This is a genomic window from Streptosporangium sp. NPDC049376 (assembly GCF_044466505.1).
Taxonomy (GTDB): domain Bacteria; phylum Actinomycetota; class Actinomycetes; order Streptosporangiales; family Streptosporangiaceae; genus Streptosporangium.
The window spans coordinates 1-110,094 of record NZ_JBITMT010000021.1; the positions used below are offsets into that span (position 1 = coordinate 1).

Consider the following 110,094-nt stretch of genomic DNA (forward strand, 5'->3'; position numbering starts at 1 on the left):
CAGGCCAGGGCGTTGGCGCGGGCGTTGAGCTCCGCGGCGGTCAGGCGGGTGGTGCCGCAGACCACGGCTTCGGCGCCGGGGTCCGCCGCGACCCGCGCCTCGAACAACCGGGCGAGACTCTCACGGCGGGAAAGCGGGTTCATCGGGCCTCCTGGTTCATGACACGGCGACCAGGGAGCCGCCCGGCCGCCGACGGGACGGAACACGCCGGGCACGACCGGGAGCGGGGGCTCTTCTCATAAGGCCGGGAGACCTTCCCGCGACGCCGAGAGGCCGCGGGGCCGCATGTCGGTCCAGTTCGCCTCGACGAATTCAAGACAGTCCCGGCGGCTGCTTTCCCCGAGCGCCACCTCCCATCCCCTGGGAATTTCCTGGGAAAAAGGCCACAGGGAGTGCTGGCCCTCACCGTTGACCAGGACGAGGTAGCGCCCGTCTTCGTCCTCGAATGGATTGCTCATGGAAACTCCGTACTCTGGTGTGGTCCTTGGCGCCGACGCCGGGAGAACGCCGGAAGGACATCGGTGGAACGCCGGGAGGGCATGAACCACACCGCCCCCGGTAAGCTCGCGTTTGAATTCGGATTCGCCCGCGAGAGGAAAGTCAGAGAAGTCCGTCCCGTGTCCGCCCGGACGGTCACCCCTGGTAACCGGGCGTACGGCCGCCCGATACGAGCGGCGTGGGGCCGGAAGGAGAAGACCGGGGAGTCGCTCAGGAGGGCGGCGAGGCCGTACGGCACCTGCGACGCGCGGAATTTCTGAGGACAGGGCCGGGAAGAGCGCGGAACCGCGCCGAGGGCCGGGGGGAGGAAATGCCGTTTCCATCCTCGAATGGATTGCTCATGGAAACTCCGCGCTGTCGGATGCGGGTTTGTGAATCGTCTGGTCGGCCGGGCGCAGGATCGTCGCGTGACGCCGGGTGCCGACTGGCAACCCCGCTTTGCCATTGATGCTCCAAAAGCGGAGTATGCCCTCAGGTCCCATACAATTGTCAACCCTTGACAAAGGTTCCGGGCGGAGAAACAATCCACTGCCGGATGACGTCCGGCGGGAGGCCGGCGCTTCCCGAGGAGAAACGGAAGAACGATGGCCGAGCGTGCGCCGCTGCCCTATGCCCATCTGCGCCGGGTTCCGGCGTTCGAGGTCGTCAGCGACGACCTCGTGGACGGCGGGGTCCTGCCCGACGCGCACGTCTACGAGTCCGGCAACCTCTCCCCGCACCTGCGCTGGTCCGGCGCCCCCGAGGGGACGGTGAGCTACGCGGTCACCTGCTTCGACCCCGACGCGCCCACCTGCAGCGGCTGGTGGCACTGGCTGCTGGTCGACATCCCGGCGGAGGTGACCGAGCTGCCGCGCGGAGCGGGCAGCGGCGACATGAAGGGTCTGCCGGGCGGCGCGATCCACGGACGAAACGACTACGGCACCTTCGACTTCGGCGGGGCCGCCCCGCCTCCCGGGCCACCGCACCGCTACGTCTTCGCCGTCCACGCCCTCGGCGTGCGGAGCGCCGAGGTCACCCCCGGCCAGACGGCCGCGATCTTCTCCGGCACGATCAACCACCACGCCCTGGCCCGCGCGGTGCTCACCGTCGAGTACGGGATCTGAGACCCTCCCCGCGGAGGGCGGTCACCGGCCTGACGGCTCCGTTCGCCACGGCAGGACCGCGCAGTCGCCGTCGGTCCCGGCCATGATGCGCCTCAGATGGGGGGCCGACGGGCTGATCGCGAACCGGCGCCGGGCGGCGAGCAGCAGCGGCAGGTCGGCCGCGCTGTCGGAGTAGGCGTAGCCGAAGGGCACCGGTACCCCCGCCGCCCGCAGCATGAGCACCTTTCCCTCACCGAGGCAGCGCTCGCCGACCACGAGCCCGCCGAGCCGCCGCCTCTCCCGGGTGGCGACGATCTCCACGCCGTCCAGCCCGAGCTCGGCGCAGACCGCCCTGACGACGCGCGCCCCCGAGCCGCTGGCGATCACGACCCGGTCGCCCCGGGAGAGGTGTTCACGCAGCCGGTCCAGTCCCGCGCGCATCGGGTTGGCCGAACCCGCTCCCGCGTGCCCCGCCGCGAAGACGCCGGCCAGCCGGTCGAGTTCCGCGTCGTCGCTGCCGACGGTGGCGAACCAGCAGAGCCCCGACAGGGCGGCCCTGCGCGTCCTGACGTTGGGCAGCGCCCGCAACGTGGCGATCACCGGGAGGGCGGGAAGCAGGAGCGCGAGCCGCCACGGCCGCCGCCGCATCAGCCAGCGCAGGAACCACTCGCCGCACTCGCCCCTGACCAGGGTGCCGTCCAGGTCGAAGACGGCGATCACCGGCGCCTGCCCCGGGATGTCCCCGGATGCGGGGGAGAGGCTGTGGTCCACGGTCGGTTCCTTCGCGGGTCGCGGGGGAGGTCCGGAACGCTCCACACCGCCGGGGAGATCGCCGGGCCGGTGGAAGGTCCGTGACATGGACGGCCCGGGACACGCGTGGATGCGCGCGGGCACGCCGTCGGCCGGTCCGCCCTCGGTTCACCCTCGGTTCGCCCTCAAGGGGCCCGGCGCGCGATCAGTGTGCCATGCCGGAAGCCCGTTGACCATGGGGAAAACGCTTTGTTCCCTCCCTTGGACCGTTCTCATTAGTGACGCGAATAAATTATTAAAGTCCTGTCCGAAACCGGCGGTCCGGGTGGCGGTACGGGATGCCGTGAGGGGTGGGGACGCAGTTCCGGACCGACCGGAACGCCTCGGTCGTATCGTGTCCGGAATTGAGAGAGCGTTATCTGGAGAGTTCTCCGCTTGCGTCCGTAACCCAAAAACATGAGTTCCCCTCGCGTACGGCACATCCGAGTTGGTCTGCGGTCATTTAGGTGCGTAGCGAAGTCGCAACTTTGGGTGACTTTAATCTGAAAATTCACCATTTATTTGCTTTGATCACCTCCTATACACTCGCTCGCGGCGCTGGTCGGGAGACCAGTGACCGACGGCCGCGCGATCGCGCTCTGCCTGGCATTTGCCACCGCCAAACCTTCGTACGACGGGGGACATCCTCGAAATGCCACACAAGACCCTTGACTACGCTCGAGAACTACTCGGGGTCGGCTATGCGCGCATAACACTGGGCGCGAAGGAGGCCGCTCTCCTGGCCACCGCCCTGGACGAGTGCCGGCGCTTCTTCTCCCTGCCCGACGCGACCAAGGCGCGCTACTCAAGCGCCGACTGCAACTTCGGCTACCGCCCGCTCGGCATGGAGTACTCGATCACCGCGGACCGGCCGGACCTGAACGACTGCTTCACGCTGTGGTCGGACCGGCTCGACCTCGTGCCGAACTCCGCGGAGCTGACCTCCCTGACGGACGCGCTCCTGGCCTGGCGGAACCACCTGTCCGCGCTCGTCTCCGACGTCGTCGGCCACGTCGCGGGAATCATCGGGGACGCGCAGGCGCCCTCCTTCGAGGCGGCCTCCTACCTGCAGGTCAACAACTACACCCACGCGGACGGGGAGCGCGACCTGCTCCAGGACCGGCACGAGGACGGCCACCTGGTCACCGTCATCCACACCACCGCCCCCGGCCTTGAGATCTGGCCGGACGGGGAGTGCCTGCCGGTCGAGATGGCCCCCGACGAGGTCGTCCTGATGCCGGGCTCGGTCTTCGCCGAGCTCACCGGGGGAAAGGTCGGCGCGCTGGACCACCAGGTGCGCAACCTCGGCCTCGACCGGCGCATGTCCCTGATGTACTTCGTCAACCCCGAGCTGACCGAGCCCCTCTACCCCTGGGTGCGCACCGAGGGCGAGGCCCCCGCCGACCTGCGTGACAAGATCCGCAGTCACCCGGCGACCTTTGGACTCCCCCATGTCCCCGTCCTCTGACCTCCGTACCGTCCTCATCGTCGGCTCCGGCGACGGCACGGGACTGAACTTCTCCCGCTCGCTCGCCCTGGCCGGGGGATACCGGACCGTCGGCGTCGACACCACCCTTGAGGACTTCCACGCCAGCGAGGCGGACGCCCGCTACCTCGTCTCCTGGAACGACCCCGCCGACCTGGTGAAACAGGTCAACGACATCGCCGGGCGGGAGTCGGCCGACCTGATCTACGCCGCCGACACCAGCCCCGAACTGCTCGCCGTCGCCGAGTCCCGAGACGACCTCGTCGCGCCCACCCTCCTTCCCGACCGGGACGACCACCACAGGATGGAGGACAAGTGGGCCACCTGGCAGGCCCTCAGGCAGGCGGAGCTGCCCGTTCCCGACACCGTCCTGGTCGACTCACCGGCCGACCTGGAGGAGATCATGGCGCGCCACCCCAAGGTGTGGCTGCGCCGCCGCAGCGGCAGCGGGGGAGCGGGCTCCATCGCGACCGGGTCGATGCCGCTGGCCACGGCCTGGCTCGACGAGCACTCCGGCTGGGGCCACTTCACCGCGGCCGAGCACCTGTCCAAGCGGACCGCCACGCTCAGCGGGCTCTGGAACGACGGTGAGCTGGTCTGCTCCCAGCTCAGGGAACGGGTCTCCTGGAAGTACGCGACGCTGTCGGTCTCCGGCGTCACCGGCATCACCGGGGCGCAGCGCACCTTCTGGGACGAGGAACTGCACGAGCTGGCGCTGCGGTGCGTGCGGGCGGTCTGCGCGCGGCCGCACGGCATCATCGGCGTCGACTTCACCTACGGCCACGACGGCACGGCGCTGCCCACCGAGGTACAGCCCGCCAGGTTCTACTCGTCGATCTACTTCCTGGCCACGCTCGGCGTCAACATGCCCGACCTGTACTGCAGGCTCGCCCTCGACGGCGGCCACGGCCTGCCCGGCCCCGCGGCGAACCCCATCAGGGAGAGCCACTACTGGGTGAAGTCGGTCGACAAGCTCCCCCGGTTGCTCTCGCCCGAGGAGTTCGCCCGTGGGTGAGTGGACGCATCACGACCTGCGGCGGCTCTGCGCGGCCGGGCGGCCCATCACCAAGGGGCCGCTGAACAACACCTACGCCGCGACCCTCGGCGGAAGAGCGGTGTTCGTCAGGCACCGGGTCCTGGACGACCCCTGCTACGGCCAGACCTTCGCCGGGGAGCGCCTCGTCGGTCCCCTGCTGCCCGGCCGGATCAGGGTGCCCGAGATCCTGCAGGTCGTCCCGGACGAACAGGGTGACGACCGGTTCGCCGTCTTCGAGTTCGTCGACGGTCACACCCCCGACTGGGACGACCCCGAGGTGCTGACCGCGCTGGCCGACCGGCTCCTCGACGTGCACGCGATCCCCGCCGACGGTCTCGGCGACGTCGGCGGGCCGCTCAGCCGTACGGCGGTGCCCGCCTACCTGCTCGGCCTGCTGCGGCGCGAGTGCGAGCTGCTGCCCGACCACGCGGGCGAGCTCACCGGCGCGGCCGACCTGCTCACCGGCGCGATGGCCTGCTTCGAGGACGAACGGCCCTGCCTGTGCCACGGCGACGTGCACCGGGGCAACTGGCTGGTCGACCGGTCGGGGGAGCTGTGGACGCTCGACTGGGAGGCGGCGCGGTTCCGGGTCGCGGCGGCGGACTTCAACCAGATGCGCGCCGACTGGCTGACGGCCGCGCAGGAGGAGACCGTCCTGTCGCGCTACCTGGAACGATCCGGAAGGGACCGGGCCGTCTTCACCCGGCAGATCGCGATCCTGCGCCTGCTGTGGCACCTGCGGACCTACAACTTCCAGGTCCTGGTCAGAGGCCGTTCCCCGCGGCGGCACCTGGAGAACCTGGAGGCCGCGCGCGCCCTCCTCGGAGAGATCCTGGGAGAGGGCCCGTGACGATCCCCGCGCACCTGACACCCGCCGTGCCCGTCTCCGGCGACGCCGGCCTGGCCACCCCCTGCCTGATCCTCGACGAGGACCTCGTCACCGCCGCCTTCACCGGCTTCCGCGCGGCCTTCCCCTCGGTCGGCGTCCACTACGCGGTCAAGTGCAACCCCGACCCGGCGCTGCTGCGGCACCTGCGGGGGCTCGGCTGCGGCTTCGAGATCGCCTCCCACCCCGAACTCGAACTGCTCACGAGCGTGGGCGTCGACCCGGCCGAGGTGCTCTACAGCAATCCCGTACGGCCCCGCGAGCACATCTCCCGCTGCCACGACGCCGGAGTGTGGCGTTTCTGTGTCGATTCGCCGCACGAAATGGCGAAACTGTCACAGGCGGCGCCGGGAGCGCACGTCTACGCCAGGCTCGGCACCGGCCAGGCGGCCAGCGTCGTGCCGAGCGAGGGGAAATTCGGCGTCTCGAAGGACGATGTCTGCGACCTTCTCCTCGGCGCCGGAAAAATGGGGTTGAAACCCCATGGAATCGCCTTTCACGTCGGTTCCCAGATGACGGATCCGCACGCTTGGGACGCTCCGCTGCGCGACGCGGCCGAAATCATGGAACGGCTCGCCGAAAAAGGCGTGAGAATCGCCATGCTCGACATCGGCGGCGGATTTCCGGCGCGCTATGACAAGCCGGTCCCCGGCATCGGGGAATTCGGACGGCACATAACCGGTCTCCTCAGTGCGCTGCCGTACCCCGTCGAGGTCGTCGCCGAGCCGGGACGCGCGCTGGTCGCCGAGGCCGGGGTCATGGTCTGCCGGGTCCTGCAGGTCGTCCGCAGGGGCGGGACCTGGTGGGCCCACACCGACCTGGGCGTCTTCAACGGGATGATGGAGGTCTTGGAGACCGCGGGCGCGCTGGTCTACCCGATCTCCGGAGAGCGGGAGAGCGGCCCGCCGCGCAGGTACAACGTCACCGGGCCCACCTGCGACAGCCAGGACACCTTCGCGACCGGCGTCGAGCTGCCCGAGGACCTGGCCGAGGGCGACCTGCTGTTCGTCGGCTCGGCGGGCGCGTACACCACCGCCTACTCCTCGCAGTTCAACGGCTTCTCCACACCCCACACCGTGCTGCGCCGCCCGTCGGGCCCCCGCGTGACCACCGACCGTCCCGAGTTCGGAGAGTGAGACAAGTGAGTGCTCTGACCGGCGCCGAGGAACTGCTCGGCGACGTCGAGGACGCCGCGGCCAAGGCCCGGTGCGAGGTCGCCGCGGCCTGGAACGTCGCGGGCCTCGAACTGGACGTGCGCTGCGGTGACCAGACCCTGTTCGAGGCCCTGCACGCCTACCTCGGCTCGCACACGGGCCCGCCCGCGGGGGGACGTCCCGACGTCGAGATGACGTTCGTCGCGGACGACGCCCTGGTGCGGCGCCTTGAGGAGGCCGCCGCCCGGCTGGCCGCCCCGGCGCCCGCGATGATCTCCTACTGCAGCACGGAGAAGGGCAGGCTCCCCGTCGAGCACTGGCGGGCGGGGGAGGCCGTGCTGCTGCGCACGGTGAAGACCCCCACCTGGCTGCTGGCCGACGCGGGCTACACCCGCCTGACGTTCGTCGTCGGCGGCGCCTACCCGGCCGCGCCGACCGTCCACAAGGACCTGGCGCTGCTGATCCTGCACGTCATCCAGCGCACCCTGGAGGTTCGCGGGCAGCTGCAGGTCCACGCCTCGGCCGTCGTCGTCGACGGCAGGGCCGTCCTGTTCTCCGGGCCGAAGCGCTCGGGCAAGACGACCTGCTTCCTCGACGCGATCGTCAGGACCGGCGCCAGGCCGCTGTCGGTCGACAAGGTCCACCTGGCCGAGGACCCGGCCACCGGGCGGCTGCGGGTCTTCGGCATCCCCACCCGCCTGCGGGTCCTGGCGGGCACGCTGCAGAAGTATCCGGGAAGCTGGGACACCTTCATCCCCGAGGACTACCGGGGGGTCGACGAGGAGCGCCTGTGGCGCGGCGAGAGCGACTCCAAGGTGACCGTCCCGCTGACCAGCCTGCGTTCGATCACCGGCGCCGACTTCGAGCTGAGCGCGCCGCTCGGCATGATCGTGCTGCCGGACGTCGCCAGGGGACGCGACCCCCTGCTGCGCGAGGTCACGGACCCCGGGGAGATCGCCTCCCTCATGCGGCCCAACGTCTACACCCCGGACAACCCGGAGGAGGACTGGTGGTCCGGGATCGGCGAGCACCTGGCCGCCGACCTCAGGGCGCGGGCCGAGGCGTTCCTGACGGGCGTCGGTTCCAGGGTGCCGATCCTGCGTCTTGAGGGAGCAGAGCGGATCGACCACCTGCTCCAGGACGCCTGGCGCAGGCTCGCCGCCGTACCCGTCACCGTTCCGGGCCCATGACCAGGGCACTGGTGCTCGGCGGCACCCGGTTCGTCGGGCGGGCGGTGGTCGAGGCGCTGCTGCCCTCCTGCGAGGTGACCGTGCTCAACCGGGGGACACGGCCGCTGTGGGACTCCAGGATCGTCCAGGTCGTCGCCGACCGGCGGGACGCGGCCTCGACGCGCGCCGTCCTGCGCGGGAGCTACGACGTGGTCGTGGACGTCTCGGGCACCGAGCCGGTCCACGTGCGCAACGTCCTGGACACGCCCGCCGTGGCCGGGGCCGTCCGGTACGTCTACGTCAGCTCGGCCGCGGTCTACCGGCGTGGGCACGCGGGCCCGCCCTTCCACGAGGACGACCCGGCGGACGGCGACCCCGCCTGGGGCGGCTACGGCGAGGACAAGGCGCGGTGCGAGCGGCTGCTGTCCGGCCTGCCCGGCCTGACGGTCCTGCGGCCGCCCTACGTGTACGGCCCGCGCAACACCGAGCCGAGGGAGAGCTTCCTGTGGGCCAGGATGCTCACCGGGCAGCCGATCTTCGTGCCGGGCGACGGCCGTACCGGGATCCAGTTCTGCCACGTCCGCGACCTGGCGGAGACCGTGGCCGCGGCGTGCGCCGGGACGCCTCCCCCCGGCGTCTACAACGTCGGCGGGCCGGGGAGTTGCTCCTTCACCGACTATCTCGGCCTGCTCGCGGAGATCGCCGGGACCGGGCACAGGGCGGTGCACGTCCACGACGAGGAGGTCCCGGCACGGGCCTACTTCCCCTTCCGCGACCTGGAGCTGACGCTCGACACCACCCGTCTCGACCGGACGGGAGCGGGGGCGGCCACCCCGCTCGCCGACGGCCTGCGCGAGACGCTGGCGTGGCTGCGCGCGCACGGCTCCCTGGCCGACGAGCCCACCGAACAGGAGAAGAAATGGCGAGCGACGACGCTCTAGCGGACGTCGTGGCGGCCGTACTGGACGCCTACGGCCTGCCTGAGGCGTCCCTGGAGCCGCTCGCCGGGCAGGTGCTCACGGCGGCGCGGGAGCGCGGGCTCGGCTCGGCGGACCTGGCCGGGGCGGACGTACGCGGCTGGGAGGACCTCAGGCGCGTCCTCGACGGCCCCGACGAGCGGGCCCGCGCGTCCGCCGAGTCGGTGTGCGCCTGCGTCAACGACGTGCTGTTCTCATCCCCGCGCTGGCGGAGGGAGGTTGGCTATGAGCACCCGATGGACGAGCTCGGCTGACGCGGTCGTCGTCGGTTTCGGGCTCACCGGCGCCCCCGTCCTCGAACGGCTGCTCGGCGCCTCCGGCGCCGGCGACGTCGCCGTCCTCGACCGGGGCGCCTTCTGGGAGCCGGAGGGCCACGCCTTCCCCGGCGAGCGAAGCCTGATCCTCGACCGCCCGCTCACCGTCGACCCCCGGGAGGACCACGTGCTCCTGCGGACCCCCGGCGCGGGCCCGGCGCGGCTGCGCAAGTGGTGGGCCTCCCGGCTCGCCGGCGGCGGCTCCTGGCTCTGGTACGGCCAGCTGTCCCGCTTCCGCCCCAGTGACCTGCGGATGCGTTCGGCGTACGGCGGCGCCCTCGGCCCCGAGGTGCGCGACTGGCCCATCGACTTCGCCGAACTCGACCGGGCCTACGCCCACATCCAGGGGAGGCTGCGGCCCTTCGGCTGCGCCTACGGCCACACCGAGGCCGCCTACCGGGACTTCGACGGCGGGCCGTACCTGGAGAGGCCGGGGCCGAGTCACCTCGAACGGCTGATGGTCGACCGGCTCGGCCGTGACGGCCTGAACGCCTACGTCGGGCAGAGCTGCCTGGGCGGGCGCGCCTGGGACACCTGCCCGGTCTCGCCCGTCACCGGGCGCGCCGCCGAACGCGGCCGACCGATGCTGGCCCGCCCCAACTGGTACGTCGACCTGTACGGCACGCTGCGCGAGGACCCCAGGGTGCGCCTGCTCGGCGGCTGCTACGTCTCCCGCGTCCTGGTCGACGGGGGAGTCGTCCAGGGCGTGGAGTACCTCCAGCGCGACGACGCCGGAGACCTGCGGACCCGGCGGATCAGGTGCGGCACCGTGGTGCTCGCCCCGGGCGCCCTGGAGACCAACCGCATCCTGCTCAGCTCGGACCTGCCCGACCGCAACGGCCTGCTCGGCAGGCGCTTCACCTTCACCCTGGAACGCACCGCCTACCTGGTGACCGCGGAACCGCGCGAGCGGGACCTGGCCGACCGACTGGCGGGACTCTACGGAAACGTCGTGATCAAGGACTTCTACGACCTCGGGGAGACGGGCCCGCTGCGCAAGGGCGGCAAGTTCGCCCTCTACGACGCCTACGTCGCCGAGTCACCGGCCAGGCACGTCCGCAACCTGCGGATGCGCGGCCCGGAACTGGCCCGCTTCCTGCGGGCGGAACGCGGGCACTACGTGGTCAAGGTGAGCTTCAAGGGCGAGTCACTGCCCTCGGCGGGCAAGTTCGTCTCACTCAGCGCCCGCAGGAACGCCTTCGGCGCCAGGGTGCCGACGGTGACCTACACCCCCCACCCGGCCGACCTGCTCCTGCAGGAACGCGTCACCGCCATCCTCCCCAGGATCGGGCGTGCCCTCGGCGCCGTCGAGACCCGGGTGCACCCCGTCCCCTCCGGCGAGGACCTGGTCTCCGCGCACCACCACGGCGGCGCGGTCTTCGGCGACGACGCCGCGCAGGCCGTACTGGACCGCGACTGCGAGTGCTTCGAGGCCAGGGGGCTGTTCGTGGCCGACTCCAGCTTCATGCCGACCTCGGGCGCGACCAACTCGTCCCTGACCGCCATGGCGAACGCCCACAGGGTGGCCGGCGTCGTCGCGGCGCGGCTGTCATGAGCGGCCTCACCCGCGAGGGCGGGACCCCCGCGGACCAGGCCACCGGGGACCACCTGCTGGCCGTCACGGACCTGTCCTTCGCCTACGGCGACTCCCCGCCGGTCCTCACCGGCGTCACGCTGCGGCTGCGCGGGGGCCAGGTGCTGGGCGTCCTCGGCCGCAACGGCGCGGGCAAGAGCACCCTCATCAACGCGATCCTCGACATCGTGCCCGGCAGGCGCGCCGGAGAGGTCGTCCTCGGCCAGGAGGGGACGGGCGGGGACACCCGGCGGCACGTCGGCGTCGCCGGCCAGCGCATCTCCCTCTACAAGAAGCTCACCGTCGCCGAGAACCTCACCCACGCCGCCAGGCTCGTCCTGCCGCGCGGGCGGGTCGCCGCCGCGACGGAACGGGCGATCGAGGACTTCGGCCTGGCGAAGGTCGCGCGGACCCCGGTGCACCGCCTTTCGGGAGGGTGGGAGCGGCTGTCCCACATCGCGGCGAGCTTCGTCCACGCCCCAAGGCTCCGTTTCCTCGACGAGCCGACCAGCGCGCTCGACTTCGAGACCAGGACCAGGCTGGTCGCCCTGATGGCCCGGTGGCGCCAGGACGGCGACGCGATGATCGTCACCTCGCACTACCCCGAGGACATCGAGGAGACCTGCACCCACGTCGCGGTCGTCTCCGGCGGCACCGTCGTCGGCGTCGGCCCGCTGCGGGACCTGCTCGGCGGCTACCACAGCGAGCTGCTCATGCGGGTCGGCGGCGAGGACGGCCCGCTGACGCTGCGCGCCCCGGCCCCCGGGACGGTCGGGCAGGCCGCCGAGACCCTCGCCCGCTGGGCGCGGGAGGGCCACGCCGCCTCCGCCGTCGAGTCCGTACGGCTGACCAGCAGGAACCTGCGGGAGATCATCTCCCTGGACCCCGAACTACGCGGGAGCGTCGGTGAGAACGACTGAGGGCTCTACCAAGGACAGGGCCGGGTTCTGGTCGGTCGCCGCGGGCTACGCCACGACCGAACTGCTCGTGCTGTGGCGGATGCGCACCCCGCTGGTCTTCATGTTCGCGGTGCCCGCCACCCTGGCCCTGACCCTCGGCTCCGCCGTGGCGGGGGAGGGCAGCCACGGGCGCGCCATGCTCGGCATCGCGGTCATGTTCAGCTTCACCACCACCCACTACACGGGCCTGGCGCTGTTTCGCGAGTTCGGCAGCAACACCTGGGTGCGGCAGGCGCTCCACCGGCCCCCCAGGGGCGCCTTCCTGCTCGGCAAGATCCTGCCCATCGCGGGGATCGGCCTGACGCAGCTGAGCCTGTTCACCGCCATCGCCGTCGTCTTCTACGGCACGCCCGTCCACGGCTCGGTGTGGCAGCTGCTCGCGATCGCGGTCACGCTGCTCAGCGTCAGCTGCGCCATGGGGGTGGTGCTCTATCTCGTCACCGCCGACACCTCGACCTTCGAGAGCCTGTTCTACATCTTCCTGATCACCGCGGGCAGTGTCGGCGGCGCGATCGTGCCCGACGGGAACCTGCCCGCCCTGTCCAGGGCCGTCGGTGTGCTGACCCCGCACCACTGGGCCCTGCGCGCTTTGGACGAGGCGACCTCGGGGCGGGGGGAGTGGGGTCCGGTCCTGCAGTCGATCGGCGTCCTGGGCTGCTGCGCCGTGGTCCTGGGGGCCGTCGCCGCGACGGCCTTCGACTACCGGCGCCAGAAATACGACCTGTACTAGAAGGAGACCCCTTGACATCGCCTGACGACATGGCGCGATATCTCGGCGCGCGCCTGGCCGCGCACGGCAGGACGACCGGCGACCTCGTCGCGGAGGTGGACACCAGCTTCGGCGAGCCCCTGCTGATGTCGGCGGCCGGCTCGGTGGTGCACGGGTTCGGCACCCCGATGAGCGACGTCGACGTCCACGTCGTCGTCGAGAGCACGAAGGTGACGGGCCTGCCCATCACCTCCTTCAGCCTCGGCGTCGCCGTCGACGTCAACTACATCAGGGCCGACTCGATCCGGCGCGCGGCCGACGCCCTGAGCGCCCCCGGCGAAACGGCGAAGGCGGACCGCTCCGCCTGGCGGGACTACCGCAGGAAGCTCGCCCAGCTCAACCGGCTGATCCTCGGCCTGCCGCTGCGGGGAGACCAGGACTGGCTCGACTGGCAGCGCGAGCGGCGCAAGCCCGTCGCCGACGCGACGGTCCGCTGGTGGCGGACGGAGGCGGTGCGCTACCGGCTGGCCTGCGAACTGCTGCGCGAGACCAGGCCGCTGGCCGCGGCCGAACGGCTCGGCAGGGCCGGGGTCGCCGCGCTCGACGCGCTGGCCACCGCCAGGGGCGAGCTGTGCTTCGGGCAGAAGTGGGTCGGAGCCAAACTCGACCGGCTCGGCGACACCGAACTGGCCGCGCTGTACGGGCGCTTCCTCGACCTGCCCGCCGGAACCGGGGACGCCCACGACTACCTGCGCCGCACCGGGGAGCTCTTCGACGGGCTGGCGGCCAGGCTCGACCTGCCGGACGACCCGGCGGTGTGCCTGACCCCCGCCGCGGGGCTGAAGACCTGGCACACCCACGGCGGGCGCGCCCTCGTCCACCGGTGGGCGCTGCGCGGGGCCGAGGGGCCGGAGCGGGAGCTCGCCCCCCTCGGCGAACCCGGCTGGAGCTGGACCGGCGCGAGCACGGAGATGACGCGGACGCACCGCGAGCTGGCACGGGAGGACCTGCTGTGGCTTTCGATCGACTGGAGCACGACGTGAACGACGAGAGCCGCGAGACGGGCCTGACCCCGGTGCGGGACCCGCGCAGATGGGCCGCCCACGAGTGCTTCGGCGTCTTCGAGCTGCTCTTCGAGGTCCACGCCAGCTACGAGGACCTGCTCGGCACCCTCGACGAGGGGCTCCTGCAGGTGGCGAGGTTCGTCGCCAGGGACACCGTCGTGCGCGCGCTGGCCGTACGGTCCCTGCTGCGGGAGGGGCTGCCGCCCGACGAGCACGACGTGCTGGCCGACCCGTACGCGGGACTCGACGAGGAGGAGATCGAGCGCGGCCTGTCGGCGGCCCGCGCCGTGGCGCTGGCCGCCGACGTCCCCGCCGCCCGCGAGGCCGCGGCCAGGGTGGGCGACTACGTCGCCGAACTGGAGCGCGACCTCGGCTTCACCACGCCCCCCGCCTCGATCCGCGGGCCCTCCGGACTGTTCCCCGCGCTCAGGCTCACCAGGACGCTGCTGCCCCTCAACGAGGCCTCAGGACTGCCCACCGCGTTCCCCGCGGCCTGGTCCTGACGCCCCCGAACCCGCCCGCCGAAGAGAGAAGAGACGACAGTGCCCACCGTGACGACGACGCACACGAGCGCCGAGCCCGCCCAGCGGATCTGGGAGGTGCTGCTCGACTGCGAGGACTACCCCACCTACATGGACGAGGTGGTCGACGTGACGATCCTCGACCAGTCGGAGACGGGCAGGACCAGCCGATGGGCGGTGCTGCTGAAGGGCTCCGAACTGGAGTGGGTCGAACGGGACAACGTGGACCACGAGCGCCGCAGGATCGAGTTCGAGCAGATCGAGGGGGACCTGGCCTACTTCGACGGCTACTGGCAGGTCACCGACGACGGCGCCGGACGGACGACGATCGAGCTGCACGTCGAGTTCGACATCGGCATCCCGCTCATGGCGGACATGCTCAACCCGGTCGCGGCCCGCGCCCTTGAGGAGAACTCCAGGGCCATCCTGACCCGGCTGAGCACCCGCAACAGCGACGTCAGTCCCGTCGCCTGACCGCGCCTGACCGCACGGCACAACGCGGGTCCGTGTTCTCACCGGGCACGCAGAAGGTAAGGAAAGGGAAACGTTGGATCGCCACGTGCTGGAACCGTCCGCCCCGCCGGGGGCCGCGGCTCCCGACATCGCACGGGTCACCTTCCGCAGGATTCAGCGGCACATGTCCCCGGGGATCGCACTGAGCGGCAAGTTCGCCGGCCAGGGCGCGGTCGAGGAGAGCGCCTCGGGCTGCGAGGTGCTCCTGTCGGACGGCCGCTCGGTCCTGGACTTCGGCTCCTACGCGGTGACCCTCCTGGGCCACCGCAACCCGGCCGTCGTGGACGCCGTACGGCGCCAGCTCGACGTCATGCCGACCTCCACCAGGAGCCTGGCCAGCCCGGTCTCCGCCCTGGCGGCCGAACAGGTCAGCGAGTATCTCGGCGGCGGCCTGAACCGGGTCTACTTCGGCATCAACGGCGCCGACGCCGTCGAGGCCGCGGTGAAGCTCGCCCGCCTGGCGACCGGCAGGCGCGTCGTCGTCGCGGTCGAGGGCGGCTACCACGGCAAGTCGCTCGGCGCGCTCGGCCTGACCCACCACGACCGTTTCCGCGACGGCCTGACCGGGCTGCTCGACGGTGTGCTGCACGTCGCCCCCGACGACCCGGAGGCGGTGGCGCGGGTGACGGCCGAGACCGACGTCGCGGCGATCGTCTTCGAACCCGTGCAGGGGGAGAACGGCGTGCGCCCGCTGGAGACCGAGGTGCTGCGGCGCTGGAGCGCCGACGCCAGGCGGGCGGGCGCCTTCACGGTCTCCGACGAGATCCAGTGCGGCCTGCGGCGCTGCGGCGACCCCTCGGTCGCGCTCGCGGCCGGGATCGAGGTGGACGCGGTGCTGCTGGGCAAGCCGCTCGGCGGCGGCGTCGTGCCGGTCTCCGCCCTGGTCTGCTCCGACGCCCTCTACGAGCCGCTGCTGAAGGACCCGTTCCGGCACACCGCGACCTTCGGCGGACACCCCCTGGCGACGGCCGCGGTCCCGGCCGCGCTGGCCGAGATCGAGGCCGCGGCGGACAACGGCGCCGAGCTGGCCCGGCTGATGGAACAGGGCCTGCGGACGCTGCGCGAGGACAATCCCGGGCTGGTCGCCGACGTCCGCGGCAGAGGACTGCTGTGGGGCGTCGACTTCGCCGGGACCGAACTGGCGGGCGAGGTCCAGATGGGACTGGCCAGACGCGGCCTGCTGGTCTCCCCGTGCCTGAGCAGGCCGCGGACCCTTCGGCTGCTCCCGCCGCTGGTGGCGGGCCCGGCCGAGGTCGGACGGGCGATGGCCGTACTCGACGACGCGCTGAAGGAGGCCGGGGCGGCATGGGGAGGACGCGGGTGAGCACGACGGCGAGCACCGGCCTCCCGTCCGGTGAGCTGTGGCCGGACGTCGGCGCCCTCATGCCCGCAGACGCCCTGGAGAGCATCGCGGCGGGCGCGGCGGCGGCCGACGAGAGCGGCCGCCCCGACCCGGCGAGCCTCGACCTGCTGCGGAGGATCGGCTGGCCCGCCCTCGCGATCCCCACGGACTTCCAGGGCAAGGGCGCGAGCCTGCTGGAGTCGTGCGCCGCGCAGCGCCTGCTCGGCAGGGCCGACCCGGCGCTCGCGGTCGCGGTGAACATGCACATCTTCACCATCGGCCTGACGGTCGAGCACTGGCGGCGCAACACCGACGTGTCGTGGCTGCTCATCGAGGCCATCGCGACCCAGAACCGGCTGGTCGCCTCCGCCTTCGCCGAACCCAACCTGGGCGGCTCGGCGACCAGGTCCACACTGACCGCCGAGCGGGTGCCCGGCGGCTGGGAGGTGACCGGCAGGAAGTACCCGTGCTCGCTGGCCGCGGAGGCGGACCTGGTCTGCCTCCAGGTGGCCGCCCCGGGCCAGGACGGCGCCGCCCCGCAGGTCCTGGTCGCGATGCTGCCGACCAACGCCCCCGGGCTGAGCGTGGTGGAGAACTGGGACGCGATGGGCATGCGCGGCTCCGCCTCCAACACCCTGGTGCTCGACCGCTGTGTGATCCCCGACGAACTGGTCTTCTACCAGGCCCCCGCGGGCGCCGAGGACGACGACGTCCTGGCGGCGGGCGTCATCTGGTTCTCGCTGACCGCGACCGCGGTCTACCTCGGGCTGGCCGAGTCGGCCCTGGGTGCCGGGCGCGACCTGCTCGGCACCCAGCGGATCGCGCACCTGGGCAGCACCAGGGCGCGGCTGCCGAGCTACCAGGCGGCGCTCGGCGACCCGTACGCGGCGCTGCTGACCCTGGAGGCGGGCTGCGCGGCCGTCGCCGCCGGGATGGACGCCGGCGCCGACCCGCAGCGGCTCCTGCCCGCCGCGCTCGCGGTCAAGCAGCAGGCGGTGCGTACGGTGCCCGACCTCGTCTCGGCGATCGCCGAGGCGTGCGGCGGGGCGTCCTACGCCAGAGGGGGCGTGCTGGCGCGGCTGTGGCGGGACGCCCAGGCCGTCCGTTTCCACCCGCCGACCCCCGTCGCGACCCGGCAGTTCCTCGGCAGGCGCGCGCTGGGCGTGCCCGCCTCGCTCGACCTGGACGAGTGCGCGCCGTCCCTGGCCCCCAAGCACCACACCTGATGAGAGAACGACGATGAACCGAGCCGAAATATCCGAGTTGATGATCGAGAAGGTGTCCGAGGTCCTGGGGGTCGACCAGGCCGAGATCGGCGAGCAGACGGACCTGGGCGCGGAGTACGCCGTGGACAGCCTCGAACTCATGGAGATCGGGGCACGGCTCGAACGGGCGCTCGGCGTCCGGATGCAGATCGAGGACCTCCTCGACATGCGCAACATCGGTCACGCCGTCGACCTGGTGGCCGCGCGGATCTCGGCGCACCCGGCATGAGCGGCCGCAGACGGGTCGCGGTGACCGGCCTCGGGGTGAAGTCCCCTGCGGGCAACACCGTCGAGGCGCTTCTGGGGCGGCTGATCGAGGCCCGGCCGACCGCGGCGACGGTCGAGGAGCTGGTCAGGAACGAGGTCGCGGTGACGTTCGCGTGCACCGTCCCGGAGTTCGACCTCGACCACTACCTCACCCTCCGCCAGCGGCGCCAGATGGACCGCGGCACGACGCTCGCCCTGGCCGCCGCGGCGGACGCCGCCGAGGGGGCCGGGCTTGAGGACCTCGCGCCCGAGCGGGTCGGGGTCGCGGTCGGCACCGGGGTCGCGGGCCTGGGCGCGACCGAGGAGGTGCTGCGGCGCTGCGAACACGACCCGGCCAGGATTCCGGCGTTCACCGTGCCGCAGATCATGTCGAACTCCGCGGCCGCCAGGATCGGCATGCGGCTGGGGGCCAGGGGCACCACGCTGACCTACGCCACCGCCTGCGCCAGCGGGGCGACGGCCATCGGCGAGGCCATGCTCAAGATCCGTTCCGGTGAGTGCGACGTCATGGTCGCCGGGGGTGTCGACGCTCCGGTCACCCCGATGGTGATGGCCTCCTTCGCGCGGATCGGCGCGCTGTCCGGCCGCAACGACGACCCGGCGGCTGCCTGCCGTCCCTTCGACGCCGACCGCGACGGCTTCGTGATGGGGGAGGGCGCGGCGTTCCTGGTTCTTGAGGACTGGGAGCACGCCAGACGGCGGGGCGCCGCCGTACTGGGGGAGGTGCTCGGCTACGGGAGCACCTCCGACGCCCACCACATCGTCGCGCCCCGGGAGGACGGCGAGGCCGCGGCCGCCTGCATGGCCATGGCCGTACGGGACGCGGGGCTGTCCTTCTCCGACGTGGGCCACGTCAACGCGCACGGCACCTCCACCTACCTCAACGACCGGGCCGAGGCCCGCGCGCTGGCCACCTGCTTCGGCGACCGCTGCCCGCCGGTGACCGCCCCCAAGGGCGTCGTCGGTCATCTGATCGGCGCGGCCGGGGCACTGGAGGCGGTGATCTCGCTCGGTGTGGCCCAGGCGGGGCTGGTGCCGCCGGTGGCCAACTTCGGCAAGAGCGAGTGCGCCGACGGGATCGACCTCGTCGCGGGGGCGCCGAGGCGGATCGGCTCGCCGGTCGCGCTGTCCAACTCCTTCGCCTTCGGCGGGCACAACGTGTCCCTGGTGCTGCGGGCCGCCGTATGAGCGACCGTGTGGGCGGCGCGCGGCGGGTGCTGCTGACGGGATCGACCGGGGTGGTCGGCACCGAGCTGTGCCGTGCCCTCGGGAGCGCGCCCGTCGAGCTGGTCCGGGTGGCCAGACGCCCCCAGGGGGAGGGCGAGATCGGCTGGGAGATCGGCGTCCGGCCGCCCCCCGAGGAACTGCGGGGCCCCTGGGACGTCGTCGTGCACGCCGCGGCCTCCACCCGGTGGACGATGAACGCGCAGGAGGCGCTCGACTCCAACGTCCGGCCGCTCGACGCGGTGCTCGGCCTGCTCACGCCGGAGACCCACCTGGTGCACGTCTCGACGGCCTACGTCGGCGGCTCCGACGACCCCTACGCCAAGGACGAGGGGTTCGGGCGCTACCGCAACGGCTACGAGTGGTCCAAGGCCAGGTGCGAGGAGCTGGTGCGGGAACGCCACCGGGGCCCGGTCACGATCGTACGGCCGCCGCTGATCCTCGGCCGGGACGACGACGGGTCGATAGCCCGCTTCTCCGGCCCGTACACGCTGCTGCAGACCCTGGTCTCCGGGCTCGCCGCGGCTGTGATCGGCGAACCGGGGGGATACGCGGAGGTGGCGCCGGTCGACCTGGTGGCCGACGTGATCGCGGAGGCCGTCACCGGGCCGCCGCCGGAGGGCCTCAGGGTCGAGACGATCGCGGGCGGCGGCGCCTGCATGACCCTGCAGACGCTCCTGGACGTCACCTGCGGCACGCTCAACGGCTGGCGCGCGGAACGGGGCATCCCGCCGGTGGCCGTGCCGCCGTTCATCTCGCCCAGGCGCTGGCACCGCTTCTTCCTGCCCTTCGCCGAGCAGCACCTGTCGCCCATCCAGCTCCAGGCGGTGCGGCTGCTGGGCATGTTCGAGAGCTACACCAGCATGGCCGACCCGTTCGAGCCGACGCGTCAGGTGACCGACCCGGCGGCGACCCTGGCCAGGTCCGTCCTGTGGTGGGCCGACGCCAAGCCGCGCCTGGCCTCGCGGATCTCGGAACCGTGGGGCCTGATCGCCTGAGACCCCTCCCAGGCCCGGTCCCGGCGAGGACCGGGCCGGGGAACGGGTCAGCGCCCGGTGATCACGCCGCAGCCGATCCGCCCGCCCGCGTCACCGGTCTTGAGCGTCGCCTCGTCCGGCCCCGTCTTGCCGTTGGCGTCGGCGTAACGGGAGGGGATGTTGGCGAGGTTGTCGGGCAGGCCGTGGACGATGACCGCGCTGCCGTCCTTGTCGAGGAGCTGGCCGACCCGGAAGCGGTCGGTCACCACCGACGCGTTCCCGGTGCCGTCCGCGCCGACCAGCAGGGCGGGCAGGTCGCCCGTGTGGTCGCCGTGGCCGCCGGTGCCGAGGTTGAAGTGGCCGCCCGCGCTGAAGAAGGGGCTGCCGGTCGCCGGATCGGTCGACTTGGGGTCGCAGATCCCGGCGGTGTGGATGTGGAAACCGTGGTAGCCGGGGGTCAGGCCCTTGACGGCCACGGTCACCCTGGACTTGCCGTAGCGTTCGTGGTCGATCCTGAGGGTGCCGACGGCCGCCCCCTCGGCGTTCTTGATCACGGTGTACGCCTGGTATCCGGAGTGGCCTGACGCCGATTCGGCCGCCGCCGCGGCGCCGACGGAGACGACGCCGGCGCCGAGGGCCACGATCAGGGCCAGATGGGTCTTGCGTAACATGGCAGACCTCCCTTGGGTCCGTGCTGGGTTGTCCGTGAGCGGTCTTTCAGGGAAATCCTTCTGCACGCTACGGTGCCGACGCCGTATCTGGCCGGATTCGGCCGGTAACGGGCACCCAGAGCACGGTGAGGGCCGGGAGGCTCAGACGTACAGCCGCAGGAGGTCCTCCTCGGTCTCCCTGCGCACGATCACCCGGGCGGACCCGTCGCGGACCGCGACCACGGGCGGGCGCGTCACGTGGTTGTAGTTGCTGGCCATCGAGCGCTGGTAGGCGCCGGAGGCGGGGACGGCGAGCAGGTCGTCCGGCCGGACGTCGGCGGGCAGCGGCAGGTCGCGGACCAGGACGTCCCCGCTCTCGCAGTGCTTGCCGACCACGGTGACCTCCCGGGCGGGGGCCGAGGAGGAGCGGGAGGCCAGGACCGCGGTGTAGGCGGCGCCGTACATGGCGGGGCGGGGGTTGTCGCTCATCCCGCCGTCCACGCTGACGTAGGTGCGGGCGCCGGGGATCTCCTTGACCGTGCCGACCTCGTACAGCGCGACGGCGCTCGGCCCGGCGATGGAGCGGCCGGGCTCGACGGCCAGCCGCACGTGGGCCGGTACGGCCTCGCGCACCGCGGCGATCACCTCGGCGGGACGCGGGGGGAGCGGGTCGCCGGGCCGGTGGACGATGCCCAGGCCGCCCCCGAGGTCGAGCTTGGGGATCGTCACGCCGTTCTCGTCCTCCATGGTCCGCAGGAAGGCGGCCATCCGGCGCGAGGCCAGGGTGAACCCCGCCAGGTCGGTGATCTGCGAGCCGATGTGGGAGTGCAGCCCGGTCAGTTCGAGCGACGGCTCGGCCAGGACCCGGCGGACGGCCTCGGCCGCGAGCCCGGCGCGCAGTGAGAAGCCGAACTTGGAGTCGTCGCCGCCGGTGGCGATGAACTCGTGGGTGTGCGCCTCGACCCCGGGGGTGACGCGGATCATGACGCTCTGCCGTACCCCCGCCTCGGCGGCGACGGCGGCCAGGCGCCCGATCTCGGCGAAGGAGTCGACGACCACGCAGCCGACCCGCCAGGAGACGGCGCGGAGCAGCTCGGCCGGGGACTTGTTGTTGCCGTGGAAGACCACCCGCGCCGGGTCCATGCCGCCGGCCACGGCCACCGCGAGCTCGCCTCCGGTGCACACGTCGAGGCAGAGCCCGGCCGTGTCGAGCCAGCGCACCACCTCGGGGCAGAGGAAGGCCTTGCCGCCGTAGTGCACCTCCCCGTCGGGCAGCGCCCGGCGCCACTCGGCGCAGCGGGCCAGGAAGTCCTCCTCGTCGAGGACGTAGGCGGGGGTGCCGAACTCGGCGGCGAGCTCCCGCACGCCCACCCCGCCGATGTGGAGTTCCTCACCGGCCCACGTCGTGGTGCGCGGCCAGCCGTTCTCGATCACCAAGGTCATGGGGTCGAAGGTAGGGCTTTAAGGCATTTGTCCGGTCTGAGCATCGAAGTTTTCGATGCTCAGACTCGCAAGCATTCACCTGCATTGGGACCGTTACCTGCCGTCGGCAGCATAAGCTCAACTATTCGCAAAACAGGAGCTTAAATGACAAAAAGGACTTATTCCGTCATTGCTGCCGCCCTGATCGTCACGGCGCTCGCGGGCGGTTGCGGGCGCTCGGCGTCGGAGACGGACGCGAACACGGGCGCGGCCGCCGCGGCGGGCAAGACCGCCAAGGACCTGGTGCCCGAGGCCGTGCGCAAGACCGGTGAGCTGCGCATGGCGACCTCGGAGGGCTACCCCCCGATGGAGATGTACAAGGAGGGCACCCAGGAGCTCATCGGCGTCGACCCCGACCTCGCCGCCGCGATCGCCGCCAAGCTGGACCTGAAGATCAAGGTGACCAACGCCGCCTTCGACGGCCTGATCCCCGGCCTGCAGGCCAAGCGCTGGGACATCGTCATGTCCTCCATGAGCGACACCGAGGAGCGCCGCGCGGCCGTCGACTTCGTCGACTACTTCAACGCGGGCGGGGCCGTCATGGTCAAGAAGGGCAACCCCGAGGGCGTCAAGAACCTTGAGGACCTGTGCGGCCGCGTCGTCGTGCTCGCCAAGGGCAGCTCGAACCTCGCGATCGGGCAGCGGCAGAACGACAAGTGCGCCAAGAAGATGCAGATCATGCAGAGCGAGGACGCGCCGACCGGCCTGCTGAGCATCGACTCGGGCCGCGCGGTCGCCACCATCGTCGACTCGCCCGTCGCCGCCATGTACGCCAAGGAGACCGGCAAGTACGACGTGCTGCCCGAGCAGTACGACGCCGGACCCTGGGGCATCGCGATCGACCGCAACAACGCGGGCCTGCGCGACGCCGTCGCCAAGGCCATGCAGGAGCTGCTGGCCGACGGCGGCTACAAGGAGGTCCTCGAAAGGTACGGCGTGACCTCAAACGCCGTGTCCGAGACGATGGTCAACACCAAGCCGTGGAAGTGACAGGCGCCCCCGAGGTGGCCACCGGCGCGCGGACGGCGCCCGAACCGCACCTGCCCATCGACGCGATCCGCCCGCCCAGGCCCGGCAGGTGGATCGCGGCGGTGGTCGCCGTCTTCGCCATGGTCTGGCTGCTCTACACGATCATCGTCAACGAGAACCTGCACTGGGACGTCATCGTCGAGTACCTGACCGACGGCAGGATCCTCGGCGGTCTGTGGGTCACCATCCAGCTCACCGTGCTGTCCATGGTGATCGGCCTGGCGCTGGGCGTTCTCGCCGCCGTGATGCAGCTGTCCGGCAGCCCCGTCCTGCGGGCCGCCTCCGGGCTGTACACCTGGTTCTTCCGCGGCACCCCGCTGCTGGTCCAGTTGATCTTCTGGTTCAACATCGGGCTGGTCTTCCCCTCCTTCGGCATCGGTGTGCCCTTCGACGGCCCCAAGCTGATCGAGTGGCAGGCCAACGAGCTGATCACGCCCTTCACCGCGGCGCTGCTCGGCCTGGCCATCAACGAGGGCGCCTACATGGCCGAGATCGTCAGGGCGGGCATCCGCTCGGTCGATCCGGGACAGCGTGAGGCCGCCGAGGCGCTCGGCATGTCGCACCGGCAGGTGCTGCGCCGGGTCGTGCTCCCGCAGGCGATGCGTGTGATCATCCCGCCGACCGGCAACCAGTTCATCTCGATGCTCAAGACCACCTCGATGGTCTCGGTCATCGCCGGAGCCGAGCTGCTGACCGTCTCCCAGCGCATCTACCTGGGCAACTTCGAGGTCATCGCGATGCTCATCGTGGCCTCCATCTGGTACATCGTGCTCACCACCATCGCGAGCGTCGGCCAGCACTTCATCGAGAAGCGGTTCGAGCGCGGCCACCACGCGCTGCAGACCAGGGTCCGCCGCAACCTGCGGCCCTTCGGCAAGGGGAGTGTGTGATGGCCGCGGCAGTCACCGGGAGCGCGTCCACGCGGCCCATGGTGCGGATCCGTTCGGTGCGCAAGTGCTTCGGCCCCGTCGAGGTGCTCAAGGGCATCAGCCTCGACGTGCCCGTCGGCGGCGTGGTCTGCGTCGTCGGCCCCTCCGGCTCGGGCAAGTCCACGCTGCTGCGCTGTGTCAACCGCCTGGAGACCATCGACTCGGGCCGCATCTGGGTCGACGGCGACCTGATCGGCTACACCGAGCGGGACGAACGCCTGCACCACCTGCGTCCCGCCCAGCTGTGCGCCCAGCGGCAGGACATCGGCATGGTCTTCCAGCGCTTCCACCTGTTCCCGCACCGCACGGCGCTGGAGAACGTCATGGAGGGCCCGGTCGTCGTCAAGGGCGTCCCCAGAGAGGCCGCCAGAAGACGGGCGATGGAACTGCTCGAACGGGTCGGCCTCGCCGAGCGGGCCACGCACTACCCGGCCCAGCTGTCCGGCGGCCAGCAGCAGCGCGTGGCGATCGCCCGCAGCCTGGCCATGGACCCCAAGCTCATGCTCTTCGACGAGCCGACGAGCGCCCTGGACCCCGAACTGGTCCAGGAGGTCCTGGCGGTCATGCGGGACCTGGCGGCCAGCGGCATGACGATGATGGTGGTGACCCACGAGATGGGCTTCGCCCGCGAGGTCGGCGACAACCTGGTCTTCATCGACGGCGGTGTCATCGTCGAGCAGGGCGACCCCCGGCAGGTGCTCGCCAACCCGGCCAACGACCGCTTCCGCGCCTTCCTCGGGCAGGTGTTGTGAACCACTTCGACCTGCTGCTGCGCGGCGGCCTCGTGATCGACGGGACGGACTCCCCGGACGCCGCGCGCCCGGCCGACGTCGGCGTCGCCGGCGGACGCCTCACCCTGCTTCCCCCGGGAGCCCCGGCCACCGCCGACGAGGTCGCCGACGTGACCGGCCTGGCCGTCGCCCCCGGCTTCATCGACGTGCACACCCACTCCGACGGCGTCACCCTGATCGACGGCGAGCTCGGCCGCGAGATGGTCATGGCCTCGGTGCTGCAGGGTGTGACCACCGAGATCTCCGGCAACTGCGGTTCGAGCCTGTTCCCCGCGCTGCCGGGACGGCTGGCCGCCATGGGCGCGGAGAACCGGGTCTACTTCGGCGGTGACGTCGGCATGTACGAGGGGTTCGCGGAGTTCGGCGCCGCGCACGCCGCCGTGCCGAGGGCCAACCACCTGGCCTCCCTGGTCGGGCACGGCACGCTGCGCAGCGGGGTGATGGGCCCCGTCGACCGGGCGGCGACCCCCGAGGAGCTTGAGGCCATGTGCCTGCTGCTCGACCGGGCGCTGACCGCCGGGGCGGCAGGGCTCTCCACCGGGCTGATCTACACCCCCGGCACCTACGCGGGCACGGACGAGGTCGTCGCGCTCGCGGCCGTCGCGGCCCGGCACGGCAAGCCGTACGTCACCCATCTGCGTGACGAGATGTCCCGGGTGGAGGAGGCGCTTGAGGAGGCCGTCGAGATCGCCGCCAGGAGCGGCGCCCCGCTGCACGTCTCCCACCACAAGACGGCGGGAAAGTACGCATGGGGCCGTACGGAGCGCACTCTCCCCAGAATCTCCACTCTTCGTGCAGACGGGATGGATGTGACATGTGACGTCTATCCCTATACTGCGGGGAGTACGGCGCTGGGCGCGATGCTTCCGCCATGGGCTTCCGAGGGCGGGATCTCCGCGCTGACGGCACGCCTGGCCGACCCCGGCCAGCGCGACCTGATGCGCCTTGCCATCGCCGAAGGTGTCCCCGGATGGGAGAACACCGTCGGCAACGGAGGTTGGGATCGCATCTCGATCGCCTGTGCGCCGCGCCACTCCGAAACGGAGGGGCTCACGATCGCCGAGCTGGCCGTCACCCGCGGCCAGGACCCCCTCGACGTGGCCGCCGCCCTGCTCGTCGCCGAGCAGGGCGAGGTCACGATCATCAGCCACTCCATGGTCGAGGAGGACGTACGGCGGGTGCTCGCGGCGCCGTACTCGATGATCGGCTCAGACGGCGTGCCCAAGCCGGGCGGACGTCCCCACCCCCGCTGGGCCGGGACCTTCCCCCGGGTGCTCGGCCACTACGCCAGGGACCTGGGGCTGCTCAGCCTGGAGACGGCCGTGCACAAGATGACCGGCATGGCCGCGGCCAGGTTCGGCCTGCGGGGGCGCGGTGTGATCGCCGACGGCGCCCACGCCGACCTGGTCGTCTTCGACCCCGCCACGATCGCCGACCACGCGACCTTCACCGACCCGCTCCTGCCGCCGGCCGGGGTGCACCGGGTGGTCGTCGCCGGGCGGACCGTGGTCCGCGACGGCGCGGAGACCGGCGCCAGGCCGGGAAGGGTGCTGGCCGCATGAGCGCCGAGGTGGTGGACCAGGAGGGACCGGGCACCCTCGCGGTCTCGGTGCCCGGGCTGCTCGCCCTCCGGGAGGACACCGAGATGGTCCTCGCCAGCGCGGGCAAACTGCTGCTGCTGGCCGTGACCGCCCGGCGGATCGTCTCGGGGGAGCTCGACCCCGCCGAACCGGTGGAACTGCGCCAGGAGGACCGCTGCGGCGGCTCGGGGCTGCTCGGCCTGTTGTCGGCCCCCTCCTGGACGGTCGCCGACCTGGCCGTGCTCGTGGCCTCGGTGAGCGACAACACCGCGACCAACGCGCTGCTGCGCCGCGTCGGCCTGGAGGAGGTGGCGCGCGGCGCCGCCGAACTGGGCTTCGTCCGGACCCGTGTCCTCGACCGCATCCGCGAGCCCCGGCTGCCCTCGCACCCGCCCACCTTCGCCGTCGGCACGGCGGGTGAGCTGGCCGCGTTCGCGGCAGGGCTCGACGGGCGCACGGAGTGGACCCGGCTCATGCTGCGCTGGATGGCGCACAACGGCGACCGGAGCCTGGTCCCGGCCCTGCTGCCGCACGAGGCCGAGGACCGTGAGGTTCCCCAGGCGCCTCCCCGGGGGATGGTGTGGGTGGCCAACAAGACCGGAACCGACACCGGGGTGCGGACCGACGTCGGGGTGATGATCGGCCCCGGCGGCAGGATCGGCTACGCCGTGCTGGCCAACGGCCCCGCCGGGAGCGAGCACGCCCTGGTCCGGCGCGTCCGCGAGGCGGGCCTGCGCGTCGGAGCCCTGGCCGGGCTCACCGGACAGGACTCCTGAGGCCCCGTACGGCGGGCGGCTCCTCCGTCCGCCGTACGGGCAGGGAACCCCGGCTATTTGTCGCTCTTCGCCAGAAAAGCCCAGTAAACAGTGGAAATCCATCGCTGGAACGCGCTAACACTGTTCGAAGGCAGGAGCGGGACGACATGACACGGGCCCGCCGACGGGAGGAACGCCAGTGGAGCTCCACGAGTACGCACGTCACGACGCCGTCGGGCTGCGGGACCTGATCGCGGCGGGCGAGGTGACGGCGGCCGAGGTCGAACAGGCCGCCAGAAGGGCGCTGGAGGCGGCCGACGCCGAACTCAACGCCCTGGCCCTGCCGCCGTTCTCCCCGGCGCTCGACCACGCGGCGGACGGGCCGCTCGCGGGCGTGCCCTTCCTGATCAAGGACAGCGGGCCGATGGCGCGGGGTGTGCCGTCCTTCCTGGGCAGCAGGGGCCTGGAGACGGTCCCCGGCCACGACAGCGAGCTGATGACCCGGCTGCGGGCCGCGGGCCTGGTCACCCTGGGCCTGACCACCGTGCCGGAGATGGTGGTCAGCTTCTCCACCGAGTCGCTCAAGCACGGGCCGACCCGCAACCCCTGGGACCTGGAACGCGGCGTCGGCGGATCGAGCGGCGGCGCCGCCGCCCTGGTCGCCGCGGGCGCCGTGCCCCTCGCGCACGGCACGGACGGCGCGGGCTCCATCCGCGTCCCCGCCTCCTGCTGCGGCCTGGTCGGGCTCAAGCCCAGCCGGGGCCGTGTCTCCAGCGGCCCCGACGCCGCCGAGGTGACGTTCGGGATGTCCTGCGACTTCGGGCTGACCCGCACCGTCAGGGACGCCGCCGCCCTGCTCGACGCCGTCCACGGCCCCGCCGCGGGCGACAAGTACACCGCGCCGCCCCCGGCCAGGCGCTACACCGAGGAGATCGGCGCGGACCCCGGCAGGCTGCGGATCGCCGTCACCACCACGGCCTGGTCGGGCGCCTCGGTCGACCCCGAGGTGGCCGCCGCGGCGGTCGCGACCGGCAGGACCCTGGAGGGAATGGGCCACCTCGTCACCGAGGCGAGCCCCGAGGTCGACTGGGACCTCGTGATCGGCGGCGTCGTGCCGGTCGCCGTCGCCTGCGTCGCCTCGGCCGCGGCCCCGGGAACGACCCCTGGGACGCCCCCTGACCCCGAACGGTTCGAGGCGGTCACCAGGCACGCCCTCGACGTCGCCGGAGACCTCGGCGCCCTCGACCTGATGGGCGCCCTCGCCGCGCAGAACCGGATCAGCCGCTCCGTCGGCGCCTTCTTCACCGGGCACGACCTCCTCATCACCCCCACCCTGGGGCAGCTGCCCGCGCCGCACGGAACCCTGCGCTACGACGACCCCGGCCACACCATGACCAGCTGGCACGAGAGCCTCTTCGAGTACGGCCCCTTCACGGTGGTGTTCAACATCGCCGGGCTGCCGGCCGTCAGCCTGCCGCTCGGCTGGAGCCGGGACGGGCTGCCGATCGGCGTGCAGCTGGTCGCGCCGTACGGCCGTGAGGACCTGCTGCTGCGGCTGGCCTCCCACCTGGAGGAGGCCCTGCCCTGGCGGGGCCGGGTCCCCGGCGTCTTCACGGGCGCCTGAGCCGCGCTCAGCGCAGGGCGTTGCGGATCTGGGCCGAGGCGTCGCGCAGATAGTCGATGAAGGACCGCAGCGCCGGGTTGGGGTTCGTCGGCCGGACCGCCGCCCCGATCCTGCGGTAGAGCCTCGGGCCGTCCAGGCGGCACATCTGGATGCCCGAGGCGCCCTGCGCGCCGAGACTGGGCACGAGGGCGACCCCCAGCCCGGCCCTGACCAGCCCCAGCGTCACCTCGTAATGGTCGCTGCGGCAGCGGATCGTCGGGTTGAACCCCTCAAGGGCGCTGGCCCGCTCAAGGACCGAGACCGGGGTGTCGGTGCCGTAGGTGGTGATCCACGGCTCATCGGCCAGGTCCGCCAGCCGTACCCGCGGGCGCTGGCCGGCCGGGTGGCCGAGCGGTACGACGAGCAGCTGCGGCTCGTCGAACAGGTGGGTGACCTCGACCCCCTCCGGGGCCTTCCACGGGTCGAGGGCGTGCTCGAAGACCACCAGCACGTCCAGGGCGCCGCGCTCCAGGTCGGGCAGCAGCTCGTGCGGCTGGCCGAGCACCAGGTCCAGCTCGACGGCGGGATGACGGGCGGTGAAGGTCGACAGCGCCAGCGGCAGCAGCCGGTATCCGGCGGAGGCGAAGAACCCGATCCGCAGCTGGCCCGCGTCGGCCCTGGCCTGGGCCAGCAGGTCCTTCTCCGCCGCCTCGATGATGTCCAGGACCTCCTGGGCCCTGGTCGCCAGCCGCCGTCCTGCCCCGGTCAGCCGCAGGCTCTGCGCGCCCCGCTCGACCAGGCCGACACCCGCCTCCTCCTCCAGCTTCGACAGCTGGTGGGACACGGCGGACGGCGAGAGCCGCAGGACACGCGCTGCCCCGGCTATGCTCCCGGTCCTGAAGACCTCAAGGAGCACCCGCAGGCGTTGACTGCTCAGCACGTTTTCAGTATCGGCGCAGGCAGGGGGTGCCGAGCACGGGGCGCAAGGACCGGAAGGTGAGACGAGAAGGTGAGAAAAAAGGGCGGAGACGCCGACCCCCGGCTCCTCGACCGAGGAACCGGGGGGACGCGAAGGGCGCGGGCCGGGTCAGGCGCTCTTGCGGCGCTGTGCGCGCAGGATGGCCAGCCGCTCGTTGAGGACCTCCTCCAGATCCTCGATGGTGCGGCGCTCAAGTAGCATGTCCCAGTGGGTCCGCGGGGGCTTTACCTTCTTGGTCTCCGGCAGTTCTCCGTCCACCCGTAGCGCCGTCGCACCGCACATCCGGCACTCCCAGGTCGCCGGGATCTCCGCCTCGGCGGCGAGGGGAACGTCGAATCGATGGCCCTTCGGGCAGGTGTAGGACACCTCCTGGCGCGGGGCCAGATCGGTGTTGCGGTCGTTCTCGTAGCTGGTCGCCCCGAGTCGGGTACCGCGTAGCGCACGCTCGCCCATGTCTCAATGCCTCCTGAGGGCCCCGTCGTGAGGGGTTCGTCTCCCACGGCGTACAACGCTTGATACCGTGTGTGGATTCCCACACCCGGGGTGATCCAATCGCGCCTTCTTGACCCGGTCTGCGGAGAGAGCCGTTCTCGGGCCGCTCAGATGCGCTCGGGAACCCTGTTGCCCGCGGCTCTGATCGCCTTCGGCAGGTTGATCGCTCCCAGCGCCACCAGGCCGACCAGGAAGAACACCAGCAACGACAGCACGCCGAGCCGGTAGCTGTCGGTCAGCTGCAGGGCCACGCCCAGCGCGAAGGAACCGAGAAACGTCGAACCCTTGTCGCTGATCTCGTAGAGGCTGTAGTACTCGGCCTCCTTGCCCGCCGGGATCACATGGGAGAACAACGAACGCGACAGGGCCTGGGTGCCGCCCATCACGATCGCGATCGCGAAGGCCAGCGCGAAGAACGGCAGCGCCGAGCCCCTCGGCAGGAAGTAGGCCACGCCGACCACGGCCATCCAGGCGACCAGCGCGCTCATCACGACCCGCTTGGCCCCGTAGGAGGAGGCCAGCCTGCCCAGCAGCAGGGCGCCGCCGAAGGCGACGAACTGCACCATCAGGATCGCCGCGATCCGCGAGGTCTGGCTCAGCCCCAGCTCCTTGTCGGCGTAGGTGGCCGAGAAGGAGATGACGGTCTGCACGCCGTCGTTGTAGATCAGGTAGGCCACCAGGAAGGCCAGCGTCAGCGGGTACCTGCGCAGCTCCGCGAGCGTACGGCCCAGCTGCCTGAAACTGCCCGTGACGACCGTGCCGTGCGCCCCGGCCGCCGAGCCCGGGTTGCGCAGCCTCAGCATCGGGATGATCGTGAACCCCGCCCACCACAGGCCCGCCGAGGCCAGGCAGATGCGCACGGCGTCGGTCTCGGAGACGCCGAGGGTCTCGTGCCCCAGGAAGAGCGCCAGGTTGAGGGCCAGCAGCAGGCCGCCGCCGAGGTAGCCGAAGCCCCAGCCGCGCGCCGAGACCCGGTCGCGTTCGTCGGCGGTCGAGATCTCCGGCAGGAACGAGTTGTAGACGACGAACGCCGTCGAGAACCCCAGGCTGGCCACGATGAACAGCACCCCGCCCAGCAGGTATCTCCCGTCGGAGACGAACCACATGCCGACCGTGGCCCCGGCGCCGACGTAGGCGAACAACCCCATGAGCTCCTTCTTGCGCCCGGTGTGGTCGGCCAGGGCCCCGGCCACGGGCATCAGGATGATCTGCAGGACGGCCGCCGCCCCGACCACGAAGGAGTAGTAGGCGCTGGGCCGTACGTCGAACCAGAGCACCGGCACGTACGGCCTGCCCCCGGCGGCGTTCTCGGCGATCGTCGTCAGATAGGGGCCGAGGAAGACGGTCAGCACGGTGGAGTTGAAGGCGGAGTTCGCCCAGTCGTAGAAGTACCAGCCGCGCTGCTGCCTGCGGCGGGCGAGGGGGGATTCCTCGACGGCCTGTCCTGCGGTCATGGGCGTCCTTTGCTCACGGGGGGACGGGGGGTCGTGCGCTCACGGAGAGAGGGGTCAGGCGGCGCCGGGGTGCCACTGCCCTCGGGCCTGGAGCACCTCGCGCAGACCGGAGATGTTGTCGGTCATCACACCGTCCACCCCAAGGTCGAGCAGGCGCTCCATCTCCCGGGGGTCGTTGACGGTCCACACGTGGATCTGCATGCCGAGGGCGTGCGCGGTGCGCACCAGCGCGGGCGTGGTGACGCGCAGCCCGCGAAAGCCCAGCGGGACCTGCGCGCACGGCACGCCCGCGCGGGCCAGCCGGGCCAGCAGGCGGCCGTAGCCCGAGGTGGTGGCCGCGGCGCGCAGGGCCGCGACCCCGCGCGGCCCCAGGGAGGAGCAGACCGGCCTGCCGACGGCGGCGCGGGCGCGGGCGAGCCGCTCGTCGGAGAAGGACGTCAGGCAGACCCTGTCGTAGGCGCCGGTCCGCCTGATCGCCTCGGCCAGCGGGGCGATGGCCGAGGCCTCCTTGACGTCGATGTTGAAGCGCGCCTCGGGCCAGGAGCCCAGCAGGTCGTCCATGAGCGGGATCTCGTCGACGCCGTCGATCCGCGCCTGACGCACCAGCCGGTACGGCAACTCGGCGATGCGGCCCCGCCGGTCGGTCACCCGGTCCAGGGTGTGGTCGTGGAAGGCCAGCAGCACCCCGTCCGAGGTGGCGTGCGCGTCGGTCTCCAGGTAGGTGTATCCGAGCTCGACGGCGCGGGCGAACGCGGCGTGGGTGTTCTCCCGGCCCTCGGCCGCCCCGCCCCGGTGGGCGAAGGCGAGCGGGCCGGGATGGTCGAGGAAGGCGTAACGGGGCTGCACGTGCAGGAGTATGCCCGTTACGGGCACGGCCCGTCATCGCCGGAAGCTGAACGTTCGGGAACCACCCGCCTCCGGCGGGCCGCTCACTGCCCTCCGGTCACCCCGCCCCCGGCCGGGAGCCCGGCCCACTCCCTGCGGCGCGCCTCGGCGACCGCGATGGCGGTCGCGACCGCCACGTTGAGCGAGCCGACCCGGCCGACCTGCGGGATGTAGCAGACGGCGTCGGCGGCCTCAAGCAGCGCGGGGGAGCAGCCGTGGTCCTCCCCGCCGACCACCAGGCACACGTCACCGTCCAGCTTGGCCTCGTGCAGCGGTACGGCGTCGCCGGTCAGCTCGATCGCGACCACCGTGAACCCCTCGGCCCTGGCCGCCCGCACCGCCTCCGCCGAGGGGACCGGCTCCTCCCAGGCGACCAGGCGGTCGGTGCCGAGGGCGGTCTTCTGCGCCTTCGGGTTGGTCGGGGGGGTGGCGTTGCCCGCCAGCCAGATCCGGTCCACACCGAACGCGGCGGCCGTACGGAAGATGGAGCCGATGTTGAACGGGCCGGTCACCGACTCGACGATCAGGGCCAGGCGTCCCCCGGTGTTCCTGCGCCAGGTGCGGTTGAGCCGCTTGACGTCGGTCGGCCGCAGCTGCCTGCGCGGGTTGGCGGTCATCGGTCGCTCACCGTTCCTCGTCCGTTGTCGTTCTTCGTCTCGCCCATCGGCCCGCTCACCGCTCCTGGTCCGCGGGGCGGGCGCCGACCCGGAGGATCCGGTAGGAGGAGCGGGAGGCGGCGCGCTCGGCGGGCCAGCCCTGATCGTTCAGCCAGCGCTGCAGGGAGTCGGAGCCCAGGTGCTTCTGGACGACCAGATGGGCCTGGCCGTCCGGGGTCAGCCGGGACAGCCAGCGGGCCAGCATCTCGTGCAGCGCGGCCTTGCCGATGCGGATCGCCGGGTTGGACCAGATGGCGGAGAAGCGCACCTCGGAGGGGACCTCGTCGACGTGCACCGACCTTACTTTGTCAAGGGCGGCGGTCCGGGCGTTCCTCGCGCAGAGCTCAACAGATCTGCGGTTGACGTCCACGGCCCACACGGTCGCCTCAGGGGCGCGTGAGGCCATCGTCAGCGCGATCGGCCCGTAACCGCAGCCCAGGTCGAGCAGGTCGCCCGTCGCGGGCGGGGCGGGCACACTCTCCAGCAGGATGCGGGTCCCCTGGTCGACCCGCTCGGGGGAGAAGACCCCGCTGTCGGTCTCAAGTCTCAGGTGCAGGTCGGGGAGCACGAGCGTGACCGAGCCCGGGCGGCTGGCGGTCTGGGGACGCTCCTCGAAGTAGTGGGCCACGTCGTAGAACGTTACCAACGGTGGAGACCCGGTCAGGGCAGCCGTGATCCCAGCAGCCCCGCCGTCACGGCCACCAGCAGCCCGGTCACGATCGCCGCGACCACGAACCACTGGCTGACCTCCTGGTTGACCGTGCGGTAGCCCAGCGAGGTGCCGATCTGCTCGTACACCTCCCGCAGCTGGCTGCCCGACTCCGCCTCGTAGGCCCGTCCCGAGGTGCCCTCGGACAGGGACTGCAGGGTGGTCTTGTTGACCGGCACGTTCACATCGCGGCCGTCGATCGAGACGGTGCCCTCCTGGGTGCCGTAGGCGATGGTCGAGACCGGCACGCGCGCGTTCATCGCGGCGTCGATGGCGTCGCCGACCGAGCGGCCCGAGGTGTTGTCGCCGTCGGACAGCAGCACGATCGCCGCGGGCGGCGGGTCGGTGACGGCCTGCTGGTCGAAGGAGCGCAGGGAGTCGATCGAGCTGAAGACCGCCTCGCCGATGGCGGTGCCGGCCCTGGTGGTGAGATTGCCGATGGAGGTGACGACGGCCTGGTGGTCGGTGGTGGGGGAGACCACGACCGAGGCCGAACGGGCGAAGGCGACGACGCCGACGTTGAAGCGCTCGGGCAGGTCCCTGACGAACCGCTGGGCCGCCTCCTTGGCGGCGCTCAGCCTGCTCGGCGGGACGTCGGCGGCCTCCATCGACAGCGAGACGTCCATCGCGATGATGATCGTGGCGCGGTCGCGCGGAACCCGTACGGAGTCCGCGGGCCGGGCGGCGCCGACGACCAGCAGGCCCATCATCAGCAGGAACAGCAGCGGAGCCAGGTGCCTGCGCCAGTCGGGCCCGGAGGGGGCGACCAGCGTCAGCAGCGGCAGGTTGGTGAAGCGCACCGCGTAGCGCCGCCGGGCGAACTGGGCGACCACATAGCCCGCGACGAGCAGCGCGAGCACCGCGAACAGCCACAGCCACGCCGGTGAGAGGAAGGTCATCTGGCCGCTCCGGGGACGATGGACCGGTGCGCCAGGTGGGCCGTGCGCCGCTGCCGCAGGACGAAGCGGGCGATGTCCGCCACCCAGTCGCGGTCGGTGCGCAGCACCAGGTGCGAGACCCCGCAGCGCCGCAGCGCCACCGCGGTGGCCTCCCGCTGGGCGGCGGCGGCCCGCGCGTAGGCCGCGCGGACCCTGCCGGTCAGGCGGATCCTGCGGGCGTGGCCCGTCTCCGGATCGGTCAGGGTGACCAGGCCGACCGGCGGCAGTTCGAGTTCACGCGGGTCGATCACCTCGACGGCCAGCACCTGGTGCCGGGCGGCCAGGCGGCGGATCGGCCGTTCCCAGGGCGGCTCGGCGCCGGGATCGAGGACCGGGGCGGCGTCGAGGAAGTCGGAGACCACCACCCGCAGGCCGCGCCGCCGCCGCGCCGAGGCCAGCACCTCGATCGCCTCGGCCAGGTCGGGGGCGTCCGCGACGGGACGGCCCCTGGGCGCCTGGGCCAGGGAGTTCAGCAGGCCGTACAGGGCGGGCCTGCCGCCTCTGGCGGGCATCCGGTGGACGTACTCGTCGTGCAGGACGTAGGCGCCGAACCGGTTGCCGATCCGGCTCGTCAGGAAGCCGATCGCACCGACCGTGGCGACCACCAGGTCCCTCTTCTCCATCGTGTCCGTGCCGAAGTCCATGCTGGGCGACAGGTCGGCCAGCGCCCAGGTCTCCAGCTCCCGGTCGGCGATCAGGTCGCGCACGTGCGGGACGGTCGTGCGGGCGGTCACCGCCCAGTCCATCCTGCGGATGTCGTCCTCACCGGGGACGTAGACCCTGCTGTCGCCGAACTCGCCGCCGGGGCCGGGCAGCAACCCCTGGTAGGAGCCGTGCAGCAGGCCGTCCAGGCGTCTGACGATGGTCAGTTCGAGCCGCCGCAGCGCCCGCTCCGAGGCGCCGGTGACGCCCGTCACCGTGAGTCCTGGTTCCACACGACCAGGGGCGGGGGCACGGCCGCCAGCACCCGCCCGACCACGTCCTCGGGGTTCACCCCGTCGGCGAGGGCGTCGAAGGTGAGCATCAGGCGGTGGGACATCACGTCGGCGGCCACGTCGCGGACGTCGTCGGGCAGCAGGTAGTCACGGCCCCGCAGCAGGGCCAGGCCACGGCCTGCGGCGACCAGGCCGAGAGTGGCGCGGGGGCTGACCCCGATCTCGATGTCGTCGGCCAGCTCCGCCAGGCCGTACTCGGCGGGGGAGCGGGTGGCCATCACCAGCCGGACCACGTAGTCGGCGACCAGGTGGTGCACCGACACCTGTTCCGCGGCGGCCTGCAGCGCGATCAGCCGGGCCGGGTCGAGCACGGTCCTCGGCTCAGGCGGGGTCACGCTCATCCGGTGCAGGATCTCCAGCTCCTCGTGGGCGCTGGGGTGGGCGACCCGGATCCTGAACAGGAAACGGTCGCGCTGGACCTCGGGCAGCGGGTAGACGCCCTCGGACTCGATCGGGTTCTGGGTGGCCAGCACGATGAACGGCCTCGGCAGCCGGTGGGTGCGTCCCGCGAGCGTCACCTGGCGCTCGGCCATGACCTCAAGCAGCGCCGACTGCACCTTGGCCGGGGCGCGGTTGATCTCGTCGGCCAGCAGGAAGTTGACGAACACGGGCCCGAGCTCGATGTCGAACTCCTCGCGGGAGGGATGGTAGACCCGGGTTCCCACGATGTCGCTGGGCACCAGGTCGGGGGTGAACTGGATGCGGGCGAAGTCACCGCCGACGACGGTGGCCAGCGTCGAGGCCGCCAGCGTCTTGGCCACCCCGGGCACGCCCTCCAGCAGGCAGTGGCCACGGGCGAGCAGGGCGACGAGCAGGCGTTCGACCATGTGCTCCTGGCCCACGATGACCCGCCGGACCTCGGCCAGGGCCTCGCGCAGCAGTCCGGCGTCGGTCTCGCTCGGCAGTTCTTCCGCGACGGTCATGTTGACATTCCACCAAATGAAGTGCCGGGTCGCACGGCTGGTCGGGTGCCCATTTCCCGTTCCTACCCACAACGCGGTGCCCGTGTGGACGAAGGGACGTCCGCGCCGTGTGCTTTCATGGCAGGCGTGGCCAGTCCGCTTCAGCACGGTGACCCGCCCCACCTGGGGCCCTTCGTGCTGCGGGCGCGGCTGGGGGTCGGTCCCGCCGGGCTGGTCTACCTCGGGCAGGGCTCCGACGGCAGGCAGGTCTCGGTCGCGGTGCTCACCAGGGGCGCCGCGCACGACCCCGCGGCCCGCGACCGCTTCGTCACCGGCATCCGCGAGGCGGCGGCGAGCCGTTCGGGGATGCGGGGCTGGATGGTCAGGGCGGCCCGCGGCCGTACGGCGGTCGCGGACACGATGCCCCAGGTTCTGGCGATGGACGGCGGAGACGCGCCGTGGGTGGCGACGCCGTACGAACCGGGCAGGGCGGGGGCGGAGCGCTTCCTCGAACCGGTGCTGGTGCGCGGCACACTGATCGGCGAGCGGCACGGCCCCGACTTCGCGCCGCACTGGGTGAGCGATCGCTCGCCCGCGCTGCCCGCGCCGCCGGTCGGAGCGCCGCCGCCCGTCGAGACGCGTCGTTCCGTGCTTTTCGCAACGGCCACGCTCGCCGTGCTGCTGGTGCTGCTGGCCGTGATGCTGCTGGTGCTGCTGCGCAGGCAGGAGGAGGGGGCGCCGCCGCCGAGGCCGCGCCCGCAGACGACGTTCGTGCCGACTCCGCCGCCGGTTCCCGCGACGACCGAGCCGGGGCAGCCGACCCCCTCGCCGTCCCCTTCGGAGAGCGGTGGTGGCAGGCCGGGGCCGGGGGAGGGCGACGAGGACGACGGTTCCCCCATCTGAGGAGTCCCGCCGGGTGGCTCACGGAGCCCGCGGTGTCACCTGGGGGAGACGAAGCCCGACTCGTAGGCGGCGATTACGGCCTGGGGGCGTTCCCGGGCGTCGAGTTTGGACAGCACGTCGCTCACGTGCGTGCTGATCACGTCCGTGCCGACGGCCAGTTCCACGGCGATCTCACCGTTCGACAGGCCGTGTGCCATCAGGCGCAGTACGTCCGCCTCGCGTTCGGTGAGCCTGCCGATGCCGGGGACGGTCCTGCCGTCGCCGTGCAGGGCGGCGAGGGTGCGTACGGCGGAGGGGAAGAGCAGGCGGTCTCCGGCGGCCACGGTCCTGATCGCCTGGACGAGTTCGTCGGGGCGGGTCCGTCTGAGCAGGAAGCCGCTCACCCCGGCTCGCAGCGCCTCGTAGACGAGGTCGTCGTTGCCGAAGGTGGTGATCACGATGATCTTGGGGGGTTCGGGCAGGGAGAGCAGGTGCCGGATGGCCTGGACGCCGTCCACCGCGGGCATCCGCACGTCCATGAGCACCACGTCGGGGCGCAGTTCGCGTGCGGCGGTCAGGGCCCCGGCGCCGTCGGCCGCCTCGCCGACCACGGTGAGCCCGGGTTCGGAGTCGATGATGATCCGCAGCCCCGTGCGGGTCAGGTCCTCGTCGTCGGCGATCACCACGCGCAGGGTCATGGCCATGACCATACAGACCGCGCCCGCAGGGGCCCGCCCCGCATCGGTGGAGGTCTTTCCCGGGCCGCTGCTGTAGGGAAAGGGCAGGGCTCATCGGTGATTTACGAGCTTGCCGGGAATTGCGAGGAAAGCTGGGCTATCGCCTTTTGGTGTGGCATGCCCGTCAAGTCTCAAGTTTGAGAAGTGACATGAAAAGGCGTGCCGCGCCCGGTTTGTCGTGCTTGGGGCATGAAAAACCCCTGACGAGAAAAGCGCTGGCCAGTCACTCTTCGCGTCAGGGGTTGGTGCTACGTGAGAATCCTCGTGCCTCTATGACGGTGCCCGCTGTGCACATGAGCGGCCGTCACAGGCGCCTAGTTGTTGTTGCTGCTAGGGCTGAGGATGGGGATGTTGACGTCGCACAGGTTCAGGCCGAGGCCGAGGCCCAGGAGCAGGCCGAGACCCTGGTTGTTGGTGGAGCAGGTGGTCTCGCTGCTGGTGACGTCGACGTCCTGGTCGTGGCCGACGTGGAACGGCGGCACGTGGTAGGGCGACGGGAAGGGGTCGGTAGCAGCGGAGGCCGCGGTGGCCTGCGTCATGGCGGCGACAGCCAGGGCGCTTGCGACGGCCGCGCCGACGATAACGCGACGGATCATGGTATTCCTCCATGGAGACTAATGGGAAATTCTGGGCGAATCAGCGTGAGTGCCTTTCGGCTCCCTGCGGATCGCCAGGGACAATGATTGTGCATCGAGGGTCTGGATTTCAACGTTGTCGAGCAACTGGAAAGTAAAGTACTGAGGGTTTATCTCAAAAAATAGAATATGATCGTTTTGGCCCTTTGGGGACGACAGCGATATGTCATCGATGGCGCTTTTTTCTGTCTCCGGTGTATCTGGTACTGACATGTCGTAAAAGCGCGACAAACGAGCTCTTTGCGGGAATTGGTGCACGGATATTTCCCGACACTTCCGACGAGATCGACCACGTCGATCGCGTCAGGCGGCGTCCCGTACGCCGTGCGAGGCCGGAGATCGTGGCCCGCTCCGGCTGGGAGACGGGTGGAACGTGACCTGTGCCATATCCATGTCGTGGCCGTGTCGTGGTCGTACGGCCGGGCCGACGGGTGCCCTGAGGGCGTTCGGCGGACGGCCCGGGAGGGCCGCCGGCCTCCCGCGGCCGTCATCGGCGGGCGGGAAGGAGTGCGGAGGTTTGGAGATCGTGCCCCTGACGGGCGGCTTCTCAGGGAAATCCGAGGTCAAGACGCCCCGATTTTTCCCCCGAAAAGGTATGAATGTACTTCCTGCGGGCACGCGATCCAGAAGCCGAGCCGCCAACCGTCGAGCTTCCTCACCGTCATTGGATCGCCTATGTCTCTTCAGGGCAACGTCATCCCCATCATCCACTGGTCGCGCCGTTCTCTCTGTCTCACCGAGGACCCCGAACTCTTCTTCCCCGTCTCCACGGAGGGGCCGGGGCGGGAGCAGTACGAGCAGGCCAAGGCCGTGTGCCGCCGCTGCCCGGTGCAGCACCGCTGCCTGGAGTACGCCCTGAACACCCACCAGATGTACGGGGTGTGGGGTGGGACGAGTCCCGACGAGCGCAGGGCGGCGATGACGGCGCCCAGACGCGGGGCCAGGTGACGGATCACGGGAACGGGGCCGTACCCCTCAGCGGGGGCGGCGCGCGGCGGGGTGGGTGAGGACCCCGGCGCGGAAGGAGGGCGCGGCGTCCCCGGCCTGTCGTGACTCCTCGATCAGGGCGGCCAGCCGGGCGGCGGTGCGCTGCGAGGTGTCACCGCAGCAGACGTTGGTGAGCACGTGGGTCGTCTCCGCGCTCCGGGAGAGCGCGAGGATCCGGGAGGCCCACCGCCTGAGCTCGGTCTCGGTGTACCGGTAGGAGAAACGCTCCTCGACGTTCCCGCCCACCCACCGCGACGAGTGGCCGTGCAGGCGGACCACGGCGAGGTCGGAGGTCACGGCCGTCACCGGAGGGATCGAGGAGGGGTGTCCCTGGGGCATGTCGACGCACACGTAGGGGATGTCGTGCTCGGCGAGGAAGCCCAGGGTCGCGGCGCGGCCGGCCCCCTCCATCCAGGTCCGGTTGCGGAACTCGACACAGATCCGCATCGGCGCGCATCGGCGGGCGCATTCGAGGACGCGCCGCCTGCCGTGCTCCCCGGCGGGCAGCCACGGCGGGAACTGGAACAGCAGGGCGCCCAGCTTGCCCGCCTCGTGCAGCGGGGTGAGCGCGCCGAGGAAGCGCCGCCAGACCTCCTCGGCGATCCGCGGGCCGACGCCGTCCAGATAGAGGCGCTCCGGTACCTCGCCGAGCGTGTCCCGCAGGTCCTTGTAGAGCGCCTCGGGGCGGGTCGGATGACCGGTGAGCAGGGAGAACGCCTTGACGTTGAAGACGAAGCCCGCCGGGGTGCGGTCCCGCCAGGCCTGCACGGTCCGCAGTGACGGCGGGTGGTAGTAGGTGGAGTCGACCTCCACGATCGGGAACCGCGAGGCGTACCAGGCCAGTCGCGCGGCCGGGGTCGAGGCCTCCTCGGGATACCAGCCCGACTCCAGCAGCGACCTGTCCGTCCAGGAGGCCGTACCGACCAGAATCCGGCCCGGGCGGGCCGTCCGGTGGATGGCGTGTGTCATGCCCCGCCCCTGCCCCCGCGCCGGCTCCTCTCACCCGTGAGCCGACCGTGAACCACCCGCCCGCCGTTCGAACGCCGTCCGGGAGGCCCTCTGTGCGACCGGTTTACCGAAGTTTCCAGCTTTAGTGAAATGTCGTCGTTTCCGAGGGCCGGTCACTAGGGTTGCCCGGGTGGGGGCGGATACGGGGACACGGGTGTGGAGCGAACTGCGGGTTTCCTCGGCGCCGAGGGTCTCGGTGTCGATCTCGCCGAATCTGACGGCTCTGGCCGTGATCGCCGACGCGCTGGCGGGCAGACGGAGGGGGCTGCCCGAGCGGTGGCGGCGGGTGATCCAGGAGTCGGTCGGCCCGCAGGCACGTGAGGCGGTCAGGCCGCTCGGCGCGCCGGGATACTCGGTCGTCCCCGACAGCGTGGTGCCCCAGACCCCGATCGAGGGCTTCTCCGTCGCCTCGCAGGCCGAGCTGCTGCGCGCGGTACCCGAGGAGCAGCTGACCGCCGACCTCGAACAGGCCTTCGGCGAGCAGGGGGTGCCCGAGCACTGGCGCTGGGCCGCCGACCGGCCGAAACGCTGGCTGGCGGGGTACGCGGCGGCGCTCGGGGACGTGTGGGACGCGACGGGGCCGGTGTGGGCGCGAGCCGCGTCCCTGCTGGACCGGGAGGTCGAGCGGGTCGGCACCGCCGTCGTCAGGGGCGGCCTCGACGTGCTGCTGAGCTCCCTGAGCGAGCGGATCCAGTACGGCGAGGACGGGCTGCTGATCGCGGACCTGGAGCCGAGCCGGTACGACCTCGGCGACCGCAGGATGATCCTGGTGCCGATGCTGGCCGGGCGTGACGCCGTGATCGTGAAGCTGGACCACCCCGAGGTGGTGTGGATCGCCTATCCGGTCCCCGGAGCCGAGACGCTGTGGCACGGGCCCAACCCCCGGGCGGCCGACGAGCTGACGGCGCTGATCGGGCCGGTGCGCGCGGCGCTGCTGCACACCCTGGACCAGCCCGCCACGATGAGCGCCCTGGCCGCCGGGGCGGGGATGGTGCCCAGCGCGATCACCTACCACTGCGAGCGGCTGGTCGCGGCGGGCCTGGTCAGCCGCGAACGGCGGGGCCGTGAGGTGTGGATCGTCCGTACCCGCAGGGGCGAGGAACTGCTGGACCTGTTCCGGCACTGAGGCCCGCCGGGGCCGAGGCCCGCGCGATCCGTCGCGAGGGCGTGTGCGAACCTTGGCCCATGGCTACTGCGCGCTGGAACGGCGAGATCATCGCGGAAAGCGACGAGACGGTGATCGTGGAGGGCAACCACTACTTCCCGATCGAGTCCGTCTCCTCCGAGTACCTCAGGCCGTCGGAGACCACCACCGTCTGCGGCTGGAAGGGCACGGCGAACTACTACACGCTGCACGTCGAGGGGGCGGAGAACCCCGACGCCGCCTGGTACTACGCGGACCCGAAGGAGGAGGCCGCCCAGATCAGGGGACGGGTGGCCTTCTGGAAGGGCGTCGAGGTCACCGGCTGAGCCGGCTGCGGGACGGAGCGGAAAAGGAAAGGGGACGGCCGCGGTGCCGTCCCCTTTCCCGTGGCCGGGCGCCGGCGCACCGGTTCAGTGCACCAGTTCGGCCTCGACCTCGTGGCCGTACAGCCAGGCGTTCTGCCGCAGCGGGTCGCCCTTGGCGAAGCCCTCGTCGCGCCTGCGCTGTTCGGGACCGTCGGGCAGGTGGTTGACCACCTCGCGCCCCCGGCTGCCGAGCTGCACCTGGGAGGCTCTCGGCTTGCGGATCTCCTCGTAGCGCAGCAGCGCCCGCGGCGCGGTCTCCGGCGTCGCCTCCCGCAGGCATCCGGCCAGGACCGTGGCGTCCTCGACCGCCTGGCAGGCCCCCTGACCGAGGAAGGGCAGCATCGCGTGGGCGGCGTCCCCGAGCAGGGTCACCCGCCCGTCGGTCCAGCGGTCGAGGGGGCCGCGGTCGTACATGGCCCAGCGCTTGGTCTCCGACGCGGCGGCGATCAGTTCCCCGAGCCGGGGGTCCCACGTCTCGAACTCCCGGGCCAGGTCCTCAAGCCGGCCGTCCGTCGTCCACGACTCGACGCGCCACTCGCCGGCGGGCACGACCGCGACGACGTTGACCAGCCGTCCCCGGCTGACCGGGTAGTGCACGAAGTGCCTGCCCGGTCCGAGCCAGATCGTCTGGGACGGCCTGGTCATCAGGGAGGGGGCGGCGTCGGCGGGGACCAGGCACCGGTAGGCGCACAGCCCGGAGAAACGCGGCGGCGCCTCGGTCACGACCGTGGGCCGTACGGTGGAGTGGATCCCGTCGGCGCCGACGACCACGTCCGCGACGGCCGTGCTCTCCCGGCCCGCCGAGTCGGTGAGGGTCAGCTCGACCTCCCGCTCGTCCTGCCGCAGGCCGGTCAGCCGCCGGTCGAGCCGTACGATCTCCTCGGGCAGCGCCTCGGCCAGCATGGCCAGCAGGTCGGCCCGGTGCGCGACGTAGCAGTCGACGCCGTACAGCTTGCGGCACTCCGCCCCCATCTTCTGGGCGAACAACACACTGCCGTCCTGCCAGCGCCGCATCTCCCAGGCGGTCTCAAGGCGTACGGCGAACTCGGCCAGCCGTTCGCCGAGCCCGGCCCTGACCAGGGGGCGCACCATGTTGGGGGCGACGATGATGCCCGCGCCGACCTCACGCAGCTCACCGCTCTGCTCGTAGACGGTCACCTCGACCCCCGCCCTGCTCAGCAGCAGGGCGGTGGTCAGCCCGCCGAGTCCCCCTCCGACGACGGCGACTCTCATCGGGCACCTCCGCTGTTCACAGGCCCCGCCAGACGGCCGAGCCCTCCGTCAACTCTGATTCTGGACGGTCCCCCGCCGGGCAGCGGCGGCAGCCCGTCGTCGTCGGAGCGCCAGTCCTGTACGGGCACCAGCCCCGGGGCGAGCAGGTCGAACGGGCCGAAGAGCGCGCGGACCCGCTCGTGCGGGCGGAAGGTCACCTGCATGGGGGTGTTCGCCGTTCCCGAGGACAGCTGTGCCCGCGCGGCGGGCGTGCTCTCGGCCATGACGTGTGAGAGCGCGAGATGGCTGCCCGGCGCCACCCGCCGGGCGAACTCCTCGACGAGGCCCTCCGGGTCCTCCTCGTCGGTGACGAAGTGCAGCACCGCGACCATGACCAGGCCGACCGGCTCGGAGAAGTCGATCAGCCGGGTGACCTCGGGGTCCTCGACGATGTAACCGGGCCTGCGGACGTCGGCCTGGACGCTCGTCACGTTCTTGCCGCCGGCCAGCAGCACCTCGGCGTGCAGCCGTACGACGGGGTCGTAGTCGACGTAGACCACGGTGGCGGACGGGTCGGTCGCGTGGGCGATCTCGTGCACGCTGGGGGAGGTCGGGATGCCGGTCCCCAGGTCGATGAACTGCCGGACGCCCTGTTCGGCCATGACCTGGACCGCTCTGACCAGGAAGTCGCGGTTGGCCCTGGCCGTCGTCCTGGCGTCGGGGGCGACCGTGAGCAGCCGTTCGGCGAAGGTCCGGTCGACCGCGAGGTTGTCCTTGCCCCCCAGCAGGTAGTCGTAGACCCGCGCCGAGCTGGGCACGGTCGGATCGACCCCCGGGGGAACACGTTCCAACTTGGTCACCGCGACTCCTCCGTCGGCGAAGGCCAGCGCGTTGATCATACTGGTGGAATTACCACTCAGGATGGCTTATCAGGACCAAGTATCCGTTCTCGCTATCCCCTTCCGTACGGCCCCGCCAACGGGCGCGGGCCGTACGGAAAGAGGGTGTTCAGCGTGTCTGGACCTGGACGGAGACGATCTGGTGTGCGGTGATCCAGGTCGAGGAGGTCGTGCCCGCCGGGGCCCATTCGCTGTAGATCGGGATGTATCCGACCTCGGCGAGGAAGTGCTTCTGCAGGACGAAGACACGGTGCTCGCCCGTGCCACCCGAGCAGTAGCTGCTGGCGGTCTGGCCGTTGATCTGGTAGCTGCAACCCGTTGGGGCCGCCGAGGCGCTCGTCGCGGTACCGGTCACCATCGTGGCGGTCAGCAGCGCGGTGGCGCAGACGGCCGAGACCCGGCTTCTGGCGTTCATGCGTGACTCCTGGGGGGTGGGCGTCGGGTGTGCCGCCCGCCTTTCCGGTCCGCGCCGGGGTCGCGGCCTTCCTGGGCGGGCAAGAAGGCGGCCCCCGGGGCGGGGCGCGCCGAAGTCGCCGTCGAAGGCGATTAGATGAGGATGATGTCGCAGGTCAGCGCGCTTATGGTTAGGAAAGTTTCTTTAAAGAAAAGATAAACCGGGTCTTGGGGGGCGTCAATATCCCGTTTGGGGAGTGCGCGGGCCGCCGTTTTCCTGTCCGGATCGGGGGTCGTGCGGGTCCCCCGGTGACGGTGCCCGGGAGGCGGCGGGTCTTGTGGCGGGTGCCGGTCACATCTGTCCCCTCGCCGCCACGTCTGGGCTGTCCGTCCCCGGATGGCCATCACTTCGGGTGATCCCCCCGGCCTCTTCTCGTGTCCGCGGGAGTCGTGAGGTCGCCGACAAGAAGGATGGAACGGTCTAGAGTGTGCTCTCCAGGCGTAACCCCTTGTACGCGGCCAGAAGCAGGGAAGGGCGAACGGCTCGGCATGGTATTACGGACCCGCCGATTCCAGCAATTCGCCCGTGGCCGAAAACGGGCGGCGCGAGATGAAAATCATCCGCGAACGCCTTGACCTGCTCGTTTACTGGAAAAAGGTGCATAGCGTGAAGTTATAGAAAACTGTGGGGTTCAACCCACTCCCGCACGGTGTCAGCTTTGGTCCAGTCCAGGCTGCCTGGTTCGTTCGGCCCGCCCGCGGCGGCATCGCACATCGCCGGTCCCTCACCGGCCTCGTCGGCGCCGTGCGCGGCCGGGAGGAGCGGCCAGGCACGACCCCCCGAAGGCCAAGGAGGCCATTGTGGACGCCGAGAACACCCCCGTCGAGGAATTCGACGAAGAGAATGACACCAGGGGCATCAGCCGTAAGACCCTGCTGAAGGCCGCCATCATAGGTGCCCCGATCCCGCTGCTGATGGGTGGGGTGCCCGCCCTGGCTCGGGACGCCAAGCAAGAGGGCAAGCTGCTCGACCCGACGCCGTTCTGCGGCACCGGCGACCCCGCCACGATCGCCCAGACCGAGGGCCCGTACTTCAAGCCGGGTTCCCCGCTGCGCGACACGCTGACCGGCGCCGGAACGCTGCTGACCGTGAGCGGTTACGTGTTCAACCGCTCCTGCCAGCCGGTCGCCAACGCGCTGATGGACTTCTGGCAGGCGGACAACGCCGGTAACTACGACAACTCCGGCTACACCTTCCGCGGTCACCAGTTCACCAACGCGCAGGGCTTCTACAAGCTGACCACGATCGTGCCGGGCCTGTACCCGGGCCGCACCCGTCACATCCACGTGAAGGTGCAGGCTCCCGGCCGGGGCATCCTGACCACGCAGCTGTACTTCCCGGGCGAGCCGCGCAACAGCACGGACACCATCTACGACTCGCGTCTGCTGATGAACGTCAAGACGGTCGGCTCGGGCAGGGAGGGGACCTACGACTTCGTGCTCAACTTCACGGGCACGCCGCAGACCCCCACGCCCACCCCGACCAACAGCAGCACCCCGACCCCGACCGGCAACCCGGGTGGCACCTGGGCCGCGGGCACGAGCTACGCCGCCGGAGACGTCGTCTCCTACGGTGGCTCGAACTACCGCTGCATCCAGGGCCACACCGCCTACCCCGGGTGGGAGCCGCCGAACGTCCCCGCCCTGTGGCAGCGCGTCTGACGCGCCGGCCCGTCATGACCGGTGTCCGCGTGCGCGCGGCCACCGGTGCCGGATACTCCGGCCGGCGCACCGTGGGGCCGGTGCAGCGCGGACCGGTGGGCGGGACGGCCAGCCGTCCCGCCATGGCGGCGGTCTCCTTCCGCCGCGCCAACCCCGTAGTCACCGTGCCAGGGCGGGCGCTCATCCGGTGACACAGCGGGACGCGCGGGCGGCGGGGGACCGGCGCCGCGTCCGCGGATCGGGTGCCACGCCTGGGCGTGGCACCCGATCCCGTCGTGGTCTTCCCCGGTGCGCCCGGACCCTCCCGGGTCCGCACCCCCTTTTTTCCGGGGAACGCCGGGAGGCGGCCCGTCCGTCCAGGACGCGCCTCCCGGCGGCCAGGAAGCGGTCAGCGGTTCTGCTCGGTGACGAGGAAGGCCACGGAGCCCCCCTCGCCGATGTCCGCGTCCAGCGCCTTGTCGTCGAGCATGTCGGCGGCCGCGCGGTCCAGGAAGATCCGGGCCCCGTCCGTCTCGACCACCTTGTCGTCCGTCTCCGGGCCGTTCACGACCGACAGTGTCAGTGAGCCCGTGCCGTCCGCCTGCGAGGCGATCCGGACGCCGGTGTCCTCCGATTCCGCCACCTGAGAACTGAGGTCCCTGATCACCTGGGCAGCGGTGTCCGTCAATGTGAGCATTGTGACTCCTTGTCGGGATCTCGGGTTGATTACTCGCCCTTGCCCGCTGTGAAAGTGCCCAACCTCCTCGCCGGTCGTTATTTCCTCCGCCGTGCCGTACGAGGTCCCGGACGGGAAACCGGTGCCGAGGAGTTCGGTGGCGCTTGGCGACGCCTGGTGGCGCCCTTCACGCGCTCACCCGAACGGACGCCTCGCCGGGTGGTCGGCGAGGGTGGCATCGCTATATTTGCTATATTTAGTACATGCTAAATATGACCGATGCGCTGTCGTTCGACGGGTGTGACCTGCGTTACGGCGACAGCGGCGGTGAGGGGGTGCCGGTGGTCCTCACGCACGGCGCCGGGGCCGACCACGTGATGTTCGACGCCCAGGCCGAACATCTGCGCGTCCGGGGGTTTCGCGTCGTCGTCTGGGACATGCGCGGCCACGGCCTGTCCCAACCGGCCGCCGGCCCGTTCACCGCGGAACGGGCGCTGGCCGACCTGCGCGCGCTCATCGAACACCTGGCGCTGGACCGGCCCGTGCTGGCAGGCCAGTCTCTAGGCGGCAACCTCGGCCAGGCCCTCGTCCGGCGGGACCGCCACCTGGCGCGGGCCCTGATCGTCATCGACTCCGCATGGAACACCGGGCCGCTGTCCTGGGGCGAACGCGTGCTGCTCAAGATGGCCGCGCCGATGTTGCTGGCGCTTCCGGCCAGGCGTCTCCCGGAGCTGATGGCCAACGCCTCAGCGGTCACACCGTCCGCCCGGGCGGACGCGCGGCGCGCCTTCTCCCAGATGCCCAAGGAGGACTTCGTCCAGGTGTGGAAGGCCGCCGTCGAGCTGGTCGTCCCCGATCCCGGCTATCGCACGCCCGTTCCGCTGTGCCTGATCCGCGGCCTGCACGACCGAACCGGCAACATCGCCTCGGCCATGCCCAGATGGGCTCAGGCCGAAGGTGTCGAAGAGATCGTCATCCCTGACGCGGGCCACATGTCCACCCAGGACAATCCGCGAGCCGTCAACGCGGCGATCGAGACGTTCCTCGACACGCTGACCCGTCAGGAGCGGTGATGGACGCCGACAAGCGCGACTCGTTCACCGTCTCGGTGGGTGACCTGCTGGCCTCCTGGAACCTGCCGCACGCCACCGGCCGCGTCTACGGGCTGCTCCTGGTGAGCGAGGAGCCGCAGTCCCTGGACACGATCGCCGCCGAGCTCTCGCTGAGCAAGGGATCGGTGAGCACCGCCGTGCGCCAGCTGGACTCCTGGGGGCTGGCCAGGACCATTCCCCAGCCGGGAAGCCGCAGGCTCCTGGTCGAGGCCGCCGGCGGAATCGCGTCCCTGCTGGAGGCCAGCCACGCGCGCGCCGGGACCCTGATCGCCGCCCTGCGAGAAGGAGAGGACCTGGTCGGCCCCGGTCCCGCGCGACGGCGGCTCCAGGACGTGATCGGCCTGTTCGAAAGTTATGTCGACGTCGGAAACCAGATGCTCACCGCGTACCGCAGGCAGCGGGAACGCCGGCCGTGAGCTCCGGCGGGTCGTCCTCGCCGGACACGTGGGGGAGGGGCACCCGCCCGGGGGACACAGGGGGACACATGGGGGCATCGAGGACACCGGGGAACGCTGTGGGGCGGCTGCGGGACAATGGTGCGCATGCGTGCGAGTCGCCTGCTGTCACTGCTGCTGCTTCTGCAGACCCGGGGGCGGATGACGGCCACCGAGCTCGCGGGAGAGCTTGAGGTCTCGATCCGCACGGTCTACCGGGACGTCGAGGCGCTGTCGTCGGCGGGTGTGCCGGTCTACGCCGACCGGGGGCCCGCCGGGGGATACCAGCTGCTGGACGGCTACCGCACCCGCCTCAACGGCCTGACGGCACAGGAGGCCTCCTCGCTGTTCCTCGCGGCGCTGCCGGGGCCCGCGGCGGAACTGGGCCTGGGGGAGCTCGCGGCGAACGCCGAGCTGAAGCTGCTCGCCGCACTGCCGCCGGAGCCGCGTTCCCACGCCACCCGGATGCGCGAGCGCTTCCACATGGACGTCCCCGGGTGGTACCGCGACGCCGACGAGACCCCTTTCCTGGCCGACGTCGCGGAGGCGGTCTGGGAACAGCGGCCGATCCGCATGACCTACCGGCGCTGGGGGCCTCGCGAGGTCGTACGGCTGGCCCAGCCGTACGGCCTGGTGCTCAAGGGCGGGACGTGGTACCTCGTGGCGGCGGCCGACGGGGGAGGCCCGCGCACCTACCGCGTGTCGCGGATCGTGACCGCCGAGATCCTCGACGGCCGCTTCGAACGGCCCGAGGGCTTCGACCTGTCCGCGTTCTGGAGGGACTACTCGGCCGAGTTCCGTGCCCGCATGCACACCGGGCACGCCCTGGTGCGGGTCGCGCCGGAGGCGATGAAGATGCTCCGTTACGCCGTCGGCGCCGAGATCGTCGACACCGCCCTGGCCGACGCGGAGCCGCCGGACGAGCGGGGCTGGACCACACTGCTCCTGCCGACCGAGTCGACCAGGCACGCCCACTGGCTGCTGCTGCGAATGGGCGCGGACATCGAGGTGCTCGAACCACCCGAGCTGCGCGCCATGATGACCGAGACGGCCGCCGGGCTCCGCGACCTGTACGGTCCCCGGGAGGAGCCCGGAGAAGGCGTCTGAACAGCGGAGACGCCGGGAGGAAAAACCGTCGCCCATCGCAGGGCCGCTGCCCTACTCTGTCCGGATGCCGAAGCCTTTCTCCCCCGCCTTTCCCATTCGCACCGCCCGTCTGATCCTGCGCCCCTTCACCCACGACGACCTGGAGGAACTGCACGTCATCCGGTCGCTGCCCGAGGTCGCACGGTACGTGCCCTGGGAGCCGGGTGACCTGGAGAAGACCGCCAAGGCGCTGGAGGCCAGGATCGGGCAGACGACGCTGACCGAGGAGAACCAGCCGCTCACCGTCGCGGTCGAGGTGGCCGAGACCGGCGAGCTGATCGGCGACGCCATGTTGTTCTGGGTGAGCGAACAGCACCGCTGCGGAGAGGTCGGCTACGTCTTCCACCCCGCCCACCACGGCAGGGGATACGCGACCGAGACGGTCATGGCCCTGCTCGAACTCGGCTTCGACGGCCTGGGCCTGCGCCGGATCATCGGCCGTCTCGACACCCGCAACGAGGCGTCCGCCCGGGTGCTGGAGCGCGTCGGCATGCGCCGTGAGGCCCACCTGGTGGAGAACGAGCTGTTCAAGGGGGAGTGGACGGACGAGTTCGTCTACGCGATCCTGCGGCGCGAATGGGAGTGCCGGTAGGACCCGTGCGACCAGGTACACCCGTTCAACGGATCTTTCCGTGATCGTCGGGCGTACGTGGTCGTGCACGGCCGGTGCTGATCCGGATTCGTGAGGGTCGCGGCGGCGTGGCCGACCGCTTCGCGAGAGAGCCGGACGCCGCGTGCGCCATCCCGGCGCGCCCCCGGGCTACTTCGGCGACGGAGGAACCGCAGGTCGAAACCCCTCGAAGTCAGACTCTGAGCAGCCCCGGCGGGGCACACTGCGCCCCGGTCATCGACGCCTGGTGTTCGCTGGACCGATCTGTCGCGTGGGAAGCGGTTCGCCCCGGGCGAGGGCGGGTGTGGTCAGCCGACGCCTTCGACGATGCGGAAGTCGCGCTCGACGCCGTCGGGGAGGGCCACCAGCGCCTTCTGGTACGCCTCGCTCTCGTATGCCGCGACGGCCTGTTCAAAGCTGTCGAACTCGATCAGAACGACGCGTTGCGTGATTCCGGCCTCGTGGGCGACGACTCGACCGCCACGGGACGGCAGGAGGGACAGGTTGCGCCCGCCCCCAGCCTGGACAGCCAGACCGGCCAGCTTGTCGTAGGCGGTCAGCCTCTCAGGGTCGGAGACGGCAGGGTAGACACTGACCCAGTAGCCCTTGGCCATGGAAACCTCCTGTGTTCGGCCGGACACGTCCGGCTTCGAATCGGCACTCGGATCGATCGATCCCGGCGGCGGGTACCGCGGTCGGCCGAATCGCCGTACGCGCAGGTTAGGGCTTGACGCGCGGCCGAGGGAAAGACCGGTCCGGGATAGACTCAGAACGGATCGTTATCAATCGGCAGGGGGCACATGGCGCCGGACACGGTGAGCCTGCGGTACTTCCTGGTGCTGGCACAGGAGCTGAACTTCACCCGCGCGGCCGCAAGGATCGGTATCGCACAGCCCGCGCTCAGCGCCCGGATGCGCCGACTGGAGGCGGAACTCGGTACGGCCCTGCTGGTCCGCAACACGCGTAGCGTCGCGTTGACCACGGCCGGGGCGGCTTTGGCGGAGTCCGCGCCGCCCGCGCTGGCGGCGCTGGACCGGGCATGGGACACCGCCCGGAGCGCGGCGGCCGGTGAGCTGGGCACGCTGCGCATCGGATACAGCCTCACCGCCGGGGCCGAGACGGCACCGGCCCTGGTGGACAGGCTCATTCGCAGCAGCCCGGGACTCAAGGTCGGCGCGGTCCCGATGGCGACACCGGAGATCTGCCCCGCGGTCGCCGACGGCCGCATCGACGCCGGGATCACCCGCGGTGAACAGCCGGGCCGTGGCGTGCGCCGGTTCCTGCTGCGGCGTGAGCGCGTCGGGGTCCTGCTGGCGCGGCACCATCCGCTGGCCGAACACCCGGAGATCGAGATCGCCGACGCGGCCGCGTATCCGCTGCGACTCCCGGACCGTGCGGCCAACCCCGTGATCTACGATCAGCTGTCCGCGCTGTTCCGAGACACCCGGCCACACCCCCGGTTCCACACGCCCGCGGTCACTGTCGACATGTCTCTGCGCGACCTGCGCGACGGGGTCACCCTCGCCCCGGGCGGAGAAGCCGCGGTCACGGCACAACCGGCCGGTCTCACCTGGCGGCCGTTGCGGGGCGCGCCCAGCCTGACGATCCACCTGGTCCTCCCACGTGAGCCGTCGCCGCTGCACCGCCGCATCCGTGCCGTCGCCAAAACCCTGGCGCACGAACTGCACTGGCTGCCGGACTGACGCGCGGGAGGTCAAGCGAGACGGACGCCTGCGGTGGCGGGCCGAAGACCTTGCCCCCGTCCGCTGACCCGGCTCAGTCCTCGATGTCCGGGTTCGCCGCGAGGACGTGGTCCCTGAGCCGTCTGAGGCGCGGCAGGAAGTCACGGACCCGCAGCGCCCGTTCGCGCAGCCCGGCGGCGGAGCCGACGCCCAGGTCCTCGGTCAGGTCGAGGAAGCCGGGCATGAACGCCTCGGCCGCCCCGGGGCCGCCGTGGGCCAGGATCTTCAGGCAGCGGGCGTAGGTCGCGGCGATCCAGAAGACCGCCTCCCGATGGTGCCCGCGAGCCAGAAGGTCGTGACCGCCGCCGACCGCGATCGGCCGCGCCGCCGCCGTGACGTCCGAGGCGAAGGGGTACGGCGTGGCGGGCCCGGCGGAAGCGGCGTCGAAGGCCCGTGTCATCGTCCCCAGGTGGTGCGCCACGCGTTCCGGGGTCAGATGCGCGCAGCCGAGCAGCGCGAGCAACTCCTCGTGGGCCTCCGGCCTGCCGTACTCGATCAGCAGCGCCCGTGCCGCCAGGTAGCGCAGCCGTACGGTGGGATTGCGCAGCCCCGCGGTGAGCAGGACATGCGTGGTCACACCGGTCGGGAACAGCCAGCCCGTCACCCGGTCGTACGGCGGAGCGGAGACGTCGAGTGCCGCGAGCCCGTCGGTCACCCTGCGCTCGGCCTCCTCGCAACGCCTGACGACCCACCTCCGCCTGGCGTAGTCCCCGGCGGCCGCGGCCCGCAGCGCGGTCAGGGCACCCGTGGGGTCGGCCAGGACCGTCTCTCCCCGCAACGCGCCCGCGAGGTGGTAGGAGGCCAGGATCTCCTCACCTGAGGGCATCGGTTCCCAGCCCAGATAGGTGACTTCGAGCAGGGCCCCGCCGTAGCGGAACTTGCCGGGCTTGCGAGGGGTCCGCCTGGCCGAGAGGACGACCATGACGTCGACGTCGGAGGAGGGGGAGAGCTCGGCGACCCACCGCTCCGCCACCGCTCGTGCCTCTCCAGCGTTCACCGGTTCATCTTATTGATTTACTTTGTAAAGGAGCCGGGTCCGGACAAACCCGTCACAGCGGAAACCACAAATAAACTGGCCTTGAGGCCGGGAAGCTGGAGGCGGGATGGAGTTCGTCGTGCAGGCGCCACCGCCTGTTTTGCGGCCCTTTGTCGCGGGCTACACCGGCTATCGGGAGGCGGGGCCGGAGCCGAGGGTTCACCGTGGCCTGCCGTCGCCGTACCTCACGTTGATCGTCACCCTCGACGAGCCGCTCGTGATCGCGGTGCGTTCCGATGGGAGGGCGGGGCCGGAGCGGTACGACGCGTTCGTCGGCGGTCTGCACACCAGCTCGGCGCTGATCACCCATGACGGGCGTCAGTCGGGCATCCAGCTGGCGTTGACCCCGCGGGGTGCGCGGGCGCTGCTCGGCCTTCCCGCGGGGGAGATGGCGGGCGCCGACCTGCATCTGTCGGAGGTCGCGGGAGGCTGGGCGGGGCGGTTGCGTGAGCGGGTGCTCGAAGGCGGGGCCGGCGGCTGGGCCGGGCGTTTCGCGGCTCTCGACGCGGAGTTGCTGGCCCGGGTGAGTGTGGAGCGGGTGATGCCGGCCGAGGTGGCGCGTGCCTGGGGGCTGCTGACGGCCTCCGGTGGTACGGCGAGCGCGGCCGAGCTGGCCCGCGCGGCGGGCTGGAGTGGCCGTTACCTGAGCCGGAGGTTCGCCGCGGAGATCGGTCTCCGGCCGAAGGAGGCGGCGCGGGTCGTGCGTTTCGACCGGGCGCGGCGGAGGTTGCGGCGGGCTGCGGCGCTGGGGGAGAGGCTGACGCTGGCGGATCTGGCGGCCGGGTGCGGTTACTGCGACCAGGCTCATCTGGCCAGGGAGTTCGGTGCGCTCGCGGGGTGCCCGCCGAGTCGCTGGCTGGCGGAGGAGTTCCGAAACGTCCAAGCCTGGGGTGCCGCGCTGGCGGAAGACTCGGGTTCATGAGCAACAACACTTCACAGCCCCGGGTGTGGCCCATGTTGCGTGCCCGGAATCCTCGTGATCTCATCCGTTTCCTCACCGAGGCGTTCGGTTTCGAGGAGAGCGTGGTGTACGGCGACGGCGAGCGGGTCGACCACGCCGAGCTCTCCTGGCCGCTCGGCGGCGGTGTCATGCTCGGCGGGACGCGCGACGTAGCGGACGATCCGTGTGGGCTGGTGCCGGGTACGTTCGGCGCCTATGTCGTGACGGACGCGCCCGATGAGCTGTTCGCCAGGGCGGTCGCCGCGGGGGCGCGTCCGGTTCGCGAGCTCACGGACACCGACTACGGTTCCCGTGACTTCGTCGTCGCCGATCCTGAGGGCAACCGGTGGTCGTTCGGTACCTACGGGGGGCATGTCGCGGAGTGAGGCGCGGGCCACGGGGTCGTCCCGTGGCCCGCGCGTTCACCGGCCTTCGGTTCCGGCCAGAAGGTCAGTGGGTCAGGGGGTCAGGATGTCGTCGATGGCGGCGTGCAGGTTGGGCTGCGGGCCGATGTGGTGGGGGTCGCCGGTGGGCTGGGCCGTTCCGGTGAGCTTGAGGGTGTCGCGGACCTGGGCGGGGGTGAGCACGCCGCTGTTGGCCTTGGCGACGCCCTGCAGGGCGGCGACGGTTCCGGCGATGACGGCGCTGGCGCTGGAGGTGCCGTTGAAGGAGCCGTTGTAGAGCTTGTTCGGGTTGGTCTCCGAGGGGGTCAGTTCCTGCCAGCCGGGGACGCCCAGCGTCGCCACGCAGGCGCCGTAGGCCTGGACGTCCAGGCGGGAGCCGTAGGTGGAGAAGGACAGGGCGGTCCGCTCGGCGGCCGGGCTTGAGCCGGTGCAGTTGGTTCCGCCGGGGCTCGGAGGTGCTCCGGCGCCGACCATGATGGCGCCGGAGTCGGGGCGGCCCATGATGGTGGTGGCGTAGGTGTCGGTGGTGTCGTCGAGGTTGTTGCCGCCGTTGCCCGCGGCCTCGACCACGGTCACTCCGGCGGCGACGGCCAGGACGGTCTGGTCGTAGACGCTGCCGTCGACCTCCCACGGGTACCAGGGGCCGCCGCCGCCGGACGGGGTCACCGCGACCTCGTACAGGATGACGTCGCCCGGTCCGGAGTGGGCGGTGGCGTAGGCGACGCTGTCGGGTACGGCGGTGCCGGACACGTGGAGGGTGGCGTTCGGGGCGATGCCGGCCATGCCGACGCCGTTGTCGTCCTGGGCGGCGATCACTCCGGCGACGGCGGTGCCGTGGGCGACGGAGGAGTCATGAGAGCAGGGGTCGCCGAACAGGGACGGCACCTGGACGATCTCGCCGGTCGCGACGCGTCCGGCGAGGTCCTCGTGGCAGAGGTTCCACTGGTTGGTCAGCCCGTTCAGTTCGACGGGGCTGTGCCGGTTGGTGGTGGTTCCGTCGCCGAGCTGGCCGCTGCTGTTCATGCCCCAGACGTAGAACCACTGGCCGAGTTTGGTGATGGTGTGGGCCAGGCCCGCCACGGCCGCCTCGCTGTTGGCGGTGGTGGCGGTGGGGGAGTGTCTGTCGGTGGTGGTTCCGTCGCCGAGCTGTCCCTGGTTGTTGTCGCCCCAGGTGTAGGTGGTCGAGGAGACCGAGGAGGTGGTGGCGACGCTGTGCTTGGTTCCTGCGGAGACGCCGTTGACGTTGGTCAGGCCGGTGACGGAGACCGGGGTGGTGCGGGTGGTGGTGGTTCCGTCGCCGAGCTGGCCTTCGCTGTTGTCGCCCCAGGCCTTGACGGTGCCGCCGGTGATGAGGGCCAGGTTGTGGTCGCCGCGGCTGCTGACCTGGCCGACGTTGGTCAGGCCGGTGACGGTGGCGGGGGTGGTGTGGTTGGTGGTGGTTCCGTCGCCGAGCTGGCCTGCGCCGTTGTTGCCCCAGGCCTTGACGGTGCCGTTGGCCATCAGGGCCAGGGAGTGGACGCCGCCCGCGGCGATCGTGCCCGGTCCGGCGGCCACGCCGGTGAGGCCGGGGACGGCGATGGCGACGGGGGAGTCGGAGCCGGCGTAGCCGAGCTGTCCCTGGCTGTTGTCGCCCCAGGCGCGTACGGTGCCGTCGGACAGGACGGCGAGGGAGTGGCCGATGCCGGCGCTGATGCCCACGGCGTTGTAGATTCCGGCGACCTGTACCGGGACGGTGCTGTCGGTCAGGGTGCCGTTGCCGAGTTGTCCCTGGCTGTTGTCGCCCCAGGCCCAGACGGTGCCGTCGCTCTTGAGCGCGAGTGAGTAGGCGGCGCCGGCGGAGACGGAGGAGATGTCGGTCAGGCCGGGGACCTGGGAGGGGACTGTCTTGGCCGTGGTGTTGCCCAGGCCGAGTTGTCCCTGGCTGTTGTCGCCCCAGGCCCACACCTGCCCGAGTGTCGGTGACCAGGAGACCATCAGGGAGTGGTCCTCGCCCGCTGCGATCGTCTGCGCGCCGTAGGAGGGGATGACCGGGGACTGGACCTCGATGTCGGTGACGGTGATGCCGTCGCCCTTGCCGCCGGTCTGGGCGTTGGCGTAGTCGGCGTCGACGCCGCCGCCGGCCGGGGAGCCGGTGGCGTTGCGGTACTTCTGGTGTGAGGCCAGGGGTTCGGTGGGGGAGACGAGGTTGGGCCTGGCCTGGGCGATCTCGACCGAGGGCAGGGCGTTGAGGTCCTTCAGCAGGCCTTCGACGCCGCTCTTGGGGGCGGTGACGACGAACCAGGAGTTGAGGTCGGGCAGTTGCCTGCCGGTCTTCTTCTCCAGCTGGAGGCGCCGTTCGGTGGTCTTCGTCTCGGAGGTCGAGGACAGGGGCCTGATGGAGGCGTCCTTGTACTTGGCCAGGACCTTCTGGATGTCCGCGGTGTTTCCGGAGTCCTTGGCGACCAGGCCCTGCCCGCGCAGCCGTACGGTGAGGCCGGGTTTGAACTTCACCGTGAGCTGGGTGGTCGAGAAGCCCTTGGGCAGGGGGGCGTGGGTTCCGGGGGCGGTGGCCTTGTCCTTGCTGTGGTCGTAGGCGGGGGCGGGTTCGGCCGAGGCGGGGCCCGCGGTGACCACGCCGGACAGTGCGCCGACGGCTATGGCGAGTAGAGCGGCGGCGAGTCGTCGTCCGGTTCGCCGTTGTGGGGGAGATCCCGCGTGACCCCGGGTGGCGGAGTGATCTGGCACCGAATTCTCCTCTTTTCTTGCTCGTCGTCCTCTGTGGTGCGTGGGTGCCGCCCGGTGTTCGTGACTTTGGGCATGCGGGCACGCCGAATGGCGCGTTTCCCACGCGATGGGTGTTTGTTGTGAAACCAAGGGAGCCGACGGGTCAGCATAGGCCGATCATGTGTGTGAAAATCAACTGTGAATTTGATTTACACGGTTGGCTTCCAGGTGGATGCGTAGCGTCATTGTGCCGGCCCTTGTTGTGGGAGATTGGCTGTCCACCGGCTTGACAAAATGGATTGCGCACCATATTGAATCTGTTGATTCACTGAGGGTGACGCGTTTCTGTGAAGGAAGAGTAATTCGGGGTTTCCCGGGTGCGTTCCGTCCTGTGGAAATCACTCTGGCGGCATTTCCCGCCATATGGGGAGTTTTCCGGGAGGGGGTCAGCGGGGCGGGCGCAGGGCGCCTGCCGAGGCGGACATGAACGCGGCGAGCAGTACGGGGATGCCCAGCGCGGCGGGCAGGCCGACGATCTCCGCAGCCCCGCCGATGAGGGCGGGCCCGGCGACCAGGCCCGCGTAGCCGATGGTGGCGACCTGGGCGATGGAGGCTCCGGCCCGCTGCGGGTCGTGGTTGCCAGCCGCGGAGAAGACCTGGGGCACGATCGTGGACAGGCCGAGGCCGAACAGGGTGAAGCCCGCGACGGCGACGGGGACCTGGCCGACGAGCAGCGCGGCGCCCAGGCCTGCGGCGGCCAGCAGGCCGGAGACGCGGACCAGGCGGACCGGGCCGAAGCGCAGGGCCAGCCGGTCACCGGCGAGGCGGCCGATCGTCATGGCGGTGGAGAAGGCGGCGAAGCCGAGGGCGGCGACGCCCTGCGAGGAGCGCAGGTCCTCGAAGAGGTAGACGGCGGTCCAGTCGACGGCGGCTCCCTCTCCGACGAGCCCGGCGAAGGCGACCACGCCGATGAGGACGATCCAGCCGTTTCTGCGTGTCCCGGCGGTGGCCTGGTCCTGTGACGGCGCGGCGGGCGGGGCGGGGGGCAGCAGGTGGCGTCCGGCCAGGAGCGACGCCAGGGCGAGGGTGACGCCGGTCGTGGCCAGGGTGGGGCCCGCTCCGGCGCCGAACCAGGCGAACAGGCCGCCGATTCCCGCGCCGAGGAGGCCGCCGACGCTGTACATGCCGTGGAAGCCGGACATGAGGGGGCGGCCGCAGGCGCGCTCGACCTCGACGCCGTGGGCGTTCATGGAGACGTCGAGGGAGGCGTTGACGACGCCGTACAGGAAGAGGGCGGCGATGAGCAGGGGCAGGGTCGGGGCGTAGCCGGGCGGGATGACGGCCAGGGCCGTGACGACGGCGGCGGGGGTGATGACGCGGGCGCTGCCGAAGCGGTCGGTGAGGCGTCCGGCGAAGCGCATTCCGACGATGAGGCCGGTGGTGAGGGCGAACAGGCCGTAGGCGAGCTGCCCGTTGCTGAGGCCGAGGTCGCTCTTGACGGCGGGGATGCGGGCGGCCCAGGCGCCGGAGACGGTGCCCAGCGCCAGGAAGAAGAAGGACACGGCCAGGCGGGGAGCGGTGAGGGCGGCTCCCCGTTCGCGGTTCAGAGGACGTCCCGACGGTCGAAGGCGGCGGTGGCCGCCTCGATCCTCGTCATGACGCTGAGCGCGTCGCGGAGGGTCTGGGTGTCGAGGAAGCCGAGGAGGTGGCGGAAGTCGGCCAGGCCCGCGTCGGTGATCCGCTCGACGAGGGTGCGGCCCGCGGAGGTCAGCTCGACCCGCCGCACGCGGCGGTCGTTGGGGTCCTCCCGGCGGGTCACCAGGCCGTGGCCGACGAGGCGGTCGACGATGCCGGTGACGGTGCCGAGGCCGACGTCGAGGTGGTGCGCGAGGTCCTGGCCCGAGGCGGAGTCCCGGTAGGCGAGGAGCATGACCACTTTGAGCTGGCGCATCGTGAGGTTGGTGTCGAAGAGCGGAGAGGGCGCCCTGCGCTGGGCGAGGAATCGTCCCAGGTCGCGCTGTAGCTCACCGATGCGGCTGATCAGTCGGTCGCGTTCGTCGTCCACACTCACCCTCTCGCTTCCTGAGAAGGTTATCAGGAAAGCTAGACAGCGTTAAATATTCGCATAATGCGAAGTGTTAGGCTGGAGAGAACTTACTGTGTCGTACCCCTCAGGCCCTTAGGAGTCCGCCCCCATGACCGCCCTGGCCAGGTTGAGTCTTGCCAACCGCAGCCTTGTCATAATGATCGCGGTCGTGTTGAGCGCGTTCGGCGCCTTCGCGATCCCCTCGCTCAAACAACAGTTGCTGCCCTCGCTTTCGTTTCCCGGCGCCTTCGTGGTCGCCCCCTACCTGGGAGCCTCCCCCGAGATCGTCGAGGAGCAGGTCACCAAGCCCATCGAGGACAGCTTCCAGGGTCTTGAGGGGGTCACCGAGGTGACCTCGACCTCCCGCGAGGGGATGGCGCAGGTCCAGGTGTCGTTCGAGTACGGCACCGACATCGACGCCTCGGTGAGCGAGATGCAGCAGGCGATCTCCCGGATCGGCTCCCAGCTGCCCGACGGCGTCGACCCGCAGGTCCTGGCAGGCGGCACCGACGACATCCCGGTGCTGGTGCTGGCGGTGTCCGCGGGCGGTGACCAGCGGGCCACGGCGGACAGGCTCAGGCGGATCATGGTGCCCGCGCTGCAGGGCGTCGACGGGGTGCGCGAGGCCACGGTCACCGGCACCCGGGACGAGACCGTGGTGGTCACCCCCGACACCAAGAAGCTCGCCAAGCACGGCCTGGCGCCGACCGCGGTCGCCGACGTGCTGCGCGCCAACGGCCAGCCGATCCCCGCGGGCAGTCTCACCGAGGACAACCTGTCCCTGACCGTCCAGGTCGGCGACCGGATCACCTCCATCGAGGACCTGGAGAACCTCTACCTGCAGCCCGCCGCCCCGGCGCAGCTCCAGCAGCAGGGGGCTCCGCAGAGTCGTACGGCGCAGGCCCAGGCGGCGCAGGCTCAAGGCGCCCGTGGCGCGGGGGCGCAGCGGCCGCCGGTCGCCGTGGCGGCCCCCAAGCCGCCCAAGCCCGTCAAGCTCGGCGACGTGGCCACGATCGAGCGCTCGCAGGCCGACAGCACCTCGCTGACCCGCACCGACGGCGAGCCGAGCCTGGGCGTCTCGGTCACCATGAAGCCGGACGGCAACGCGGTGGCCATCTCCCACGCGGTGAGTGAGAAGCTGCCGGAGCTGAAGAAGGAGATCGGCGACTCCGCCAAGGTGAGCGTGATCTTCGACCAGGCGCCGTACGTGGAGCGTTCGATCGAGGACCTCACCACCGAGGGCCTGCTCGGCCTGGCCTTTGCGGTGCTGGTCATCCTGATCTTCCTGCTGTCGGTGCGCTCGACGCTGGTGACGGCGATGTCCATCCCGCTGTCGGTCGTCATCGCCCTGATCGCGCTGTGGCTCGGCGACTACTCGCTGAACATGCTGACCCTGGGCGCCCTGACCATCGCCGTCGGCCGCGTGGTCGACGACTCGATCGTGGTCCTGGAGAACATCAAGCGTCACCTGGGGTACGGCGAGGCCAAGCGGGACGCCGTGCTGGCGGGTGTGCGCGAGGTGAGCGGCGCGGTCACGGCCTCGACCCTGACGACCGTCGCGGTCTTCCTGCCGATCGCGGTGGTCGGCGGCATGGTCGGGCAGCTGTTCGCCCCGTTCGCCGTCACCGTGACGGTCGCGCTGCTGGCCTCGCTGCTGGTGTCGCTGACGGTCATCCCGGTCCTGGCGTACTGGTTCCTCAAGGCCCCCGTGCTCAGCCCCGAGCAGGCGCGCGCGATGCGCGAGGAGGCCGAGGCCAAGGAACTGCGCAGCCCGCTGCAGCGGATCTACCTGCCGGTTCTGCGCTTCGCCACCAAGCGCAGGCTGATCACCGTCCTGGTCGGCGTCGTGATCTTCGTGGGCACGATGGGCCTGGCGGGGCAGCTGCAGACCAACTTCCTGGACTCCTCCGGCCAGAACACCGTCTCCCTGACCCAGAAGATGCCTCCCGGCACCGACCTGGCCACCACCGACGCGGCGGCCAAGAAGGTCGAGCAGGTGCTCTCCTCCGTCAAGGAGGTGGAGACCTACCAGGTCAACGTGGGCGGCGGTGGCGGCTTCATGGGCGCCGCCTCCGGTGGCGGCGGCGGGGACCGCGCCTCCTACTCGATCACGGTGGCCGACGGCACCGACACCGCGGCGCTGGAGAACACGCTGCGCGACCGGTTCAAGGGGCTCACGGACGCCGGTGAGATCACCGTCGGCGGCTCCCAGGGCGGTCCGGGCGGCGGCTCGACCAACCAGCTCCAGGTGCTCGTGCAGGCGCCGGACATCGACACGCTGCGCGGCGCGGCCGAGACGGTGCGCGGCGCGATGGCGGACATGGGCGGCCTGCGGGACGTCTCCTCCAACCTGGAGGCCAGCGCCAAGCGCATCGAGGTCCGGGTCGACCGGAGGAAGGCCGCGGAGAAGGGCCTGACCGAAGGCCAGATCGGGCAGCTCGTCGCACAGTCCTTCCGGGGCGCGACGCTGGGCCAGGTCACCCTGGACGGCCGGGCGAGCGATCTGATCCTGCGCAGCGGCGACGCCCCCGAGGACATGGCCGAGATCGGCAGGCTGAAGCTGCCGACCGCGACCGGCACGGTCAAGCTGTCCGAGGTCGCCAGGGTGTCCAGGGTCGACGGCCCCACCCAGGTGACCCGGGTCGACGGGGAGCGCAGCGCGACGGTCTCGGGCACCTCGACCGCCAGCGACCTGGGCGCCCTGACCACGACGCTGACCGCCAAGCTGAAGGACCTGAAGCTGCCCGACGGCGCGCGCTACACCATCGGCGGCGTGAGCGCCGACCAGAGCGAGGCGTTCGGACAGCTCGGCCTGGCGATGCTGGCCGCCATCGCGATCGTCTTCATGATCATGGTGGCGACGTTCCGCAGCCTCGCCCAGCCGCTGGTGCTGCTGGTCTCCGTGCCGTTCGCCGCCACCGGCGCCATCGGCCTGCTGCTGGCCACCGGCACCCCGCTCGGCGTGCCGGCCCTGATCGGCATGCTGATGCTGATCGGCATCGTCGTGACCAACGCCATCGTGCTCATCGACCTGATCAACCAGTACCGTGAGAGCGGCCTGGGCGTGGTCGAGGCGGTGATCGAGGGCGGCCGCAGGAGGCTGCGGCCGATCCTGATGACCGCGGTCGCCACGATCTTCGCGCTGATCCCGATGGCGCTCGGCCTGACCGGCTCCGGCGGGTTCATCTCCCAGCCGCTGGCCATCGTGGTCATCGGCGGCCTGGTGTCCTCGACGCTGCTGACGCTGGTGCTGGTGCCGACGCTGTACGTGATCCTCGAACGGACCAAGGAGCGGCTGAGCCGCGGGTCCAGGGCGGGCAGGCACGAGGCCGACGCCAAGGTCGACGACGACAGGCTGACCCCGGTCGGCTGACCTCCGCCTCACCACCCGCCGCCCGCCGTACCCCGAAGGAGGGGGACGGCGGGCGGCGGCGCGCCTACCCCCTGGCGGGTCCGGAACGCGGGCGGCAATAGACTGAGGCAACGTGACTGCCAAGCCTCGCATCCCCAACGTTCTGGCCGCCCGCTACGCCTCGGCGGAGCTGGCCCGCCTGTGGTCCCCCGAGTACAAGGTGGTGGCCGAGCGCCGCCTGTGGCTGGCGGTGCTCGCCGCGCAGGCCCGGCTGGGGATCGCGGTGCCCGAGGAGGCCGTCGCCGACTACGACAAGGTCGTCGAGCAGGTCGACCTGGCCTCCATCGCGGAGCGCGAACGGGTCACCCGCCACGACGTCAAGGCCCGCATCGAGGAGTTCAACGCGCTGGCCGGGCACGAGCACGTGCACAAGGGCATGACCTCGCGCGACCTGACCGAGAACGTCGAACAGCTGCAGATCCGCGACAGCCTCCTGCTGGTGCGCGACCGGTGCGTGGCGCTGCTGGCCCGTCTGGGCACGCTGGCCGCCGAGCACTCCGGCACCGTGATGGCCGGGCGCTCGCACAACGTGGCCGCGCAGTCCACCACCCTGGGCAAGCGGTTCGCCTCGGCCGCCGACGAGCTGCTGGTCGCTCTGGCCCGGCTTGAGGAGCTCATCGCCCGTTACCCGCTGCGCGGCGTCAAGGGGCCGGTCGGCACCGCGCAGGACATGCTCGACCTGCTCGGCGGCGACCGGGCGAAGCTGACCGCCCTTGAGGACCACGTCGCCGGGCACCTGGGCTTCGCGAACCGGCTGACCAGCGTCGGGCAGGTCTACCCCCGGTCGCTGGACTACGAGGTCGTCACGGCGCTGGTGCAGCTGGCCGCCGCCCCCTCCTCCCTGGCCAAGACCATCCGGCTGATGGCCGGTCACGAGCTCGTCACCGAGGGCTTCGCCGAGGGGCAGGTCGGCTCCTCGGCCATGCCGCACAAGATGAACACCCGCTCCTGCGAGCGGGTCAACGGGCTGACCGTGGTGCTGCGGGGCTACGCCTCCATGACGGGCGAGCTGGCCGGCGACCAGTGGAACGAGGGCGACGTCTCCTGCTCGGTGGTACGGCGGGTCGCCCTGCCCGACGCCTTCTTCGCCTTCGACGGGCTGGTCGAGACGATGCTGACCGTGCTCGGGGAGTTCGGGGCCTTCCCCGCGGTCATCGCCGCCGAGCTGGACCGCTACCTGCCGTTCCTGGCCACGACCAAGATGCTGATGGCCGCGGTGCGCGCCGGGATGGGCAGGGAGAGCGCCCACGAGGTGATCAAGGAGCACGCGGTCGCCTCCGCGCTGGCGATGCGCGAGCGCGGCGTGGGCAACGAGCTGCTGGAGCGTCTGGCCGCCGACGAGCGCTTCCCTCTCGGCCAGGCCGAGCTGCGGGAGCTGCTCCAGGAGCGGCTGTCCTTCACCGGCGCCGCCGCCGACCAGGTCGCGACGGTCGTGGCCAGGATCGAGGAGGTCGTCGCCCGCCACCCGGCCGCGGCCGCCTACACCCCGGGCGCGATCCTGTAGCTCTACCCTTTCCGGATTTTTCTGGACCCTTCTGGAGCCCCCCATGGAGTTGACCTCCGCCGAGGACGTGGCCGCCGCCTGCCAGGACGACACGATCGTCATGTGGGCGGCGCAGGGAATGCGCCCCGGGATCCGGGCATGGGCGCACGGGGAGGCGGTCGCGGTCGCCAGCCCCGACCTCAACCGCCGCGACCGGCTCACCGTCCGGGGCCCCGCCGGTCAGGTCGCCGTTCTCGTACGGCGGGTGCTGCCGGAACTGGCCCCCTCCTACCGGGTCATGGCGGAACGGGACCTGGCCGGGGAACTGGTGGGCCTGTTGCCCGGCTCGGGCCCGGTCCGGCCGTTCGAGTGGATGGAGACCGCGACCCCGCCCTCACCGCAGGACTCCGGGGAGGAGGAGACCGGATGGCTTGAGGAGAGGGACGCGGAGGTCGCCGCCCTGCTGGCCGAGGCGGCCCCCGCGGCGTGGGCCGTACCGGGGCTGCCGGGGATCCGCCGCTGGGCGGGGGTGCGCGCGGCGGACGGGAGCCTGGTCGCCACGGCCGCCGACGCCTGGTCCTGCCCGGAGGTGGGGTTCGTCGCCGGGGTGGCGACCGTCTCCGCGCTGCGCGGCAGGGGATACGGGCGGCGGGTGTGCGCCTTCGTCTTCCGGTCGCTGATCGCCGCGCACGGCAGGGTCGCGCTGGTCGTGGACACCGACAACCGCGCCGCGATCGGCGTCTACGAGCGGCTCGGCATGCGCCTGCGCCCGGTCGCGGCCCTGGCGCCGTTCTCCGCCGGCTGAGGCGACCGGGCCACTTCGTGGAATTGGCCGTTCTCCGCGGGGAGGGGCGCAGGACAGGATGCGGTCATGACATTGACGGTATCGCTCAGCTCCCTCGCCGCCGTCGCGGTGATCTCCCTCGGAATGGTCCTCACCCCCGGCCCCAACATGCTCTACCTGATCTCACGGTCGGTGACGCAGGGCCGGGGGGCGGGCATGATCTCCCTGGCGGGTGTCGCCGCCGGGTTCCTGGTCTACCTGGCCGCCACCGCGGCGGGGATCGCGGTGCTCTTCGCGGTCGTGCCCGCCGTCTACACCGCGATCAAGCTCGCGGGCGCGGCCTATCTGCTGTGGCTGGCCTGGAAGGCGGTGCGCCCCGGGGGCGGCTCCGTCTTCACCCCCGGCGAGACGCGTTTCGACCCGCCGGGCAGGCTGTTCTCGATGGGGCTGGTCACCAGCCTGCTCAACCCCAAGATCGCGGTGATGTACGTGTCGCTGCTTCCGCAGTTCCTCGATCCCGCGCACGGCGACGTCGCGGCCCAGGGCCTGACCCTCGGTCTCGTGCAGGTCGTCGTCTCCCTGTCGGTCAATGCCCTGATCGTCCTGGGCGCCGGGTCCGTCGCCTCCTTCCTGACGGGCAGGCCGCTGTGGTCGCGGGTGCAGCGTTATCTGATGGCCACCGCCCTGGTGGGGATCGCCCTGCGGGTCGCGACCGACCGCTCGCGTGTTCTGGTCGCCGTACCGTAGCGACGATCTTGGGCGAAGCGGGGAATATGGGACACTGCTGTCGTGCTCACCGCCGTGCTCGCCTTCATCGCCGTCGCACTGGTTCTCACCGTCTCCCCGGGCCCGGACACCGTGATCGTGCTGCGCACGACGATCGCCTCGGGCCGCGGGGCCGGGTCGCTCGCGGGGGCGGGGGTGATCCTCGGCTGCTACGTGTGGGGGATCGCGACCGCGCTCGGCCTGACGGCGCTGCTGGCCACCTCGGACCTCGCCTACACCGCCGTCAGGATCGCGGGCGCCGTCTACCTGACCTGGCTCGGCGCGCGGGCGCTGTGGAAGAGCCGTTCCGGCTCCGCGACGCGCCGGGAACAACCCGAGGGGGAACCCGTGACCGGCGCGTGGAAGGTCATGCGGACCGGGTTCGTGACCAACCTCCTCAACCCCAAGGTCGGGGTCATCTACATGACGCTGCTGCCGCAGTTCGTCCCCCACGACGCGGCCGTGCTTCCGACGACCCTGCTGCTGGTCACGGTGCACGGCCTGCTGGGCGCGGCGTGGTTCGTGCTCGTGGTCTGGGCCGCGCACGCCCTGCGCGGCGGGCTCTCCCGGCCGTCGGTGCGCCGCCTCACCGAGCGGCTGACCGGCCTGGTGTTCATCGGCTTCGGCATCCGCCTGGCCGCGGAGGCGCGCTGAGGACCGGCCGCGGGGACGGGGTCAGTCGCCGAACCAGCCGGGCACGTCGAGCCGGAACACCTGGCCCGCGGTGAGCGCGCGCAGATCCGCCTCGAACGCCCCCATGCGTTCCCGTCCCAGCGTTCGCGCCCAGCGTTCGCGCAGGTCGTCGAAGATGCGGGCCGAGAGCGCCAGGCTCTCCAGGCCGTGGGGCGTGAGCCGTACGATCTTGCGCCTGGCGTCGCCGGGGTCGCAGGCGCGCTCGACGTAGCCCAGCCGCTCCAGGGTGGCGACGGTCTTGCCCGCGGCCTGCTTGGTGATCCCCAGGCGTCTGCCGAGCTCGACGGCGGTGGTGCCCTCGACGCCGATCGCCTGCATGACGAAGCCGTGCATCGGCCGCATGCCCGGGTGCCCCCGGCGGGCCAGCTCGGCGTGGAGGTCGTCGATGAGCATCCGGAAGCCGATCAGGAGCCTGAGCGGAAGCTCGAAGCCGGGAGGATCACTGGGCACGGTCGGTAACCTGGTTCGCCGATTCGACAACTACGTTTACGTTGTCCACCTTAGGAGCTCCCTCCGGCCCTGTCACCCGAGGCCCGCCCCGGTGCCCGTTCCGCCGGACAGGACGATCGCCACCGTAGGTCGTGATTTTTCATGTGTTGTCCTCACTTTCAAGGGCATACGGATGGCAGCCAAGCAAGAGGGAGTGTGGACCATGACAGTCACCGGCATCATCACCGCCATCGTCATCGGAGCGATCATCGGCGCGCTGGGCCGGCTGGTCGTCCCGGGGCGGCAGGGCATCCCCATCTGGCTGACCATCGTGATCGGCATCGTCGCGGCCCTCATCGGCACCGCGATCGCCGGTGCGCTGGGCGTGGCGAGCACCCGGGGGGTCGACTGGATCGAGCTGCTCATCCAGATCGCCCTGGCGGCCGTCGGCGTCATCGCGGCCGCGGGCCTGTACGGCAGGCGCGGCGTGCGGTGACCGGTCCCGCGCGGACCTGTGAGCGAACGCGGAACGGCCCCGGCCGGGGAGAACCCGGCCGGGGCCGTCCGGCGTGTTCAGGAGGTCCGGCGCGTCACTCTCCGCGCGCCTTGGCCAGCGCCGCCTCGAAGGCGTCCATCTCCCGCTGGAGGCGGTCAAGGCCCGCGGACGGCAGCCAGGCCATCACCCGGGCGACCCCCGCACGCTCGCACGCCTCCAGCACGGCGGGGTCGGCCGGCGCGGCCATGACCACCGTCACGACCGTCCGTCCCGCGTCCTCGGCCCTTCGCCGGAGCTCACCCACCCGGTCCAGGACGTCCGGCGCGTAGTTCGGCAGCCAGCCGTCGCCGTAGGAGAGCACCCGGTCGAGCACCCGGGGGCCGGTGCCGCCGACCAGCACGGGGGGATGAGGGCGCTGCGCGGGCTTCGGCCAGGAGAGGATCGGGTCGAAGGAGACGAACTCCCCGTGGTACTCGGCCTCGTCCTGGGTCCAGATGCGGCGCATCGCCTCGATGTTCTCCTTCATCACCGCGAAACGCCGCGCCGGGTCGACCCCGTGGTTGCGGATCTCGGGTTCGTTCCAGCCCGCCCCCACGCCGAGCTCGAACCGGCCGCCGGTGAGGTGGTCCACGCTCGCCACGGTCTTCGCCAGGCTGATCGGGTGGTGCTGCGGCACCAGGCAGACGCCCGTCCCGACCCGCAGCCGGGTCGTGACCACGCCCGCGGCCGTACAGGCGGTCAGGGCGTCGTAGGTGTGCGCGTACTTGCGCGGCAGCGTCCCGCCCTCCGGCGGCACGGGAGGCTCCCCCCAGGCCTGGATGTGGGTGTGCTCGGTGAAGAGAAGGGCGTCGTGACCCCGTTGCTCGACCAACTGGGCCAGCACGCCCGGGCGGACCGCGTCATGCGTAGCGAAATATCCGAAACCAGATTCCATGGCGTCCCCGTCTCCCACGGAGGGCGGGTGCGGCACCGCTGTGCCGCACCCGCCCCGATGTCATCGGAACTTCATCTGAAGCGGCGGAGCCGGAGGCTGTTGCTCACCACGAACACCGAGGAGAACGCCATCGCGGCTCCGGCGATCATCGGGTTGAGCAGTCCGAGCGCGGCCAGTGGCAGCGCGGCCACGTTGTAGGCGAACGCCCAGAACAGGTTCCCCTTGATCGTCGCCAGTGTACGGCGCGACAGCCGGATCGCCTCGGCCGCGGCCCGGAGATCCCCCCTGACCAGGGTCAGGTCGGCGGCCTCGATCGCCGCGTCGGTCCCGGTGCCCATCGCCAGGCCCAGGTCGGCCTGGGCGAGCGCGGCGGCGTCGTTGACCCCGTCGCCGACCATGGCCACCGAGCGGCCCTCGGCCTGCAGCCGCCTGACCACCTCGACCTTGCCCTCGGGCAGCACCTCGGCGATCACCTCGTCGATGCCGACCTCGGCGGCGACCGCGCGGGCCGCGGCCTCGTTGTCTCCGGTCAGCAGCACCGGGGTCAGGCCGAGGCCGCGCAGCCGCTCGATCGCCTCGGCGCTGGTCGGCTTGACGGTGTCGGCCACGACGAGGACCGCGCGGGCCCTGCCGTCCCAGCCGACCGCGACGGCCGTACGGCCCGCGGCGTGCGCCGCCTCCACCGCCCGCTCCAGCTCGGCGGGCAGGTGCTGAGCCCAGTCGGCCAGCAGCCTGGGCCTGCCGACGACCACGGCGTGGCCGTCCACGACGCCCTGGACACCGAGTCCCTCGACGTTGGCGAAGTCCTCAGGCGTGGGCAGCTCGCCCACCCGTTCGGCGGCGGCGCGGGCGACGGCCCTGGCGATGGGGTGCTCGGAGGCGTGTTCGAGGGCTCCGGCCAGGCGCAGCACCTCGTCACGGTCCTCGCCCTCGGCCGGGTGCACGTCGGTGAGGGTCATCCGGCCCTCGGTGACGGTGCCGGTCTTGTCGAGCACCACGGTGTCGACCGTACGGGTCGACTCCAGGACCTCGGGGCCCCTGATCAGGATGCCGAGCTGGGCGCCGCGTCCCGTGCCGACCAGCAGGGCGGTCGGGGTCGCCAGGCCGAGCGCGCAGGGGCAGGCGATGATCAGCACCGCGACCGCCGCGGTGAAGGCGGCCGAGGCGCCGCCCCCGGTGCCGAGCCAGAAGCCGAGCGTGGCCACGGCCAGCGCGATCACGATCGGCACGAAGATCCCGGAGACGCGGTCGGCCAGGCGCTGCACCTGCGCCTTGCCGGTCTGGGCCTCCTCGACGAGCTTGGCCATCCGGGCCAGCTGGGTGTCGGCGCCGACACGGGTGGCGCGGACCAGCAGCCGGCCGCCCGCGTTGACGGTCGCGCCGGTCACCGCGTCGCCGGGCCGCACCTCGACCGGGACGGACTCGCCGGTCAGCATCGAGGCGTCGACCGCGGAGGAGCCGTCCTCGACCACGCCGTCGGTGGCGATCTTCTCGCCGGGCCGTACGACGAACAGGTCGCCGACGGCGAGCCGGTCGGCGGGGACACGGACCTCGCGTCCCTCACGCAGCACGGCCACGTCCTTGGCGCCGAGTTCGAGCAGGGCCCGGAGCGCGGCGCCGGCGCGGCGCTTGGAACGGGCCTCGAAGTAGCGGCCCGCGAGGATGAACGCCGTCACCCCCGCCGCGGCCTCCAGGTAGATGTTGCCCGACCCGTCGGTGCGCTCGATGGTGAACGCGAACGGGTGGGTCATGCCGGTGGTGCCCGCGCTGCCGAAGAACAGCGCCCACAGCGACCAGCCGAAGGCCGCCAGGGTGCCGATGGAGACCAGGGTGTCCATGGTCGCCGTGCCGTGGCGCAGGTTGGTCCAGGCGGCCCGGTGGAAGGGCCAGCCCGCGTAGACCACGACCGGCGCGGTCAGCGTGAGCGAGAGCCACTGCCAGTTCGGGAACTGCAGCGCGGGGACCATCGCCATCGCGATCACCGGTACGGCGAGCGCCACGGAGGTGATCAGGCGGTCACGCAGCGGCCGAAGCTCCTCGGCCGCCTCCGCCTCCTCGTCCCGGCTCTCGCCCGCCGACGGCGCGGCGGGCGGGTCGGGCAGCTTGGCGGTGTAGCCCGCCTTGGCCACTTCGGCGACCAGGTCCTCGGGACTGATGTCCCCGGAGTAGGTCACCTTGGCCTTCTCGGTCGCGTAGTTGACCGTCGCGGTCACGCCGTCGAGCTTGTTCAGCTTGCGTTCGATGCGGTTGGCGCAGGAAGCGCACGTCATGCCGCCGATCGAGAGTTCGACCGCGCCGCCGGAAGCCGGGGCCCTGTCATCGGTGAGGGGGGACATCGTCTCTCCTTTCTCGGTTCTCGGTTCGCGCCCTCGTCAGTGGGCGTGTCCTCCGTGGCCGCCGTGTCCGGCCTGCTCGCCGGTCCCCGAGGCCGGGGCGGCGGCCTGGCCGGTGCGCACGGTGAAGCTCGCGGTGCGCACGACCCCTCCGTGCTGGAAGTCTAGGAAGAGCCGGTAGGCGCCACGGCTGGGCACCTCGGTGTAGAAGGTGATCCCGGGGCCCGCGGCGGTCCTGCCGTCGCCGGGCTCCCCGTCGGGGTGAACGTGCAGGTAGGCCAGGTCCCCGTCGCGCAGCGCGACCAGGTGGCCGTAGGCGCCCAGGTAGGGCTGCAGGTCGGTGACGGGCCTGCCGTCCTTGGCGACGCTCAGGGTGAGCTTGCTCAACGCGCCGGGGGTCAGGTCACCGTCGAGGGTGACGGTGTAGCCGTCCACGGTGGTCGTACGGCTCGCCGCGGGCAGCGCCGCGGGCCTGTAGTCACCGGGGGCCAGCAGGTCGACGCCCAGGGTCAGCGCGTCGCCGCCCTCGGGGGCGAAGTCGGCGAACGCCCGGTAGGCGCCCGCGGCGGGCAGCGTCAGCGGCACCGACCACTCGCCGCCTCCGGCCTCCCGGGGGTGCAGGTGCCAGAAACCGCCGAGGTCGCGTGAGACGACGATGAAGTGCAGCTTCTTGTCGTGCTGGACCTGGTATCCGGTGACGGGCCTGCCGTCGGGGCCGGTGACGGTGAAACGGAAGTCCGTCTCCTGGCCGGGCTCGACGGTGGTGGTCCGCGGGGTCAGGGTGTAGCCGTTGTTCGACACTTGAAGTCCTTCCGGTACGGACGTCTCGCCGGGGGCGGGTGAGGCGGTCGTGTGGGGTGTGGCCTGGGGGGTGAGGCCGGCGGTGTCCGCCGCCCTGCCCGCGCCGAGGGCTCCGCCGAAGAGAACGGCGAGGCCGAGAAGGTAGGCCCCCAGCCTGGCTGGGGTGTTCATGCCGGATCGACCACTTCGTATCCGGCGGTCCGCACCGCGGCCCTGACCGCGTCGTCGCTGACCGGGCTCTGTCCGCTCACCGTCACCAGGCCGGTCGCCAGGTCCACCTCGACGCCGGTGACGCCGGGGACCTCGCCGACCTCCTCCTTGACGGAGCTGACGCAGTGGCCGCAGGTCATGCCCTTGACGGTGTATGTGGTGGTGCTCATCGTCTTCTCTTTCCGTTCTTCTCTCGTGTGCCCGGTCAGGACCTGACCAGGCGCGCGATGGCGTCGGTGGCTTCCTTGACCTTGCTGTCGGCCTCGGCTCCGCCCTTGGCGGCCGCGTCGGCCACGCAGTGGGCCATGTGCTCCTCCAGCAGGGACAGGGCGAAGGATCTCAGCGCGTGGTCGGCCGCGGACACCTGGGTGAGGATGTCGATGCAGTACTTGTCCTCGTCGACCATCCGCTGCAGGCCGCGGACCTGGCCCTCGATCCTGCGCAGCCGCCGGAGGTGGTCCTCCCTGTTCGCGGTGTAGCCGCTCATCTCCCTCTCCTCTCCGGTGGTCGCTTCACCCTTCACAACACGGTACCCCCCTACCGTATTCCGGACTCTCGGGACTCCGGTTCCCGGTTGATACCCTGGGGGGGTACTGGAATGACCATAACATACCCCCACGGGGTTGCCTCCCTCAAGGCGTGCGCGCCCCGTCGTGTCGATCGCAGAGAGTGTCGGATTCATTACTCATTGTTATTACATTGTTTGGAGTAATGGCACGGAATCGATGCCTTTGCCTCTCTGGGGTGACCCTTTCAAGGTCTTTCTCATTAGCGTGGTCTTTAAGTCCACGCCGTGTCGGCGTCTTTTTGAGATGCCTGAACGGTGTTCCCGGCGACCTGGGACCACCAGGGCGCATCCATCACGACATGGAGTGATCACTCATGGTCAAGCAGATTCTCGCGGCCGGTGCGATGGTGGCTTCCGCTCTCGCCGCCCCCGTGACGATGCCGGCTGAGATCGCCAACGCCTCGACGGCGCCTCAGGCCCTGTCGGCCGGTTCCGTGCACCTCACCCAGAGCAGCCTCGTCCTGCGGCCCTGCCGTCACGGCCGATGCCACCGCGGAGGCGGAGGCGGCGGTGGAGGCGGCGGTGGCGGTGGCGGCGGCGGAGGTGGCGGCGGCGGTAACCACAGCGGCGGCGGAGGCGGCGGTGGAGGCGGCGGCGGCGGAGGTGGTGGCGGTGGAGGTGGCGGTGGAGGTGGCGGCGGCGGCGGAGGAGGTGGTGGCGGCTGATCCCGCCCGAACTCTCCGCACATCCCGGATGTCCCTCCGGCCGGTCGAGGCCACACGGCCGTCCGCCGGGCAGGGGGAGACGGCCTCCAGGCCGTACGCCATCCGTTCTCCGGGGGGCGTCTCCGGCGTCAAGGAGAATTCCCTCTTGACGCCGGAGACGGTCTTCGCCGCCTTTCCGATGCTGTGAGAAACCGATGAGGTGAAAGGCCGATTCCAACCGAAACAATGGAATTCCGATGACCGGCCGCGGGTTTCCCGGCGGCCGGTTTCCGGGCCGAGAGGGAGGCGCCGAGGGGTTTCGCCGGGCCGTACGGTGGGAGGCTCATCGGCGTGGACGACATATGGGATCTTGTGGTCGTCGGCGGTGGTCCCGCCGGATCCGCCGCCGCCCTGCGGGCCAGGCAACTCCGTCCTGACGCCCGGGTGCTGCTGCTCGACAAGGCCGACTTCCCCCGCGACAAGGCGTGTGGTGACGGCATCGCCGCCCACGGGCACGACGAACTCGCCCTGCTGGGCCTGCCGGACCTGATCGCCGACCATCGACCGACGCGGCGCCTGTCGATCGTCTCGCCCGGGGGAGCGCGGGTCGACGCCACGGTCGCCAGACCGAACCACGTCGTCCCCCGTGCGGTCTTCGACGCCCGCCTGGTGGAGGCCGCCAGGGAACGGGGCGTGGAGGTCCGGCGCCACCGGGTCCGCGCCCTGGCCGTACGGCACGGGCACGTCGTCCTCGACGGCACCGTGACGGCCCGTGCCGTCGTCGGCGCCGACGGGGCCAACTCCGTCGTACGGCGCCTCATCGGCATGCCGGCCTCCCCGGGCAGGCACACCGCGATCGCCGTGCGCGGTTACGCGGACGTGCCCCTGGACGACGACGTCCAGCGCATCGTCATGCAGGGGGAGGGATGGCCCGCCTACGCCTGGTCGTTCCCCGTCGGGGACGGTAGCGCCAACGTCGGCTTCGGGATGCTGCTTCCCCGGCTGCGGGCGACCGGCCTGCCCGGACGCCGGGTCCTGCACGACAGGCTCGCCGAACTGCTGCCCCACCTGCCCGCCCGCGACCTGCGGGCCCACCACCTCCCCCTGTCCCCGGGCAGGCCGGGGGCCGGGGCGGGCAGGGTGATGCTCGCCGGCGACGCGGCCGGGCTGATCAACCCGCTGACCGGGGAGGGCATCTACTACGCCCTGCTGTCGGGCAGGCTCGCGGGCGAGGCCGCGACGCAGGCGCCGGACGACCCGCTGCCCCGGTACCGGGGAGAACTGGGCAGGGCGCTCGGGCGGCATCTGAGGACCACCGACGCGCTCGCCCTGGCCGCTCGTTCCCCCCGGTTCATCGACGCCGCGATCGGTGTCGCCGCCCGGCGGCGGGAGGTGTTCGACCTGCTGGTCGAGGTGGGGCTCGGGGCGGGGACCGTACCGCCCTCCCTGCTCTTCGCCGTGGCCCGCCGCTGGCTCGGCGAAGCCGTACGAGGAGCCTGACCTTCCGGGACTGTTGCCTTGATCACTCTTATGGTAAAGAAGGTTTCCAGTAAGGCGCCTCGACCTCCCCCCATCGAAAGGCCCTCTATGCGACTGCGTTCGCGTGTCCTGAGCATGATCGTGGCGTTAACGGCGGCGATGACCACCGCCACCCCCGCCCTGGCGGACGGGCCGACCGGCGACATCGTCTACGCCACCCGTAACGGCGGCAAGGTCGTCGCCCTCACCTTCGACGACGGCCCCTCTCCCGACTGGACCCCCAAGGTCCTCGACCTGCTGCGGAGCAGGCAGATCCGCGCCACCTTCTGCCTGCTCGGAAACCAGGTCAAGGCGCACCCCGAGCTGGTGCGCCGCATCGTCGCCGACGGCCACGCCGTCTGCAACCACACCGTCAACCACGACTCGCTCGCCGGCTGGACCCCCGAGGCGATCCGCGCCGACCTGACCGCGACCAACGACGCGATCCGCACGGCGGCGGGCGACCCCAACCTGCCCATCAGGTACTTCAGGGCCCCCTATGCCGCCTGGGGTGCCTCGCCGCAGGTCGCGGCCTCCCTCGGCATGTCGGCCCTGGCCTGGACGATGGACCCCTCCGACTGGGACGGTTCCCCGGCGGACGTGCTCGTCCAGCGGCTGAGCTCGCAGATCTACCCGACGGCCGTCTCGCTCTCCCACGACGGCGGTGGCGACCGCTCGGCGACCGTGGCCGCCTACGGGCAGCTGATCCCGCAGTGGCAGCAGGCCGGCTGGGGGTTCGAGCTGCCCGCGACCACCGGCGGGCCGTACCCGCCCGCGTGCACCTCGCCCGTCTGGCGTGGCCGTGACAGCTACAGCCAGGGCGACAGGGTCTCCCGCAAGGGGCACATCTACCAGGCCCGGTGGTGGACCCAGCTTGAGGACCCGGCCAACGCCTGGTGGGTGTGGGCCGACCTCGGCGCCTGCTGATCCCGGACGGCCCTCGGAAGGCCGGGCGAACCGTGCGGCGTCGTGCTGGCAACGTCCGTGGCGCCCGGGTCTGAAGGGGGCCGTTCTCCCGGTCCGGCCTGGACGGCGTGTCAGCAGGTGGCGGCGGCTCCGGCGCGCTCCTGGGCGAGGCTTTCCGCCGGCGACCGCCCCCTGGTACGGCCGAGCTCGGGCAGGAGGGACACCACCCCGAGCACGGCCAGCCCGGCGCCCAGCCAGAGGGGGGCGCGCAGCCCGAAGCCGTCGATGACCAGCCCACCGGCCGAGGAACCGATGATCACCCCGAGGGTGATGAAGGAGGCGTGGACGGTGTTGACCAGCGGCCCAGGGTTGCCCACCCGCTGGACGCGTACGGCCATCGCCGGGTTCATGGTCACTCCGACCAGCCCGACGCCCAGCATGGCGATCACCGCGGGAACGCTGAGGTGGGCGAACGCCGCGAACCCGGCCAGGAAGACCGTGTTGAGAACCAGCCCGGACAGCAGGACGCCGACGGTGTGCCTGTCGGCCAGGCGCCCGACGACGTGATTGCCGGCCACGGTGGCCGCGCCGTACGCGACGAGCAGGAGGGGAACGGTCTCCGAGGCGAACCCGGTGACCTGGGTGAGGATCGGGCTGAGATAGCTGAAGGCGGCGAAGGTCGCGCCGATGATGAGGGTGCTGGTCGACAGCGCCAGCCACAGCCGGCCGTTCCTGAAGACCGCCATCTCCCGCCTGAGACCGCCACCCTCGGCACGCCCGAGCCGGGGGACGCCCGCCGTCGTGGCGAGCGCGGCGACGACGGTCAGGGCGCCGACGGCCCAGAAGGCGGCGCGCCAGCCGAGCCGTCCGCCGATCAGCGTGGACAGCGGCAGCCCGAGCAGGGTGCCGAGCATCAACCCGTTCAGGACGACGGCGAGGGCACGGCCGCGCACCTCCGGGCGGCTCAGCCGGACCGCGACCGAGATGGCGACCCCGAAGAAGGCCTGGGAGGCGACACCGGTGACGACGCGCGCGACGATCATGATCGGGTAGGAGGGCGCGACGGCCGCGAGCACGTTGCCCGCCAGAAAGACGGCGAACAGCAATATGAGCGCGGGTTTCGGGCGTATCCGTACCAGTGCGACGGTCATCAGCGGTCCGCCGACCGACATGGCCACCGCGAAGGCGGTGATCAGATAGCCGATCTGGGAGATGGTCACGCCGAGTCCGCCCGCCATCTCGGGCATCAGGCCTCCGACGGCGAACTCGCTGGTCACCATGGCGAAGATGCCGATGGCCAGGACGTAGACGGCTCTGGGCAAGGGGAGCTCCTTTTTGCACCGATCGGTGTAGAACTTGGGCGTGAAAAGGCAGGAGTCAGGCCAGGGCGTCCATGGCCGTGGCCGCGATGGCCGCGACGGTGGCGTCGTCGGCGCCCCCCTGGGCGGCCACCCGGATCCCGGCGATCACGGCGTTGACGAACCTGGCGAGTTCGGCGGGGTCGCGGGTGGAGCCGATGTCGCCCGCGCGCTGCCCGCTCTCGATGACGGCGCTCAGGTCGGCGATCCGCCGTTCGGTGTCGCGGCCGAGCATCAGGGCGATCTCCGGGTCGCGGCCTGCGAGCTCCATCGTGGTGTTGACGGTCAGGCAGCCGAGGCCGTGGCCGTCGCGCCGGTTCTCCGCCTCCGTCCTGAGGATCCCGGCGAACAGCGCGCGGATCCGCTCGATCGCCGGCAGTTCGTGACTGTCGAGAATCCGCAGTTGGTCGGCGGTGGTGGCGTCCATGTAACGGGTCAGCGCGCGCTTGAACAGCTCACGCTTGTTGACGAAGGCGTTGTACACGCTGCTGCGGTCCAGGCCGAGCGCTTCGCACAGATCTCTGGTCGAGGTCGACTCGTAGCCGTTCGCCCAGAACGTGCGCATCGCGGTGTCCAGGACCCGGTCCTCGTCGAATGATCTCGGCCTCGCCATGAGAGCACGCTACCCGTTTTGCATCGGTCGGTGCAATATGGGGTGGGGTGTCCTCGTTCGTGCCGGTCAGGGGAGGGGCGGCGAGCGCCCCTCCCCGGGAGGGTCAGGAGAAGTTCGGCTCGGGAACCGGCAGGGTCACCCTGCCGGGGCCGCGCCAGGGGCCCAGTTCCTTGGGAACGTCACCGATGTGCAGCGCGCCGATCGCCAGCGGGAGCACCACCTTGCTCCTGGCCAGGTCGACGGTGACAACCGCCCCGGTCGGGCTCTCCGAGCTGTAGGTGGCGTCCGTGCCCGCGATCACGAAGCCCAGCCGGTGGCCCTTCTTGAAGGTGTACTCCTGCGGCAGGGTCTCCCAGCGGACCCTGCCGTACGTGCCGGGCGGCAGGGGAGTGGGCGCGCTGAGGGAGTCGCGGTTCTGCACGTCGATCCAGCCGCGGGCGACGATCTCCAGCGGGCGGGTGGCCAGGTTGGTGGCGACCTTCCGGTAGCAGGCGTCGTCGGCGGCCGTGCTCTCGCCGTGGCAGCTCTCCTCGGGAAGGGTGGAGATGCCCTGGCCACGGCGCCAGTCGACCCGGGTGTCCTCCCCGAAGTCGACCAGGAGCGCGGTCAGGTTCGAGGTCGGCCGGTCGAGCGCTACCCGCAGGTCGACGACGGGCGTCCCGGACAGGCGCAGGTCCAGGGGCAGGCTCCCGGTGGTGAAGGCCACTCTGCCCGGTGCCCCGGTGCCGACGTCGGCGACCATCGTCTCCTCGGACTGGCGCAGGTCGGTGAAGGAGGCCGTCTGCCCCCTGTGCGCCGGGACGAGGCCGAGCGAGCCGTCGGCCGCCGGATGGAAGGGGACCTTGAGGGACAACGGCTCCGGCCAGTCACGCTGGGTGACCCAGCGATCGACGCCGACCTGCACGTCGGCGCGGGGACGGCGCATGACGCCGTTGTCCACGCCGAGCAGCCAGTGGTCGAACCACTGGTGCAGGGTGTCGACCCAGACGTCACGGCGCCCGGCGAAGTCGAAGGGGTCGACGTGCTGGTACTGCCCGACCCAGATCTTGCGGGGCACGTTCCGCGCCGCGAGGGCCCGCCACCAGGTGGAGAAGTTGTCCGGCCTGACGTTGAGGTCGTTGACGGTGTGCACGGCGAAGACGCTGGCGCGCACCTTGGAGACGTCGGCGAGGGAGCCCGCGAGATAGTCGCGCTCGGCCCAGAAGGGGTTGTAGTCGCCGGTCGCGTCGCCGTCCTCGGCGTCCATCCGCGCCCGAGCCGCGGCGCACTTGGCGTCCGGGTCGGTGTCGACGTAGGAGGCCAGCCAGGACATGTAGTCGTAGTTGTAGACCACCCCGTTGGATCGCTGGTACCTGTACCAGGAGCTGATCGCCGAGATCGGGACGATGGTCTCCAGCCCCCGGACCCCGGTCGCCGCGACGGCGTTGGCCAGTGTGCCGTCGTAGGACTTGCCGATCATCCCGGACTTGCCGGTGGTCCAGTCCGCGGCGACGGGGGTGCCGTCCTCCCGGCGGGCGACGGCGCGGCCGTTCAGCCAGTCCACCACGGCCTTGCCGCCCAGCACGTCGGCTCGGCCGCCGCCGTCGGGGCAGCCGTCGGACCTGGTGGTTCCGTTCATGTCGACGTTGAGGACGGCGTAGCCACGTGGGACGAAGTAGTTGTCATAGAAGAGGGGGAATTTCGTGATATTTCCGGCGGCGTCGTAGACCTTCCGCTCGCCCTCGTTGCCCCGGCCCGCATTGTCGTAGTACGGGCTCTCGTCGATGATCACCGGGACCTTGAGCCTCGGGCCCGACTCCCTCGGCCTGATGATGTCGACGCGGATGCGGTCGGGGCGGCCGTCGGCGTCGCTGTCGGCACCCGACTCGACGTAGACGTGCTCGCGGACGGCGTCGGCGTAGGAGAAGACCGGCTGGCTCCGCCCCCGCTCGACGGTGATGGCGGGAGAGGTGCCGGTGGGGACGGTCGGGGCCGCGTTGGCGGGCGTGACGCCCGCCGCGACCACCGCCAGGGCGATGAGGACTGCTCGTAACTGTGGCACTGCCTGTGGCACGCGGAGCCTCCGGGGGGTCGAGAGAGACATCCGCAATATCGGTGGCGCCGGGTCGGTTAACAAGATTCCTTTACGGCTTTGACATCACCCTGGTTCTGGTGCGTGACATGTCGTATCCGTCGGCCGTACGGCCGTGCACACCGGGTGACACCGGCCCGCCCCGCGGCGGGCCGGGAAGCCCGCATGGAGCCGGTCGCGCGGCACGGAAGGTGTCGCGCGTGACGCCGTCGCCGAGGAGGTTCCCGCGGGGGACGCCACGGTCATCGGGCCGGGCGGCGCGTCCCGAGGGAACGTATCCTCGCGGAATGAAGATCGTACGCGGCACGATCGCCTCCCTGGCCGGTGACGCGGTCTCCCACCACGGCCCCGTGACCCGGCCGCGTCGCCTGGTCAGCAGCCCGCGCTCACGGGTGTGGCGCGCCGACATGGGCGGGACCGCCGCGGTGATCAAGCAGATCGTCGGCGGTGCGGACGCCGACGAGCGCTTCCGCCGCGAGGTGACCGCGCTGCGGCTGGCCGCACGGGCCGATCCGCCCCTGGTACCCGTACTGTTCGGCGCCGACCCCGGCCACCGGATCATGGTCATGGAGTGGCTCGACTCCGGTGAACCGCCCGCCGACTGGGCGGTCGGCTACGCGACCGCGCTGGCCCGGTTGCACGCGACGACGGACGCCGGTGACGCCGGGGCGCTGCCACGCTGGTCCCCGCCCGGCCCCGACGTCCTGGACGCCTTTTTCCGGCTGGCTGCTCGGCTCGGCGTCGCGGTCGCGCCGACCGTCAGGGCGGAGCTCGACGGCGTGCTCGACCGGCTGGGGCGGGAGAGGGGCCACGCCCTGCTGCACGGAGACCCCTGTCCTGGTAACGACCTGTACACCGGCGGCGGAACACGTTTCGTCGACTTCGAGCAGGCCGCCCTGGGGAACGGCCTGGTCGAACTGGCCTATCTGCGCGTCGCCTTCCCGACCTGCTGGTGCGCCACCGCCCTGCCCGGGCCGCTGCTGCGTCGCGCCGAGGAGGCCTATCGCGCCGCCTGGAACACCACCACGGGCACCGGGCCCCGGGGCGACCTGGCCGACGCGTGCGTCGGGTGGCTGCTGCGGGGAGACGCACTCGTCGAACGGGCCCGCCGTGACGGGACCGACCACCTGGCCGCGCTCGTCAAGGACGACTGGACCTGGGGTACGGCCACCGCCAGGCAACGGCTGCTCCACCGCCTCGGCGTCGTCGGTGAGGTCACCGCCGACACCGCCCTGGCCGGTGTCGGCGACCTCACGGCGATGATGCGCGACCGCATGCTCGATCGCTGGCCCACGCTGCGGCCGCTCTCTCCTGAGCGCCCGCCGGGGCAGCACGGCCTCCGGAGGCGGAACGTCCTCGACCGCATCAGGAACCGGTTCTGAGCCGCACCGCTGACGCGGCCGGTGAGGAAGCGGGAGCTCCCCGCCCGGTGAACAACCCCGACGTCCGGCCCGCCGGAACGGCGCGGCACCGAACCGGCTCCGCTCGGCCGTACGGGCGAGACGCGGCTCCTGGGCCAGGGTCACCTGTCAGGGCTCCGGGGGGTGAGATGGCGGGCCAGGGTCTCCAGGGCTGAACGCACTTCGGCCAGGGCGGTGTCGTCGGGGAGGACCTCGGCGAGGGTGGCGTCGACGGAGACGGCGCGCACCTCCTGGACGCGCTCCGACACACGTGGGTGGACCAGGGAACGGCGGCGGTCGCGCGGGTCGGGCTCGGTGACGACCGCTCCCGCCTCGCGCAGCCGGGCCACCGCGGCCGAGACGGCGCTCTGCGGCAGGCCGGTGCGGACGGCGATCTCACCCACCGCGCTACCCGGGTGGTCCCGCAGGTCGTTGACCACGATCAAGACCGTACGGGTGCTCGCCGCGTGGTCGCCGACCCCCTCGGCCGGAAGTGCCCGCTCACCGAGCTTCATCAAGGTACGGCCCAGCACGAACAGCTCGATTCCATTCACCCGGTAGACGATACATCAACCTTGATGCATCAATTTTGATGTATCAAGGTTGATGCTTTATGGTCGACTCCGGGCGAACAAGCCATACGAACCATCCGAAAGGACCCCTCACATGAGCGAGCTGCGTGTTCCCGGCGCCACCCTGCACTACCAGGTGCGTGGAACCGGCCCGATGCTGCTGATCTCGCAAAGCGGCGAGGGCGACGCCGACCGCACCGTCGACCTGGTGGAGCACCTCGCCGGCGATTTCACCGTGGTGACCTACGATCGGCGTGGTCTGTCCCGTAGCGCGCTCGACGAACCGGCGCGCGGCGCGACGATGGCCGAGCACGCCGACGACGTGCACCGGCTGCTCGCCGAGCTCACCGACCAGCCCGTCCGGATGCTCGGCTGCAGCCTGGGCGCGGTTGTCGGCCTGCACGTGGCGGTCAGGCACCCGGACCAGATCGGCACACTCGTCGCCCACGAGCCGGTCGCGCCCCGTCTGCTCCCAGACGACCGGCGGGCCCGGCACGAGCGCGAACTGGCCGAGGTCCAGGCGCTCTACGAGCGCGAGGGCCTGACCGCCGCGTTCAAGGCCATCGCCGACGTCCTGGGCATCGACCCGGCCAACCCCGACGCCGAGCCCGGCCTCACCCCGCAGCCGATGACACCGAACCGGATCGCCAACTTCGACTACTTCATCCGGCACGACTTCTCGGCCGTCATCACCGACACCCTCCCGGTCGCCCGCATCGCCCACACCCGGACCCGGATCGTCCCGGCCGTCGGAGCCACCACCCCGCACCACGTCTTCGACTACCGGTGTGCCGAGGCGCTGGCCGCCCTCCTCGGCACCCAGGTCGTCCGCTTCCCCGGCGGGCACAACGGCAACACCGCACACCCCCGCGGCTACGCCACCCTGCTCCGGCGGATCCTCCAGCCCTGACGCCCTTCTCCGCACCGCGCCGGCCCGGCATCACCGGTTCGCGTCCACGGCGGACGGCTTCACCCCGCGCGGGACGCTCCGACACGGCGCCACCGGGGGTGACCGTCAGCCCTGGAACGGTTTCACCGTCTCACGTGCGGGGACGGGGCCCGGGACCGGTCTGACGGCTCCTGGCGGCCCGGCCCCGTGCGGCGGACCTGCCGACGCTGCGCAGCAGGACGCGCATGGTCCGGTCGAGGACCCTGCGCTCCTCGGCGGTGAGCCCGGACAGCAGCAGGGTGAGGCTGGCCACGTGCTCGGTGAGCGCGGCGTCCGCGGTCTCACGACCCTTCGGGGTGAGCGTGACCCGCACGCTCCTGCGGTCGTCGGGGGCGAGGGTGCGCTCGATCAGCCCCGCCTGTTCGAGCCGGTCGAGCCGGTTGGTCATACCGGCCCGCGACATCATCAGCGCCGAGGAGAGTTCGGAGGGGGTCAGTGTGTACGGCGGGCCGGAGCGTCTCAGCGAGGCGAGCACGTCGAACTCCCCGCGGCGCATGCCGTACCGGGCGGAGGCCTCCTCGACCGCGGGGACGATGAGGCGGGAAAGCCGGGTGAGCCTGCCGAAGATGCCCATCGCGGCCAGGTCCAGGTCGGGGCGCTCGTGCCGCCACTGGGCGAGGGCGGCGTCCACGGCGTCCCCGCGGCCGCCGTCGTCCCTGCGTGCGCTGCCTTGACTCATGGGGGAATCATATTCGGCCCGTTACATTTGGATGTCAGATTGTTTGACCTGCGGTGAACCGGCTGCCCTGGTTGCTCCGCCTCGAACACCAGCTCCCGGGGGCGTCGATGACCCGGGAGATCACAATCTCGCGGTCGGCCGTGGCGGACCGCTCCGGCGCTCCCCGCCCCGTCTCGCTCATCGGTTGTCTCCTTCCTGAATTGCCTGCTTGAGGTCCTGCACGTAGGCGTCCAGCCGGTCGAAGCTCTCGTTCCAGAACCGTTCGAACCCGCCGGTCCACTCGTGGACCGGTCGCAGCCCCCGGGCGTCGAGGCCGTACAGGCGCTGTTTGCCCGACCTGCGATCCCGCACCAGCCCGACCTCCCGGAGCACCCGCAGGTGTTTGGACGCCTGCGGCTGGGTCATCCCCAGCTCCTGGGCCAGCTCGGTCACCGGCCGCTCGCCCGTCCGCAGCAGCGCCAGGATCTCCCGGCGCTGCGGTTCGGCGATCGCGTTGAAGACGTCCGACGTCGTCGCTGCTCGTGCCATGACCATCATCATATGCCTATATCGGAATGTTTAAATCCGGGGGAGGAGGCCGGGGCAACGGGACACCAGGCCTCGTCGTGGAGGCGGCGGACCAGCACGGATGCCGGCGCGTGCCGCTCAGGCGGTGGGGGCGCCGAACCAGCGGGTGGCGGCGCGCCGGAACGCCTCGGGGTCGGGGTCGGGGTCCTCGGCCCAGGCCACGACGCCGTCGGGCCGGATCAGCAGGGCGCCGAGTCCGAGGTCGTCGGCGACCGGGCCGGGGGCGTGGCGGACGCGGCCCTGCCAGCCGGCCGTGGTCTCCCGCAGGCTCTGCGCGGCGGTGAGGTCGACGGCGACGCCCTGGCCTTCACGCAGCAGGTCTCCAAGGTGGGTGCCGTCGCGGAAGCGGAAGTCCGGGGCGGTGAAGCCGACGACCCGCTGGTCGCCGCCCAGGTCGTAGCGGTGGGCGAGCCCGGAGGTGGCGCGGAAGACATGGGTGGTGCCGTCGGCGGTGCGCAGCAGGTCGTGGACGATCCGCGCGCCGAGCGCGACCGCCCGCTCCTCCAGGACGCCGGTGACCGCTTCGAGACTGGTCATGATCCCTTCCGACGCGGGGCCGGGCAGCCGGGGCGGGAGGGCACCGGTATCGACGTCGGCGGCGTCCAGGCGCAGGCCCGCGAAATGGCTCACGTCGCGCGGGGCGGACACCTCGCGCGCGCCGACCTGCCGCGCGTCGACAGTCACGAAGGCGCAGGCAGGTGCTCTCGCGTGAGCGCATCATCGAGGCGGCGGTCGGGCTGCTGGACACGGCGGGGGCCGGGGCTCTGACGGTCCGCGCGCTGTCGGAGCGCCTGTCCACCGGATCCGGGGCCATCTACCACCACGTCGGAAACATGGGCGAGTTGCTGCAGGCCGCGACCGAGAGCGTCGTCGTCGCCGCCCTTCCCGCCCCGCAGGAGTCCGCGACGGATCCCGGGGCCGAGGACACCGGCCGCGAGCGGATCCGCGCCGCCGCCCTCGGCCTGTACGACGCGGTCGCCGAACACCCCTGGCTCGCCGTCCAGCTCGCCGTGCAGGTCACCCGCAGCCCCTGGGGAACGGTGACACCCCGGATCTTCGAGAGCATCGGCGGGTGCGTGCGCACGCTGGGCGTTCCACGGAGCGACTGGTTCGCCACGACCTCGACGCTGGTGCACTACATTCTTGGCGCCACCAGCCAGAACGCCCAGCCCTCCGACACCGCGGACGACATCGGGGTCCCGCGGGCCGGTGCGCGGCGCGCCGAATTCCTCGACTCCGTGTCCAAGGCGTGGAAGAGCCTCGACGCCGGTGACCACCCGTTCCTCCACGACATCGCCGACCAGATGCGCAAGCACGACGACCGGGAGCAGTTCCTCACGGGCATCGACCTCATCCTCGCCGGCATCACCGCCGTCAGCCGCCCTTCCTGAACCCGCGCCCACCGGAGAACCGGCCGGCCAGCCGGCGACGCTCACTTCCCGGTTTCCGGGTCACCCGGCATCGTGGACGGCATGAACGGGAACAGGCGGACGTCGAGGCCCTCGACGTCCTGCTCGGCCGGTCACGCCCCAGGAGGTCACCCCGGTGTCGCGGTCAGGGCGAAGTCGTCCACCGTCACCGTGACGGAGGTGTCGGTGGCCTTACGAGACAAGAAGGTCAGCAGGCCGGCCCCACCCGGGACCTGGAGCCCGGAGGTCGCGTCCGTGACGGAGAGCAGCCAGTCCGGCTCGGCCGCACCGACGGCCCAGACCTTGCCGCGGATCCTGGTCGGCGACGTGCCGGTGACCTGGACGCGTACTCGCATCGCGATGCCCGCGCCCGCTGTCAGCCGGGGGACCCACAGCGGCTGCGCGAGGTCGATCTCACCGCGGCCCGCCTCGTAGCGGATCAGCTGGAGCAGAACCTTGCCGTTGGGCCGCAGGCTCACGTGCGCCCGGTAACTCCCCACCGCCGGGACCCTGCGCCCCACGGCGGTCACGTAGATCCCGCCCCCGGTGGGGGGCCTGTCGCCGGCGAAGGTGAAGCCGAGGTCGGTTCCGGTCTCCTTCACCCCGTCCAGGTAGGCGCTGGAGCCGGTTCCGGAGGACGTCGTGATGCGGCCCTTCCCACCGTCCACCGAGTAGTCGCTCTCCGGAACGCCGACCGACCAGTGACGCTTCCCGTCGTCCGTCGTGCCGAATCCGGTGCTGACCGTGCGTCCGAACGTGTCGGACACCCGCAGCCCCCCGCCCGGGGTCACCGATGCACCCGGACTCGCCGACCCGCTGGGCGAGACCCCTCCTGAGCTCGACGGCGAGGCAGGCGGGGGCCCAGAGGTGGGAGCGGAGGCGGGCGAGGTGCCCGGCCCGCCGGTGCCTGAGGACGCCTGGGACCCCGCCCCGCCGAACGGCCGTAACCAGGTGAGCGCCCCCACCACGACCGCGACCAGTGCCGCCGCCACGGCGAGCGCCCTACGGCGGCCCCGCCCGGCGGCCCACCCGATGAACACCGGGGCCCGCGCCGAGGGCGGAGCCGTGGGCTCCCCGGTGGGTCCCACGGCGTCCTCATGACCGGCCGTCCCGGCAGTATCCCGGCCGCCGGCCGGGTCCGGCGTTCCCCGATCGCCGGCCGGTTCTGCGGCGAGGCGGCTGCCCAGGCTGGTGAGTTCCACGATCGACCTGCCGCGGCCGCCGGAGACCGGGTCGATCAGGCGGGACAGCAGCTCGCCCGCCTTCGGCCGGTGCGAAGGGTCCTTCTCCAAGGCGGCGGCGACCGAGTCGCGCAACGGCGGCGGGACCGCTGACAGATCCGGTTCGTGGGTGACGATGCGGTTCAGCACGTCCGCGACGCTCGCGGCGGCGAACGGGGAGGTGCCGGTGGCGGCGAAGATCATGGTGCCCGCCCATGCGAAGACGTCCGAGGCGGGTGAGGCGGGGGAGCCGCCCAGCTGTTCGGGCGCGAGGTAGGCGGGGGTGCCGATGAGCCCGCTGGTCATGGTGGTGACACCGTCCGCGCGGGCGATGCCGAAGTCGACCACCCGGGGACCGTCCGGGCCGAGCAGCACGTTGCTCGGTTTGAAGTCGCGGTGCACGACGCCGGCCGCGTGGATGGCGGCCAGGGCCGTCGTGGTGCCGACGGCCAGCCGTTCCAGCTCGCCGCCGCGCAGGGGGCCGTGCTCGTGCACCCGTTCCGCCAGCGTCGGCCCGTCCACGAACTCGCTCACCACGTACGGCCGCGGCCCGTCCGGCACGGCCGTGAGCACGCGGGCGGTGCAGAAGGGCGCCACGCTCTCCACCGCCGCCAGCTCGCGGGCCAGACGGGCGCGGGCCTCGGCGTCGGCCCTGATCAGCACCTTCACCGCCACGCGCTGCCCGACCGGGTCGCGGGCCAGGTAGACGATTCCCTGTCCGCCCTCCCCGAGGCGGCCCAGCAGCTCGAACTCACCCAGACGCGGAGGATCCTCAGGGGCAAGAGGGGCAACCATGCTCCATACGGTACTGATCCGCTCAGTCAAGTTCGAGGCGTCCGGGTCGAGCTCCCGCGTCCAACGCGACGAGCGCGTCCTTCCTCTGGACTGACGACAGGAAGCCAACAGGGGCGGTGCTGAGCCGTCAGAGCAGGTCGCTGATCAGGGCGGCGAGGAGGTCCAGCGCGGTCGCCCTGCCGGGTTCGTCGGCGATGCCGTCGAAGATCTTGAATGCGTCCTCGGCCAGTTTGCGCGCCGCCTCGCGGTCGCCCTCAGCCCGGTTGACCCGGGCCAGGGCCAGCAGCGCGTGCGCGTCCAGCAGCCGGTCGCCGAGCCGTACGGCGATGGACCTGGCCCGCTGCGCGCAGTCCCTGGCGTCGGGCACCCGCCGCTGCGCCAGCCGTGCCGCGGCCAGCTCCAGCAGGGTGTCGGCGTGCCGGTGCCGGTCGCCCCGGTCATCGAAGAGGCCCGCGGCGGCGGTGAGCCGGTCGGCCGCCTCGCCGGGGCGGCCTGCCCGCCGCAGCACCGCGCCAAGCGCCTGCTGCGCCTCGGCGCCGGCCCTCCCGCCGCCGAAGGCGCGCAGAGAGGAGGTCAGCTGGCGTTCCGCCTCGTCCAGGTGGCCCTGTTCCAGGTGAACCTGGCCGATCCTGCGCCGGACCTGCGCGGCTTCCTTGCCGCTGGACGTACCGGGACCCGTGAACACCCCGAGCGCCCGGGTGAGCAGGTCCAGCGCCTCCGCCCACCGGCCCTCGGCCCGGTACAGGTCGCCCTGGTCGCGCAGGAGCAGGGCCTCGGCGCGGGCGTCACCCGTGCGCCGTGCCGCCGCGAGGCCGGTCTCGGCGACCGGCCGCCAGTCGTCCAGGAAGCGCCGCCGTTCCAGGAACGGGCCCAGCAGATGCGCGAGCCGCCACGCGCCCTCGTCGAGGCCGGCCCCGTACAGATCACCGACGAGGGCGGCGAGGAACGCGCGCTCAGCGACGAGCCACTCGACCGACTCCTTGATGTCCCCGGTCACGAAGCCGCGCATGCTCGGCTCACCGGAGACCAGCGGGAACCGGGACGCCTGCACCCGGGCGATCACGACGACCTGGAGCCGCGCGAGCGCCTCCCGTACCGCATGCACGCCCTCCTCCTCGACCAGCCGTTCGCGGGCGTAGAGCCGGGTCAGGTCGTGCATGCGGTAACGGACCTGGCCCGCCACGTCCACGGTGTGCGCCTCCAGCAGGCCGGCGTCCACGAGCGCGTCGGCCTGGTCGCCGAAGACGTGGACGGCCCAGTCGGCGACGTCGGGGGCCGACAGCGCGCCCAGCAGTCGCGTCATTCGGCGCGCCGGCATGGGCAGGCCCTCGTAGCCGACCGCGTACACGCTGCGGATCGTCTGGTCGCCCGAGTGAAGACGGTCCAGCCGCACGCGCTCGTCCTCCAGCAGGCCCGCGAGGTAACCAGGGGTCCAGCCCGGTCTGGTGGCCAGGCGGGATCCGGCGATGCGCAACGCGATGGGCAGCCCGCCGCAGAACCGCATCAGCTCCCGCACCCCGCCGTCGTCCGCCCGCTCCTCGCCGATGAGCTTGACGAGCAGGTCACGGGCCTCGCCGTCGTCCAGGACGCCCAGCGGCAGCCGTACGGCGCCGGTCAGCCCGCCGAGCGCCGACCGGCTGGTGATCACGGTGGGGCATGAGGTGAGCAGCGGCCGTACCTGGGACTCGTCGGTGGCGTCGTCCAGCACGACGAGCATGCGGCGGTTGGCGGTGTAGGTGCGCAGCAGCCGCTGCCGCCGGCCCTCCGACGCCGGTACCGCCTGGGCCGGGCAGCCGAGCCAGCGCAGGAAGTCCTCCAGGATCGCGCCGGGCCGGGTGGTCTCGCGCAGGTCCGCGTACAGGATCCCGTCGGGGAAACGCTCCCTGTGCCGCCAGGCGGCGTGTACGGCGAGCGCCGACTTGCCCACCCCGGCCGGGCCGTGCACGACGACCAGGCCGGAGAACACCTGATCGAGCAGGTCGGCGCGGCCGGTGAAGTGGGCGACGTCCCGCGGCAACAGCACCGGCGGGCCCGCGGAGACGTGCAGCATGACATCGTCGTGCAGCATGCGGTGGTAGAGAAGCTGCAGCTCGGGGTCGGGCTCGATGGCGTGCCCGCCGTCGAGTTCGTCGCGCAGCGCCGTGTACGCGGCCAGCGCCTCCACGCGCCGCCCGCTGCGATAGAGCGCCAGCATGAACTGGCCGCGGAAACGCTGCCAGAGCGGGTGCTGCGCGACCAGCATCCGCACCTCGGACAGCAGCTCGCGGTGCCGGCCCGCGTCCAGGTCGAGCTCGATCCGGCGCTCCAGGGCGAGCAGGCGAAGCTCTTCGAGCTCCTCGCGCAGCCGCCCGGTCTCGGCCCAGCGCCGCGCGTCAGGGTCCACGTCCGCCAGAACCGGTCCGCGCCACAGGTCCAGCGCCTCCCGCAGCTTCCCGCTGTCGCGCCCGGACAGCCCTTCCTGTATGAGCCGCCGGAAGCGGCCGACGTCGAGCTGGTCGTCGTCGATGGCCAGCGTGTACGTGCCGGACACGGTGGTGATGACGTCCTGGCCGATCAGCTGCCTGAGCCGGCCGACGTAGCCGCGGATCAGCGAGTCCGACCGGTCACCCTCCTCCAGCGGCCACAGCAGCTGTCGCAGCCGCTCGACGGTGAGCGGTCGGCGGGCGTTGAGCGCGAACATCGCCAGCAGGTCACGGTGCTTCGGAGCGGTGGGAGTGCGATCCTCTGCGCCGTCACGTATCGACAATGCCCCCATAATCCGAAATTCCATGACAAATCCCCGGGTACGGCGGGCAGGATGTGGCGTCAAAGCCCCCACGATCCCACAGCTCCACCGCGTCTCGCGCCGGGATTCCCCACCATTCCTGACCAATGAGCAGGTGTCGGTTTCCGAAGCCGAGCTGGTCCCGCAGCCCCGGTCAGCCCGGCCGAGCCTGGGCGGCGACGGCGTGTCGTGCAACCTCAGGACGGCGGCGCCCGCCGCGGCCCACGCCGCCGGGGCGCGGCCGACGGCTCGCCCAGGCGCCCTCGCGCGCGAGAGCCGTCGCGGTACCGTACGTCGCCGGCGCTATGACGGGGACGGGGCCGCGCACCGGGTGGCGAGGCCGTCCAGGAGGCAGCCGAGGCCGAACGCGAAGCGCCGCTCGCTCTCATGCTCGACGTCGATCTCACCCGTGGTGGCCATCCGGCCGGCCAGCGTCGGGTGGCGTTCGGCGACCTGGCGTAGATACTCGGCCGCCCGCTCGTCCCATTCGGACCCGGTCCCGCTCATGCGGGCCAGCGTGTCGCGCCAGGCGACCTCCGCGATGACCGCGCCGACCACGTGGTCGTTGACGGCGGCCATGGCGGCGTCGAGGTCGGAGCCGGTGAACCCGGCGTGCTCCAGCAGGCGCAGCCCGGTCTCGGCCAGGGCGAGCGCGTTCGGGCCGAGGTTGGGCCTGACGGTCAGCTCGGACAGGGCCCACCGGTGGCGCAGCAGCATGGCGCGGTTGCTGCGGGCCAGCGCCGCCAGGCCGTCCCGCCAGCCGGACGTGCCGGGGCCGGCGCTCACCTCGGCCAGTACGCGGTCGAGGGCCAGTTCCAGCAGGTCGTCCTTGGTGTGGACATACCAGTACAGCGACCCGGCGGTCACCCCGAGGGAGGTGGCGACGCGACGCATCGACAGGCCGCGGTGGCCTTCGGCGTCGAGGACGGCGACCGCCACGTCGACGATCCGCTCGCGGGTGAGCTGGCGGTCGCGCGGCGGCCGCTCGGGACGCAGCCACACGGACCCGCCGGAGGACTCTGACGACGGCACGCGATCACCCTACCCGCCTTGACGTCGCCTTCCGATTCCCTTATACAACGTTCAATACTGTTAAACGATGTTTAAGGAGGAGTCGGATGTCCGCTCCCACCCCGCTGTTCCGCGCGAACGGCCCGCTGGCGGGTGAGGTGCACGTGAGCGTGCTCGGCCCTGAGTCCGGGCCGCCTGCGGTCCTCGTGCACGGCTCCACGAGCTGGGGCGACGACCCGGTGTACGGTTTCGCGGCGCAACGCCCGCTGGCCGGCCGGTTCCGGCTGCTCCTGATGGACCGCCGGGGCTACGGCGGCAGCCCGGACGCCGGGGACAGGTTCCCCGGCGACTACCTGGCCGACGCCGACGACGTCGCCGGACTCCTCGGCGAGGGCGCGCACCTGGTCGGCCACTCCTACGGCGCCGTCGGAGCCATGATCGCGGCGGCGCGCAGGCCGGAGGCGGTGCGCTCACTCACCCTGGTCGAGCCAGGCTGCTATCAGGCGGCCGCCGACCACCCCGCCGTGGCCGAGGCGCTGCGCGCCAACCGCGCCGCCTACGCCGACCTTCCCGACCTCACACCCGAGGAGTGGCTGCGGACCGCCGCCGACTCGGTCGGCACGCCGGAGCCGGAGACAGGCGATCGGCGGTTGCGCGCGGCCGCCACGGCACTGCGCGAACGCGTCTGCTGGGAGGCGGGTCTCCCTCTGCCGGCGCTGCGGGCGGCGGCCTTCCCCAAGCTGGTCGTCTCGGGCACCTGGGAGGAGGCCCCCGGGCCGTACCGGGAGCGCGGCGGTGTCCCTCTCATGGCCTGCGCGCGCGTCACCGCCGAGCGGATCGGAGCACGGCACGAGCAGGTGCCGGGCAGCGCCCACTACCCGCACGTCGAGGCGCCGGAGCGGCTCAACGCGCTGCTCACCGCCTTCTGGTCCGGCGCGTGAACGGCCGCCCTCGCGTGGTCGTTCCCCGACGTCAGGGGCGGTTCGGATGAGCTTCGGAGGCGAACCAGACGGTGATGGACAAGCCGCCTTCGGGGCGTGCGCCGGCGATGAGGGTGGCGCGGTGCGCCTGGGCGACGGCGTTGACGATGGCGAGGCCGAGGCCGTAGCCGTCGTGGTGGCCGTGACGATCGGGTGCCAGTCTCTGGAAGGGTTGGAAGAGGCGCTGGATCTGGTCGCCGGGTATGACCGGTCCGCTGTTGGTGACCGTAAGGGCCACCTGGGTGCCGGAGGACTGAGTGGCGACCCTCACGTGCCCGTCCGGGCGGTTGTGGCGGATGGCGTTGTCGATGAGGTTGGCGACGAGGCTTTCGATCAGTCCCGGGTCCCCGGCCGTCACCGCGGGCGACAGGTGTTCGGTGAGGTCAACGCCCTTCTCCGCGACCTGGTGACGGCGGGAGGCGAGCACTCCTTCGACGATGTGGGCAAGATCGAGGGCGTCCCGGCGGGTGACGCCGCGCTCGCCGGTGGCCAGGGCGAGCAGTGCCTGGACGAGCCGCTCCTGGTGTCCGCCGAGGGCGAGGGCCTCCTGGCAGGCCGAGCGCAGGGTTTCGGTGTCGGCGTCGGTGTCGGCGAGGGTGACTTCAAGGAGGGTGCGCAGGCCGGCGAGCGGGGTGCGCAGCTCGTGGGAGGCGTTGGCGACGAAGTGGCGCTGGGCGTCGAAGGAGGCCTGAAGGCGGGCGAACAGGTCGTCGAGGGTGTGGCCGAGTTCGGTCAGCTCGTCCATGGGCTCGCCGAGGTCAAGGCGCCGGTGGAGGTCGCCGGCGGAGATGATTTTGGCGGTGGCGGTGATGGCGCGCAGCGGACGCAGGAACCGGCCGGAGACGAACCAGCCGAGGACCAGGGCGACGGGAATCAGAAGGGCCAGGGCGACGGCGGATCCCGTGAGAAGTCGGGGAGGGCCGATCCATGGCCCGGCTTCGGCGATCGCACCCGGCGAAGGACGGCCTGCGGACGTGGCCGCGTCGACGCTGGCGAGCGGGACGGCGACGAACAGGAGCACGAGGACTCCGGCGGCGTAGACGCCCGCCGCGTAGGCGAGCGCGAGCCGCGTCTGCAAGGACCTTCCGGCGAGCCGCAGGCGGGTCATGACGGTCCGATGCGGTAGCCGCCTTCGCGGACGGTCTCGATCACGGGCGGGTCGCCGAGCTTGGCCCGTAGCCGGTGCACGGTGTGCTTGACGGCGCTGCTGAAGGGATCGGCGGCCTCGTCCCAGACGCGCTCAAGGAGTTCCTCGGCGGAGACGACCAGGCCGGGTACGGCGAGCAGGCATTCGAGCAGGGCGAACTCCCTGGGGCTCAGCTCAAGGCGCCGACCGGCCCGGAACGCGGCACGGCGGGCCGGATCGAGGGTGATGTCCCCACATGCCAGGGTCGGCGGCAGCGGCGGGGTGGCACGGCGGGCCAGGGCACGGACGCGGGCGACCAGTTCGGTGAACGCGAACGGTTTGGGCAGGTAGTCGTCGGCGCCGAGACCCAGCCCGTCGACACGGTCCTCGACCGTGCCGGAGGCGGTGAGCATCAGTACACGGGTCACACAGCGGCTGTGGGCGAGTCGCCTGCAGATCTCGTCCCCGTGGACGCCGGGCAGGTCGCGGTCGAGGAGCACCACGTCGTAGCGGGTGGCGGCCAGGCGCTCAAGGGCGGTGGTTCCGTCCAGGACGACGTCGACGGCCATGCCCTCGCGGCGCAGCCCGGTTCCGATGGAGCGGGCGAGGATCTCGAAGTCCTCGACGACGAGGACTCTCACCGCTCACCGCCGCTCGTCGCGCGGGCAGGACGGCCGGTCCGGCCGCCGGGTCGGGAAGGCATGGGTCAACGATGCCAGATCCCCGGTCGCAGCCAGGTCGCAGCGGCTGCGACCTGGCTGGAACCGGGTGCCGCGTACAACCGTCGGCATGAGTTCATTCACGCCCCACCGATCCGTCCGGCGGGCCGGTTTCCTTCGGACGCTGCGCGCGGAGTGGACGAGGTTCCGCTCCGCACGAGGCCGGGTGCTCGCCATGGTGGCCTCCGTGCTGGTCACCGTTTCGCTCGGGCTGCTGATCGCCGCAGGCGCCCGCAGCACCTGCGTGACCGGGAAGGGCGAGGGCCCCTGCCCCGCGCCCCTGGTGGGACCCGACGGCACGGCGGTGATGGACAAGTACTACTTCGTGCACCAGACGCTCAAGGGGAACGGCGGCGTCACCGCCCGGGTATCGGACATGACCGGGCTGATCCGGCTGCCGGACGCCGTACCCGGGGTGCGCAACGTCAAGGAGGGGGTGGTGCCGTGGGCGAAGGCCGGCCTCCTGGTCAGGCAGAGCCTCGAACAGGGCACGCCGTATGCCGCCGTCATGCTCACCGGAGATCACGGCGTGCGGATGCAGTACAACTACGTCCACGACGTGCCCGGCGGTCCTCACAACGGCCCGCAGTGGCTACGGCTGACCAGGTCGGGCGACACCGTCACCGGCTACGAGTCGGACGACGGCAGGACGTGGACCGAGGTCGGCACGGTCACGCTGACCGGGCTGCCGGAGGCGGTCGAGATCGGGCTGTTCGCCGCCTCGCCAGGCGCCCTGTGGGATATGGCGCAGGCCTTCGCCCAGGCCACCGCGACCTTCGACCGGATCACGCTGCGGGGCGCGAACGGTTCGTGGCGCCACGACGACGTCGGCGTCGTCATGGAGTCCGACGGCAGGACCCCCCATCACCCGGGCGGGGTCGTCGAGTCCGGCGACAAGCTCATCGTGACCGGGGGCGGTGACATCGGGCCCGCCACGGTGGAGGGCGGTCTGCGCGCCGACCTCATGCTGATCGGCGGGGCCGTGGGACTGGTCCCGATGCTCGTGGCGGCGGTCATGTTCCTCCCGGCGGGACACCGGAGCGGACCGATCGGGAACGGCCCGCCGGTCGAGCCGTATCCGGCGCGGCCGCTGGCGGCCAGGGCCGCGGTGGTCGGCGTGGCCGCGTTCGTGACGGGGCTGGCGGCCTCGGGAGTCGTGGTCCCTGCCGGCCTGGCGATGTTGCGCGCCAACCAGAACCCGGTCCAGCCGATCACCCTGGGTACCGAACTACGGGTGATCGTCGGCTACGCGGCGCTGACCGCGGCCGCCTGCGTGCTGGCTCTGGGCCTGGCCGCGCTGGTCAGGCGGGCTGTCGTCGCCGTCGGGCTGGCCGTCGCGCTTGTCGTCGTGCCCCACCTGCTGGCGGCCGCTGGTGTGGCGCCGTGGCTGCTGACGATCACCCCTGCCGCCGGGTTCGCGATCACACAGAGCGTCCCCACGTTCGCGCATGTGGACGTGGACCCGTCACCGCTGGGGGGCCACTACCCACTCCCGCCATGGGCAGGTTTGGCCGTGACCTGTGGATACGCCGCCTTCACCCTGGGGGCGGCGATCGCCGCACGCCGGCCCTCACGCGCGGCTCGGCTCTGACGCGTGGGTGGTTCCGGGCGGTCGTCGGTCCAGCCGACCGCCCGGAACGGGCCCGGATCAGTCGTGGTCCGCCGGTGTCAGGGAGGCACCCCAGAAGTCGGCGTAGCGGCCGGCGCGGCGGAGCAGTTCGTCGTGGCCTCCCTCCTCCACGATCCGGCCTCCGTCGAGGAAGGCGATGCGGTCGGCACGCCGGACGGTTCGCATCCGATGAGCGACCATCACGACCGTCCGGCCGGCCATCAGGCGTTCGATGCCCTCGTGGACGGCCGCCTCGTTCACCGGGTCCAGGGCGGAGGTCACCTCGTCCAGGAGCACGATGGGCGCGTCCTTCAGCAGCGCGCGAGCGATCGAGACACGCTGACGTTCGCCTCCCGACAGCAGCGCGCCGCCTTCGCCGACCTTCGCCGCCCATCCGCCGGGCAGCCGGTTGATCACCTCGTCCAGCCGCGCGGCGCTCGCCGCCGTCCGCAGCTCGGCCTCTGTGGCCTCGGGGCGGCCCAGTCGTACGTTGTCCTCAATCGTGCCGTCGAAGAGGTGGACGTCCTGGAAGACGATGGCGATCCGCGCCGTCAACACCTCGGTGTCGATGGCGCGCACGTCCACCCCTCCTACGCGCACCGCGCCCGCGTCCACGTCGTGGAACCGTGCGAGCAACTGCAGCAGCGTGCTCTTGCCCGCGCCTGAGGGGCCGACCACGGCGAGCCGCCGCCCCTCGGGCACCGTCAACGACAGGTCGTCGAACACCGTGCGGTCACCACGCTGGAAGGCGACGGACTCCACCTCCAAACCGTGACCCACCGGCTGGATCGGCTGCGGTGCCTCCGGCAGCGGCTCGGTGCGCAGGACCGCGTCGAGTCTGGCCAGTTCGGAGCGTGCGGCGCGGAGCTTGCCGCCGATGTCGGCCAGCGACAGGACCGGATCGGCGCAGCGGGCGGCCAGCACCAGGATCGTCAGCACCTCCGCCACACCGATGCTCCCGCCGAGCGCGAGGTAGGCGCCCAGAACAAGCAACACGGTGAACATCGCCTGCACCACGAGCGTCAAGCCGATCATGCCGGGCAGTACCGACAACACGGTACGGCGGGAAGCGCGCTGAAGTTCCCGCAGCGCGTCGTCGAGCAACGCGAAGCGTTGGACGCTCCGCCCGCCGGCGCGCAGCACCGGCTGAGCCTGAAGGAACTCGACGACCCGCCCGGTGGCCTCGGCATCACGTTCGTGGCGGCCTGCGTCGTCCGCGGCCATCGAGCGGCCGGTCCAGATCTGGATCGCCGCCACGAACGGCACGGCGGCCAGCGCGGCCAGCCCCAGCTGCCAGTTGAAGGCGAGCATCACGCCGACGATCGTCACGGGGGTGACGAGGGCGGAGATGTAGGGCGCCAGCAGGTGCGCGATCGCGCCCATCGTCTCCAGCACGCCCTGGCCGGCCAGGACGGACACCTCCCCGATCCGGCCGGCGTTGTACCAGCCGAGGGGCAGCCGGGCCAGATGATCGCCGAGGCGGTGATACATCCCGCGCAACAGCGTGATTCCGGCGCGGAAACCCAGCAGATCGCTGACATAGCGCAGCACCGCGTAGATCACGACCGCGCCGCCGAACGCGATCAGCCACGGCAGCGCGTCCGCGGGGGCGCCGCCGAACAGGGCCCGCAGCACGGGAACCAGCAGGGCGTAGGACAAACCCTCGACGATCGCGGTCGTCGTCATCAAGGCCACGGTGCGACGCACCGGCCGGGCGTGATCATGGCCCAGGACGTGCAGCAGCATGCGGATCATCGGTACTCCCTGGATCGCCAGAAGGCGGCGAATCTCCCGTTCGCCGCCAGGAGGTCGGCGGGTCTGCCCTGCTCGACGATCGACCCGTTGTCCAGCATCACGACGGTGTCGGCGTCGGCGACCGTCTCAAGGCGGTGGGCGATGACCAGGATCGTGCGATCGCCCTCCAGCGCCCTCAGCGCCTGCCGTACCGCCTGCTCGGTCTGCGGGTCGGCGAACGCGGTCGCCTCGTCCAGCACCAGGACGGGCGTGTCGGCGAGCAGCGCGCGGGCGAGCGCGATCCGCTGCGCCTCGCCACCCGACAGCCCGGCCTCCTGCCCGATCACCGTGTCGTAGCCGTGCGGCAGCTCAAGGATCCGATCATGGATGTTCGCCGTCCGGGCGGCGCGCACCACCTCGTCGAGACCGGCGTGCGGTACGGCGAGCATGATGTTGTCGGCGACCGACGCGCGCAGCAGGCGCACGTCCTGGAAGACGAAGGAGACCGTCCGGTAGAGGTCATGGCTGCTGAGCCGGCGCAGATCGACGCCGCCCAGGGTGATCGAACCGTGGGCCGGGTCGAAGAAGCGCGGCAGCAACCGGACCAGCGTGGACTTGCCGCCGCCCGAGGGTCCGACGATCGCGGTGACCGTGCCCGGTTCGAGGACCAGGTCGATCCCGCGCAGCACCTCGCGATCGTCTTCGTAGCCGAAGCGGACGCCCCGCAGTTCCACCCGGTGGCCCTGTGGCGCGATCGGGTGCGCGGGCTCGGGTAGCGGCGCAACCTCAAGCACGTCCCGAATCCGGCCGACCGCGCGCCTGGCGGCCTGCAGGTCGTCGAAGCTGTGGGCGATGAGGGCCGCAACCGGAGCGGTCAGCCCCAGTCCCAGCAGCAGGAAGGGCAGCAGGTCGGCCGGGGGCAGGCCACCGGTCGTGATCAGGACGGTGCCGCCGATCAGGACGACCAGCAGTACGAACGGCGGTGACAGCACCAGCTGCATTCCGGCGGCGATCACCGAGAGGCCGCGCACGAAGCGGTGGTAGACGTCGACGAAATCGTCGGTGGCCGTGCGGAACCTGCGGTGGGCGCGCCCGGAACCGCCGAACGCCTTGACCACGGAGATGCCCTGGACGAACTCGACGACGGAATCGGCGATCCGTCCCATGGCCGCGTCGAACCGCCTCTCCTCGCGCAGCCGGGCCGGGGTCATCATCAGCGGGACGTGCGCCAGGGCCAGCACCACCGGGATCAGCGTGATCAACGTGAGCCGCCAGTCGACGGTGAACAGGTAGACCAGCGAGAGCAGCGGCACCACGAACGCGGAGACGAGTTCGCCGGGGGAGTGGGCGATGAACGGGTGTACGGCACTGACGTCCTGGCCCACCACCTTGGTCAGCTCGCCGGTCCGGCGCCGGGAGAACCAGCCGATCGGCACACGTCCCAGCCGCTCCGCCAGGTGCCGGCGCAGGGCCAGTTGCACCTGACCGTCGAGCAGGTGCCCGATTCCGGACGACGCGGCCGTGAACAGCAGCCGGACAAGCAAGCCGGCCGCACCGGCGATCACGACGAACCAGACACGATCGTGATCGATCGGGCCAGACGCCAGCAGGGCGCGCCCCAGTTCGACGACCGCCAGCAGCGGTGCCAGCCCCGCGACGGCGCCGATCACCTGCAGGATGACAACGGCGGCGAAGCTCCATCGGTAGGGGCGCAGCAGTCCCGCAACGGACTGTTCCCCCGTGTCGTCGGCGTCCGGTGAGGGTGGGTGCTGCTCCCTCGTCGGCGCGAGGTCGGTCGTGGTCATCGTTCTCCTGTCTTCTCTGCGGGCCCCTGCCGGCCGAAGAGGGCCCTTCCGCCTGCGCGGCCGTTCGTCTCGCGGAGCAGTGCGGGCGTGCCGACCGCCGTCTCCACGGCTTCTCCACGGCTCGGTGCGGGCCGGGGCGGGCGAGGCAGTGGCATGCCTTCGTCGGTGTCACCGTGTGGGACGTGCCGCGGTGAAAGCGGCGTTCTCCGGCCCGGTCAGCCGTTCATCGCCAGGCCGTACAGGGCCGTGAGCGCGTCGTCGATGGCGTGGGGCTGCGGCTTGCCCGAGGAGTCGAGCCTGCTCCACCTCTGCAGGTTGATCGCGACGGACATCTGCCGCTTGGAGTCGGGGCTGGTCATGGAGATCGTTCCGGCGCCCCAGACCGTGCCGCCGCCGCCCCAGAAGGTGGTGCCGCCGGGGGCCTTCATCGGATACATCCCGAGGCCGTACTCGATCGTCTTGCCCTCCTGGGAGATGACCGTGACGGTGCGTCGCATCTGCGCCAGCGACGACCGGCTGACGATCTCGCCGTCGAACAGCAGGCCGAAGAAGCGGTTGAGATCCGCCACGGTCGACACCAGCGAACCCGCCACACCCGCATATGACATGTCAAAGACGCTGAAGTCCCGCGGTGGGTCGATCATGCCGAACCACGCTTCGTACATCTGCGAGTGCGGCCCGCCGAGGTGCGGCCCGTCGGGAAACCCGGTGTCCTGGAGTCCGGCGCGTTCGACGACGTTCTGAGTGATGTACTTCTCGGCCGTGGTGCCGGTCACCTGTTCCAGGAGTTGGCCGAGGAGCAGGTAGTTGGTGTTGGAGTACAGCCCCGGCGTGCCGCCCGGGGCGCTGAAGGCGGGCGCGGCGACCCCCATCTCGATCAGTTCGACGGGATCGAACCGGGTGAACCGGTGGTCGTCCAGGCTCTGGGGCCTGGTGTCCGCGAGGGCGGGAAACGGCCCGAGGGAGGGATAGGCGTAGGGGAGGTATTCGGCGAGGCCGCTGGTGTGGTTGATCAGCATCCGGACCGTGATCGCATCACCTCGTGCGCCCGGGACCAGTTTCGGAAGGTAGCGCCTGATCGGTGCGTCGAGTCCTATCCGACCGCTCTCGACCTGCTGCAGGACCGCGGCGGCGGTGAAGGTCTTGGTGACGCTGCCGACACGGTGCCGCATGTCGGCGGTGACGGGGCGGCCGACGGCGAGGTCGGCGACCCCGGCGGCGCCGCGCCAGACCTGGTCCTCGGCGCGCACCTCGGCGAACACGCCCGGAACCCCGGCCCGGTGGACGTTCTCGATGGCGGTGTTCAGCTTTGCGGGATCCAGCAGGTTCGTCATGACATGTGACCTCTCGTCTTTCTCGGATGAGCTCCGCACCGGCCTGGCGGGACACGGCACGTCGGCCGGTACACTCGTGCACTCATTATGCACGCGGTGCGTGCAACATCAAGTGCATAGATTGGGCCGAGATCGGTGGGAGGGGTGAAACGGCAGGTCGGGGAGGTCCTGGAGGTGGCCTGTGGCAGGCGCGGGCCACCCTCGGGGATCGTCGCCCGTTCCGGGTGAACGCGACGACGGGGACGGGCTTGGCCCTGGCTTCAGCCGCCGGTGTACCGGTCGGGCGTCCGGCTCCCGGCGGGCCGGGCCGCCGGTGCGGTCCGGCGCCTTGGCGGACTCCGGCCGCACCTCGACGCGGCTCCCGGCCTTCTCGGCGAAGGTCGGTTCGCGGTCCGTCTCCGCTGTGCCGTCCCGGCTTTGCGGCCGGTGCCGGGGCCTGAGCGGGCACGACTACTCGCGTTTGACTAGTTGGGACTACTCGTGTTTGAGTAGTCGGGTGAGCGACACGCGCATGTTCGTGCTCGGCGCCCTGCTGCGCGGTCCGATGCACGGGCATCAGATCCGCAGGCAGGCGCAACTGGACCGCACCGAACTGTGGACCGACGTCAAGGTGGGGTCCCTGTACGGGGCGTTGCACCGGCTGGTCGCCGAGGGCGCGATCGAGGTGGTCCGCACCGAGCAGGCGGCGGGCCCGGCGCGGACGGTGTACGCGCTCACCGCGGCCGGGCGCGAGGAGTTCATCGCGCTGCGCGACCGGACACTGCGTGAGGTACGGCTGCGGCCCGACCCGGTGGATCTCGCGTTGCACTACGCCGACGACCTCACCGAGGAGAAGCTGCGGGCACTGATCGGAGACCGGCGTGAGGCGCTGGTCGCCCGGCTGACGGCCTGGCGGCACCAGCGTGAGCAGGCCGAGCCGTACCTGCGCGGGCTGGAGCCGATGACCTTCGACCACACCACGGCACGCCTGCGGGCCGAGATCGCCTGGCACGAGAGCCTGCTGGAGCAGCTGCCGAAACTGCTCGCCGCGAACGACCGCGGCCAGGCGCCGACGACGGAAGGACGGCAGGAATGATTCTGGTGACCGGAGCGACCGGTCCGGTGGGGCGGCACCTCCTCACCACGCTGCGCGGGGACGGCGCGGAGGTGCGCGCCCTCAGCCGCCGTCCCGAGACCGCGAACCTGCCGCACGGCGTTCAGGTGGTCGGCGGTGAGCTGGGCGAGCCGGCGTCGCTGGCGCGGGCGTTGACCGGCGTGGAAGCGGTGTACCTGTTCTCCGCCGGGCGGGCGGCCGGCGGGTTCGCCGCGTCCGCCGTACGCGCCGGGGTCAAGCGGGTCGTGGTGGTCTCCGGGCTCGACGACGACCCCGCCGACGTCGAGCGGCCGTTCACCGACGCCGGGCTGGAATGGACCCATCTGCGGCCCAACGCGTACGCCTCCAACGCGCTGCGGCACTGGGGCGACATGATCCGGTACCAGGGCGCGGTCCGTGTCCCGTACCCGGACGCGGCGACCGCTCCCGTCCACGAGGCCGACCTCGCCGCCGTCGCCGCGATCGTGCTCAGGGGTGGACACGCGGGTCGGCGGTATTCGCTCACCGGGCCGCGGTCGCTGACCTTCCGCGAGCAGGTCGGCGTCCTCGCCCGCGCGCTGGGCCGTGAGCTCGCCCTCGTCGAGGAGACACCGGACCAGGCCCGCGAGCGGATGTCCCGCTACGGCATGCCGGGCTCCGTCGTCGACGAACTCCTGACCATGTGGGCTGTCACCGCCGGAACGCCCGCCACCGTGTCGCCCGTCGTCGAGCAACTCACCGGGCTGCCCGCCCGGAGTTTCGCGCGGTGGGCCGACGAGCACGCCGACGACTTCCGCTGAGGGCCGTCATGCTGCGCAACCGCGTCTTCGCCTGGCATCGGGAGTTACAGGACGTCCACCACCGCCTGGAAAAGGCGCTGGAGGACGCCCGCAGGGCCATCCGCTCCGGCGAACGCGCCCAGAGCCTCAAACCCGAGCTCCGCGACTTCTGCTACACCTTCTGCTCCGCCCTGGGCAGCCATCACCGCAGCGAGGACAGCGACTTCTTCCCGGCCTTGCTGCAGCAGATGCCCGAGCTGGAGCCCACGATCGCCCGCCTGGGGCGTGAGCATGAGGTCCTCGCACGCCTGCTCGCCGACTTCCAGGCGAGCCTCGACGATTCACAGTCGTCACCACAGCGGCTCTTCCAGCAGATCAACGACATCAAGGCCGCGATGAAGGCTCATTTCGGTTTTGAGGAAGGCTCCCTGAACCGGGCACTTCGTGCTCTTGATGTTCCGAAGAGCGACAGGAACCGCATGTTCGGGGACGTCTGACCGATGGCCTCTTCACGCAGCCGGGGCTCCGCGGCCGCCGTCTCATCACGGCGTGTTCGCCCACCGCTGGAGGGGGTTGCCGTAGTACTCGGGAAAGACCGGTTCCGGCCTGGCAGGAGCCGGCGGTGTACGTGACAGCGGCGCGCACTTCGTCGGGCGCGCCGCCTCGGTCGTCGGCGGAACCGGGACACCGGCCGATACCGCTCCTGACGGCTGATCACGGACGTGTTCGGTCACCTGGCGGAGGCGCCGGTGTCACGGCGATGACACTTGATCCACACGCGAGCCCCGTCCGTCTCCTTGGAGATCGGTGGGGCCTGTTCAGCTTTCTGACTTCAAGACGGTCACGCCTCTGATCGCCCCGCCGCCGGGAGGCCTGACGGTGGAGGTGGCGCCGACGGGGGCTTTCTGCCCCGAGTCCGAGCCGCAGTAGTTGACCCACGGGTTGACGAAGCAGTAAGACACAACGATCTGGTGGTAGCCGGTACCGGTGGAACAGTAGGAGCTGATGGACCCGTCGCTCCCGTAGGAGATCGAACAGGAGTCGGGCAGGGCATGGGCGGGCGTGGCAACGCCGGTGACGACGGCAGCGGCGATGAGAGCGCCGCCGGAGAGGGTGGCGGCGGCACGTCTTACTTTCACGCGCTGGCTCCTTCCGCGAGGTCGATACCTCGTACTGTTAGGAAAGTTTCCTTATCGGGGAACTTAGCTGGCGTGATCGGCATGTCAAGGTGCCTGTCCGGTCCGTCGTTCTCTCCGCGGTGCCCGGCATGCGGTGACACTCACGGATGTCAGGTGCCAAGATCCTCAAGCTGATGACCGGCCCCGGGTGATCGGCAAGCAGCCGGCCGCCGACGGCTCCCCGTCGCCGACGGAGAGCCGACGAGGATGCCGCCTTTCGCCACCGCTGCGGCGGCGAAAGGCGGGCTCGGGGGCATTGAGCTGGAAGGCGCAACCCCCTTGAGTCGGTGCGTGCCCGGGACCACCGGGCACCACGAGAACCTGGGAGATCGAACCGGGAGCCGGATCCTCCCAAGGCAGGGCTGGCTCCGCCTACCTCAAGTACTGTGACTTCGCATGATCGAATCCGAGATTGAGATCAGCGAAGACCTGGTCCGTGACCTGCTGCGGGAACAGCATCCGGATCTGGCCGAGCTGCCTATCCGCGAGGTGGCGGGCGGCTGGGGCAACCAGATGTGGCGCCTGGGAGAGGAGTTGGTCGTCCGGATGCAGCGGATGGACAACGGCCCCGATCCGCAGCTCAAGGAGCGGCGCTGGCTGCCGGTGCTGGCCTCGCGGCTGCCGCTTCCGATCCCGACCCCGGTGCGAAGCGGTGCACCGTCCGAACGCTTCCCCAAGATCTGGACCGTCATGACATGGGTTGAAGGCACACCGCTGGACCACGGCTCAATCACCCGCGGGGACCACGCGGCCGACATGCTGGCGGCCTTCCTCAAGGCGCTGCATGTGGAGGCGCCCGCCGACGCGCCGGACGCCTCGGACCGTGGCGGCCATCCCAGGGAGTGCACGGACGGCTTCGAGTACTTCCTGCGGACCGTGGATCTCGGGCGTTTTGCCGAGGACGACATCCGGGCCGTGTGGGACGACGCGGTCGCGGCTCCCGAGTGGGAGGGCCCGCGGGTGTGGGTGCACGGTGACCTGCATCCCGCGAACGTCGTCGTGGCGGACGGCACACTGGCGGGCGTCGTCGACTTTGGCGACGTGTTCGCCGGCGACCCGGCATGGGACCTTGCGGCCGCCTGGGTGCTGCTCCCCACAGGGGGTGCCTCACGGTTCTTCAACGGCTACGCACAGGCGGATGAGGCGACGATCCGACGGGCGCGTGGGCTGGCCGCGATGAAGAGCCTGTTTTTGATGCTGATGGGCCAGAACGGGGACCGTGGTCTGCCCGGCGGCAAACCGAACTGGGGGCCCGCAGGCCGGTCGGCACTTGAGCGTGTCTTGAAGGGCCTTTGACCGGGGCGTCTGGATCAATCGGGTAGCCGTTGGCGGTAAGCCGGTGCAGGACGTTGTCGATCACGGCACCGCCGGGTGAGCCGAAGCCCGGCCCGGCGGTCTCCACGGCGAGACGGTCCTGGTGCCGGGCCTTCCTGCGGTGGTTTCGGATGCCGGCCGGAGCGCCGAGGTAGTTGCGGTCCGCCCGGGGCACGCCTCCCGGTAGCCGCTTTCGACCGCGGCCTCGCGGACGCCGTTGTCGGGGCCGAAGCCGTGGTGAGCGATGAGCCGATCGACACCGGCCGGCCACCGCTCACGCACCTTCGGCGGGCCTGTCGTCCACCGAGAACTCGCTCGGCGGCCCGGGCAGGGAGCCGAGGACGGCGAACAGGTCGGGGCCGGTCAGCCCGATGCGCAGGCTCTTCAGGGCTTCCCTCGAAACGCGCTCGCCTTTGGCGAACGACCGGAGGGCCCGGAAGGAACGGTGCCGGGAGCTCGGAGCGGCCGTTCGAGCGCGCTACAAGAGCGTTGCAGCCGAGCCACAAGCGGGCTTTCCTAGCCTTGGGATCATGTTGACGACCCTGGTTGTGACCGCCTCTCTCCTGTTCACCGGCGCGCCCGCGCAGAGCGTGGCGACCAAGCCGCTGACCTTCCGCGGCATGACGCTCCAGATTCCCAAGACCTGGAAAGTCGGAAAAGAAGACATGTGGGGCATCCACGTCAAGACCGGCGGCTGCGACCGGCTCGCCGTCGAGTGCCGCGGGTTCTACCTCGTCGGGCCGGAGGGCATCTCCCTGGGCCGCCACGGCAACCCCTACGATCCCAAGGAGCAGTACCACCCGGGTAACGGGCTCTCGGCCTGCGCGCCCGACAAGCGCTACGTGGAGGACTTCCCCGGAAAGCTCGTCGCACGTGCCCTCCGCCCGGTGGGCGCGGGACACCAGGCCACCTACCGGGTCTGGCGCGTCGGCTGCACGACGCAGTCGGCCAAGAGGACCGGCGTCTCCTACCAGGAGCGGATCTGGTACCTGCCCACGTCGAAGATCCTCATCTTCGACCGGTGGAGCGACAGCCGGCTCGGCACGATTCTCAAGCGGGCGACCTGGAACTGAGCCCGCCGGTCGCGCCGCTTGCCACCACGGCGAAACAGAGCAGGTGCGAGAACGGCCGTGGCGGCAGTGGTGATCAGCACGAACCGCCGTCACGCCAGGACGTGGAGCGACCGGCTGCCGCCTGACCGGCATCCCGGCGGCCGGCGCCCTCCTGCGGCTCTCCAGGAACAGGCGCTTGGCGGCGTCCAGCGGTACCTCGCCATAGGGCTGGACGTGCTGCCGGAACAGCGGTGTCAGCCCGCGACGGTCGCCTCGATGCCGTCGAGGAGTACGGCCAGGCCGGTCTCGAAGCTCTTCCTGGCCTCACGTTCGAGGTAGGGCAGACCGTCGTCCTGCGAGGAGGTGGCGGCTGTCGCGCCTTCGAGCCAGGCCACGGCGGGGAACCGTTCGGTCAGGCCGGGGGCGATCTCCAGCAGCGTGGCCGAACGGGCGAGCCACCACTCCTCGTCGGAGACGCCGGTGGCGGCGGGGGCCTGCCGTACCTCGGAGACCGTCCCCGCCGAACCGCGCAGGAAGTGGAACAGCGTGCCGACGACCCCCCGGATCCGGGGGGCGTCGAGGCCGGTCTCACGCAGGATGCGCACCAGCGTCTCAAGGCTGAGGTACTCGTTGGGACCGAGTACGGGCCTGGCCTGCGACACCTGGAGCACCCAGGGATGGCGCAGGTAGAACTCCCAGGTGTCGCGGGCCCACACCGTCAGGGCCGCCCGCCAGCCCTCCTCGTGCCCGTAGCCGGTCGGCAGCTCGCCCAGGACCCGGTCGTACATCAGGTCGACGAGCTCGCCCTTGCTGGGGACGTAGGTGTAGAGGGCCATTCCCGAACGTCCGAGCCGTTCGCCGACCGCCCGCATGGACAGCGCCGCCATGCCTTCGGCGTCGGCGAGGGCGATCGCCGTGTCCACGATCAGATCGACGCTGAGTCCCGGTTTCGGACCGGGCCGGGACTCCTCGGCGGGACCGGCGGAACGCCACAGCAGAGCCATGGAACGGCGCGCGTCGCCCTGGCCCGCGAAGACGACCACCTGTGGCTCCCTCCCGTCTCCTTACGCCCTAAAGCTATCAGCGGGCCGGATCAGCCGGTGATCAGGCGTTGCAGCGCGGGTGCGTAGAGGTCGGCGATGCCTTCGGCGTCGGCCTGCGCTGCTGCGCCCGAGGGGTGCAGCGCGAGGGTGGCTCCGAGCCCGAGCAACTGGCCCGCGACCAGTTCCGCCCGCAGGGCGTTGTCCTGGCCGGGGAGCAGCGTGGTCAGCCGCGCGGTGACCTGCTCGTGGAAGCGGTCCCGCAGCAGGGAACGCTCATCGGTGTTGCCCAGGGAGAACACGACACGCAGCATCGGATCCCGCTGGAATTCGCGGCGGCTGCGCACCAGTGTCAGCACCATGTGCCTGCCGAGCGCCTCAAGGGGGGCCGCGAAGAGCTCGTCGGTGTCGGGACCGAAGTCGGCGACGGTGTTGAAGAGCTGTTCCTTGCTGCCGAAGTGCTTGACGATGAGCGAGGCGCTCACCCCCGCGTCCGTGGCGATGCCGCGTAAGGTCACCTCGGCGTACGGGCGCAGGGTGAAGGCCCGCCGGGCGGCGCGCAGGATCGCGTCCCGGCCGCTGCGGGTTCCGGTGTCCCGGGATTCCTCGGTCTGCCTTCCGGTGGTGTGCACGCTCATGGGCTGCTCTCCTGGGCGAGCGCCGCCGGTGGGCGCTCGGCTGCGCCCGCCGTACGGTCCTGCCCGACGGTATACGGGGCCGGAGCCTGTCCGCCCGGTAGACACAGAGTGACGGCCAGAGCGAGGAGCGCGGCGGCCCCGGCGATGACGAAGACCGTCAGGTAGGCGCCCAGGGTCGGCACGGTACGGCCCGCGACCTGGAAGGTGACGTGGGCGAGGACCGCGGCGACGACCGCGCTGCACGCCGCCTGGCCGATCGACCTCATCAGTGTGTTGAGGCCGTTGGCCGCGCCGGTCTCGCTCACCGGCACCGCGCGCATCACGAGCGCGGGCAGGGCGGAGTAGGCGATGGCGGTGCCTGCGGACACCACGGTCGCGCCGAGGACGATCGTCCACAGCTGGTGGCTGGTGAAGAAACGCACCATGTATCCGGCGGCCATGCATGCGGAGGCGACCGCCAGGGTGACCTTGGGGCCGTAGGCGGCCGAAATCCTGGCGGAGACGGGGGACAGGAACACCATCGCGACACCGCCGGGCAGCAGGCACAGGCCGCTGACGACGATGGAGGCGCCCAGGCCGTACCCGGTGTTCGTGGGCTCCTGCACCAGTTGCGCGGTGGCCAGCGAGTTGGCGTAGAAGGCGAAGCCGATCAGCAGGGCGGCGAGGTTCGTCAGCAGCACCGCGGGCCGCGCGGAGACCCGCAGGTCGACCATGGGGGAGGGGGCGCGCAGTTCGTGGGCTCCCCAGAGCAACCCGATCAGTACGGCGGCGGCCAGCAGGGCGAGGGTGGGAGTGGAGGTCCAGCCCCAGTCGCCGCCCTGGGTCACCGCCAGCAGCAGGCTGACCAGGGAGGCGGAGAGGCCGAGCACGCCCAGGACGTCGGGCCGGCCGCCGGCGCGCAGCGGTGACTCGGGCACGTAGCGCAGCACCAGTGCGATGTCGAGCAGACCCAGACCCACCGAGACCCAGAACATGGTGTGCCAATCGGCGTTCTCGACGACCAGTGCGGCGAGGGGGAGCCCGATGGCGGCGCCGATGCCCAGGGTGGAGCTCATCAGGGCCACCGCGGAGAGCAGCCGGCCGGGTGCGAGCTCGTCCCGCATGATGCTGACGCCGAGCGGCATGACGGCGAGCGCGGCTCCCTGCAGGGCGCGGCCCGCGATGAGCACGCCGATCTGGGAGCTGGCGGCGCACAGCACCGATCCCATGGTCAGCAGGCCGAGGGAGGCCAGCAGGACCTTGCGTTTGCCGTACATGTCGCCGATCCGTCCGAGAACGGGGGTGCAGACGGCGCCGCTGAGCAGGGTTATGGTGACCAGCCAGCTCGCGGCGGTCGGGGTGCTCCCGGTGAGCGCGGGGACGTGCGGCAGGAGAGGGATGACGAGTGTCTGCATGACGGCCACGACCACGCCGCAGAAGGCCAGGACGGCGACGAGGAGGCGCGGATGAGGCGCCTCGGCTGGCTGAGGGGGCACTGCGACTCTCCATGGGAAGGGGGACAGGAGGTGCACATCTGTTCACCTCCAGCATAAACGGATGTGCACTCCGGTGGGAGTTCGTTCCCGGAAGTTATTGATCTACATTGTAAAGGCGCCAGCTTGGGCCTCAAGATCAAAAACAACAAAGGACTGAAGACCCTCCCTCAAGGAGACCCAGGCGGCCCTGGGGTGTGGTTCGGCGTTTCGCAGGTAACTGCTCGAACCGGTTGTCCGGGCTGCCGGAACCGTGCGCCGGCCCCTGCCTCAGGGCGCGAAGTTCTCGCCGATGCGGTGGTGTCCGGCGGGGGCGGCGTGGTCCGTCTCGCCATATAGGTCGCGGCCGTCGAGGTGGTGCAGGTTTGGGTCGTCGGTCGTGCGTTGTTCGACGATTTGGTGATTGGGTCGCGGATGATGTCGGGCGTGAGTCGGTCGGCGGCGTGCTCGGCTGGATCGCCGGTGGTCTTGAATCGCAGGTCTCGCTGTCGAAGTCGGGTGCGAGGGGGCCTGGGGTGTCCTCCTGGATTGGGCACAGGGTGGGTGACGCGACCAGCAGTTGTGTTTGTGGGTGTCTCTCGCGGATGGCCTCGAGGAGGCCGTGTGCGGCGGGTCTTGGCGCTGATCATGTCCGCGGGAGTGCCCTGCATGGCGTGGGCGGTGAACGGGTCCGGCAGTGCGCTGCCGCTGAAGCCGAGGTTGGCCACACCTTCGCTGAGTCGCGCCCCATGTTCACCGCCTTCTGTTGAGGCGGTGTCAGTTCGATTGAGTCAGGGCGGTTGGGTGGTGTCGGTTGCCTGGGCTCCTGATGATGGCTCTTCTGCGACTCCACCGCCGTGGGGTTCCTGGCTCGCCTGTGGCGACGCGTCGAGGGCATGGCCACCGGTCGTCCGTCGCTTGTGGGTCTGCTTCATGGGCTGTGGTATCTGCTGGATCAAACCGGCCTGCTGGTGTGCGTTGAGCTGTGCGACAGCATCGACCGGGCTGTTGCCGACCTGTCCCTTTCGGTGTGGGAGCTCGTCCTGGCTTCGCCACTACCGAAAATCTGCAGTGGCCAGAATAGACATCTGCCGTAAGGGGGGCTAGGATTTCTGGCATCGCAAGGAACGGATCCACGAGGGCAGAGCAGTGGGTAGGCATCACGACGAACTGCCCGGACGGACGTGGATAGCAGGAGATGACGTAGGTGGACGGGCAGAAGGTCGGACGTGCCAGGGCCAACGTGGTTGAAGGGCCCTGACCGCTGACGCGCTGCCCAAGCAGTGGTGCAAGTAGAGGCAGAAGGTCGGACGTGCCGGGGCCAACGTGGTTGAAGGGCCCTGACCGCTGACGCGCTGCCCAAGCAGTGGTGCAAGTAGAGGCAGAAGGTCGG

At 71.4% G+C, this 110,094-nt stretch carries 107 protein-coding genes; 56 read left to right on the forward strand and 51 right to left on the reverse strand.

Translation table 11 applies throughout. The annotated features are described in order from the left end of the window. Positions 1-236: 236 nt before the first annotated feature. The gene (locus ACIBVQ_RS33715) at positions 237-458 is read right to left on the reverse strand and encodes an MbtH family protein (protein ID WP_362911833.1); all 222 of its coding nucleotides are present in this window, start codon (positions 456-458) and stop codon (positions 237-239) included. Between the two features lie 624 nt (positions 459-1,082). On the opposite strand from ACIBVQ_RS33715, the gene ACIBVQ_RS33720 reads away from it, so the two are divergent. Beyond that, positions 1,083-1,601, forward strand: a complete 519-nt coding sequence (locus tag ACIBVQ_RS33720) for a YbhB/YbcL family Raf kinase inhibitor-like protein (RefSeq protein ID WP_399182502.1) — start codon at positions 1,083-1,085, stop codon at positions 1,599-1,601. Positions 1,602-1,622: 21 nt separating this feature from the next. Here the strand turns inward: ACIBVQ_RS33720 and ACIBVQ_RS33725 are convergent, their stop codons facing one another. Further along, positions 1,623-2,351, reverse strand: coding sequence for a haloacid dehalogenase-like hydrolase (locus ACIBVQ_RS33725; RefSeq protein WP_399182504.1), 729 nt, complete (start codon positions 2,349-2,351; stop codon positions 1,623-1,625). Between the two features lie 670 nt (positions 2,352-3,021). Here ACIBVQ_RS33725 and ACIBVQ_RS33730 point away from each other — a divergent pair. The 18 genes from ACIBVQ_RS33730 to ACIBVQ_RS33815 all read left to right on the forward strand — a co-directional run bounded on the left by ACIBVQ_RS33730 (position 3,022) and on the right by ACIBVQ_RS33815 (position 19,826). After that, positions 3,022-3,837: a 2OG-Fe(II) oxygenase family protein gene (locus tag ACIBVQ_RS33730; RefSeq protein WP_352013246.1), complete on the forward strand. Its 816-nt coding sequence runs from the start codon at positions 3,022-3,024 to the stop codon at positions 3,835-3,837. Continuing rightward, the gene (locus ACIBVQ_RS33735; RefSeq protein ID WP_352013247.1) at positions 3,821-4,870 is read left to right on the forward strand and encodes a hypothetical protein; all 1,050 of its coding nucleotides are present in this window, start codon (positions 3,821-3,823) and stop codon (positions 4,868-4,870) included. The genes ACIBVQ_RS33730 and ACIBVQ_RS33735 overlap by 17 nt, the downstream gene beginning before the upstream one ends. Then, positions 4,863-5,741, forward strand: coding sequence for a phosphotransferase family protein (locus ACIBVQ_RS33740; protein WP_399182507.1), 879 nt, complete (start codon positions 4,863-4,865; stop codon positions 5,739-5,741). The genes ACIBVQ_RS33735 and ACIBVQ_RS33740 overlap by 8 nt, the downstream gene beginning before the upstream one ends. Continuing rightward, a complete protein-coding gene (locus ACIBVQ_RS33745; protein WP_399182509.1) occupies positions 5,738-6,913 on the forward strand; it encodes a type III PLP-dependent enzyme in 1,176 nt (391 codons plus the stop codon). Before ACIBVQ_RS33740 ends, ACIBVQ_RS33745 begins: the two co-directional genes overlap by 4 nt. Positions 6,914-6,918: 5 nt before the next feature. Then, the gene (locus ACIBVQ_RS33750) at positions 6,919-8,121 is read left to right on the forward strand and encodes a hypothetical protein (RefSeq protein ID WP_399182511.1); all 1,203 of its coding nucleotides are present in this window, start codon (positions 6,919-6,921) and stop codon (positions 8,119-8,121) included. After that, complete coding sequence (locus ACIBVQ_RS33755; protein WP_399182513.1) at positions 8,118-9,041, forward strand: NAD-dependent epimerase/dehydratase family protein; 924 nt, start codon at positions 8,118-8,120, stop codon at positions 9,039-9,041. Before ACIBVQ_RS33750 ends, ACIBVQ_RS33755 begins: the two co-directional genes overlap by 4 nt. Next, positions 9,020-9,331: a hypothetical protein gene (locus ACIBVQ_RS33760; RefSeq protein WP_399182515.1), complete on the forward strand. Its 312-nt coding sequence runs from the start codon at positions 9,020-9,022 to the stop codon at positions 9,329-9,331. The genes ACIBVQ_RS33755 and ACIBVQ_RS33760 overlap by 22 nt, the downstream gene beginning before the upstream one ends. Then, entirely contained in the window at positions 9,303-10,946 is a 1,644-nt protein-coding gene (locus tag ACIBVQ_RS33765) for a GMC oxidoreductase (protein ID WP_399182517.1), read from the forward strand. Before ACIBVQ_RS33760 ends, ACIBVQ_RS33765 begins: the two co-directional genes overlap by 29 nt. Then, entirely contained in the window at positions 10,943-11,884 is a 942-nt protein-coding gene (locus ACIBVQ_RS33770; protein WP_399182519.1) for an ATP-binding cassette domain-containing protein, read from the forward strand. Before ACIBVQ_RS33765 ends, ACIBVQ_RS33770 begins: the two co-directional genes overlap by 4 nt. Next, positions 11,871-12,653 (forward strand): ABC transporter permease, encoded by a 783-nt coding sequence (locus ACIBVQ_RS33775; RefSeq protein WP_399182521.1) that lies wholly within the window; start codon positions 11,871-11,873, stop codon positions 12,651-12,653. The genes ACIBVQ_RS33770 and ACIBVQ_RS33775 overlap by 14 nt, the downstream gene beginning before the upstream one ends. Before the next feature lie 11 nt (positions 12,654-12,664). After that, complete coding sequence (locus tag ACIBVQ_RS33780; RefSeq protein ID WP_362783829.1) at positions 12,665-13,675, forward strand: hypothetical protein; 1,011 nt, start codon at positions 12,665-12,667, stop codon at positions 13,673-13,675. Continuing rightward, positions 13,645-14,199 (forward strand): hypothetical protein, encoded by a 555-nt coding sequence (locus ACIBVQ_RS33785; protein ID WP_399182523.1) that lies wholly within the window; start codon positions 13,645-13,647, stop codon positions 14,197-14,199. Before ACIBVQ_RS33780 ends, ACIBVQ_RS33785 begins: the two co-directional genes overlap by 31 nt. 48 nt (positions 14,200-14,247) lie before the next feature. Further along, positions 14,248-14,691, forward strand: a complete 444-nt coding sequence (locus ACIBVQ_RS33790; protein ID WP_352013258.1) for an SRPBCC family protein — start codon at positions 14,248-14,250, stop codon at positions 14,689-14,691. Between the two features lie 73 nt (positions 14,692-14,764). Beyond that, positions 14,765-16,054, forward strand: coding sequence for an aspartate aminotransferase family protein (locus tag ACIBVQ_RS33795; RefSeq protein ID WP_399182527.1), 1,290 nt, complete (start codon positions 14,765-14,767; stop codon positions 16,052-16,054). Then, positions 16,051-17,298: an acyl-CoA dehydrogenase family protein gene (locus ACIBVQ_RS33800; protein WP_362911845.1), complete on the forward strand. Its 1,248-nt coding sequence runs from the start codon at positions 16,051-16,053 to the stop codon at positions 17,296-17,298. Before ACIBVQ_RS33795 ends, ACIBVQ_RS33800 begins: the two co-directional genes overlap by 4 nt. 13 nt (positions 17,299-17,311) lie before the next feature. Continuing rightward, complete coding sequence (locus ACIBVQ_RS33805) at positions 17,312-17,566, forward strand: acyl carrier protein (protein WP_352013261.1); 255 nt, start codon at positions 17,312-17,314, stop codon at positions 17,564-17,566. Then, positions 17,563-18,792: a beta-ketoacyl-[acyl-carrier-protein] synthase family protein gene (locus ACIBVQ_RS33810; RefSeq protein WP_362783841.1), complete on the forward strand. Its 1,230-nt coding sequence runs from the start codon at positions 17,563-17,565 to the stop codon at positions 18,790-18,792. The genes ACIBVQ_RS33805 and ACIBVQ_RS33810 overlap by 4 nt, the downstream gene beginning before the upstream one ends. Continuing rightward, entirely contained in the window at positions 18,789-19,826 is a 1,038-nt protein-coding gene (locus tag ACIBVQ_RS33815; RefSeq protein WP_352013263.1) for an SDR family oxidoreductase, read from the forward strand. The genes ACIBVQ_RS33810 and ACIBVQ_RS33815 overlap by 4 nt, the downstream gene beginning before the upstream one ends. Before the next feature lie 47 nt (positions 19,827-19,873). On the opposite strand, the gene ACIBVQ_RS33820 is transcribed toward ACIBVQ_RS33815, so the two are convergent. Next, positions 19,874-20,476, reverse strand: a complete 603-nt coding sequence (locus tag ACIBVQ_RS33820; RefSeq protein ID WP_352013264.1) for a superoxide dismutase family protein — start codon at positions 20,474-20,476, stop codon at positions 19,874-19,876. Positions 20,477-20,617: 141 nt separating this feature from the next. Continuing rightward, positions 20,618-21,898: a diaminopimelate decarboxylase gene (lysA, locus tag ACIBVQ_RS33825; protein WP_399182530.1), complete on the reverse strand. Its 1,281-nt coding sequence runs from the start codon at positions 21,896-21,898 to the stop codon at positions 20,618-20,620. Positions 21,899-22,042: 144 nt separating this feature from the next. On the opposite strand from lysA, the gene ACIBVQ_RS33830 reads away from it, so the two are divergent. From ACIBVQ_RS33830 to ACIBVQ_RS33855, 6 genes are all read left to right on the forward strand, one after another. Continuing rightward, the gene (locus ACIBVQ_RS33830) at positions 22,043-22,927 is read left to right on the forward strand and encodes an ABC transporter substrate-binding protein (protein WP_352013266.1); all 885 of its coding nucleotides are present in this window, start codon (positions 22,043-22,045) and stop codon (positions 22,925-22,927) included. Then, positions 22,918-23,856 (forward strand): amino acid ABC transporter permease, encoded by a 939-nt coding sequence (locus ACIBVQ_RS33835; RefSeq protein WP_362911850.1) that lies wholly within the window; start codon positions 22,918-22,920, stop codon positions 23,854-23,856. The genes ACIBVQ_RS33830 and ACIBVQ_RS33835 overlap by 10 nt, the downstream gene beginning before the upstream one ends. Then, positions 23,856-24,647: an amino acid ABC transporter ATP-binding protein gene (locus ACIBVQ_RS33840; RefSeq protein WP_352013268.1), complete on the forward strand. Its 792-nt coding sequence runs from the start codon at positions 23,856-23,858 to the stop codon at positions 24,645-24,647. Before ACIBVQ_RS33835 ends, ACIBVQ_RS33840 begins: the two co-directional genes overlap by 1 nt. After that, positions 24,644-26,248 carry a D-aminoacylase gene (locus ACIBVQ_RS33845; RefSeq protein ID WP_362783855.1) on the forward strand — a complete coding sequence of 535 codons (1,605 nt, stop codon included), beginning with the start codon at positions 24,644-24,646 and terminating at the stop codon, positions 26,246-26,248. The genes ACIBVQ_RS33840 and ACIBVQ_RS33845 overlap by 4 nt, the downstream gene beginning before the upstream one ends. Next, positions 26,245-27,042, forward strand: coding sequence for a serine hydrolase (locus ACIBVQ_RS33850; protein WP_399182533.1), 798 nt, complete (start codon positions 26,245-26,247; stop codon positions 27,040-27,042). Before ACIBVQ_RS33845 ends, ACIBVQ_RS33850 begins: the two co-directional genes overlap by 4 nt. Positions 27,043-27,220: 178 nt before the next feature. Then, positions 27,221-28,645, forward strand: coding sequence for an amidase (locus ACIBVQ_RS33855; protein ID WP_399182535.1), 1,425 nt, complete (start codon positions 27,221-27,223; stop codon positions 28,643-28,645). 7 nt (positions 28,646-28,652) lie between these two features. Here the strand turns inward: ACIBVQ_RS33855 and ACIBVQ_RS33860 are convergent, their stop codons facing one another. The 9 genes from ACIBVQ_RS33860 to ACIBVQ_RS33900 all read right to left on the reverse strand — a co-directional run bounded on the left by ACIBVQ_RS33860 (position 28,653) and on the right by ACIBVQ_RS33900 (position 36,655). Continuing rightward, positions 28,653-29,564: a LysR family transcriptional regulator gene (locus ACIBVQ_RS33860; RefSeq protein WP_362911854.1), complete on the reverse strand. Its 912-nt coding sequence runs from the start codon at positions 29,562-29,564 to the stop codon at positions 28,653-28,655. A 147-nt stretch (positions 29,565-29,711) separates the two neighbouring features. After that, positions 29,712-30,056, reverse strand: coding sequence for an RNA polymerase-binding protein RbpA (locus tag ACIBVQ_RS33865; RefSeq protein ID WP_352013273.1), 345 nt, complete (start codon positions 30,054-30,056; stop codon positions 29,712-29,714). A gap of 146 nt (positions 30,057-30,202) precedes the next feature. Further along, a complete protein-coding gene (locus ACIBVQ_RS33870) occupies positions 30,203-31,549 on the reverse strand; it encodes an MFS transporter (protein ID WP_352013274.1) in 1,347 nt (448 codons plus the stop codon). Between the two features lie 54 nt (positions 31,550-31,603). Continuing rightward, positions 31,604-32,395, reverse strand: coding sequence for a glycerophosphodiester phosphodiesterase (locus ACIBVQ_RS33875; protein ID WP_352013275.1), 792 nt, complete (start codon positions 32,393-32,395; stop codon positions 31,604-31,606). Positions 32,396-32,478: 83 nt separating this feature from the next. Continuing rightward, complete coding sequence (locus tag ACIBVQ_RS33880; RefSeq protein ID WP_362911856.1) at positions 32,479-33,051, reverse strand: TrmH family RNA methyltransferase; 573 nt, start codon at positions 33,049-33,051, stop codon at positions 32,479-32,481. 55 nt (positions 33,052-33,106) lie between these two features. After that, positions 33,107-33,718, reverse strand: coding sequence for a methyltransferase (locus ACIBVQ_RS33885; protein ID WP_362783870.1), 612 nt, complete (start codon positions 33,716-33,718; stop codon positions 33,107-33,109). Positions 33,719-33,750: 32 nt separating this feature from the next. Then, entirely contained in the window at positions 33,751-34,698 is a 948-nt protein-coding gene (locus ACIBVQ_RS33890) for a VWA domain-containing protein (protein ID WP_352013278.1), read from the reverse strand. Next, positions 34,695-35,654: a DUF58 domain-containing protein gene (locus tag ACIBVQ_RS33895; protein ID WP_399182539.1), complete on the reverse strand. Its 960-nt coding sequence runs from the start codon at positions 35,652-35,654 to the stop codon at positions 34,695-34,697. Before ACIBVQ_RS33895 ends, ACIBVQ_RS33890 begins: the two co-directional genes overlap by 4 nt. Beyond that, a complete protein-coding gene (locus tag ACIBVQ_RS33900; protein WP_399182541.1) occupies positions 35,651-36,655 on the reverse strand; it encodes an AAA family ATPase in 1,005 nt (334 codons plus the stop codon). Before ACIBVQ_RS33900 ends, ACIBVQ_RS33895 begins: the two co-directional genes overlap by 4 nt. A 117-nt stretch (positions 36,656-36,772) precedes the next feature. On the opposite strand from ACIBVQ_RS33900, the gene ACIBVQ_RS33905 reads away from it, so the two are divergent. After that, positions 36,773-37,537: a hypothetical protein gene (locus tag ACIBVQ_RS33905; protein WP_352013281.1), complete on the forward strand. Its 765-nt coding sequence runs from the start codon at positions 36,773-36,775 to the stop codon at positions 37,535-37,537. Between the two features lie 35 nt (positions 37,538-37,572). Here the strand turns inward: ACIBVQ_RS33905 and ACIBVQ_RS33910 are convergent, their stop codons facing one another. Further along, on the reverse strand, positions 37,573-38,214 hold the full coding sequence (locus ACIBVQ_RS33910) for a response regulator (RefSeq protein ID WP_399182543.1): 642 nt from the start codon (positions 38,212-38,214) through the stop codon (positions 37,573-37,575). 353 nt (positions 38,215-38,567) lie between these two features. Then, a complete protein-coding gene (locus ACIBVQ_RS33915; RefSeq protein WP_352013283.1) occupies positions 38,568-38,849 on the reverse strand; it encodes a hypothetical protein in 282 nt (93 codons plus the stop codon). Between the two features lie 744 nt (positions 38,850-39,593). Here ACIBVQ_RS33915 and ACIBVQ_RS33920 point away from each other — a divergent pair. Further along, positions 39,594-39,836, forward strand: coding sequence for a WhiB family transcriptional regulator (locus ACIBVQ_RS33920; protein WP_386196539.1), 243 nt, complete (start codon positions 39,594-39,596; stop codon positions 39,834-39,836). A 27-nt stretch (positions 39,837-39,863) separates the two neighbouring features. On the opposite strand, the gene ACIBVQ_RS33925 is transcribed toward ACIBVQ_RS33920, so the two are convergent. After that, entirely contained in the window at positions 39,864-40,844 is a 981-nt protein-coding gene (locus ACIBVQ_RS33925; protein WP_399182545.1) for a DUF72 domain-containing protein, read from the reverse strand. A 169-nt stretch (positions 40,845-41,013) separates the two neighbouring features. Here ACIBVQ_RS33925 and ACIBVQ_RS33930 point away from each other — a divergent pair, with 169 nt between their 5' ends. Together ACIBVQ_RS33930 and ACIBVQ_RS33935 are read left to right on the forward strand one after the other, a co-directional pair. Further along, the gene (locus ACIBVQ_RS33930) at positions 41,014-42,009 is read left to right on the forward strand and encodes an ArsR/SmtB family transcription factor (protein WP_399182547.1); all 996 of its coding nucleotides are present in this window, start codon (positions 41,014-41,016) and stop codon (positions 42,007-42,009) included. A 59-nt stretch (positions 42,010-42,068) separates the two neighbouring features. Continuing rightward, complete coding sequence (locus tag ACIBVQ_RS33935) at positions 42,069-42,353, forward strand: DUF427 domain-containing protein (RefSeq protein WP_352013287.1); 285 nt, start codon at positions 42,069-42,071, stop codon at positions 42,351-42,353. 84 nt (positions 42,354-42,437) lie between these two features. On the opposite strand, the gene ACIBVQ_RS33940 is transcribed toward ACIBVQ_RS33935, so the two are convergent. From ACIBVQ_RS33940 to ACIBVQ_RS33950, 3 genes are all read right to left on the reverse strand, one after another. Continuing rightward, positions 42,438-43,625 (reverse strand): FAD-dependent monooxygenase, encoded by a 1,188-nt coding sequence (locus ACIBVQ_RS33940; RefSeq protein WP_399182550.1) that lies wholly within the window; start codon positions 43,623-43,625, stop codon positions 42,438-42,440. After that, positions 43,622-44,464, reverse strand: a complete 843-nt coding sequence (locus ACIBVQ_RS33945; RefSeq protein WP_399182552.1) for an SAM-dependent methyltransferase — start codon at positions 44,462-44,464, stop codon at positions 43,622-43,624. Before ACIBVQ_RS33945 ends, ACIBVQ_RS33940 begins: the two co-directional genes overlap by 4 nt. A 148-nt stretch (positions 44,465-44,612) precedes the next feature. Next, the gene (locus tag ACIBVQ_RS33950; protein ID WP_352013290.1) at positions 44,613-44,918 is read right to left on the reverse strand and encodes a hypothetical protein; all 306 of its coding nucleotides are present in this window, start codon (positions 44,916-44,918) and stop codon (positions 44,613-44,615) included. An 839-nt stretch (positions 44,919-45,757) separates the two neighbouring features. Here ACIBVQ_RS33950 and ACIBVQ_RS33955 point away from each other — a divergent pair. Beyond that, the gene (locus ACIBVQ_RS33955) at positions 45,758-46,618 is read left to right on the forward strand and encodes a carbohydrate-binding protein (RefSeq protein ID WP_399182555.1); all 861 of its coding nucleotides are present in this window, start codon (positions 45,758-45,760) and stop codon (positions 46,616-46,618) included. Between the two features lie 388 nt (positions 46,619-47,006). Here the strand turns inward: ACIBVQ_RS33955 and ACIBVQ_RS33960 are convergent, their stop codons facing one another. Next, the gene (locus ACIBVQ_RS33960; RefSeq protein WP_352013292.1) at positions 47,007-47,294 is read right to left on the reverse strand and encodes a Fe-S cluster assembly protein HesB; all 288 of its coding nucleotides are present in this window, start codon (positions 47,292-47,294) and stop codon (positions 47,007-47,009) included. Positions 47,295-47,545: 251 nt separating this feature from the next. On the opposite strand from ACIBVQ_RS33960, the gene ACIBVQ_RS33965 reads away from it, so the two are divergent. The 4 genes from ACIBVQ_RS33965 (at position 47,546) to ACIBVQ_RS33980 (ending at position 50,557) form a co-directional block, all read left to right on the forward strand. Further along, complete coding sequence (locus ACIBVQ_RS33965) at positions 47,546-48,346, forward strand: alpha/beta fold hydrolase (RefSeq protein ID WP_399182557.1); 801 nt, start codon at positions 47,546-47,548, stop codon at positions 48,344-48,346. Further along, complete coding sequence (locus ACIBVQ_RS33970; RefSeq protein WP_362783896.1) at positions 48,346-48,801, forward strand: transcriptional regulator; 456 nt, start codon at positions 48,346-48,348, stop codon at positions 48,799-48,801. Before ACIBVQ_RS33965 ends, ACIBVQ_RS33970 begins: the two co-directional genes overlap by 1 nt. A 126-nt stretch (positions 48,802-48,927) precedes the next feature. Continuing rightward, positions 48,928-49,926 (forward strand): helix-turn-helix transcriptional regulator, encoded by a 999-nt coding sequence (locus ACIBVQ_RS33975; RefSeq protein WP_399182560.1) that lies wholly within the window; start codon positions 48,928-48,930, stop codon positions 49,924-49,926. Between the two features lie 64 nt (positions 49,927-49,990). Further along, positions 49,991-50,557: a GNAT family protein gene (locus ACIBVQ_RS33980; protein ID WP_352013296.1), complete on the forward strand. Its 567-nt coding sequence runs from the start codon at positions 49,991-49,993 to the stop codon at positions 50,555-50,557. Positions 50,558-50,883: 326 nt separating this feature from the next. Here the strand turns inward: ACIBVQ_RS33980 and ACIBVQ_RS33985 are convergent, their stop codons facing one another. Further along, positions 50,884-51,189 carry a DUF1330 domain-containing protein gene (locus ACIBVQ_RS33985; protein ID WP_362911863.1) on the reverse strand — a complete coding sequence of 102 codons (306 nt, stop codon included), beginning with the start codon at positions 51,187-51,189 and terminating at the stop codon, positions 50,884-50,886. 186 nt (positions 51,190-51,375) lie between these two features. On the opposite strand from ACIBVQ_RS33985, the gene ACIBVQ_RS33990 reads away from it, so the two are divergent. Then, positions 51,376-52,278 carry a LysR substrate-binding domain-containing protein gene (locus tag ACIBVQ_RS33990; RefSeq protein WP_399182563.1) on the forward strand — a complete coding sequence of 301 codons (903 nt, stop codon included), beginning with the start codon at positions 51,376-51,378 and terminating at the stop codon, positions 52,276-52,278. Positions 52,279-52,351: 73 nt separating this feature from the next. On the opposite strand, the gene ACIBVQ_RS33995 is transcribed toward ACIBVQ_RS33990, so the two are convergent. Beyond that, positions 52,352-53,314 (reverse strand): hypothetical protein, encoded by a 963-nt coding sequence (locus ACIBVQ_RS33995; RefSeq protein ID WP_399182566.1) that lies wholly within the window; start codon positions 53,312-53,314, stop codon positions 52,352-52,354. A 106-nt stretch (positions 53,315-53,420) separates the two neighbouring features. On the opposite strand from ACIBVQ_RS33995, the gene ACIBVQ_RS34000 reads away from it, so the two are divergent. Together ACIBVQ_RS34000 and ACIBVQ_RS34005 are read left to right on the forward strand one after the other, a co-directional pair. After that, positions 53,421-54,275: a helix-turn-helix domain-containing protein gene (locus ACIBVQ_RS34000; RefSeq protein ID WP_362783909.1), complete on the forward strand. Its 855-nt coding sequence runs from the start codon at positions 53,421-53,423 to the stop codon at positions 54,273-54,275. Beyond that, positions 54,272-54,679: a VOC family protein gene (locus tag ACIBVQ_RS34005; protein ID WP_362911867.1), complete on the forward strand. Its 408-nt coding sequence runs from the start codon at positions 54,272-54,274 to the stop codon at positions 54,677-54,679. Before ACIBVQ_RS34000 ends, ACIBVQ_RS34005 begins: the two co-directional genes overlap by 4 nt. Before the next feature lie 72 nt (positions 54,680-54,751). On the opposite strand, the gene ACIBVQ_RS34010 is transcribed toward ACIBVQ_RS34005, so the two are convergent. From ACIBVQ_RS34010 to ACIBVQ_RS34020, 3 genes are all read right to left on the reverse strand, one after another. Beyond that, positions 54,752-57,421: a S8 family serine peptidase gene (locus ACIBVQ_RS34010; RefSeq protein WP_399182569.1), complete on the reverse strand. Its 2,670-nt coding sequence runs from the start codon at positions 57,419-57,421 to the stop codon at positions 54,752-54,754. Between the two features lie 425 nt (positions 57,422-57,846). Beyond that, positions 57,847-58,962: an MFS transporter gene (locus tag ACIBVQ_RS34015; protein WP_352013303.1), complete on the reverse strand. Its 1,116-nt coding sequence runs from the start codon at positions 58,960-58,962 to the stop codon at positions 57,847-57,849. 41 nt (positions 58,963-59,003) lie between these two features. Beyond that, positions 59,004-59,471, reverse strand: coding sequence for a MarR family transcriptional regulator (locus ACIBVQ_RS34020; protein WP_362911870.1), 468 nt, complete (start codon positions 59,469-59,471; stop codon positions 59,004-59,006). A gap of 124 nt (positions 59,472-59,595) precedes the next feature. Here ACIBVQ_RS34020 and ACIBVQ_RS34025 point away from each other — a divergent pair, with 124 nt between their 5' ends. The 5 genes from ACIBVQ_RS34025 to ACIBVQ_RS34045 all read left to right on the forward strand — a co-directional run bounded on the left by ACIBVQ_RS34025 (position 59,596) and on the right by ACIBVQ_RS34045 (position 66,584). Further along, on the forward strand, positions 59,596-62,859 hold the full coding sequence (locus ACIBVQ_RS34025) for an efflux RND transporter permease subunit (RefSeq protein ID WP_362911871.1): 3,264 nt from the start codon (positions 59,596-59,598) through the stop codon (positions 62,857-62,859). Positions 62,860-62,971: 112 nt separating this feature from the next. After that, positions 62,972-64,402 (forward strand): adenylosuccinate lyase, encoded by a 1,431-nt coding sequence (gene purB, locus ACIBVQ_RS34030; protein ID WP_362911872.1) that lies wholly within the window; start codon positions 62,972-62,974, stop codon positions 64,400-64,402. A gap of 43 nt (positions 64,403-64,445) precedes the next feature. Continuing rightward, on the forward strand, positions 64,446-65,186 hold the full coding sequence (locus ACIBVQ_RS34035; RefSeq protein ID WP_352013307.1) for a GNAT family N-acetyltransferase: 741 nt from the start codon (positions 64,446-64,448) through the stop codon (positions 65,184-65,186). Positions 65,187-65,252: 66 nt separating this feature from the next. Beyond that, positions 65,253-65,912, forward strand: coding sequence for a LysE family translocator (locus ACIBVQ_RS34040; protein WP_399182572.1), 660 nt, complete (start codon positions 65,253-65,255; stop codon positions 65,910-65,912). 42 nt (positions 65,913-65,954) lie between these two features. Next, complete coding sequence (locus ACIBVQ_RS34045) at positions 65,955-66,584, forward strand: LysE family translocator (RefSeq protein WP_352013309.1); 630 nt, start codon at positions 65,955-65,957, stop codon at positions 66,582-66,584. 21 nt (positions 66,585-66,605) lie between these two features. Here the strand turns inward: ACIBVQ_RS34045 and ACIBVQ_RS34050 are convergent, their stop codons facing one another. Next, positions 66,606-67,073, reverse strand: coding sequence for a MarR family transcriptional regulator (locus ACIBVQ_RS34050; protein ID WP_352013310.1), 468 nt, complete (start codon positions 67,071-67,073; stop codon positions 66,606-66,608). Positions 67,074-67,275: 202 nt separating this feature from the next. Between ACIBVQ_RS34050 and ACIBVQ_RS34055 the strand changes: the two genes are divergently transcribed. Next, positions 67,276-67,548, forward strand: coding sequence for a GlsB/YeaQ/YmgE family stress response membrane protein (locus tag ACIBVQ_RS34055; RefSeq protein WP_352013311.1), 273 nt, complete (start codon positions 67,276-67,278; stop codon positions 67,546-67,548). Between the two features lie 94 nt (positions 67,549-67,642). On the opposite strand, the gene ACIBVQ_RS34060 is transcribed toward ACIBVQ_RS34055, so the two are convergent. From ACIBVQ_RS34060 to ACIBVQ_RS34080, 5 genes are all read right to left on the reverse strand, one after another. Then, positions 67,643-68,482, reverse strand: a complete 840-nt coding sequence (locus tag ACIBVQ_RS34060; RefSeq protein WP_362911875.1) for an LLM class F420-dependent oxidoreductase — start codon at positions 68,480-68,482, stop codon at positions 67,643-67,645. Between the two features lie 71 nt (positions 68,483-68,553). Then, positions 68,554-70,818: a heavy metal translocating P-type ATPase gene (locus tag ACIBVQ_RS34065; RefSeq protein WP_399182577.1), complete on the reverse strand. Its 2,265-nt coding sequence runs from the start codon at positions 70,816-70,818 to the stop codon at positions 68,554-68,556. Between the two features lie 36 nt (positions 70,819-70,854). Beyond that, a complete protein-coding gene (locus ACIBVQ_RS34070) occupies positions 70,855-71,787 on the reverse strand; it encodes a hypothetical protein (protein ID WP_352013314.1) in 933 nt (310 codons plus the stop codon). Continuing rightward, positions 71,784-71,996: a heavy-metal-associated domain-containing protein gene (locus tag ACIBVQ_RS34075; protein WP_399182579.1), complete on the reverse strand. Its 213-nt coding sequence runs from the start codon at positions 71,994-71,996 to the stop codon at positions 71,784-71,786. The genes ACIBVQ_RS34070 and ACIBVQ_RS34075 overlap by 4 nt, the downstream gene beginning before the upstream one ends. A gap of 35 nt (positions 71,997-72,031) precedes the next feature. Continuing rightward, positions 72,032-72,313 (reverse strand): metal-sensitive transcriptional regulator, encoded by a 282-nt coding sequence (locus tag ACIBVQ_RS34080; protein ID WP_352013316.1) that lies wholly within the window; start codon positions 72,311-72,313, stop codon positions 72,032-72,034. Between the two features lie 603 nt (positions 72,314-72,916). Between ACIBVQ_RS34080 and ACIBVQ_RS34085 the strand changes: the two genes are divergently transcribed. From ACIBVQ_RS34085 to ACIBVQ_RS34095, 3 genes are all read left to right on the forward strand, one after another. Further along, positions 72,917-73,246 carry a hypothetical protein gene (locus tag ACIBVQ_RS34085; protein ID WP_399182582.1) on the forward strand — a complete coding sequence of 110 codons (330 nt, stop codon included), beginning with the start codon at positions 72,917-72,919 and terminating at the stop codon, positions 73,244-73,246. A 143-nt stretch (positions 73,247-73,389) separates the two neighbouring features. After that, positions 73,390-74,538 carry an NAD(P)/FAD-dependent oxidoreductase gene (locus tag ACIBVQ_RS34090; RefSeq protein WP_362911878.1) on the forward strand — a complete coding sequence of 383 codons (1,149 nt, stop codon included), beginning with the start codon at positions 73,390-73,392 and terminating at the stop codon, positions 74,536-74,538. A gap of 87 nt (positions 74,539-74,625) precedes the next feature. After that, positions 74,626-75,483 (forward strand): polysaccharide deacetylase family protein, encoded by an 858-nt coding sequence (locus ACIBVQ_RS34095; protein ID WP_399182584.1) that lies wholly within the window; start codon positions 74,626-74,628, stop codon positions 75,481-75,483. 110 nt (positions 75,484-75,593) lie between these two features. Here the strand turns inward: ACIBVQ_RS34095 and ACIBVQ_RS34100 are convergent, their stop codons facing one another. The 3 genes from ACIBVQ_RS34100 to ACIBVQ_RS34110 form a co-directional block, all read right to left on the reverse strand. Next, on the reverse strand, positions 75,594-76,784 hold the full coding sequence (locus tag ACIBVQ_RS34100) for an MFS transporter (RefSeq protein ID WP_399182586.1): 1,191 nt from the start codon (positions 76,782-76,784) through the stop codon (positions 75,594-75,596). A gap of 55 nt (positions 76,785-76,839) precedes the next feature. Next, on the reverse strand, positions 76,840-77,433 hold the full coding sequence (locus tag ACIBVQ_RS34105) for a helix-turn-helix domain-containing protein (RefSeq protein ID WP_352013321.1): 594 nt from the start codon (positions 77,431-77,433) through the stop codon (positions 76,840-76,842). A 103-nt stretch (positions 77,434-77,536) separates the two neighbouring features. Continuing rightward, a complete protein-coding gene (locus tag ACIBVQ_RS34110; protein WP_399182588.1) occupies positions 77,537-79,486 on the reverse strand; it encodes a Xaa-Pro dipeptidyl-peptidase in 1,950 nt (649 codons plus the stop codon). A gap of 305 nt (positions 79,487-79,791) precedes the next feature. Between ACIBVQ_RS34110 and ACIBVQ_RS34115 the strand changes: the two genes are divergently transcribed. Beyond that, positions 79,792-80,886, forward strand: coding sequence for a hypothetical protein (locus ACIBVQ_RS34115; RefSeq protein ID WP_399182590.1), 1,095 nt, complete (start codon positions 79,792-79,794; stop codon positions 80,884-80,886). Positions 80,887-81,026: 140 nt separating this feature from the next. Here the strand turns inward: ACIBVQ_RS34115 and ACIBVQ_RS34120 are convergent, their stop codons facing one another. Then, positions 81,027-81,458 carry a MarR family winged helix-turn-helix transcriptional regulator gene (locus ACIBVQ_RS34120; protein ID WP_399182591.1) on the reverse strand — a complete coding sequence of 144 codons (432 nt, stop codon included), beginning with the start codon at positions 81,456-81,458 and terminating at the stop codon, positions 81,027-81,029. Between the two features lie 112 nt (positions 81,459-81,570). Between ACIBVQ_RS34120 and ACIBVQ_RS34125 the strand changes: the two genes are divergently transcribed. Continuing rightward, on the forward strand, positions 81,571-82,386 hold the full coding sequence (locus ACIBVQ_RS34125; RefSeq protein WP_399182593.1) for an alpha/beta fold hydrolase: 816 nt from the start codon (positions 81,571-81,573) through the stop codon (positions 82,384-82,386). A 130-nt stretch (positions 82,387-82,516) separates the two neighbouring features. On the opposite strand, the gene ACIBVQ_RS34130 is transcribed toward ACIBVQ_RS34125, so the two are convergent. The 4 genes from ACIBVQ_RS34130 to ACIBVQ_RS34145 all read right to left on the reverse strand — a co-directional run bounded on the left by ACIBVQ_RS34130 (position 82,517) and on the right by ACIBVQ_RS34145 (position 84,355). Further along, a complete protein-coding gene (locus ACIBVQ_RS34130; protein ID WP_399182595.1) occupies positions 82,517-83,104 on the reverse strand; it encodes a MarR family winged helix-turn-helix transcriptional regulator in 588 nt (195 codons plus the stop codon). 34 nt (positions 83,105-83,138) lie between these two features. Further along, positions 83,139-83,285 carry a hypothetical protein gene (locus ACIBVQ_RS34135; RefSeq protein ID WP_352013330.1) on the reverse strand — a complete coding sequence of 49 codons (147 nt, stop codon included), beginning with the start codon at positions 83,283-83,285 and terminating at the stop codon, positions 83,139-83,141. Further along, positions 83,282-83,632: an ArsR/SmtB family transcription factor gene (locus tag ACIBVQ_RS34140; protein WP_399182597.1), complete on the reverse strand. Its 351-nt coding sequence runs from the start codon at positions 83,630-83,632 to the stop codon at positions 83,282-83,284. Before ACIBVQ_RS34140 ends, ACIBVQ_RS34135 begins: the two co-directional genes overlap by 4 nt. A 117-nt stretch (positions 83,633-83,749) precedes the next feature. Next, entirely contained in the window at positions 83,750-84,355 is a 606-nt protein-coding gene (locus ACIBVQ_RS34145; RefSeq protein ID WP_399182599.1) for a hypothetical protein, read from the reverse strand. A 14-nt stretch (positions 84,356-84,369) separates the two neighbouring features. Here ACIBVQ_RS34145 and ACIBVQ_RS34150 point away from each other — a divergent pair, with 14 nt between their 5' ends. After that, a complete protein-coding gene (locus ACIBVQ_RS34150; RefSeq protein WP_399182601.1) occupies positions 84,370-85,062 on the forward strand; it encodes a TetR/AcrR family transcriptional regulator in 693 nt (230 codons plus the stop codon). Positions 85,063-85,208: 146 nt separating this feature from the next. Here the strand turns inward: ACIBVQ_RS34150 and ACIBVQ_RS34155 are convergent, their stop codons facing one another. The 3 genes from ACIBVQ_RS34155 to ACIBVQ_RS34165 form a co-directional block, all read right to left on the reverse strand. Continuing rightward, a complete protein-coding gene (locus tag ACIBVQ_RS34155; RefSeq protein ID WP_399182604.1) occupies positions 85,209-87,095 on the reverse strand; it encodes a serine/threonine-protein kinase in 1,887 nt (628 codons plus the stop codon). A gap of 127 nt (positions 87,096-87,222) precedes the next feature. Beyond that, the gene (locus tag ACIBVQ_RS34160) at positions 87,223-89,865 is read right to left on the reverse strand and encodes a BTAD domain-containing putative transcriptional regulator (RefSeq protein WP_399182606.1); all 2,643 of its coding nucleotides are present in this window, start codon (positions 89,863-89,865) and stop codon (positions 87,223-87,225) included. Positions 89,866-90,162: 297 nt separating this feature from the next. Then, positions 90,163-90,891 (reverse strand): TetR/AcrR family transcriptional regulator C-terminal domain-containing protein, encoded by a 729-nt coding sequence (locus tag ACIBVQ_RS34165; RefSeq protein ID WP_399182608.1) that lies wholly within the window; start codon positions 90,889-90,891, stop codon positions 90,163-90,165. An 86-nt stretch (positions 90,892-90,977) separates the two neighbouring features. Between ACIBVQ_RS34165 and ACIBVQ_RS34170 the strand changes: the two genes are divergently transcribed. Beyond that, entirely contained in the window at positions 90,978-91,811 is an 834-nt protein-coding gene (locus ACIBVQ_RS34170) for an alpha/beta fold hydrolase (RefSeq protein WP_399182610.1), read from the forward strand. Positions 91,812-91,842: 31 nt separating this feature from the next. On the opposite strand, the gene ACIBVQ_RS34175 is transcribed toward ACIBVQ_RS34170, so the two are convergent. Then, complete coding sequence (locus tag ACIBVQ_RS34175; protein ID WP_399182612.1) at positions 91,843-92,958, reverse strand: sensor histidine kinase; 1,116 nt, start codon at positions 92,956-92,958, stop codon at positions 91,843-91,845. Then, positions 92,955-93,617 (reverse strand): response regulator transcription factor, encoded by a 663-nt coding sequence (locus tag ACIBVQ_RS34180; protein ID WP_399182614.1) that lies wholly within the window; start codon positions 93,615-93,617, stop codon positions 92,955-92,957. The genes ACIBVQ_RS34175 and ACIBVQ_RS34180 overlap by 4 nt, the downstream gene beginning before the upstream one ends. 148 nt (positions 93,618-93,765) lie before the next feature. Here ACIBVQ_RS34180 and ACIBVQ_RS34185 point away from each other — a divergent pair, with 148 nt between their 5' ends. After that, entirely contained in the window at positions 93,766-95,286 is a 1,521-nt protein-coding gene (locus ACIBVQ_RS34185) for a hypothetical protein (protein WP_399182616.1), read from the forward strand. Positions 95,287-95,343: 57 nt separating this feature from the next. Here ACIBVQ_RS34185 and ACIBVQ_RS34190 read toward each other — a convergent pair whose 3' ends face one another. The 3 genes from ACIBVQ_RS34190 to ACIBVQ_RS34200 form a co-directional block, all read right to left on the reverse strand. Further along, positions 95,344-97,059, reverse strand: coding sequence for an ABC transporter ATP-binding protein (locus ACIBVQ_RS34190; RefSeq protein WP_399182618.1), 1,716 nt, complete (start codon positions 97,057-97,059; stop codon positions 95,344-95,346). Further along, positions 97,056-98,843 carry an ABC transporter ATP-binding protein gene (locus tag ACIBVQ_RS34195; protein WP_399182620.1) on the reverse strand — a complete coding sequence of 596 codons (1,788 nt, stop codon included), beginning with the start codon at positions 98,841-98,843 and terminating at the stop codon, positions 97,056-97,058. Before ACIBVQ_RS34195 ends, ACIBVQ_RS34190 begins: the two co-directional genes overlap by 4 nt. Positions 98,844-99,058: 215 nt before the next feature. Next, complete coding sequence (locus tag ACIBVQ_RS34200) at positions 99,059-100,177, reverse strand: serine hydrolase domain-containing protein (RefSeq protein WP_399182622.1); 1,119 nt, start codon at positions 100,175-100,177, stop codon at positions 99,059-99,061. 496 nt (positions 100,178-100,673) lie between these two features. Between ACIBVQ_RS34200 and ACIBVQ_RS34205 the strand changes: the two genes are divergently transcribed. The 3 genes from ACIBVQ_RS34205 to ACIBVQ_RS34215 are packed head-to-tail and all read left to right on the forward strand — an operon-like array spanning position 100,674 to position 102,525. Then, positions 100,674-101,252 (forward strand): PadR family transcriptional regulator, encoded by a 579-nt coding sequence (locus ACIBVQ_RS34205; RefSeq protein ID WP_352013344.1) that lies wholly within the window; start codon positions 100,674-100,676, stop codon positions 101,250-101,252. Then, positions 101,249-102,049 carry an NAD(P)H-binding protein gene (locus ACIBVQ_RS34210; RefSeq protein ID WP_399182624.1) on the forward strand — a complete coding sequence of 267 codons (801 nt, stop codon included), beginning with the start codon at positions 101,249-101,251 and terminating at the stop codon, positions 102,047-102,049. The genes ACIBVQ_RS34205 and ACIBVQ_RS34210 overlap by 4 nt, the downstream gene beginning before the upstream one ends. 8 nt (positions 102,050-102,057) lie before the next feature. Continuing rightward, the gene (locus ACIBVQ_RS34215) at positions 102,058-102,525 is read left to right on the forward strand and encodes a hemerythrin domain-containing protein (RefSeq protein WP_399182627.1); all 468 of its coding nucleotides are present in this window, start codon (positions 102,058-102,060) and stop codon (positions 102,523-102,525) included. Positions 102,526-102,846: 321 nt separating this feature from the next. Here the strand turns inward: ACIBVQ_RS34215 and ACIBVQ_RS34220 are convergent, their stop codons facing one another. Then, the gene (locus ACIBVQ_RS34220; protein ID WP_352013347.1) at positions 102,847-103,167 is read right to left on the reverse strand and encodes a hypothetical protein; all 321 of its coding nucleotides are present in this window, start codon (positions 103,165-103,167) and stop codon (positions 102,847-102,849) included. 435 nt (positions 103,168-103,602) lie between these two features. Here ACIBVQ_RS34220 and ACIBVQ_RS34225 point away from each other — a divergent pair, with 435 nt between their 5' ends. Then, positions 103,603-104,502, forward strand: a complete 900-nt coding sequence (locus tag ACIBVQ_RS34225; RefSeq protein WP_399182629.1) for an aminoglycoside phosphotransferase family protein — start codon at positions 103,603-103,605, stop codon at positions 104,500-104,502. Positions 104,503-105,050: 548 nt separating this feature from the next. Beyond that, the gene (locus tag ACIBVQ_RS34230) at positions 105,051-105,593 is read left to right on the forward strand and encodes a hypothetical protein (RefSeq protein ID WP_362778833.1); all 543 of its coding nucleotides are present in this window, start codon (positions 105,051-105,053) and stop codon (positions 105,591-105,593) included. Between the two features lie 233 nt (positions 105,594-105,826). Here the strand turns inward: ACIBVQ_RS34230 and ACIBVQ_RS34235 are convergent, their stop codons facing one another. From ACIBVQ_RS34235 to ACIBVQ_RS34245, 3 genes are read right to left on the reverse strand one after another with little or no spacing between them, the layout of a single operon-like run. Beyond that, entirely contained in the window at positions 105,827-106,615 is a 789-nt protein-coding gene (locus tag ACIBVQ_RS34235; protein ID WP_399182632.1) for a TetR/AcrR family transcriptional regulator, read from the reverse strand. A 50-nt stretch (positions 106,616-106,665) separates the two neighbouring features. Beyond that, positions 106,666-107,250: a TetR family transcriptional regulator gene (locus ACIBVQ_RS34240; RefSeq protein WP_352013352.1), complete on the reverse strand. Its 585-nt coding sequence runs from the start codon at positions 107,248-107,250 to the stop codon at positions 106,666-106,668. Next, complete coding sequence (locus ACIBVQ_RS34245) at positions 107,247-108,725, reverse strand: MFS transporter (RefSeq protein ID WP_399182634.1); 1,479 nt, start codon at positions 108,723-108,725, stop codon at positions 107,247-107,249. Before ACIBVQ_RS34245 ends, ACIBVQ_RS34240 begins: the two co-directional genes overlap by 4 nt. Positions 108,726-110,094 lie beyond the last annotated feature (1,369 nt).

Excerpts from the sequence above, each read along its gene's own strand:
- ACIBVQ_RS33905 (WP_352013281.1), top strand. The coding sequence starts at position 36,773 with ATGGCAGGCGTGGCCAGTCCGCTTCAGCACGGTGACCCGCCCCACCTG.
- ACIBVQ_RS34130 (WP_399182595.1), bottom strand. The coding sequence starts at position 83,104 with ATGAGTCAAGGCAGCGCACGCAGGGACGACGGCGGCCGCGGGGACGCC.
- ACIBVQ_RS33970 (WP_362783896.1), top strand. The coding sequence starts at position 48,346 with ATGGACGCCGACAAGCGCGACTCGTTCACCGTCTCGGTGGGTGACCTG.
- ACIBVQ_RS33755 (WP_399182513.1), top strand. The coding sequence starts at position 8,118 with ATGACCAGGGCACTGGTGCTCGGCGGCACCCGGTTCGTCGGGCGGGCG.
- ACIBVQ_RS33865 (WP_352013273.1), bottom strand. The coding sequence starts at position 30,056 with ATGGGCGAGCGTGCGCTACGCGGTACCCGACTCGGGGCGACCAGCTAC.
- ACIBVQ_RS34175 (WP_399182612.1), bottom strand. The coding sequence starts at position 92,958 with ATGACCCGCCTGCGGCTCGCCGGAAGGTCCTTGCAGACGCGGCTCGCG.
- ACIBVQ_RS33840 (WP_352013268.1), top strand. The coding sequence starts at position 23,856 with ATGGCCGCGGCAGTCACCGGGAGCGCGTCCACGCGGCCCATGGTGCGG.
- lysA (WP_399182530.1), bottom strand. The coding sequence starts at position 21,898 with ATGACCTTGGTGATCGAGAACGGCTGGCCGCGCACCACGACGTGGGCC.
- ACIBVQ_RS34125 (WP_399182593.1), top strand. The coding sequence starts at position 81,571 with ATGAGCGAGCTGCGTGTTCCCGGCGCCACCCTGCACTACCAGGTGCGT.
- ACIBVQ_RS33940 (WP_399182550.1), bottom strand. The coding sequence starts at position 43,625 with ATGAGAGTCGCCGTCGTCGGAGGGGGACTCGGCGGGCTGACCACCGCC.
- ACIBVQ_RS33975 (WP_399182560.1), top strand. The coding sequence starts at position 48,928 with ATGCGTGCGAGTCGCCTGCTGTCACTGCTGCTGCTTCTGCAGACCCGG.
- ACIBVQ_RS34065 (WP_399182577.1), bottom strand. The coding sequence starts at position 70,818 with ATGTCCCCCCTCACCGATGACAGGGCCCCGGCTTCCGGCGGCGCGGTC.
- ACIBVQ_RS33765 (WP_399182517.1), top strand. The coding sequence starts at position 9,303 with ATGAGCACCCGATGGACGAGCTCGGCTGACGCGGTCGTCGTCGGTTTC.
- ACIBVQ_RS34025 (WP_362911871.1), top strand. The coding sequence starts at position 59,596 with ATGACCGCCCTGGCCAGGTTGAGTCTTGCCAACCGCAGCCTTGTCATA.
- ACIBVQ_RS33990 (WP_399182563.1), top strand. The coding sequence starts at position 51,376 with ATGGCGCCGGACACGGTGAGCCTGCGGTACTTCCTGGTGCTGGCACAG.
- ACIBVQ_RS33850 (WP_399182533.1), top strand. The coding sequence starts at position 26,245 with ATGAGCGCCGAGGTGGTGGACCAGGAGGGACCGGGCACCCTCGCGGTC.
- ACIBVQ_RS33960 (WP_352013292.1), bottom strand. The coding sequence starts at position 47,294 with ATGCTCACATTGACGGACACCGCTGCCCAGGTGATCAGGGACCTCAGT.
- ACIBVQ_RS33965 (WP_399182557.1), top strand. The coding sequence starts at position 47,546 with ATGACCGATGCGCTGTCGTTCGACGGGTGTGACCTGCGTTACGGCGAC.
- ACIBVQ_RS33985 (WP_362911863.1), bottom strand. The coding sequence starts at position 51,189 with ATGGCCAAGGGCTACTGGGTCAGTGTCTACCCTGCCGTCTCCGACCCT.
- ACIBVQ_RS33720 (WP_399182502.1), top strand. The coding sequence starts at position 1,083 with ATGGCCGAGCGTGCGCCGCTGCCCTATGCCCATCTGCGCCGGGTTCCG.
- ACIBVQ_RS33760 (WP_399182515.1), top strand. The coding sequence starts at position 9,020 with ATGGCGAGCGACGACGCTCTAGCGGACGTCGTGGCGGCCGTACTGGAC.
- ACIBVQ_RS34225 (WP_399182629.1), top strand. The coding sequence starts at position 103,603 with ATGATCGAATCCGAGATTGAGATCAGCGAAGACCTGGTCCGTGACCTG.
- ACIBVQ_RS34105 (WP_352013321.1), bottom strand. The coding sequence starts at position 77,433 with ATGGCGAGGCCGAGATCATTCGACGAGGACCGGGTCCTGGACACCGCG.
- ACIBVQ_RS33900 (WP_399182541.1), bottom strand. The coding sequence starts at position 36,655 with ATGACCGTCGCGGAAGAACTGCCGAGCGAGACCGACGCCGGACTGCTG.
- ACIBVQ_RS34070 (WP_352013314.1), bottom strand. The coding sequence starts at position 71,787 with ATGAACACCCCAGCCAGGCTGGGGGCCTACCTTCTCGGCCTCGCCGTT.
- ACIBVQ_RS34005 (WP_362911867.1), top strand. The coding sequence starts at position 54,272 with ATGAGCAACAACACTTCACAGCCCCGGGTGTGGCCCATGTTGCGTGCC.
- ACIBVQ_RS34200 (WP_399182622.1), bottom strand. The coding sequence starts at position 100,177 with ATGACGAACCTGCTGGATCCCGCAAAGCTGAACACCGCCATCGAGAAC.
- ACIBVQ_RS34060 (WP_362911875.1), bottom strand. The coding sequence starts at position 68,482 with ATGGAATCTGGTTTCGGATATTTCGCTACGCATGACGCGGTCCGCCCG.
- ACIBVQ_RS34140 (WP_399182597.1), bottom strand. The coding sequence starts at position 83,632 with ATGGCACGAGCAGCGACGACGTCGGACGTCTTCAACGCGATCGCCGAA.
- ACIBVQ_RS33880 (WP_362911856.1), bottom strand. The coding sequence starts at position 33,051 with ATGACCGCCAACCCGCGCAGGCAGCTGCGGCCGACCGACGTCAAGCGG.
- ACIBVQ_RS33910 (WP_399182543.1), bottom strand. The coding sequence starts at position 38,214 with ATGACCCTGCGCGTGGTGATCGCCGACGACGAGGACCTGACCCGCACG.
- ACIBVQ_RS34210 (WP_399182624.1), top strand. The coding sequence starts at position 101,249 with ATGATTCTGGTGACCGGAGCGACCGGTCCGGTGGGGCGGCACCTCCTC.
- ACIBVQ_RS33950 (WP_352013290.1), bottom strand. The coding sequence starts at position 44,918 with ATGAACGCCAGAAGCCGGGTCTCGGCCGTCTGCGCCACCGCGCTGCTG.
- ACIBVQ_RS34135 (WP_352013330.1), bottom strand. The coding sequence starts at position 83,285 with ATGAGCGAGACGGGGCGGGGAGCGCCGGAGCGGTCCGCCACGGCCGAC.
- ACIBVQ_RS34155 (WP_399182604.1), bottom strand. The coding sequence starts at position 87,095 with ATGGTTGCCCCTCTTGCCCCTGAGGATCCTCCGCGTCTGGGTGAGTTC.
- ACIBVQ_RS33915 (WP_352013283.1), bottom strand. The coding sequence starts at position 38,849 with ATGATCCGTCGCGTTATCGTCGGCGCGGCCGTCGCAAGCGCCCTGGCT.
- ACIBVQ_RS33935 (WP_352013287.1), top strand. The coding sequence starts at position 42,069 with ATGGCTACTGCGCGCTGGAACGGCGAGATCATCGCGGAAAGCGACGAG.
- ACIBVQ_RS33820 (WP_352013264.1), bottom strand. The coding sequence starts at position 20,476 with ATGTTACGCAAGACCCATCTGGCCCTGATCGTGGCCCTCGGCGCCGGC.
- ACIBVQ_RS34240 (WP_352013352.1), bottom strand. The coding sequence starts at position 107,250 with ATGAGCGTGCACACCACCGGAAGGCAGACCGAGGAATCCCGGGACACC.
- ACIBVQ_RS34000 (WP_362783909.1), top strand. The coding sequence starts at position 53,421 with ATGGAGTTCGTCGTGCAGGCGCCACCGCCTGTTTTGCGGCCCTTTGTC.
- ACIBVQ_RS34040 (WP_399182572.1), top strand. The coding sequence starts at position 65,253 with ATGACATTGACGGTATCGCTCAGCTCCCTCGCCGCCGTCGCGGTGATC.
- ACIBVQ_RS33735 (WP_352013247.1), top strand. The coding sequence starts at position 3,821 with ATGTCCCCGTCCTCTGACCTCCGTACCGTCCTCATCGTCGGCTCCGGC.
- ACIBVQ_RS33870 (WP_352013274.1), bottom strand. The coding sequence starts at position 31,549 with ATGACCGCAGGACAGGCCGTCGAGGAATCCCCCCTCGCCCGCCGCAGG.
- ACIBVQ_RS34115 (WP_399182590.1), top strand. The coding sequence starts at position 79,792 with ATGAAGATCGTACGCGGCACGATCGCCTCCCTGGCCGGTGACGCGGTC.
- ACIBVQ_RS34080 (WP_352013316.1), bottom strand. The coding sequence starts at position 72,313 with ATGAGCGGCTACACCGCGAACAGGGAGGACCACCTCCGGCGGCTGCGC.
- ACIBVQ_RS34170 (WP_399182610.1), top strand. The coding sequence starts at position 90,978 with ATGTCCGCTCCCACCCCGCTGTTCCGCGCGAACGGCCCGCTGGCGGGT.
- ACIBVQ_RS34160 (WP_399182606.1), bottom strand. The coding sequence starts at position 89,865 with ATGGAATTTCGGATTATGGGGGCATTGTCGATACGTGACGGCGCAGAG.
- ACIBVQ_RS34230 (WP_362778833.1), top strand. The coding sequence starts at position 105,051 with ATGTTGACGACCCTGGTTGTGACCGCCTCTCTCCTGTTCACCGGCGCG.
- ACIBVQ_RS34095 (WP_399182584.1), top strand. The coding sequence starts at position 74,626 with ATGCGACTGCGTTCGCGTGTCCTGAGCATGATCGTGGCGTTAACGGCG.
- ACIBVQ_RS34075 (WP_399182579.1), bottom strand. The coding sequence starts at position 71,996 with ATGAGCACCACCACATACACCGTCAAGGGCATGACCTGCGGCCACTGC.
- ACIBVQ_RS33815 (WP_352013263.1), top strand. The coding sequence starts at position 18,789 with ATGAGCGACCGTGTGGGCGGCGCGCGGCGGGTGCTGCTGACGGGATCG.
- ACIBVQ_RS34055 (WP_352013311.1), top strand. The coding sequence starts at position 67,276 with ATGACAGTCACCGGCATCATCACCGCCATCGTCATCGGAGCGATCATC.
- ACIBVQ_RS34190 (WP_399182618.1), bottom strand. The coding sequence starts at position 97,059 with ATGATCCGCATGCTGCTGCACGTCCTGGGCCATGATCACGCCCGGCCG.
- ACIBVQ_RS33805 (WP_352013261.1), top strand. The coding sequence starts at position 17,312 with ATGAACCGAGCCGAAATATCCGAGTTGATGATCGAGAAGGTGTCCGAG.
- ACIBVQ_RS33925 (WP_399182545.1), bottom strand. The coding sequence starts at position 40,844 with ATGACACACGCCATCCACCGGACGGCCCGCCCGGGCCGGATTCTGGTC.
- ACIBVQ_RS33715 (WP_362911833.1), bottom strand. The coding sequence starts at position 458 with ATGAGCAATCCATTCGAGGACGAAGACGGGCGCTACCTCGTCCTGGTC.
- ACIBVQ_RS33980 (WP_352013296.1), top strand. The coding sequence starts at position 49,991 with ATGCCGAAGCCTTTCTCCCCCGCCTTTCCCATTCGCACCGCCCGTCTG.
- ACIBVQ_RS34215 (WP_399182627.1), top strand. The coding sequence starts at position 102,058 with ATGCTGCGCAACCGCGTCTTCGCCTGGCATCGGGAGTTACAGGACGTC.
- ACIBVQ_RS34185 (WP_399182616.1), top strand. The coding sequence starts at position 93,766 with ATGAGTTCATTCACGCCCCACCGATCCGTCCGGCGGGCCGGTTTCCTT.
- ACIBVQ_RS33810 (WP_362783841.1), top strand. The coding sequence starts at position 17,563 with ATGAGCGGCCGCAGACGGGTCGCGGTGACCGGCCTCGGGGTGAAGTCC.
- ACIBVQ_RS33770 (WP_399182519.1), top strand. The coding sequence starts at position 10,943 with ATGAGCGGCCTCACCCGCGAGGGCGGGACCCCCGCGGACCAGGCCACC.
- ACIBVQ_RS33890 (WP_352013278.1), bottom strand. The coding sequence starts at position 34,698 with ATGACCTTCCTCTCACCGGCGTGGCTGTGGCTGTTCGCGGTGCTCGCG.
- ACIBVQ_RS34035 (WP_352013307.1), top strand. The coding sequence starts at position 64,446 with ATGGAGTTGACCTCCGCCGAGGACGTGGCCGCCGCCTGCCAGGACGAC.
- ACIBVQ_RS34195 (WP_399182620.1), bottom strand. The coding sequence starts at position 98,843 with ATGACCACGACCGACCTCGCGCCGACGAGGGAGCAGCACCCACCCTCA.
- ACIBVQ_RS33730 (WP_352013246.1), top strand. The coding sequence starts at position 3,022 with ATGCCACACAAGACCCTTGACTACGCTCGAGAACTACTCGGGGTCGGC.
- ACIBVQ_RS33830 (WP_352013266.1), top strand. The coding sequence starts at position 22,043 with ATGACAAAAAGGACTTATTCCGTCATTGCTGCCGCCCTGATCGTCACG.